Origin of the sequence: Nocardia sp. NPDC049149 (genome assembly GCF_043197455.1) — a bacterium.
GTDB lineage: Bacteria > Actinomycetota > Actinomycetes > Mycobacteriales > Mycobacteriaceae > Nocardia.
On the sequence record NZ_JBICTD010000008.1, the window covers coordinates 346030 to 441889 of the forward strand.

At 67.7% G+C, this 95860-nt stretch carries 87 protein-coding genes and 2 pseudogenes (1 of these 89 cut by a window edge); 41 read left to right on the forward strand and 48 right to left on the reverse strand.

All coding sequences use genetic code 11. From position 1 onward, the window contains the following. The 9 genes in view from ACGFNJ_RS31310 to ACGFNJ_RS31350 are tightly spaced (at most 2 nt apart) and all read left to right on the forward strand, a layout consistent with a single transcriptional unit that may run on beyond the window. Nucleotides 1–796, forward strand: the end of a protein-coding gene (locus ACGFNJ_RS31310) for a type I polyketide synthase (RefSeq protein ID WP_393456241.1). The gene continues 2189 nt to the left of window position 1, outside the view; only the last 796 of its 2985 coding nucleotides appear in the window; the start codon falls outside the window, past its left edge; its stop codon occupies nucleotides 794–796. Further along, the gene (locus ACGFNJ_RS31315) at nucleotides 789–6416 is read left to right on the forward strand and encodes an amino acid adenylation domain-containing protein (protein WP_393456244.1); all 5628 of its coding nucleotides are present in this window, start codon (nucleotides 789–791) and stop codon (nucleotides 6414–6416) included. The genes ACGFNJ_RS31310 and ACGFNJ_RS31315 overlap by 8 nt, the downstream gene beginning before the upstream one ends. Continuing rightward, nucleotides 6413–8173 carry a fatty acyl-AMP ligase gene (locus ACGFNJ_RS31320; protein ID WP_393456247.1) on the forward strand — a complete coding sequence of 587 codons (1761 nt, stop codon included), beginning with the start codon at nucleotides 6413–6415 and terminating at the stop codon, nucleotides 8171–8173. Before ACGFNJ_RS31315 ends, ACGFNJ_RS31320 begins: the two co-directional genes overlap by 4 nt. Beyond that, on the forward strand, nucleotides 8170–9126 hold the full coding sequence (locus ACGFNJ_RS31325) for a hypothetical protein (protein WP_393456250.1): 957 nt from the start codon (nucleotides 8170–8172) through the stop codon (nucleotides 9124–9126). The genes ACGFNJ_RS31320 and ACGFNJ_RS31325 overlap by 4 nt, the downstream gene beginning before the upstream one ends. Before the next feature lie 2 nt (nucleotides 9127–9128). Next, on the forward strand, nucleotides 9129–10871 hold the full coding sequence (locus ACGFNJ_RS31330; protein WP_393456253.1) for an HAD-IIIC family phosphatase: 1743 nt from the start codon (nucleotides 9129–9131) through the stop codon (nucleotides 10869–10871). Further along, nucleotides 10861–11109: an acyl carrier protein gene (locus tag ACGFNJ_RS31335; protein ID WP_167837807.1), complete on the forward strand. Its 249-nt coding sequence runs from the start codon at nucleotides 10861–10863 to the stop codon at nucleotides 11107–11109. The genes ACGFNJ_RS31330 and ACGFNJ_RS31335 overlap by 11 nt, the downstream gene beginning before the upstream one ends. Then, the gene (locus ACGFNJ_RS31340; protein ID WP_393456256.1) at nucleotides 11106–12803 is read left to right on the forward strand and encodes an SDR family NAD(P)-dependent oxidoreductase; all 1698 of its coding nucleotides are present in this window, start codon (nucleotides 11106–11108) and stop codon (nucleotides 12801–12803) included. Before ACGFNJ_RS31335 ends, ACGFNJ_RS31340 begins: the two co-directional genes overlap by 4 nt. Next, nucleotides 12766–13722 (forward strand): ABC transporter ATP-binding protein, encoded by a 957-nt coding sequence (locus ACGFNJ_RS31345; RefSeq protein ID WP_393456259.1) that lies wholly within the window; start codon nucleotides 12766–12768, stop codon nucleotides 13720–13722. The genes ACGFNJ_RS31340 and ACGFNJ_RS31345 overlap by 38 nt, the downstream gene beginning before the upstream one ends. Beyond that, nucleotides 13709–14500: an ABC transporter permease gene (locus tag ACGFNJ_RS31350; RefSeq protein WP_393456262.1), complete on the forward strand. Its 792-nt coding sequence runs from the start codon at nucleotides 13709–13711 to the stop codon at nucleotides 14498–14500. The genes ACGFNJ_RS31345 and ACGFNJ_RS31350 overlap by 14 nt, the downstream gene beginning before the upstream one ends. 2 nt (nucleotides 14501–14502) lie before the next feature. Here the strand turns inward: ACGFNJ_RS31350 and ACGFNJ_RS31355 are convergent, their stop codons facing one another. Further along, nucleotides 14503–15012 (reverse strand): hypothetical protein, encoded by a 510-nt coding sequence (locus ACGFNJ_RS31355; protein WP_393456265.1) that lies wholly within the window; start codon nucleotides 15010–15012, stop codon nucleotides 14503–14505. 232 nt (nucleotides 15013–15244) lie between these two features. Here ACGFNJ_RS31355 and ACGFNJ_RS31360 point away from each other — a divergent pair, with 232 nt between their 5' ends. After that, nucleotides 15245–15637, forward strand: coding sequence for a nuclear transport factor 2 family protein (locus ACGFNJ_RS31360; protein WP_393456268.1), 393 nt, complete (start codon nucleotides 15245–15247; stop codon nucleotides 15635–15637). A gap of 149 nt (nucleotides 15638–15786) precedes the next feature. On the opposite strand, the gene ACGFNJ_RS31365 is transcribed toward ACGFNJ_RS31360, so the two are convergent. Beyond that, a complete protein-coding gene (locus tag ACGFNJ_RS31365) occupies nucleotides 15787–15984 on the reverse strand; it encodes a hypothetical protein (RefSeq protein ID WP_393456271.1) in 198 nt (65 codons plus the stop codon). 204 nt (nucleotides 15985–16188) lie between these two features. On the opposite strand from ACGFNJ_RS31365, the gene ACGFNJ_RS31370 reads away from it, so the two are divergent. Beyond that, nucleotides 16189–17250 carry a pyridoxal-phosphate dependent enzyme gene (locus ACGFNJ_RS31370; protein ID WP_393456274.1) on the forward strand — a complete coding sequence of 354 codons (1062 nt, stop codon included), beginning with the start codon at nucleotides 16189–16191 and terminating at the stop codon, nucleotides 17248–17250. A 25-nt stretch (nucleotides 17251–17275) separates the two neighbouring features. Here the strand turns inward: ACGFNJ_RS31370 and ACGFNJ_RS31375 are convergent, their stop codons facing one another. Next, a complete protein-coding gene (locus ACGFNJ_RS31375; RefSeq protein WP_393456277.1) occupies nucleotides 17276–18115 on the reverse strand; it encodes a DUF1206 domain-containing protein in 840 nt (279 codons plus the stop codon). A 156-nt stretch (nucleotides 18116–18271) separates the two neighbouring features. Here ACGFNJ_RS31375 and ACGFNJ_RS31380 point away from each other — a divergent pair, with 156 nt between their 5' ends. The 3 genes from ACGFNJ_RS31380 to ACGFNJ_RS31390 all read left to right on the forward strand — a co-directional run bounded on the left by ACGFNJ_RS31380 (nucleotide 18272) and on the right by ACGFNJ_RS31390 (nucleotide 22053). Then, a complete protein-coding gene (locus tag ACGFNJ_RS31380; RefSeq protein WP_393456280.1) occupies nucleotides 18272–19570 on the forward strand; it encodes a glycosyltransferase 87 family protein in 1299 nt (432 codons plus the stop codon). 1025 nt (nucleotides 19571–20595) lie between these two features. Then, nucleotides 20596–21471, forward strand: a complete 876-nt coding sequence (locus ACGFNJ_RS31385; RefSeq protein WP_393456283.1) for an LLM class F420-dependent oxidoreductase — start codon at nucleotides 20596–20598, stop codon at nucleotides 21469–21471. A 147-nt stretch (nucleotides 21472–21618) separates the two neighbouring features. Next, nucleotides 21619–22053 (forward strand): pyridoxamine 5'-phosphate oxidase family protein, encoded by a 435-nt coding sequence (locus ACGFNJ_RS31390; RefSeq protein ID WP_393456286.1) that lies wholly within the window; start codon nucleotides 21619–21621, stop codon nucleotides 22051–22053. 27 nt (nucleotides 22054–22080) lie between these two features. Here ACGFNJ_RS31390 and ACGFNJ_RS31395 read toward each other — a convergent pair whose 3' ends face one another. Next, nucleotides 22081–22878: a DsbA family protein gene (locus ACGFNJ_RS31395; protein ID WP_393456289.1), complete on the reverse strand. Its 798-nt coding sequence runs from the start codon at nucleotides 22876–22878 to the stop codon at nucleotides 22081–22083. A 234-nt stretch (nucleotides 22879–23112) separates the two neighbouring features. On the opposite strand from ACGFNJ_RS31395, the gene ACGFNJ_RS31400 reads away from it, so the two are divergent. Beyond that, nucleotides 23113–23511, forward strand: coding sequence for an NUDIX domain-containing protein (locus ACGFNJ_RS31400; RefSeq protein ID WP_393456292.1), 399 nt, complete (start codon nucleotides 23113–23115; stop codon nucleotides 23509–23511). Between the two features lie 77 nt (nucleotides 23512–23588). Beyond that, nucleotides 23589–24314, forward strand: coding sequence for a haloacid dehalogenase type II (locus tag ACGFNJ_RS31405; protein ID WP_393456295.1), 726 nt, complete (start codon nucleotides 23589–23591; stop codon nucleotides 24312–24314). Between the two features lie 10 nt (nucleotides 24315–24324). Here the strand turns inward: ACGFNJ_RS31405 and ACGFNJ_RS31410 are convergent, their stop codons facing one another. Together ACGFNJ_RS31410 and ACGFNJ_RS31415 are read right to left on the reverse strand one after the other, a co-directional pair. Beyond that, on the reverse strand, nucleotides 24325–24891 hold the full coding sequence (locus tag ACGFNJ_RS31410; RefSeq protein WP_393456512.1) for an O-acetyl-ADP-ribose deacetylase: 567 nt from the start codon (nucleotides 24889–24891) through the stop codon (nucleotides 24325–24327). A 377-nt stretch (nucleotides 24892–25268) separates the two neighbouring features. Next, nucleotides 25269–26018 carry an LGFP repeat-containing protein gene (locus ACGFNJ_RS31415; RefSeq protein WP_393456298.1) on the reverse strand — a complete coding sequence of 250 codons (750 nt, stop codon included), beginning with the start codon at nucleotides 26016–26018 and terminating at the stop codon, nucleotides 25269–25271. Nucleotides 26019–26200: 182 nt separating this feature from the next. On the opposite strand from ACGFNJ_RS31415, the gene ACGFNJ_RS31420 reads away from it, so the two are divergent. Further along, nucleotides 26201–27220 (forward strand): NADP-dependent oxidoreductase, encoded by a 1020-nt coding sequence (locus ACGFNJ_RS31420; RefSeq protein WP_393456301.1) that lies wholly within the window; start codon nucleotides 26201–26203, stop codon nucleotides 27218–27220. A 20-nt stretch (nucleotides 27221–27240) separates the two neighbouring features. On the opposite strand, the gene ACGFNJ_RS31425 is transcribed toward ACGFNJ_RS31420, so the two are convergent. Next, entirely contained in the window at nucleotides 27241–28062 is an 822-nt protein-coding gene (locus ACGFNJ_RS31425) for an SAM-dependent methyltransferase (RefSeq protein WP_393456304.1), read from the reverse strand. 343 nt (nucleotides 28063–28405) lie between these two features. Between ACGFNJ_RS31425 and ACGFNJ_RS31430 the strand changes: the two genes are divergently transcribed. Beyond that, nucleotides 28406–28684 (forward strand): hypothetical protein, encoded by a 279-nt coding sequence (locus tag ACGFNJ_RS31430; protein ID WP_029892379.1) that lies wholly within the window; start codon nucleotides 28406–28408, stop codon nucleotides 28682–28684. Between the two features lie 318 nt (nucleotides 28685–29002). After that, complete coding sequence (locus ACGFNJ_RS31435) at nucleotides 29003–29392, forward strand: MarR family winged helix-turn-helix transcriptional regulator (RefSeq protein WP_393456515.1); 390 nt, start codon at nucleotides 29003–29005, stop codon at nucleotides 29390–29392. On the opposite strand, the gene ACGFNJ_RS31440 is transcribed toward ACGFNJ_RS31435, so the two are convergent. The 3 genes from ACGFNJ_RS31440 to ACGFNJ_RS31450 all read right to left on the reverse strand — a co-directional run bounded on the left by ACGFNJ_RS31440 (nucleotide 29389) and on the right by ACGFNJ_RS31450 (nucleotide 32475). Beyond that, on the reverse strand, nucleotides 29389–29883 hold the full coding sequence (locus ACGFNJ_RS31440) for a phosphoribosyltransferase (RefSeq protein WP_393456307.1): 495 nt from the start codon (nucleotides 29881–29883) through the stop codon (nucleotides 29389–29391). The genes ACGFNJ_RS31435 and ACGFNJ_RS31440 overlap by 4 nt on opposite strands. Before the next feature lie 133 nt (nucleotides 29884–30016). Then, nucleotides 30017–31792, reverse strand: coding sequence for an AMP-dependent synthetase/ligase (locus ACGFNJ_RS31445; RefSeq protein WP_393456310.1), 1776 nt, complete (start codon nucleotides 31790–31792; stop codon nucleotides 30017–30019). Nucleotides 31793–31845: 53 nt separating this feature from the next. After that, nucleotides 31846–32475 (reverse strand): TetR/AcrR family transcriptional regulator, encoded by a 630-nt coding sequence (locus ACGFNJ_RS31450; RefSeq protein ID WP_393456313.1) that lies wholly within the window; start codon nucleotides 32473–32475, stop codon nucleotides 31846–31848. A 121-nt stretch (nucleotides 32476–32596) separates the two neighbouring features. Between ACGFNJ_RS31450 and ACGFNJ_RS31455 the strand changes: the two genes are divergently transcribed. After that, complete coding sequence (locus ACGFNJ_RS31455) at nucleotides 32597–33415, forward strand: endo alpha-1,4 polygalactosaminidase (RefSeq protein WP_393456316.1); 819 nt, start codon at nucleotides 32597–32599, stop codon at nucleotides 33413–33415. A 204-nt stretch (nucleotides 33416–33619) separates the two neighbouring features. Continuing rightward, entirely contained in the window at nucleotides 33620–33970 is a 351-nt protein-coding gene (locus ACGFNJ_RS31460) for a hypothetical protein (RefSeq protein ID WP_393456319.1), read from the forward strand. Nucleotides 33971–33989: 19 nt separating this feature from the next. Here ACGFNJ_RS31460 and ACGFNJ_RS31465 read toward each other — a convergent pair whose 3' ends face one another. From ACGFNJ_RS31465 to ACGFNJ_RS31475, 3 genes are all read right to left on the reverse strand, one after another. Further along, a complete protein-coding gene (locus tag ACGFNJ_RS31465; protein ID WP_393456322.1) occupies nucleotides 33990–34319 on the reverse strand; it encodes a hypothetical protein in 330 nt (109 codons plus the stop codon). Nucleotides 34320–34439: 120 nt separating this feature from the next. Continuing rightward, on the reverse strand, nucleotides 34440–35726 hold the full coding sequence (gene aspS, locus ACGFNJ_RS31470) for an aspartate--tRNA(Asn) ligase (protein ID WP_393456325.1): 1287 nt from the start codon (nucleotides 35724–35726) through the stop codon (nucleotides 34440–34442). Nucleotides 35727–35926: 200 nt separating this feature from the next. Further along, nucleotides 35927–36676 carry a DUF6882 domain-containing protein gene (locus ACGFNJ_RS31475; protein WP_393456328.1) on the reverse strand — a complete coding sequence of 250 codons (750 nt, stop codon included), beginning with the start codon at nucleotides 36674–36676 and terminating at the stop codon, nucleotides 35927–35929. A gap of 135 nt (nucleotides 36677–36811) precedes the next feature. Here ACGFNJ_RS31475 and ACGFNJ_RS31480 point away from each other — a divergent pair, with 135 nt between their 5' ends. Beyond that, nucleotides 36812–37396: an NAD-dependent epimerase/dehydratase family protein gene (locus ACGFNJ_RS31480; protein ID WP_393456331.1), complete on the forward strand. Its 585-nt coding sequence runs from the start codon at nucleotides 36812–36814 to the stop codon at nucleotides 37394–37396. Nucleotides 37397–37398: 2 nt separating this feature from the next. Here the strand turns inward: ACGFNJ_RS31480 and ACGFNJ_RS31485 are convergent, their stop codons facing one another. The 9 genes from ACGFNJ_RS31485 to ACGFNJ_RS31525 all read right to left on the reverse strand — a co-directional run bounded on the left by ACGFNJ_RS31485 (nucleotide 37399) and on the right by ACGFNJ_RS31525 (nucleotide 46867). Beyond that, complete coding sequence (locus ACGFNJ_RS31485; RefSeq protein WP_393456334.1) at nucleotides 37399–38532, reverse strand: lipase family protein; 1134 nt, start codon at nucleotides 38530–38532, stop codon at nucleotides 37399–37401. 83 nt (nucleotides 38533–38615) lie between these two features. Further along, a complete protein-coding gene (locus ACGFNJ_RS31490; protein ID WP_393456337.1) occupies nucleotides 38616–38810 on the reverse strand; it encodes a hypothetical protein in 195 nt (64 codons plus the stop codon). A gap of 173 nt (nucleotides 38811–38983) precedes the next feature. Next, a complete protein-coding gene (locus ACGFNJ_RS31495) occupies nucleotides 38984–39607 on the reverse strand; it encodes a QsdR family transcriptional regulator (protein ID WP_393456340.1) in 624 nt (207 codons plus the stop codon). Nucleotides 39608–39661: 54 nt separating this feature from the next. Next, nucleotides 39662–41458 carry an acyl-CoA dehydrogenase gene (locus tag ACGFNJ_RS31500; RefSeq protein WP_393456343.1) on the reverse strand — a complete coding sequence of 599 codons (1797 nt, stop codon included), beginning with the start codon at nucleotides 41456–41458 and terminating at the stop codon, nucleotides 39662–39664. A 37-nt stretch (nucleotides 41459–41495) separates the two neighbouring features. Continuing rightward, nucleotides 41496–42524, reverse strand: coding sequence for a GAF domain-containing protein (locus ACGFNJ_RS31505; RefSeq protein ID WP_393456346.1), 1029 nt, complete (start codon nucleotides 42522–42524; stop codon nucleotides 41496–41498). 133 nt (nucleotides 42525–42657) lie between these two features. Beyond that, a complete protein-coding gene (locus tag ACGFNJ_RS31510) occupies nucleotides 42658–43782 on the reverse strand; it encodes a CaiB/BaiF CoA transferase family protein (protein ID WP_393456349.1) in 1125 nt (374 codons plus the stop codon). A 183-nt stretch (nucleotides 43783–43965) separates the two neighbouring features. Then, nucleotides 43966–44328 carry a hypothetical protein gene (locus ACGFNJ_RS31515; protein ID WP_393456352.1) on the reverse strand — a complete coding sequence of 121 codons (363 nt, stop codon included), beginning with the start codon at nucleotides 44326–44328 and terminating at the stop codon, nucleotides 43966–43968. Then, the gene (locus tag ACGFNJ_RS31520; protein ID WP_393456354.1) at nucleotides 44325–45239 is read right to left on the reverse strand and encodes a phosphopantetheine-binding protein; all 915 of its coding nucleotides are present in this window, start codon (nucleotides 45237–45239) and stop codon (nucleotides 44325–44327) included. Before ACGFNJ_RS31520 ends, ACGFNJ_RS31515 begins: the two co-directional genes overlap by 4 nt. Continuing rightward, on the reverse strand, nucleotides 45236–46867 hold the full coding sequence (locus ACGFNJ_RS31525; protein WP_393456357.1) for an AMP-binding protein: 1632 nt from the start codon (nucleotides 46865–46867) through the stop codon (nucleotides 45236–45238). Before ACGFNJ_RS31525 ends, ACGFNJ_RS31520 begins: the two co-directional genes overlap by 4 nt. A 120-nt stretch (nucleotides 46868–46987) precedes the next feature. Between ACGFNJ_RS31525 and ACGFNJ_RS31530 the strand changes: the two genes are divergently transcribed. Then, the gene (locus ACGFNJ_RS31530) at nucleotides 46988–48157 is read left to right on the forward strand and encodes a hypothetical protein (protein ID WP_393456360.1); all 1170 of its coding nucleotides are present in this window, start codon (nucleotides 46988–46990) and stop codon (nucleotides 48155–48157) included. 46 nt (nucleotides 48158–48203) lie between these two features. Here the strand turns inward: ACGFNJ_RS31530 and ACGFNJ_RS31535 are convergent, their stop codons facing one another. After that, nucleotides 48204–49235: a phosphotransferase family protein gene (locus tag ACGFNJ_RS31535; RefSeq protein WP_393456363.1), complete on the reverse strand. Its 1032-nt coding sequence runs from the start codon at nucleotides 49233–49235 to the stop codon at nucleotides 48204–48206. A gap of 108 nt (nucleotides 49236–49343) precedes the next feature. On the opposite strand from ACGFNJ_RS31535, the gene ACGFNJ_RS31540 reads away from it, so the two are divergent. Both ACGFNJ_RS31540 and ACGFNJ_RS31545 read left to right on the forward strand, forming a co-directional pair. Continuing rightward, on the forward strand, nucleotides 49344–49937 hold the full coding sequence (locus tag ACGFNJ_RS31540; RefSeq protein WP_393456518.1) for a TetR/AcrR family transcriptional regulator: 594 nt from the start codon (nucleotides 49344–49346) through the stop codon (nucleotides 49935–49937). 270 nt (nucleotides 49938–50207) lie between these two features. Further along, on the forward strand, nucleotides 50208–50582 hold the full coding sequence (locus ACGFNJ_RS31545) for a hypothetical protein (protein WP_393456366.1): 375 nt from the start codon (nucleotides 50208–50210) through the stop codon (nucleotides 50580–50582). Between the two features lie 19 nt (nucleotides 50583–50601). Here the strand turns inward: ACGFNJ_RS31545 and ACGFNJ_RS31550 are convergent, their stop codons facing one another. Continuing rightward, on the reverse strand, nucleotides 50602–53433 hold the full coding sequence (locus ACGFNJ_RS31550; RefSeq protein ID WP_393456369.1) for an ATP-binding protein: 2832 nt from the start codon (nucleotides 53431–53433) through the stop codon (nucleotides 50602–50604). Between the two features lie 140 nt (nucleotides 53434–53573). On the opposite strand from ACGFNJ_RS31550, the gene ACGFNJ_RS31555 reads away from it, so the two are divergent. Then, the gene (locus ACGFNJ_RS31555) at nucleotides 53574–54731 is read left to right on the forward strand and encodes an epoxide hydrolase family protein (protein WP_393456372.1); all 1158 of its coding nucleotides are present in this window, start codon (nucleotides 53574–53576) and stop codon (nucleotides 54729–54731) included. Between the two features lie 48 nt (nucleotides 54732–54779). Here the strand turns inward: ACGFNJ_RS31555 and ACGFNJ_RS31560 are convergent, their stop codons facing one another. The 5 genes from ACGFNJ_RS31560 to ACGFNJ_RS31580 all read right to left on the reverse strand — a co-directional run bounded on the left by ACGFNJ_RS31560 (nucleotide 54780) and on the right by ACGFNJ_RS31580 (nucleotide 60125). After that, complete coding sequence (locus ACGFNJ_RS31560; protein ID WP_393456375.1) at nucleotides 54780–54917, reverse strand: hypothetical protein; 138 nt, start codon at nucleotides 54915–54917, stop codon at nucleotides 54780–54782. Further along, entirely contained in the window at nucleotides 54914–56287 is a 1374-nt protein-coding gene (locus ACGFNJ_RS31565; RefSeq protein WP_393456378.1) for an OFA family MFS transporter, read from the reverse strand. Before ACGFNJ_RS31565 ends, ACGFNJ_RS31560 begins: the two co-directional genes overlap by 4 nt. Nucleotides 56288–56397: 110 nt before the next feature. Next, nucleotides 56398–58233 carry an adenylyl-sulfate kinase gene (gene cysC / locus ACGFNJ_RS31570; RefSeq protein WP_393456380.1) on the reverse strand — a complete coding sequence of 612 codons (1836 nt, stop codon included), beginning with the start codon at nucleotides 58231–58233 and terminating at the stop codon, nucleotides 56398–56400. Beyond that, entirely contained in the window at nucleotides 58233–59165 is a 933-nt protein-coding gene (gene cysD, locus ACGFNJ_RS31575) for a sulfate adenylyltransferase subunit CysD (RefSeq protein WP_393456383.1), read from the reverse strand. Before cysD ends, cysC begins: the two co-directional genes overlap by 1 nt. A 9-nt stretch (nucleotides 59166–59174) precedes the next feature. Next, nucleotides 59175–60125, reverse strand: coding sequence for a helix-turn-helix domain-containing protein (locus ACGFNJ_RS31580; RefSeq protein WP_393456386.1), 951 nt, complete (start codon nucleotides 60123–60125; stop codon nucleotides 59175–59177). Nucleotides 60126–60210: 85 nt separating this feature from the next. Here ACGFNJ_RS31580 and ACGFNJ_RS31585 point away from each other — a divergent pair, with 85 nt between their 5' ends. The 3 genes from ACGFNJ_RS31585 to ACGFNJ_RS31595 are packed head-to-tail and all read left to right on the forward strand — an operon-like array spanning nucleotide 60211 to nucleotide 63354. Continuing rightward, nucleotides 60211–61374, forward strand: coding sequence for a hypothetical protein (locus tag ACGFNJ_RS31585; protein WP_393456389.1), 1164 nt, complete (start codon nucleotides 60211–60213; stop codon nucleotides 61372–61374). Further along, nucleotides 61374–62150: an SDR family oxidoreductase gene (locus ACGFNJ_RS31590; RefSeq protein WP_393456392.1), complete on the forward strand. Its 777-nt coding sequence runs from the start codon at nucleotides 61374–61376 to the stop codon at nucleotides 62148–62150. Before ACGFNJ_RS31585 ends, ACGFNJ_RS31590 begins: the two co-directional genes overlap by 1 nt. 40 nt (nucleotides 62151–62190) lie before the next feature. Then, the gene (locus tag ACGFNJ_RS31595; protein WP_393456395.1) at nucleotides 62191–63354 is read left to right on the forward strand and encodes a sulfotransferase family protein; all 1164 of its coding nucleotides are present in this window, start codon (nucleotides 62191–62193) and stop codon (nucleotides 63352–63354) included. A 155-nt stretch (nucleotides 63355–63509) separates the two neighbouring features. Here the strand turns inward: ACGFNJ_RS31595 and ACGFNJ_RS31600 are convergent, their stop codons facing one another. Both ACGFNJ_RS31600 and ACGFNJ_RS31605 read right to left on the reverse strand, forming a co-directional pair. Further along, on the reverse strand, nucleotides 63510–63647 hold the full coding sequence (locus tag ACGFNJ_RS31600; protein WP_393456398.1) for a hypothetical protein: 138 nt from the start codon (nucleotides 63645–63647) through the stop codon (nucleotides 63510–63512). Between the two features lie 425 nt (nucleotides 63648–64072). Beyond that, on the reverse strand, nucleotides 64073–64747 hold the full coding sequence (locus tag ACGFNJ_RS31605; RefSeq protein ID WP_393456401.1) for a PaaI family thioesterase: 675 nt from the start codon (nucleotides 64745–64747) through the stop codon (nucleotides 64073–64075). 210 nt (nucleotides 64748–64957) lie between these two features. Between ACGFNJ_RS31605 and ACGFNJ_RS31610 the strand changes: the two genes are divergently transcribed. Continuing rightward, entirely contained in the window at nucleotides 64958–65608 is a 651-nt protein-coding gene (locus ACGFNJ_RS31610; RefSeq protein WP_393456404.1) for an HAD family hydrolase, read from the forward strand. A 4-nt stretch (nucleotides 65609–65612) separates the two neighbouring features. Here ACGFNJ_RS31610 and ACGFNJ_RS31615 read toward each other — a convergent pair whose 3' ends face one another. After that, nucleotides 65613–66206 carry a TetR/AcrR family transcriptional regulator gene (locus tag ACGFNJ_RS31615; protein ID WP_393456407.1) on the reverse strand — a complete coding sequence of 198 codons (594 nt, stop codon included), beginning with the start codon at nucleotides 66204–66206 and terminating at the stop codon, nucleotides 65613–65615. Nucleotides 66207–66227: 21 nt separating this feature from the next. Between ACGFNJ_RS31615 and ACGFNJ_RS31620 the strand changes: the two genes are divergently transcribed. The 3 genes from ACGFNJ_RS31620 (at nucleotide 66228) to ACGFNJ_RS31630 (ending at nucleotide 67790) form a co-directional block, all read left to right on the forward strand. Next, nucleotides 66228–66596, forward strand: coding sequence for a hypothetical protein (locus ACGFNJ_RS31620; protein WP_393456410.1), 369 nt, complete (start codon nucleotides 66228–66230; stop codon nucleotides 66594–66596). A 135-nt stretch (nucleotides 66597–66731) separates the two neighbouring features. Next, nucleotides 66732–67499: an alpha/beta fold hydrolase gene (locus ACGFNJ_RS31625; protein WP_393456413.1), complete on the forward strand. Its 768-nt coding sequence runs from the start codon at nucleotides 66732–66734 to the stop codon at nucleotides 67497–67499. A 129-nt stretch (nucleotides 67500–67628) separates the two neighbouring features. Further along, a complete protein-coding gene (locus tag ACGFNJ_RS31630; protein ID WP_393456416.1) occupies nucleotides 67629–67790 on the forward strand; it encodes a hypothetical protein in 162 nt (53 codons plus the stop codon). Between the two features lie 40 nt (nucleotides 67791–67830). Here the strand turns inward: ACGFNJ_RS31630 and ACGFNJ_RS31635 are convergent, their stop codons facing one another. Both ACGFNJ_RS31635 and ACGFNJ_RS31640 read right to left on the reverse strand, forming a co-directional pair. Continuing rightward, nucleotides 67831–68637, reverse strand: a complete 807-nt coding sequence (locus ACGFNJ_RS31635) for an ABC transporter ATP-binding protein (protein WP_393456419.1) — start codon at nucleotides 68635–68637, stop codon at nucleotides 67831–67833. Then, complete coding sequence (locus tag ACGFNJ_RS31640; protein ID WP_393456422.1) at nucleotides 68634–69305, reverse strand: FadR/GntR family transcriptional regulator; 672 nt, start codon at nucleotides 69303–69305, stop codon at nucleotides 68634–68636. Before ACGFNJ_RS31640 ends, ACGFNJ_RS31635 begins: the two co-directional genes overlap by 4 nt. A gap of 260 nt (nucleotides 69306–69565) precedes the next feature. Here ACGFNJ_RS31640 and ACGFNJ_RS31645 point away from each other — a divergent pair. Then, nucleotides 69566–70891, forward strand: a pseudogene (locus ACGFNJ_RS31645) (2-isopropylmalate synthase); the annotation flags it as partial. 138 nt (nucleotides 70892–71029) lie between these two features. Here the strand turns inward: ACGFNJ_RS31645 and ACGFNJ_RS31650 are convergent. Together ACGFNJ_RS31650 and ACGFNJ_RS31655 are read right to left on the reverse strand one after the other, a co-directional pair. Beyond that, nucleotides 71030–71884: a BTAD domain-containing putative transcriptional regulator gene (locus ACGFNJ_RS31650; protein ID WP_393456425.1), complete on the reverse strand. Its 855-nt coding sequence runs from the start codon at nucleotides 71882–71884 to the stop codon at nucleotides 71030–71032. Nucleotides 71885–71920: 36 nt separating this feature from the next. Continuing rightward, nucleotides 71921–72202 carry a hypothetical protein gene (locus ACGFNJ_RS31655; protein ID WP_393456428.1) on the reverse strand — a complete coding sequence of 94 codons (282 nt, stop codon included), beginning with the start codon at nucleotides 72200–72202 and terminating at the stop codon, nucleotides 71921–71923. 208 nt (nucleotides 72203–72410) lie between these two features. Here ACGFNJ_RS31655 and ACGFNJ_RS31660 point away from each other — a divergent pair, with 208 nt between their 5' ends. Together ACGFNJ_RS31660 and ACGFNJ_RS31665 are read left to right on the forward strand one after the other, a co-directional pair. After that, on the forward strand, nucleotides 72411–73034 hold the full coding sequence (locus ACGFNJ_RS31660) for a TetR/AcrR family transcriptional regulator (RefSeq protein ID WP_393456431.1): 624 nt from the start codon (nucleotides 72411–72413) through the stop codon (nucleotides 73032–73034). Nucleotides 73035–73075: 41 nt separating this feature from the next. Then, entirely contained in the window at nucleotides 73076–75376 is a 2301-nt protein-coding gene (locus ACGFNJ_RS31665; RefSeq protein WP_393456434.1) for an ATP-binding protein, read from the forward strand. A gap of 6 nt (nucleotides 75377–75382) precedes the next feature. Here ACGFNJ_RS31665 and ACGFNJ_RS31670 read toward each other — a convergent pair whose 3' ends face one another. From ACGFNJ_RS31670 to xylB, 4 genes are all read right to left on the reverse strand, one after another. Beyond that, the gene (locus tag ACGFNJ_RS31670) at nucleotides 75383–75907 is read right to left on the reverse strand and encodes a DinB family protein (protein ID WP_393456437.1); all 525 of its coding nucleotides are present in this window, start codon (nucleotides 75905–75907) and stop codon (nucleotides 75383–75385) included. Nucleotides 75908–75973: 66 nt separating this feature from the next. Beyond that, nucleotides 75974–76618, reverse strand: a complete 645-nt coding sequence (locus tag ACGFNJ_RS31675) for a maleylpyruvate isomerase family mycothiol-dependent enzyme (protein ID WP_393456440.1) — start codon at nucleotides 76616–76618, stop codon at nucleotides 75974–75976. A gap of 131 nt (nucleotides 76619–76749) precedes the next feature. After that, entirely contained in the window at nucleotides 76750–78474 is a 1725-nt protein-coding gene (locus tag ACGFNJ_RS31680; protein WP_393456443.1) for an amidohydrolase family protein, read from the reverse strand. Nucleotides 78475–78572: 98 nt separating this feature from the next. Further along, on the reverse strand, nucleotides 78573–79985 hold the full coding sequence (gene xylB / locus ACGFNJ_RS31685) for a xylulokinase (RefSeq protein WP_393456446.1): 1413 nt from the start codon (nucleotides 79983–79985) through the stop codon (nucleotides 78573–78575). Nucleotides 79986–80062: 77 nt separating this feature from the next. On the opposite strand from xylB, the gene ACGFNJ_RS31690 reads away from it, so the two are divergent. Then, the gene (locus tag ACGFNJ_RS31690) at nucleotides 80063–80581 is read left to right on the forward strand and encodes a hypothetical protein (RefSeq protein ID WP_393456449.1); all 519 of its coding nucleotides are present in this window, start codon (nucleotides 80063–80065) and stop codon (nucleotides 80579–80581) included. A 76-nt stretch (nucleotides 80582–80657) separates the two neighbouring features. Here ACGFNJ_RS31690 and ACGFNJ_RS31695 read toward each other — a convergent pair whose 3' ends face one another. The 7 genes and pseudogenes from ACGFNJ_RS31695 to ACGFNJ_RS31725 form a co-directional block, all read right to left on the reverse strand. After that, nucleotides 80658–81677 (reverse strand): glycoside hydrolase family 172 protein, encoded by a 1020-nt coding sequence (locus tag ACGFNJ_RS31695; RefSeq protein ID WP_393456452.1) that lies wholly within the window; start codon nucleotides 81675–81677, stop codon nucleotides 80658–80660. Nucleotides 81678–81775: 98 nt separating this feature from the next. Continuing rightward, a pseudogene (locus ACGFNJ_RS31700) lies at nucleotides 81776–82141 on the reverse strand (thioredoxin family protein); the annotation flags it as partial. A gap of 58 nt (nucleotides 82142–82199) precedes the next feature. Next, nucleotides 82200–83681, reverse strand: a complete 1482-nt coding sequence (locus tag ACGFNJ_RS31705) for an FGGY-family carbohydrate kinase (RefSeq protein WP_393456521.1) — start codon at nucleotides 83679–83681, stop codon at nucleotides 82200–82202. 2 nt (nucleotides 83682–83683) lie between these two features. Beyond that, nucleotides 83684–85096 carry an L-fucose/L-arabinose isomerase family protein gene (locus ACGFNJ_RS31710; RefSeq protein ID WP_393456455.1) on the reverse strand — a complete coding sequence of 471 codons (1413 nt, stop codon included), beginning with the start codon at nucleotides 85094–85096 and terminating at the stop codon, nucleotides 83684–83686. A 95-nt stretch (nucleotides 85097–85191) separates the two neighbouring features. Further along, nucleotides 85192–86082: a glycosyl hydrolase family 32 gene (locus tag ACGFNJ_RS31715; RefSeq protein WP_393456458.1), complete on the reverse strand. Its 891-nt coding sequence runs from the start codon at nucleotides 86080–86082 to the stop codon at nucleotides 85192–85194. A gap of 39 nt (nucleotides 86083–86121) precedes the next feature. Further along, nucleotides 86122–86598, reverse strand: coding sequence for a hypothetical protein (locus ACGFNJ_RS31720; RefSeq protein ID WP_393456461.1), 477 nt, complete (start codon nucleotides 86596–86598; stop codon nucleotides 86122–86124). A 56-nt stretch (nucleotides 86599–86654) separates the two neighbouring features. Continuing rightward, nucleotides 86655–88940 (reverse strand): ATP-binding cassette domain-containing protein, encoded by a 2286-nt coding sequence (locus tag ACGFNJ_RS31725; protein WP_393456464.1) that lies wholly within the window; start codon nucleotides 88938–88940, stop codon nucleotides 86655–86657. Nucleotides 88941–89002: 62 nt separating this feature from the next. Here ACGFNJ_RS31725 and ACGFNJ_RS31730 point away from each other — a divergent pair, with 62 nt between their 5' ends. The 3 genes from ACGFNJ_RS31730 (at nucleotide 89003) to ACGFNJ_RS31740 (ending at nucleotide 93089) form a co-directional block, all read left to right on the forward strand. Beyond that, nucleotides 89003–89971 carry a helix-turn-helix transcriptional regulator gene (locus tag ACGFNJ_RS31730; protein WP_393456467.1) on the forward strand — a complete coding sequence of 323 codons (969 nt, stop codon included), beginning with the start codon at nucleotides 89003–89005 and terminating at the stop codon, nucleotides 89969–89971. Between the two features lie 98 nt (nucleotides 89972–90069). After that, a complete protein-coding gene (locus ACGFNJ_RS31735; RefSeq protein WP_393456470.1) occupies nucleotides 90070–92097 on the forward strand; it encodes a TRAP transporter permease in 2028 nt (675 codons plus the stop codon). Beyond that, nucleotides 92094–93089, forward strand: coding sequence for a TAXI family TRAP transporter solute-binding subunit (locus ACGFNJ_RS31740; protein ID WP_393456473.1), 996 nt, complete (start codon nucleotides 92094–92096; stop codon nucleotides 93087–93089). Before ACGFNJ_RS31735 ends, ACGFNJ_RS31740 begins: the two co-directional genes overlap by 4 nt. Before the next feature lie 58 nt (nucleotides 93090–93147). Here ACGFNJ_RS31740 and ACGFNJ_RS31745 read toward each other — a convergent pair whose 3' ends face one another. After that, nucleotides 93148–94116, reverse strand: coding sequence for a C40 family peptidase (locus ACGFNJ_RS31745; protein WP_393456476.1), 969 nt, complete (start codon nucleotides 94114–94116; stop codon nucleotides 93148–93150). Between the two features lie 299 nt (nucleotides 94117–94415). Between ACGFNJ_RS31745 and ACGFNJ_RS31750 the strand changes: the two genes are divergently transcribed. Beyond that, on the forward strand, nucleotides 94416–95411 hold the full coding sequence (locus ACGFNJ_RS31750) for a TAXI family TRAP transporter solute-binding subunit (protein WP_393456479.1): 996 nt from the start codon (nucleotides 94416–94418) through the stop codon (nucleotides 95409–95411). Nucleotides 95412–95860 lie beyond the last annotated feature (449 nt).

Genomic DNA, 95860 nt, shown 5'->3' on the forward strand with positions numbered 1-95860 from the left:
GAACGTCACCGGGGCGCCGATCAGCGCCGAGCAGGCGGTGGATCCCGCGTACTGGGCCAGGCAGATGACCAGCACGGTGCGGTTCCGGGAGGCCACCGAAGGGTTGGTCGCGCGGAATCCGGGGATCGTCGCGCTGGAGGTGGGGCCGGGCAAGTCGCTGGTCTCGTTCCTGCGCACCGCCGATCGTGGCGCGGCGACGGTCGGCGCCCTCGGCGCGGGGCTCGGCGCGGGTTCGCCCGACACCGAGATCGTCACGGCGGCGGGCAAGCTCTGGTTGTCCGGTGTCCCTGTCGATTTCGACGCCATCTACGGCGGCGAGCAGCCAACGAAGGTCGGCTTGCCCACGTATCCCTTTGCGCTGAAGCGCTACTGGGTCGATCCGCCCGAGTACGTGCCCGCACCGGCGCGGGCGGTCGAGCCGGTCCCGCCGCGCGTGGCCGCCGCGGTGGTCGAGACCGCGGCGGCGGCCGAGGAGGACGATTTCGTCGCCTCGGTGCGGCGCAGGGTGGTCGCGGTGTGGAGCGCGGCGCTCGGCATCGAGGAGGTCGGCAACGACGCGAACTTCTTCGAACTCGGCGGCGATTCGCTGCTCGCGGTGCACGTGGCGACGCAGCTGCGCGCCATCTTCCCGTTGGAACTCGCACTCGGCGAGCTGTTCGTCAGCCCGACCGTCGCGGGGATGGCCGAGACCATCGCCGCGCATCTCATCCAGCGGTTGGACGAATTGTCCGACAGCGAGGTCGAACTCCTGCTCAACCAGCCGGGGGCGGCCGAAGAACGGAGCAACAATGCCTGAATCCGTCGACACGGGCGCATCGCGCCGCGCGTTGTTGCGGCGCTGGGCCGCCGGTAACACCCCGCAGGCGAAGATCCCGCGCCGTCCCGATCCGACCGCGGCCGCACCGCTTTCGGCGGCACAGCAGCGAATCTGGTTCCTGGAGCAGCTGTTCCCGGACCGGGCGACCTACACGATGCCGCTGGCGCTGCGGTTGCGCGGCCATCTCGACATCGCGGCACTGCAGGGCGCGCTGTCGCTGGTGGTGTCCAGGCACGAATCGCTGCGCACCAGTATCGAAGTGCGCGACGGCGTTCCGGTCCAGGTGGTCGGCCCGGTGGCGCCGCTGCCGATGACCATGATCGCCCCGGCGCAGCTCGATCCGCAGCGGCCGCTCGCCGACGCGCTGGCACAGGTCGACAAGTTCAGCAGGACCGTCTTCGATCTGTCCGGGCTGCTGGTCGAGGTGCTGCTGGTGCGGCTCGGCGACGACGACGCGATCTTCGCGGTCGCCATGCACCACATCATCTCCGACGGGTGGTCGCTCGGCGTGTTCGCCTCCGAGCTGATGTCGGCCTACGCCGACCTCACCGCGGGCAGGCACCAACCAGAACTGCCGGAGCTGCCGCTGCAGTACCCCGACTATGCGACCTGGTTGCAGGATCTCGCACAGCGCGACAAGTTCGACGGTGACCTCGACTACTGGCGCGGCGTGCTCGGCGACGAACCGCCGCTGGTGACCTTCCATCCGGACCGGCCGCGCGCGCTGGAGCCGGAAAACCGTGGCGCCAGAGTGCTGTTCACGATCCCGGGCGAGGTGCACGCCGGGCTGCGCAAACTGGCCGACGCGACCAGGGTGAACGACCGCCCCGCCACCCTGTTCATCGCGCTGATGGCGGGATTCAAAGCGCTGCTTCGCTATTACACCGGCGCCGAGGACATCACCGTCGGCACCCCGATCGCGGGCCGCAACCGCCCCGAGATCGAGCCGCTCATCGGGTTTTTCGTCAACGCGCTCGCACTGCGGACCGACCTGTCCGGCGCGCCGACCTTCCGCGAACTGCTCGCCAGGGAACAGCGAGTCGTCTTCGACGCGTTCGACCACCAGGAGGCGCCGTTCGACCTCGTCGTCGAACATGTGCGCCCGGATCGGGAACTGAGCCACTCGCCGCTGTTCCGCACCGCGGTGGTGCTGCAGAACACCACGCTGCCCGAGCTCGCGATTCCCGGTCTCAGCGCCGAATACGTCGAAGTGCATTCGGGCACCACGAAATTCGATGTGCTGGTGACCATGCGCCAGGTCGGCGTCGAGTTGGTCGGCGCCTTCGAATACGACGTCGACCTCTACGACGAGCCGACCGTCGCCGCCATCGCGCGGCACTTCGTCGCCCTGCTGACCGCGGTGGTCGCCGACCCCGACACCGCGCTGCCGGAACTCGACTTCCTGCAGGCGGACGAGCGGGAGCGCGCCATCGCCGCCGCACTGCCGAGCCAGCCCGCCACCGAGGTCGCGCAGACGCTGCCCGAACTGTTCGCCGCCCAGGTGGCGCGGACACCGGACGCGGCGGCGCTGAGCTTCGGCGACAGCACCATGACCTACGCCGAGTTGTCGGCCGCCGCAGAACGGTTGGCGCTACGCCTGCACGCGCGCGGCATCGGCCGCGGCTCGTTCGTCGGCATTCACCTGGAGCGGTCCGCCGATGTCGTCGTCGCCATCCTCGCGGTGCTGCGCACCGGCGCCGCCTACGTGCCGCTGGATCCGATGTACCCGGCCGACCGCATCGAGTTCATGATCGCGGATTCCGGTGCGCGGCTGGTGATCAGCCACAGTTCGCTGGTCTCGGCGGCCGCCGAGACCGGTCCCGAGCTGTTGCTCGTCGACGAGGCGGCCGAGCCGCTGCCCGGCGGCACCTTGGCGCAGGCAGGCCCGCACGATCCCTGCTACGTCATCTACACCTCCGGGTCCACCGGCGTGCCGAAGGGCGTTGTCATCGAGCACGCCAACGTCGTTCGCCTGTTCTCGGCCACCGCGCACTGGTACGACTTCGGCCCGCAGGACGTGTGGACGATGTTCCACTCGTACTCCTTCGACTTCGCGGTCTGGGAAATGTGGGGCGCGCTGCTCTTCGGCGGACGGCTCGTCGTGGTGCCCGGCTCGGTCAGCCGGTCCACCACGGAGTTCGCGGAACTGCTTGCCCGCGAACAGGTCACGGTGCTCAGCCAGACGCCGTCGGCGTTCACTCAGCTGCTGCGCGCGCTGGAGAACGCGCCGCAGACCGAACTCGCGGTGCGGTGGGTCGTCTTCGGCGGTGAGGCGCTCGACTTGTCCTCGCTCGCACCGTGGTTCGACCGCTTCGGCGACGCGGCGCGCCTGGTGAACATGTACGGCATCACCGAGACCACCGTGCACGTCACCTACCGCGAGCTGACCGCGGCCGACGTGGTGTCGGCGGCGGGCAGCCTGATCGGCGTCCCGCTGCCCGATCTCGGTGTGCTGATCGTCGACCCGGCCGGTCGCCCGGTGCCCGACGGCGTGGCAGGCGAGATGCTGGTGTCCGGGCCCGGTGTCGGGCGCGGCTACCTCAACCGCGACGAGTTGACGGCCGAGCGGTTCGCGGCGAGCCCGGTGCTCGGCGGGCGCCGCGTCTACCGGACCGGTGACCTCGCCCGCAGGCGCGCCGACGGCGATCTCGAATACCTCGGCCGGATCGACCAGCAGGTCAAGGTGCGTGGCTTCCGCATCGAACTCGGCGAGATCGAGGCCGCGATCACCGCGCACCCCGGCGTCGATCAGGCGGTGGTGCTCGCCCGTAAGGACTCCGGCGGCAGCGTGTCCCTGGTCGGGTACTTCACGCCGGGCGACGCGAGCGCGGATGCCGCAGGCGCGGAACAGGATCAGGTGGCGAACTGGCAGATCGTCTTCAACAGCACCTACCGGCAGGGCCGGGAGGGCGACGCCGACTTCGACATCTCCGGCTGGAACGACTCCTACACCAACGCCGCCATCCCCGAGGAGCACATGCGGGAGTGGGTCGAGGCGACCGTCGCCGCGGTGCGTTCGCTCGCACCCCAGCGTGTTCTCGAAATCGGTTGCGGCACCGGCCTGCTGCTGTCCCGGCTCGCCCCGCTGTGCACGGTCTACGACGCGACGGACGTCTCGGCGTCGGCGATCGAGAACGTGCGGACCAAGATCGTCGAAGGCAATGCCGAGCTCGCGCACGTCCGGCTGGACCAATGTGCCGCCGACGAACTGCCCGCCGATCTGGTCGGTTCCTACGATGTCGTCCTGATCAACTCGGTGGTGCAGTACTTCCCGAGCGCCGACTACCTGACCAGGGTCCTGGAGACCGCGTCGGGACTGCTCGCCCCCAACGGCGTGCTGTTCGTCGGCGACGTCCGCGATCTCACCCTCAGCGAGTCGTTCCACGCGACGGTCGAGGCGACCAACGCCCCGACCGCCGGTGCGGGTGAACTCGCGCCCGCCCTGCGGGCCGCCCTCGATCGGGACGCCGAATTGGTGCTCTCGCCCAAGTACTTCGAGGACTTCGTCGCCGCGAGCCCGGTGCTGACCGGGAGCCGAATCCGGCTCAAGCGCGGCGCGTACCTCAACGAGATGTCGCGTTTCCGGTACGACGCCGTGCTTTACGCGGGTCAGGCACTCCCGGTGCGGCCCAAGATGTTCGACGCGTCGATGACGCCGCAGCGGCTTGCCGACCTGCTGGCGCGGGACCGTCCGGCGGCCGTGGTGATCACCGATGTGCTGGACGCCAGGGTGGCCGGTCCGCTCGCGGTGGCCGCGGAAGTGCGGCGCGGCCGCGCGGGTGCGGCCCAGATCCGGGCCGCACTGGCCGGATCCGGCGGCATCAGCCCGGAAGACTATCTGGCCCTAGCCGAGCGGGTGCCCTATCGGATCGAGGCGCTGCGCCGCCCCGACGGCCGGTTCGATGTGGTGGCGACCGGTTGGGACATCGCGTTGCCCGGTGCCCCGGCCCGCGCGGTCGAATGGCCGGGCGATCTCGTCGTCTCGGATCCGTTGCGGGTCAAGGCCCGCGACGATCTGGTCGTCGACGTGCGCGCCCACCTGGCGCGGCGACTACCGCAGCACATGGTGCCCGCTGCCGTGCTCGTGCTCGACGAATTCCCGTTGACCACCAACGGAAAGCTGGACCGCCGCGCGCTGCCCGCACCGGTGCTGCGCCGCAACACGCTGGAGTACGAGCCGCCGCGCACCCCGCTCGAACAGCGGGTCGCCGGCGTCTTCGCGAACGTGCTCGGCATCCCGCGGGTCGGTCGCGAGGACAACTTCTTCGATCTCGGCGGCCACTCGCTGCTGGCCGCCCAGCTGATCCTGCGGCTGAAACAGACCTTCGGCGAGGACATTCCGCTCGGCTCCCTGTTCGCCAGGCCGACGGTGGCCGGCGTGGTCGGCCTGCTCGCGGGCGAGACCACCGAGGAGGAGACCATCGATCTCGAGGCCGAAGTGGCCGCCGCGATCGAATCCTGGCCTGCCGGACCGTGGAACGCCACCGCACCGACAACAGGTGACGTGCTGCTGACCGGTGCTACCGGCTTCGTCGGCGCGTTCTTACTGCACGAACTGTTGGCGCGCACCGACTTCCGCGTGCACTGCCTAGTCCGGGCGGACAGCCGCGAAGAGGGGCTGGCCCGGCTGGCCGCCACGTTCGACAGCTACGAGCTGCCGCGCGCGGCGTTCGATCGGGTGATCCCGGTCCTCGGTGATCTGGGTGCGCCGCGACTCGGGTTGTCCGAGAAGCAGTTCCTGCTGCTCGGCCGCACCATCGAAGCGATCTATCACAACGGCGCGCACGTGAACTTCGCGCTGCCGTACCGGGTGCTGGAGGCCGTCAATGTCGGCGGCACCCAGGAGCTCATCACGCTGGCCAGGACCAGCGGTGCGCCACTGCATTTCGTGTCCTCGCTGTATGTGCTCGGCCCCGGCGACGCGGTCGAGGGCCGGGTCGGCACGGCGGCGGTGGCGCGGGATCCCTCGCAGCTGTCGCTGGGGTACCTGCGCAGCAAGTGGGTCGCCGAGCGGCTGGTCACCGAGGCAGGCGAACGCGGCCTGCCGGTCAGCGTGTTCCGGCTCGGCCGGATCGGCGGCGACAGCCGCACCGGCGCCTGCCAGACCAGCGACTTCTTCTGGCTGCTCGTCAAGGCCAGCCAGGAGGTCGGGCTCGCGCCGGACGTCGACTTCGCGGTGGACCTGGCCCCGGCCGACTTCACCGGCGCGGCCATGGTCGAACTGGCCAGGAACCCGCAGCCCGGCACGCACATCTACCACCTGCGCAACCCGCAGCCGTGCTCCTTCACCGACGCCATCGGCTGGCTGCGCGAGAGCGGCTGGCCGGTCCGGCTGGTCGCCCTCGCCGAATGGCGCGACGCGATCGCCGCGCACGCCGCGACCGCGGGCGCTGGCTCGGCCTCGTTCAGCGTGCTGAGCCTGTTGAACGCGAACGACGGGCTCACCCCGTCGATCCAGTTCGACGTCGACAACGCCGTCACCGCGCTGGCCGGGGTGCCGTGCCCGCCGGTCTCGCGCGACCTGTTCGTCCGCTACCTGGACTACTTCCGCAAGGTCGGCTTCCTCGCCGCACCGTCACCACAGGAGGTCGGAGTATGACCACAACGCTGTTGACCGGGGGTGACCTCGAATACGACACCCTGGTGCGCGCGCTGACCACGCAGGCCACCCAGCGGCCGAACAAGGTCGCGTACAGCTTCCTCAGTTACCCGGACTCGACCTCGGTGCAGGCGACCGTGGAATCGCTGACCTACGCCGAGATCGACCGTGCGGCACGGGCATACGCGGCCACCCTGCTCCAAGTCGCGCACCCGGGCGACCGGGCGGTGCTGTTGCTGCCGCCCGGCCTCGAATACGTGAAGGCGTTCTTCGGCTGCCTCTACGCCGGGATCATCGCGGTGCCGTTGTACCCGCCGAGTGCGCACAACTCCAACGGCCGCATCGACGCGGTCTGCGTCGACGCCGACCCCGCATGCATCGTCACCACCGACGGCGCGCTCGCCAATGTGACTGCCTGGCTGGACAATTCGCCGACCGACACGACGCGGCTCATCGTGACCACCGGCGAGGTCGACGAGAAGCTCGCGATCGACTGGACCCCGGTGCTCGTCGACCGGGAACAGATCGCGTTGCTGCAGTACACCTCCGGGTCCACCCGCACCCCCGCCGGGGTGCTGGTGCCGCACCGCGGACTGCTGTCCAACGCCAGGCAGACCTACGACATGATGTATCACGTCGGGATCTCCCCCGAGGACGAGGTCGGCTTCGTCAGCTGGCTGCCGCTGTTCCACGACATGGGCCTGATGATCGGCGTCATCATGCCGATCATCAACGGGCACGGCGTGGTTCAGATGGCGCCCACCTCGTTCCTGCGTCGCCCCGAGCGCTGGTTGCGGGCGATCAGCGACACCCAGGCGCAGGTCTTCGCGGCCTCGCCCAACGTCGGCTACGAGCTGTGCGCCGAACGCGTCGGCCCGAAAGAGCTCGAAGGCATCGACCTGAGCAACTGGCGCTACGCCTTGTCCGGCGCCGAGCCGGTGCGGGTCAGCACCATCCGAAAGTTCCACGCCGCCTTCGCCGATCACGGACTGCGGGAGTCGACGCTGATCGCGGGGTACGGCCTCGCGGAGTCGACGCTGCTGGTGTCCGCGAACTGGCGCACGCTGTCCGGCGTGCAGACCGTCACGGTCGATCGCGAAGCGCTCGCGGCAGGCCAGATGGTCATCGCCGAGGACGGCGCCGACATCGTCAGCGGCGGCGCGGCGGCCCCAGGCACCACGATCGAGATCGTCGACCCGGAAACGCGGGTCGCGCTGCCCGAGGGACGGCTCGGCGAGATCTGGGTGTCCAGCCCTTCGGTCTGCACCGGGTACTTCAACCGGCCCGAAGAGACCGAACAGACCTTCCGCGGCGAACTTTCGCCGCGCGACGGCAAGTACTACCTGCGCACCGGCGACATCGGGTTCCTGTACCAGGGCGAGGTCTATCCGACCACCCGGCTCAAGGACCTGATCATCATCGACGGCCGCAACTACTATCCGCCGGATCTGGAGGATGCCGCCGAGAAGTCGCATCCGCTGGTGCTGCCCGGCCGCTGCTCGGCCTTCTCCATCGAGGTCGGCGTGCAGGAGAAGATCGTCGTGCTCATCGAGGCACGGGTCAAGGACGAGGCGACCGTGCAGGAGCTCCGGCAAGCGGTGCGCGAGGCCATCTTCACCGTGCACGACGTCGGCGTGCACGAGGTGGTGCTGCTCAATCCCGGCGCCATCCCACGTACTTCGAGTGGCAAGATCCAGCGTTCGGCCTCGCGTACCGCCTACCTCGACGGCACCCTCCGGGTCCAGGGGGCGAAATGACCACGGCGCTGTCCACCCACGGGGACAAGCTGACCTGCTTCACCGCGGCGTTGGCGAGCGCGCTGGTTGCCCGCGGCGAAACCCGCTGGTGGCGGCCGCTGCTCGCGGGCGGACCGCAGCTCGCGGTGACGCCCGCCGCAGACGACCTGCTGCTGTTCGAGCACGACGCGACGCCACGGCTGCCCGCGCTCGGCCTGCAGGTGCACGGCGACGACGACTGGGCAACGGCCTACAACGCGCTCGAAGAGCAAGTGGCCGCGCATGGTTCGGTCGTGGTGCTCGCCGACATCTTCCACCTGCCGTGGCAGCACGGCCACCAGAAATGGCATGCGCCGCATTGGTTGGCCATCGTCGAGACCATCGACGGCTGGCAGATCGAGGATCCGCTGACGATGACCACCGAGCTCGGTCTGCAAACCGGGCAACGGATTCCGGTGACCTCGGCGGCCGAGCTGCGTGAGTGGTCGACCAGCCTCGGCGCGGCGGACACAGTCGCGCTGCTGCGCGAGACCGCGCTGGCCGGTACCGACGACATCCACGTCGGGCGCACCTACCGGTGGCTCGAATCGCATGCGGTGCCGCCGCACCCGCCGCGCGCGGATCGGCTGGTCGGCGCCGACGCGCTCGTCGCACTCGCCAGCCGCTACCAATTCGCCTCGACGCCGGAGGATTTCACTCAGATCGACGATCTCTGGCAGGCGTTGCGGCAGCGCGAACTGCTGCTGTGGGCGGCCGAGCACGATGCCTCGGTGCTCGACGCCGACGGCCGCGCGCACTGGGAACATGCGGTGGCGCAGTGGCGCAAGCTGCCGCCGCTGCTGATGCACGCCAGTATGCGCGCCGCGGCGGGTGGCACCGTGCAGACCGCGCTCATCGCCGAAACACTGCTGACGCTCGCCGAATTCGAAGGCAAGCACCTGGCTTTCGCCCACGGCCGCCCGGAGGGAGAGTAGCCGTGACCATCGATGTGGCAGTAGAACTTTCCCCCGCGGACGGGTTCGTCGCGTGGACGCAGCGCGCGAAAGCGCTTGCCCGCGAACCCGGTGCGCCGGGGATCGAGGTGCGGCTTGCGCTGCTCGCCACCTACACCACCGACTTTCTCGCCGAACTACTGCCGCTGGCCGGTTCAAGGGCTGGCCTGACGCCGGAAATGCTGGTGTTCCCGTTCGGTCAGGTCGAGCAGGTGCTGCTCGCGCCGGAAAGTCCCTTCCGCGAAGGCGATTACGTGGTGTTGGCAGGCACCCACCACGACGTCACCGGCACCGTGGAGGAAACCGTCAAACGTTGGGTCGGACTCTGGGACGCGGCAGCGCGGTCCGGGGTGCGGGTGGTGCAGCTCGGGTTCGCGCCGCCCGCGGTGGACGCGTTCGGTGCGGCGGCGTGGCGTGCGCCGCAATCGCTCTCGTATCGCGTCAGGGAGGTCAACGCCAGGTTGGCTGAGCAGGCTGCTGGCCGGGTGCTGTTCATCGACGTCGAACAGCTTGCCGCGCAGATCGGTTTGGCGCACTGGGAGGACCCGCGCAGCTGGTATCGGGTGCGTCAGCCGTACGCGGCCGACAGCCTGCCGTGGCTGGCCGCGGCGATCGCCGACACGGTCGCGGCCGACCGGGGCCGCGCCGCCCGCTGCGTGGTCGTCGATCTCGACGGCACGCTGTGGGGCGGGATCCTCGGCGACGACGGCGTCGACGGCATTCGCGTCGGCACCGGCGCCGAGGGGGAGGCCTTCGCCGACTTCCAGCGTTACCTGCGTGCGCTGACCGAGCGAGGTGTGCTGCTCGCCGTCGCGAGCAAGAACGACCGCGATCTCGCGCTGCGCGCCATCGCCGAAGCGCCGGGCATGGTGCTCGGCGTCGACGACTTCACCCACATCGTCGCCGACTGGCGGCCGAAATCCGAACAGCTCCAAGAGATCTCGGAGAAGATTCGGTTGGGACTCGGCAGCATGGTCTTCGTCGACGACAACCCGGCCGAATGCGCCCAGGTGGTCGCCGTGCACCCGGAGGTGCGCGCGCTGTGCCTGCCCGCCTCGCCTGCGAAGTTCGCCGGCGAGCTGGCAGGCCTGCCCTGGTTGCATCCTGGCGCGCTGTCCAACGAGGACTTCACCAGGCAGGCCTCCTATCAGGCGCTGGCCGCCGCGGAACAGACCGCGTCGGACAACCTGGACGAATTCCTCGCCGGGCTGGAGATGGTGGCCGCCATCGAGCCGATCACCGGCACGTCGCTGGACCGGGCGGCGCAGCTGATCGCCAAGACCAACCAGTTCAACCTGACCACCCGCAGGCACACCCAAACGCAGGTCAAGCGGATGGCCGAGGATCCGCGGTGGTTCGCGGCAACCTTGCGCCTGCGCGATCGGTTCGCCGACCACGGCATCGTCGGTGTGCTCCTCGCCGAAGCTGTAGACGGCGCGGTCGAGATAGACACCCTGCTGCTCAGCTGCCGGGTCATCGGCAGGAACGCGGAAAACAATCTCCTGGCCGCCGCCGCGGAATGGGCGCTGGCACAGGGTAGTTCGCGACTGGTGGGCCGGTATCTCCCGACCGCCCGCAACGCGCTGGTGCGTGAGCTGTACCCCGAGCACGGCTTCAGTGTCGAAGCGGAGAACGACCAGGGGTCGGTATTCGGTTATGACCTTTCGGGTGGCGCGCTGGCGCGCAGCCCACATGTGCGAGAGGCACAGATGCAACATGGCTACTGATGTGATGGAGCAGCTGCTCGAGCTGTTCGCCGAGGTGGTCGGCGAGCCTGCCGCACACGGCCGCGACACCGTGCGCGGCGACATGGACACCTGGGATTCGCTGGCCCAGGTGCGGTTGGTCTACGCGGTGGAACGTGCCTTCGCAGTGGAACTTCCGGAGAGCACGCTCACGTCGGAACAGTCCCTTGCCGAGATCGCCGCCGCAGTGGTCGCCGCACGACAGGAGCGGGTCCAGTGAGTACCAGGGTGTTCCGGGTGACGGACACCGATGTGGCGACCTATGCCGCGGCGGTCGGCGATCGCAATCCGTTGCACGTGGACAACGACTTCGGTCATCGTTCGCCCTACGGCAGGCCGGTCGCGCACGGCGCGCTGGTGGTGACGCTCGCCTTGGCTGCGCTGGCCGAGACGACCGATCCGATGGCCGTGCGCGATATCCGGGCGACGTTCCGTCAGCCCACGATTCCGGGCCGCCGCTACGAGGTCGACTGGACGGTCACCGAGAGCGAGGCACGCGGCCGGGTGAGTTTCGGCGGCATCGAGGTGGTCGGCATCCGGTGTCGGCTCGGCTCGGTGCTGCCGTGGTGCGGTCCGGCCGCCGACGAGCAGCCGCGCAGGGAGGTCCCGCGCGTCCTCGAATTGGCCGATCTGGCAGGCGATTCCGAGAACACGGTCGGCAAGGAGCGCGGCACCTTCGCGGTGGACTATCCGCGCATCGCCGGGCTGGTCTCGCGGGTGATCGGCGGTCGCGTCCCCGAACATGTTGCCGCCGTGCTCGGTTGGGCGAGCTACTGGACCGGGATGTGTACCCCCGGCCGGGATGCGCTGCTGGTGGCGTGCAGCATCGTGCTGCACGGATCGGGTTCCGGCGCGGTCGAGTTCGCGACCGAGGAGCCCGAAGTGGATCGGCGATCCGGGCTGGTCACGTTGCATGCCGGCATGAGTTGCGGCGCCAGCGCCGATGTCACCATCCAAAGTTTGATCAGAGAATCGGTGCCCGGCCCCGACGCCGCCGAGCTGGCGAACGTCTTGCCGCCCTCGGAGAAGTTGGACGGGAAAACCATTCTGGTGGTCGGCGGCAGCCGCGGGCTCGGCGCAGCGGTGTCGCTCGGTCTGGCCAGCCAGGGCGCCCGCGTGCTGGTGAGCTGCACCAGGGCGCCGGAGGTCCTCGCCGCGGCGTCGCGCGCCTACGGGGACCGGCTGTGGCCGGTGCTCGCCGACGCCAGCGACGGATGGGCGCTGGCCGCGGCATTGCCGGAGGGGCCGCTCGACGGCGTGGTTCTGCTTGCCTCCCCGGCGATTCCGACGCTGCCACTGGCGCCGGACGCGGTGGAGACGGCCGCGCAGTTCATGGCGGCGAGTACGCGGTTGATGTTCGGCCCGCTGTCGGTCTGCGCGCCGCGGCTGCGCAAGGGCGCGACGGTGGTGATGATTTCCTCGGAAGCCGTCCTCGCACCGCCGCGTTGGTGGCCGCACTACGCGGCCGCGAAGGCCGCCGTCGAGGGGCTCGCGGAATATGTTGCGCGCCACCATCCGTGGAACGTCGTGGTGGTGCGGCCGCCGCGGCTGTGGACCGACCTGACGAACACGCCGGGCGGACGGGCTGTGAGCAATCCGATCGCGCCGGTCGCCGCCGACATCGTTTCCGCGTTCTCCGCGCAAGACGTTGTCGCAGGCGAGGTTTCGGTGCTCGGCGCCGCCGGATGGGGCGCGCCGTGGCCGATATCGAGCGAGCCGGTGCCGAGTCAATCGATGGCGAGCGAACCGATCGCCAGCGAGCCGGAGCCGAGTAAATCACTGCCGAGCGAGCCGATCGCGAGCCCGCCGGTGTCGAGTAAGCCAGTGGCGAGCGAGCCGATCGCGAGCACGCCGATGTCGAGTGAGGAGGTGCAGGATGCTGGAGATCGTCGATCTGAACAAGTGCTACGGTGAGAAACAGGTCCTCACCGGTATGGACCTGATCGTGCAGCCGGGCGAGATCGTCGGGCTGCTCGGTCCCAATGGCGCGGGCAAGACCACGACGGCATCGATCGTCGCAGGCCTGACCCCACCCGACTCGGGGACGGTCCGCGTCGACGGCATCGACCTCGCGAGCAACCCGCGCCAGGCGCGGCGCAAGCTCGGGTTCGCGCCACAGGAACTCGGCGTGTATCCCACGCTGACCGCGCAGGAGAACCTGATCTTCTTCGGGAGGCTGATGGGTGTCGGCCGCAAGGAGCTGGCGAGCCGGATCGACGAGGTCGCCGCGCGCCTCGGGATCACCCCGTTCCTGACCACCAGGGCCCATCAGCTGTCCGGCGGTCAGCAGCGCAGGCTGCACACCGCGATGGCGTTGCTGCACGAGCCGGATGTGCTGTGGCTCGACGAGCCGACCGTCGGCGCGGACGTCTCGGCCAGGCAGGATCTGCTGGATGAGGTCCGCAACCTCGCCGATCACGGCGCCGCCGTGGTCTACGCGACGCACTATCTGCCCGAACTCGAGGTGCTCAGTGCGCGGGTGGTCGTGCTGCATCAGGGCCGAATCCTGGCCCAGGGCAGCGCCACCGAACTGGTCGAGCGCTATGCGCAGGCGGCGGTGAGCCTCGAGTTCGCGTCGGGCATTCCGGCCAGCCTCAACGGGTTCCTCGCCGCACCCGGCGCCGCAGTGCTCGAATCGCGGCTGCTCAACATTCCGACCAACGCGCCCGGCCAGCTGCTCGCGCAGTTGTTCGCCACGTTGGACACCGATACCGAACATTTGTTGGCCGCGGAAATCCACCATCCCAACCTGGAGAACGCGTACCTGGCGATCATGCGTGCGGCCGACGCCGTCGATCAGCCCGTGGAAGGGATCCGAGATGCTGTTGCATGATTCAGCTGTCGATCGCGTACGCGCGCTGTCCTGGGCGGACCTGCGCCGGATCAAGTCCGATCCGGCTCAGCTCATCGTGCTGACGGTGCTGCCGATCGGCATGATGGCGTTCCTGACCCCTGCCAACAAGGCGCAGCTGCGCTTCTTCGGCGGGTTCCCCAACGCCAGCGGCATCGAACAGGCCGGTCCCGGCACCATCGTGATGTTCGCGTTCTTCATCACGACCTTGCTCGGCGCCTCGTTCTTCCGCGAACACGAGTGGGGGACCTGGGATCGGCTGCGCGCCGCGCCGGTGCGGGCCGGGGAGATCATCCTCGGCAAGTCGATGCCCTCGGTGCTGTTCTCGGCGGTGCATCTGGGGATTCTGTGGTTGGTCGCCTTCACGCTGTGGGATCTGCACAGCAAGGGGTCGACCTGGCTGCTGCTCCCGATCAGCGCCTCGCTGATGGTGGCGACCTGGGGATTCGGCATCGCCCTTGTGTCGTTGTGCCGCACCATCGATCAGCTCTCGATCATGGCGCAGGTGGGTTCGCTGGCCATCGGCGGTCTCGCGGGCACGATCACGCCGCGGAGCACGCTGCCCGGTTGGGCGCAGGCGCTGTCGCCGTTCACGCCGCAGTATTGGGCGTTGAAGGGCTACCAGGACGTGATTCTGCGCGGCGCCGGTTTCAGCGACATCATCACACCGTGCTTGATCCTGCTCGGCGTCGGCGTTGTCGGCGGGCTGATCGCGCTGTTCCGGTTCCGGCTCAGCCACAGCAAGGTCGGGCGTAGCTAGTTTCACTCGATGGGCTGGGTTATCGCGTTGTGCTCGTCGTTGATCAGGTGAAACGCGGACGCCAGATCGTCGAGCGCGGTCTGCCAGAGGGATTCGGTGCCGTCGCCGTGCGGGTTGCCGCTGAGGGAGAGCAGCACCTGCGCGGCCTCGGCAGCGCGTGCGGCGGCGTCGAGGAGCACCGGCGCCTGGTCCGAGGTGTGCCGCGGGGCGAGGGCGTCGATCCGGTTGTGCAGCCAGTGTGCGTCGAAATGGGCCTGTTCTGTGGCATTTTCGCCGTCCAGCGCACGTTGGGTGCTTGCCGCGGTCCAGCGGCGGGCCAGTTCGTGCTGGTCGGCGGTGTTGGTGACGGCGCTGCGTAGTTCGCTGCTGAAGACGCATTGCAGCAGGGCGGCCAGTTTGGCCCGTTCGACCGCAGGGTCGTTGTCGTGATCGGTGTGCGCGAGGGCATCGATATCGCCGGGGTCGATGTGCAGCACCGCGAGAATTGCCCTCAGTTGCGCGATCGTGGCCACTCAACCCCTGCCTTGTCTGCCTAGCCGAGCGCTCTCGGCTACCACCCGACCCCCCGTGCACGAACAATTAACTCAATGATAGCCGCACCGCGTCATCGCGACACCGCAAACGCCGCGCGAATCATGCGGTCATGAACTGCCCCGCAACCGATCTCGCTACCGGGCGATTTTCGGTCTGGCTGATGTAGAGCGATCCCTCTAATATCGAGGTATGAGCGAGCGACGTGCAGTCATGAGTAATCGAGAAGTGGTGGAGAAGTTCTATCGGGCAACCCAATCGGGGGACGGCGCCGCCATTGTCGACGCGCTGCACCCGGACTTCGAGGCGCGCGTCGCGCCGGGCATGCCCAGCGTGACCGACACCGCGCCACGCGGTCCCGTGGCCGCGCTGAACGGAGTCTGGGGGCCGGTGTCCCGTGACTTCGATATCGCGCCGTTCGCGGAGACCTGGATCGACGGCGACGACGGTGCCGTAGTCGTCACCGGGCACTACCTGGGCACCGCACGTGCGACAGGCAAGCGGGTGCAGGCCGAGTTCGCCCATATCTGGCGGGTTTCCGACGGCAAGCTCAAGGCGTTGCACCAGTACACCGATACGTGGTGCTGGCGCGACGCGCTGGGGTGAACGATGCGTGCCCGGCGGTGATCCGTCGCGCAGCTCATGGTGACCTCATTCCGAAACATGGATGCCTACACAACTGAGTTCGGCTCGGACACCACTCCGGATTGTCGCCACGCCCGGGCAATTTCGCCGCACCGGCGGGTCGCGGTCCGTCAGGCGGTCGTGTCGCCGGTGCGGACCATGTCGAGGACGAGATCCTGTAATAGTCGGCGGGTGCGGTGCGCCTGCGTGACTACCGGTTCCGACGAGCCCGCTTCCGCGAGATCGACGAGCTGATTCATGACTTGGCAAAGCGCGACCAGCCGCCGCACGGTCTGGCGTCGCTCTCCACAGGTGAGGTCGGTACGCATACTCACCCCATCGCAGCAAACGGCCCGCACGTTTCGTCCGTTCTGTCAGAGCTACGGTTCCAGTTCGAGTACTGCTGCTGCGTCGTTGGCGCCGGTGGGTGATCGTGCACGATCAACCATCAGGGAAACCCCGAACGGGCCCGCCGCCGGGCGTACTCGTTAGAATCGCTTATGCGCACTTCCATGAGTCCCAATCTGACTGGAATGCAATGTATTTCGTGTGGGACGGAGTACGGCGTCGAGCACTATCCGGTGGGCTGTCCGCGATGCTTCGACGCCGGTGACCCCGCCAACCTGCGCTGTACCTACCGGCGATCGACGAATGACGGCCGCCTGCTGCCGCTGGTCGATCCCCTCACCCTCGGCGCGGGCGAGACCCCTTACTTTCGCCTGGACGACCGGATCGGCCTCGGCTCCGACGTGTGGGTCAAGGACGAAAGCCGCAACCCGACCGGCTCGCACAAAGACAGATTCAGCCTCGGCGCGGTCGGCTGGGCCAGCGCGGCGGGCTTCGACACGGTCGTCGCCGCGTCATCGGGCAACGCGGCCCTGTCCATCAGCGCCTACTGCGCCGCGCACGAACTGCGGTGCGTCATGGCGATGTCGCATGCCGTACCCGGCCAAATCGTCGACCACGTCCGGGAACTCGGTGCCGAGGTCGTGCTCGTCGAGTCCGACGAGGACCGCTGGACCTACGTCGCGGACGAGTCCCGGAACCAGAAGTCGTTCAACGCGACCAATTTCGTGACCCCGGTGGTCGGCAGCTCGCCCTTCGGCATCGAGTATCTCAAAGGCATCGCGTACGAGATCGTCGCGGCACGCGGTACCGCGCCCGACGTGGTCGTCATTCCCAGCTCGCGCGGCGACCTGGCCTTCGGCGTCTACCAAGGCTTCGTGGACTTGGGTGTCGTCATGCCGCGGCTCTACCTCGTCGAGCCGTTCCCTCGGCTGCACGCTGTCCTGGAATCCAACGCGGACTGGCGAACTGCCTTCCCCGGGGACGACGGCAGACTCGTCTCCATCGGCGGTGGCACCACGACGCAGCAGTCCGTCAGGGCCGCCCGCGGATCGGGTGGTGGTGCGATAGTCGTCGACCCCGCGACGGCAAGCACCTGGCATCGCACCCTGTGGACGCACGGCCACTGCTGGGAGATCAGCTCCACCGCCGCGTTCGCCGCGCTTCATCTCCTGCAAGACCAAGGACGTGTGCACTCCTCGGAAACCGCGGCCGTGATCGCGACATCGCACGCCTTCAAAGGTTTGTAAACCGAGCCTGCCCGCAGCCGGAGAACTACATCTTCGCGTAGCGAGCCATCACGAATGCGTAGAGGCCGTAGACGATGATGCCCGCCGCGGCGACGATGAGCAGGATCACTCCGTAGGGCTGGGCGCCAAGGATTTTCAGGGCGCCGTCGAGGCCTGCGGCTTTGTCGGGTTCTGATCGGGTCGCGGCCAGGACGACCAGCACGCCGATGGCGGCGATGGCGAGTCCCTTTGCGAGATAGCCGATTGTGCCGAGTCGGCGGACGAAAGCACTCGGTGTGCCTTGGAGGTCGTCGAGGAACTTCTGGCCGCCACCCTTGTAGATGTGATACCCGCCGACCGCGACGATGATCAGGGCGGCGGCGATGAGCGCGATCGTGCCTGCGGTGTGCTGCATGAGACGTGCCGTGAGGCCGACGCTTTCGCTGCTGCTGGATTTGCCACTGCCGCGGGCGAATCCGTAGGCGGAGAACGCGAAACCACAGTAGATCACCCCTAGCGCAAAGGCTTTGACTCGATGGAAGGCTTCGGACTTCTTGCTGTCGGCGTCGGGTTTGGACGAGCTGCCGAGCGCCGCCTCGACGAGCCGCCAGAGTGCCATCAACGCAAACGCCGCGGCGCCGACCCACAGGGCAATGGTGCCGCCGGGTTTGGCGGCCAGCTCCGCCATCGCACCGGATTGATCAGCGGTGCCGCCGTCGCCGACAGCGATCCGGATGGCGAGATAGCCGACGATCAAGTGCACGATGCCGGTCATCACGAACCCGGCGCGCGCGAACCGTTCGAAGACGCTGTGCTGTGCGATCCGCTCCGCGGTCGAGGTGGCTCCGGCTTGTGGGCGCTGGGCTCCCGCGGACAACTTACTCATCGAGGTACCTCGTTCTTGATCGCAGTGAACGTCCGGCAGATACCCGGCGCCGAGGCGTCGAAACAATGCCCGCCTTGCCGGAGCCGCTGCGGCGATGTCGGACTGCTACTAGCGTGGGTTGGCGAACAGAGCGCGAAAGCTGGGAGTGAGCTGGGAGTGAGTGTGTCGGTAGCGACGATCGAGAAGTCCGAAGTGCCTGCAGGAGAGGAGGTGTCGGGGCGCAGGCCGATCTCGCCGCTCGCGTTCTGGACGATCTCCGTGCTAGGTGTGATAGCGGGTGGGTATTACCTGAAACAGGTAGTCGCTGCGCCGTGGCTGATGATGCATCTCAAGGATTTGAGCGTGTATCAGATCGCGGGTGACCGCGTGCACAACGGCACATCGGTCTATGACACGCCGCTGCTCGGCAACACTCGCGGGGTGTGGGAGTTCGTGTACACGCCGTTCGCCGCGCTGCTGTTCGTGCCGCTGATCGCGTTGCGCGGCGACCTGTTCACCTATGTCGGCGGGTTCGGCAATGTCGCGATGCTCGCCGCGTCCGCGTTCGCCGCGTTGTCGCTGCTCGGCTATCGACGAGATGTCCGTTTGCTGCTGGTCAGCGTGCCCATCGCCGGCCTGCTGCTGTGGTGCGAGCCGGTGCGGGGCACGATGGCGTTCGGCCAGATCAACATCTGTTTGCTGCTGCTGGTTCTCGCGGACATGGCGCTACCGGATTCGTCACGCTGGAAGGGCGTGCTGACCGGTATCGCGGCGGGCATCAAGCTGACACCCGCGTTCTTCGTGATCTACCTGCTGGTCACCGGCCGATACCGGGCGGCGGGGACGGCGATCGGCGCGTTCTTCGCGACCGTGGTGGTCGGACTTGCTGTGCTGCCGAAGGATTCGTGGACATTCTGGAGCGGTGCGTTCCTCGATCCGGCCCGGGTCGGTGTGCCGCAGAACCCGCAGAACGAAACGTTGCGCGGGGTGTTCGCCCGAGTGATCGGCGTCGAGGGTGTGCACCAATTGCTGTGGCTCGCAGCAGCAGTCGCGTTCGCGGCGATCTGCCTGACACTGGCGCGACGACTGTCTTTCACCGGCCATGAACTGCCCGCCGTGGTGCTGTGCGGACTGACCAGCACCGCGGTGTCACCCTTCAGCTGGATCCATCACTGGGTCTGGCTCGCCCCCTTGCTGCTCTACCTGACCCATATTGCGTTGCACCACAAGGACATTGCCACCATGACCGGCTGGCTGATTACCTTCGTAGTCGCCTCGGGCGGCGTACTGGCCTTCTACGACCCCACCCTGGTCAACATCCTCGACTACCCCCTCCACGGCTACCTCGGCGTAACCCTGCACTACGCCTACCTCTGGCTGACCCTAGCCCTCTTCGCCGCCGCCACCCTCTACCTCCGCCGCCCCGAGCCCCCACTCACTGCCCAACCGAAACCACTTGCGGCATCCCATAAATAGCCCACACCCTCCACCATGTCCCATCGACGGGAGTGAAATGGTTGTTGGCCCATCGACGGGAGTGCAATGGTTGATCAACTTCATCGACGGGAGTCATATGGTGGCAGTACGCACCGAGACGCCCACCATTTGACTCCCGCCAACCTCCCTCGAGATCACTTCCCCGAAAGGTCTTTGGACCGGACCACAGCCAAGCAACCCGGTCTGGAACGAGCGAACCCGTGACTGACTGCGGAGGTCAGCCGGGTACGGCACACGACGCCACCACGCTATCCAGTGCAAACCCCGAGACTGTCCCGCTCGCCAGGAAACCGTCAAACCCGCGGATAAACCACCACCCCAAACGCAACACGCCCCACGAAACAGTTCAACCTACGGATTAGACCACCACCCAAACGCAACACGCTCCACGAAACCCACACCAACCCCCAAAGCCGCGCCCCCCAAGCCGCGCCCGTCCGAGACCGCGCCCGTCCGAGACCGCGCGTCCGAGACCGCGCGTCCGAGACCGCGCCCCACGGGTCGGGTTGGTCTGCGCCCGTGCCGCTTTGGGCTCGGCGAAGGCAGAGCTCCTTCGGGTATACGGTCTCCTGTGAATTCGGCAGCCAAGGGTTTGCACCGGATAGCGTGGTGGCGTCGTCTGCCGTACCCGGCTGACCTCCGCAGTCGATCACGCGATGTCTTGTCCCAGCCGGGTTACTTGGCTGTGGTCCCGTTTCGAGAGCATTCAAGATCAAAGACAGAGATTCAAGATCAAAGACTCTCAGCCGCACACTTTCTGTCTTCCCGCACACGATTTCGCATGCCAGATCGTGTGCGGGAAGACAGAAAGTGTGCGGCTGCGGGGGTTTCAAGATCGGAGGCTTCGGATTCGCACTCGTTCTGTGGATTCGCACTCGTTCTGGGCTGCTAGAAGGGGTGCGGATCCACAGAAGGGGTGCGGAGGTGCGTCGGTGCTTGACCTGGAGTGCACTCCAGGGCTTAGCGTGCTTACGAGAGGTTGTCGACGCGTTAGGAGATCGCTCATGGAACTCGGTTTCCACCTTCCGATTTTCACCATCGACGGTGGCACCACCGCCATCGCGGGCGAGTTGGCCAGGGTGGGGGTTGCGGCGGAGGCGGCCGGTGCGACCTGGTTGTCGTTCATGGACCACTACTTTCAGATCGCGCCGACCGGACTGCCTGCGGAGGCGAACATGCTCGAGGGGTACACCACCCTCGGCTACCTGGCCGCGCACACGTCGACCATCGAGCTCGGCCTGCTCGTCACCGGCGTGACCTACCGGCATCCCGGCCTGCTCGCGAAGATCGTCACCACCCTCGACGTGCTGTCCGGCGGCCGCGCCGCCCTCGGCCTCGGCGCCGCCTGGTTCGAGCGGGAACATCTCGGGCTCGGCGTGCCCTATCCGCCGATCGCCGAGCGGTTCGAGCGACTGGAGGAAGCGCTGCAGATCTGCGGCCAGATGTGGGACCCGGACAACAACGGCCCGTTCGACGGTCGGCACTACCAGCTCGCCGAAACCCTCTGTTCGCCGCAGCCGATCCACCGTCCGAAGATCCTGATCGGCGGTGGGGGAGAACGCAAAACGTTGCGCCTGGTCGCCCAATACGGCGACGCCTGCAACCTGTTCGCCTCCGCACCGGCCGATGTCGAACACAAACTCGACGTCCTGCGCAAGCACTGCGACACCGTCGGCCGCGACTACCGCGACATCCGCATCACCATCATGGCCAACAATCCACGCCCGACCCCGGCCACCCGCGACGAATTCGTCAGGGCGATGGCCGATTACGCCAAACTCGGCGTGCACGCCGTCATCATCGCCCCCACCACCGGCGCCCCCGCCGCCTGGATCGACGCGATGGCCCCGGCGGTCCCGCAACTCGCCGAACTGGGCTGACCGCACCGACCTGTCTCGGTGTCTTGGCCCGGCAGTGAGGCCACGAGACGAGCTTGGGTACGGAGAGCGTAGATTGGCGTACGCAAGCACAGCTATTCTCCGGCAATCCGCGAGCGGCAACCGTTCCTGCTACGTGAGGAGTCAGCGATGGCGTTTACCTTGACCGCCGAGGAGCGAGAGCAATTCCTGGCAGGCGTTCACATCGGCATAGTGGCGGTGGAGCGCAAGGAGCGCGCCCCACTGGCGGTCCCGGTCTGGTACGACTACACGCCGCACGGCGAGGTCTTGATCTGGACGACCCGTGACACCGTGAAGGACAAGGCAATCCGCAAGGCCGGTCGATTCAGCCTGGCAGTGCAATCGGAGGGCCATCCACCGAAATACGTTACCGCGGAAGGCCCCGTGACGGGCGTGGACGAATCGCCCACCCGCGCGCAGGTGTTGAGCATTACGCGCCGGTACCTGTCCTCAGCGGAGGCCGAAGCGTTCGTCGAGCAGGAACACGGCAGTCACTCGGTGCTGATCAGGATGCGTCCGTCCAAATGGCTCGGCGCAGACCAGGGCGAGCGAAACCCTGGCTGAGCCCGAATGTGATGCGGGACAGCAGTATCAGCGGGCAGCAGCAGCGATGGGGCCGGCCAGCCCGTCAGGGGTGAACAGCTGTGTGCCCTGCTCGACCTGCTTGCCGTTGATGAACACCGAGGGCGTCGAGTTGATGCCGGTCGCGAGGATGTCCTTGGTGTTGCTGCGGACGTAGGCGTCGTACTTGCGCCCGGTGATGCATTGGGCGACAGCGGGATCGGTGTAACCCGCGGCTTCGGCGATCTCGATGAGCTTGCGATCGGTGAGGCCGTCGCCGCCCTCGGCGGGCTGCTGTTCGAACATGCTGGCCAGCCACGACTGATATTTCGACGAGTCGGATTCGGCGACACAGTACGACGCATTGTTTGCGCGCGAAGAGTATTGGGTGGTCGACGCGCGGTCGAGGAACGAGATGATGTTGTATTCGACGACGGCCGTGCCGTTCTTGGTCGCTTCTTCGAGCGCCTTGGCGTTGGCCTTCTCGAAGGCCTGGCAGGCGGGGCACTGCAGGTCGGCGACGACGCGGACGACCGCGCGGGCACTCGGTTCGCCGACCCGGACCGCGCCGTTGTCGGTGACACCGGCGGGCACGGTCAGCGAGATCTGGCCGACGGGCGGCGCGGTCTTGGCAGGCAGCGTCCGCGAGTCCTGTCCGGGCGGGCCTGCGGCGACCGCGGTGCCGATGAAATCCTTGCTGAGGTCGTTCGCCACGATCCCGACGCAGGTCACCGCGACGACAACGAACAGGAGGGCGCCCGCGACCATCGCGTAGAGGACCTTGCGGTTGTGGCTGTCGCGGTCGTCGTGCTGGGGCTCCGGCGACATGCCCGGCCATGCACCTTGACTGGTGTTCACAGAGTGTTCCCCCAGCTTCTTCGCCAATCCAACAGTTTCGCTTCGACACGATAACGGTTGCCGACCGTATTTCGCGCCTCCCAGCGCTGAATCTTTGCTCAGGCACCCATATTTGCGCCCGTGCGCGCACGGAAGTTCCGGATCCGACTCGGCGTGGCGGTATTCGGTTGACCCACGCCCGCACGGGAAAAGTAGGGTGGTCCGGTGATTCGCACAGCCGCGTTGGCCCACATCAGGGATCGTCGTCTGCTGCAGGCGCGGTCGATCGGCAAGGACGTCTTCTACATGGCGGGCGGGAAAATCGACCCGGGGGAGACGCCCGAGGTGGCGTTGCGCCGCGAGGTGCGTGAGGAACTCGGCGTCGGCGTCGTGTCCTACGACGAGCTCGGCGTGTTCCTGGCCGAGGCGTACGGTCATGCCGCGGGCACTCGGCTGCACATGACCTGCTTCACCGCGGAATTGGACGGCGACCCGGAGCCGACCAGCGAGATCGCCGAGATCCGCTACTTCACCGTCGGTGAGTACGCCGCGATGGACCACGTGGCCCCTGGTTCGATGCTGGTCTTCCGCCGGCTGCACGAGCTCGGTGTAGTCGACTGGTAGGTCATTGCCATCGTCCTGTGGTCGGCGGGTATGGGATGTTGGTGCTAGTGCGACGCGCATAGACGAAGGGAGACAACATGTCCGAGTTCGATCGGGACGCGATCCAGGTGATCACCTGCGATATCTTCGGCACCACCGTCGACTGGTTCACCGGCGTCGCCGAGCAGGCCGCCGAGATCTTCCGCGCGGCAGGCGTCGAGCTCGATCCGCTGGTCTTCGCCACCGAGTGGCGCGAGCTGTATCTGCCCTCCATGCAACGCGTCCGAACCGGTGAGCGGCCGTGGGCCTATCTCGACACGCTGCATCGCGAGTCCCTCGACCGCCTGCTCGAGCAGCACGGCATCGGCGGCCACGTCGACGACGCGGCGCGCGCGAAGCTGGTTCGCACCTGGCATGTGCTGCCCGCCTGGCCGGATGCCGCCGCAGGCCTCGCCAGGCTGCGCGAGCGCTACACCGTCGCCGCACTGTCCAACGGCGGTTTCGCCCTGCTCACCCGTTTGGTCAAGGCCGCTGGTCTGCCCTTCGACTGCATCCTGTCCGCCGAACTGGCACGATCGTACAAGCCTGCGCCCGAGGTCTATCGCACCGCCGCAAGCCTGCTCGACGTCGCCCCGCACCAGGTACTCATGGTCGCTACCCACAACTGGGACATCGACGGCGCGCGCGAGGCAGGCCTGCGCACCGCCTTCATCGAGCGCCCCGGCGAGAAGGGCCCGCACATCAAGGCCGATCGCCCCGGCGACACGATCAGCGACCTGACCGTGACCGACTTCGCCGAGCTCGCCGAAAAACTCGGCTGCTGACCAACTTCCGCTATTCGGCGGCCACCGCCGCGGCGAATGCGGCGTAGGCGCGATCGTCGAAGAGCACGAAGCGTACTTCTCGCACTGAGGTTTTCGTCGTCCGCACCGTCTCGATCGCGATGCGGGCGCCGTCGTCGATCGGCCACCGGTAGATGCCGGTGGAGATGGCGGGAAACGCCACCGTTCGGGCATCCAAAGTGTCTGCGACCCGCAGTGATTCGCGATAACACGACGCGAGCAGTGCGGAACGGTCCTCGCTGTCGGACCAGACCGGCCCCACAGTATGGATGACCGACCGCGCATAGAGCTTGCCGCCGGTGGTGGCCACCGCCTGGCCGACAGCCAGCCCCTTGCCGTACTGCGACGCGCGCAGATCCCGGCAGGCGGCAAGGATCTCGGGCCCACCCGCCCGATGGATAGCACCGTCGACACCACCACCGCCGAGCAACGACGAGTTGGCCGCGTTGACGATCGCATCCACCCACTGCTCGGTGATATCGCCGCGGAGCAGGACGATCGCGGCGGTGTTGGGCCGCCCGGCGAGCAGGTGCCTGGCCCGCCCTTCGAGCACCGGCATCAACGCCTTCCGCCACGCGTCCAGCGACACCACCCCGCCGGACATTCCGCCGTGATCGAGTTCGGGCCGATGCACATTGTCCGGCGCGTCCGCGGCCGTCAAGCTCACTCCGACGACATCCTCGAAGGTGTTGTGCAGCAAGCTGATCAGTGCATCGATGGTCGCAGGCGCCGGGACGCGCTCCAGCCGATCTCGAAGCGCCCGCCACGCATGCGGATCGCCACGCAATCCCCATCGCTCCGGCTCGGGAAGGAAGAGCTCACCCAGACTCGATACACCGGTCACGACTCGCGACCATAGCGCGCCGACCCGCCGTGGCCGTAGTAATTTCGACGCATCAGGTACCGGCTGGTCCGTTTTGCGTGGTCAGCGCGAGATCAGGGCTTCCAGGTGATCCGGCCACCCTGGAATTCCTGCGCCTTGCCGCCTTCGTAGTCGTATTCGTCGCCGGTCGGATAGCCGTAGGCGCCGTTCGCGCCCGCCCGCGCCTCCCACGTGGTGCGGATGGCGCCCCAGACCACGTGCGCGCCGTAACGGGGCGACCAGTAGATCGCGCCGTCGTTGAACAGGTTGTAGCGGCCGTTGTCCTTGGCCGCGGCTTCGTCGGTGATCGGGAAGCCGAGCGGGCTGCTTTCCCAGCCGTAGGACGCCCACTTGTCCCGGATCGCGCCGCCGATCTGATGCGCCGCGGTGCCCACTGACCAGTAGATCGAGCCGCCCTGGAAGTGGTTGAAGCGACCCGGCTTCGACGGAGTCGACTGCTCGTCGGTCACCGGGTAGCGCAGCACGCCGTTCTCCAGGCCCAGGTTGCGCCATTTGTCCAGGATCGGACCGCCGACCTGATGTGCCCCGGTGACCGGATGCCAGTAGATCACCGCGTTGCGGTCGAAGGACTGCCACTTGCCGCCGTTCGCGGCGTCCGATTCGGGCGAGGTCGGGTCGCCGAAGACGTCGGGCCCACCCGCCTGGTCGTATTCGACCTCGATCGCGCCGCCGACGTCGAAGTTGCCGATCGGCCGTGCGGCCGCGAGGTCGGTGCTCACGCTGGTGGCCAGGACCGCGGCCATGGCGGCGGTGGTCGTGACGAGCGCGGTGCGCCTGCGACGGCGCTGGGTCGGGCGTGCCAAGAGAACTCCTCAGTCGGGCGATACTCGGTGTGCGAGACGGGGCTGAGCGCGTTGGTGAGCCATGATGGCACGGCGGCGGCGGTCTCGCCTTACCGAGGCTGACCTGCGTGGCCTCCGCCACATCCGCGAAGGGGCTGGTCGAGGACCGTGGCCGCGTCCGCGCGGGCGCTAGGCTCGAGTTCATGGCCAAGTCGACACGTATCGTGCTTGCTTCCCGGCCGGAGGGTGCACCCACCCCGGCGAACTTCCGCACCGAAACGGCGGAGCTGCCGCCGCTCGAGGAGGGCCAGGTGCTGTTGCGCACGCTGTACCTGTCCCTCGATCCGTATATGCGCGGCCGCATGAGCGATGCGAAGTCGTATGCGGAGCCGGTCGGTATCGGCGAGGTGATGGTCGGCGGCACGGTGTCCGAGGTCGTCGATGCCCGTGCCGCATCGTTGACGAAAGGCGATGTGGTTGTTGGCTATTCGGGCTGGCAGACGTACGCCGTCGCGGCGGCGTCGGGTCTGCGCAAGCTCGATGCGGACCAGGCGCCGGTCTCTACCGCCCTCGGCGTCCTCGGCATGCCAGGCTTCACCGCGTACTCCGGACTGCTGAAGATCGGTCAGCCGCGTGCGGGGGAGACCCTCGTGGTGGCCGCGGCCACCGGCCCGGTCGGTTCGGCGGTCGGGCAGATCGCCAAGATCAAGGGCGTTCGCGCGGTCGGCATCGCGGGCGGCCCTGCGAAGCGCGCGGCCCTGCTCGACGACTTCGGCTTCGATGTCGCGCTCGACCACCGCGCGCCCGATTTCGCCGACCAGCTGAAGGCTGCGGTTCCGGACGGCATCGACATCTACTTCGAAAATGTCGCGGGCCCGGTGGCGGACGCGGTGTACCCGTTGCTGAATACCTTTGCGCGCGTTCCGGTGTGCGGCCAGATCGCCCTCTACAACAGCTCGGGTGCGACCGAAGGCCCTGACCGCCTCCCTGATTTCTATCGCCGAATTCTGACCAAGAGCCTCACGGTCCGCGGTTTCATCCAGACCGAGTTCGTCCGTGAGCTCTACCCGGACTTCCTGCGCGAGATGGCCGGATGGATCGCCGAGGGGCGGGTCAACTACCTCGAGGACGTCACCGAGGGGCTCGAGCACGCTCCCGAAGCGTTCATCGGCATGCTGGAAGGGCGCAACTTCGGCAAGGTCGTTGTCAAAGTCGCTGACTAGCAGCGATATTCAGTAGTCGCTCACAACTTGCGGCCGATACCGGCCCAGTACCATGCGGATTCGGGGTTGGTGTTGTCGCCGGGATTCGGATGCCAGCTGACGACGGGAACGACGCCGGGCTCGATGAGCTCGGTGCCCGCGAAGAGCTTCTCGGTGTCGGCGCGGCTGCGCGGGTAGAAGGTGATGCCCGCCTGCTCGGCCGAGGCCACCACCCGGGCCATCGCGCGCTCGTCGAAATCGGCGGTGGGATGGGTGATCACGAGGTAGCTGCCTGCGGGCACCACGTCGAGCAGGTTGCGGACGATGCCGTGCGGGTCGTCCTCGTCGCGGAAGTACATCATGATCGCCACCAGCATGATCGCCACCGGCTGATCCAGGTCGAGGGTGTCGGCGATGGCGTTGTCGCCGAGGATGCTGCCGGGGTCGTGCAGGTCGGCGTGGATGAACGCGGTCTTGCCCTGCGGCTTGCTCGCCATGAGCGCGCGGGCATGCGCGAGCACGATCGGATCGTTGTCGACGTAGACCACCCGCGCGGCCGGGTCCAGCTTTTGGGCCACTTCGTGCGTGTTGCCCGCGGTGGGGATGCCGGTGCCGATATCGAGGAACTGGCTGATGCCGACCTCGCTGACCAGGTAGCGGACCGCACGGCCGAGGAAGGCGCGGTTGGCCCTTGCCATGGTTTGGATCGCGGGGATGTGGGTGGCGATGGCGTCGCCGAGGGCACGGTCGGCCGGATAGTTGTCCTTCCCGCCCAGCCAGTAGTCGTAGACGCGTGCCTCGTGCGCGACTTTGGTGTCGATGATGGTCGATAGTTCGGTGGCGTGTGAACGACTGTCCGGCATGGTGATTCCCTCCTGTGGCGGTCGCGGGGGAAGTCGGGCCCCCTGACGCCGCCGAGTCGCCGATGGACGGCGACTTCTGCTGCAAATTGTGCCCACTCAGGATATTCCAGCGAACGCCTGGCACGCGGCGATTCCCGCGGACGGCGTTGGTTTTTCAGCCATCCACCGGTATTTGACCGACTTTTCCGTACTTGCCTGACCGGCCGCCCCGAGGTCGGCGTGGCGCGCTTCGGTGTGTCGCGGGACACACCTGATCTTGATGAGGTTCAATTGCGCAGGTCACGAGATTTTCCGGCGACGAGTAAACCCACCTCACCCTGCGAAAAGGAGCACGAACGTGAGCATGATTCTCGCCGCGCTGCACGACACCGTTCTTGCGGAGGTCAGTAATCCGACGCCGGAGGCGCCGCCGTTGGCGGACAAACTGATGCAAATGGGCCGTTACTTCACCTGGCTCGTGCAACTGTCTGGCATCACGGCCATCACGTACGGCGGCGGCCGGTTTGCCTGGGAGAAGTGGAGCGGCGGCGGTTTGCAGTCGCCGAAGATGATCGCCAGTGCAATGGCGGGCGGTGCCGTGGCGACCAGCGCGGGCACCATCATGAATTCCGTCATCGGCTGATCGAGCACTCCAGCGTTGGCACCGGCTCGACGAGATAGCTCTCGTTGAGCCGGGTTCGATTGCGACACCACCGATTCGCGGTGGGTGCGGCACCGTCGCCGACCCGGAGCCGTGCGGCGGCCCCCGCCGCACGGTGAGAAATTCCGTGGCAGCTATGCGTACAGTGCAGGTATGCCCGATGTAGCGCATCCCACGGCAGCGGTGCGTGTCGATCCGGCGGTAGACCCGAACAGTGCGGTAACCGCCGGCGACTCCGACCGCGACCTGCTCGTGCTGGCGAACCAGCTGTGCTTCGCCCTCTATTCCACCTCGCGCGCGATGACCGCTGCCTATCGGCCGTTCCTCGACGCGATGCAGATCACCTATCCGCAGTACCTGGCGCTGCTCGCGCTGTGGGAACGGCCGGGGATGACGATGAAGGAGCTGGGCGAACAGCTACGCCTGGACTACGGCACCATCTCGCCGTTGATCCAGCGCCTCCAATCGCACGGTTTCGTGGAAAGCGTGCGCAGCGCCCACGACCGGCGCTCGGTGGAGCTGCGCGCGACCGAGGCGAGCGTGGCGCTGCAGCGCCAGGCCAGGGAGATGATCGAGTCGGTGATTGCCGGAGTCGGCTATTCGCTGGACACCATCATCGCCCTGCGCGACCAGGTGAACGCCCTCGGCGCGCGCCTGGACGCCATTGCCGACGCGCGCCAGGAGCCCTAGGCGTCGAGCACCTGCATTTGCCGCTGCACCACCGGCGGCTCGGTCGACCACGGGAAGTTGATCCAGCGGTCGGTGCGCTTCCAGACGTATTCGCAGTCGACCTCCGAGCGCGGCTTCTGGTAGATCACCGCGCAGCGCACCTCGGCGACATGGTGTTCGCAGAAGTCGCGGACCAGCTTGAGGGTGGCGCCGGTGTCGGCGACGTCGTCGGCGACCAGCACGGTGGCGCCTGCCAGGTCGACCGCCTGCGGCACCGGCGGCAGCATCACGGGCATGTCCAGGCGCTGGTCGATGCCCGTGTAGAACTCGACGTTCATCACGTGCAGGTTCTTCACGTCCAGCGCGTAACCGAGTGCGCCTGCGACGAACAATCCGCCGCGTGCGATCGAGAGGATCAGATCGGGCTCGAACCCGTCGTCCGCGATCGTGGTCGCCAACTCTCGACTCGCCGAACCGAACAACTCCCAGGTCAGCACTTCCCGATCCGCCATGGATCCGCCCTCTCCCTCGTCGCTACTGCGCACAGAGCATACGAGGCGCACCATTGTGCGGATCGCCACGCACCCTGGAACAGGTCAGCAGTCGGGCAAGGCCGCGTCTGGCGAGGCGGCCTTGCCCGCCGTCTCAGGAGTACAGCTCCTCGATGGCGGCGGCGTAGCGCTCGTTGATCGGCTTGCGGCGCAGCTTCATCGTCGGCGTCAGCACCTCGCTGCCCGGCTGCCAGAAGTCGGGCACGATGGTGAACTTCTTGATCTGCTCGACCCGGGAGAGCTTCGCGTTCGCCTTGTCGACGGCGTCGGCCACGATCTGGTGTACGCCAGGATCTTTGGCGAGCACCGCGGGGTCGAGCGCGACGCCTGCCTTGTCCGCGTAGGCCGCGGCCGCGTCGGGATCGAGCGAGATGAGTGCGACGTTGTATTTGCGGTTGTCGCCGATCGCCACGGCCTGGCCGATCAGCGGGGCGAACGCCTTGATCCAGTTCTCGATGTTGCTGGGCGACATGTTCTTTCCGCCCGCGTTGATGATGAGTTCCTTCTTGCGGTCGACGATCCGCAGAAAGCCGTTCTCGTCGAGGGTGCCGATATCGCCGGTGTGCACCCAGCCGTCGGCGTCGATGGTCTCGGCGGTCTGGTCGGGCTTGTTCAAGTAGCCGAGCATCACGATCGGGCCGCGGATCAGCACCTCGCCGTCGTCATCGGCGATCCGGATCTCGTTGCCGGGCACGATCTTTCCGACGGTGCCGAGGCGCACCTGGCCGGGCGGGCTGATGGTGGCCATGCCGGACAGCTCCGACATGCCCCACGCGTCGGAGGCCGCGATGCCGACGCCGTTGAAGAAGCGCAGCGTCTCCGAGGAGATCGGGGCGGCGCCGGAGAGCGCGATCCGGACGGCATCGAGGCCGATCGCCGCGCGCAGCTTCGACAACACCAGCGCGTCGGCGATGCGCTCCTGGACGGCGAGCACCGCGGAAACGGGCTTGCCGTCGAGCCGGGCGTCGGAGGCGGCGCGGCCCACCCGCAGCGCCCAGTTCGCCAGTGCCGCTTTGACTCCGGTCGCGTCGGCTACCTTGGCCTCGATGCCTGCCTTCAGCTTCTGCCACACCTGCGGTACCGCGCCGAAGATGGTCGGCCGCGTGTCAGCGAGCGCCGCGGCGAACTCGGCGCGGTCGGCGGTGGTGGTGAGCTGGTTGCCGAGTACTTCCAGGAGATAGAGCGACGACCAGCGGTCCGCGATGTGTGCGGAGGGCAGGAACGAGAGAATTCGGTCGTCGGCGTCGGCGTCCGCCAGCTGCTCGGTGGCGTCGACCATGGCGAGGATATTGGCGTGGGTGAGCTGGACGCCCTTGGGGCTGCCGGTGGTGCCGGAGGTGTAGATCAGGGTCAGCACGTCGTCGGGTTGTACTGCGCGCCAGGCCGAGTCGAAATCGAAGTCCTGCTGGCCGCGCGCGGCGACCTCGTCGAGGGTGATGGTGCCCTCGGGTGCGCCGTCGATGCACACCACATGCTCGACCCCGGTGCCGTTCTTGCCCGCGAATAGGGCGGCGGCGTACTGGGTTTCGCACACGACGACGGTGGCCGCCGAGTCGGTGAACAGGTAGTTCAACTGCTCGGGGGACGAGGTGTTGTAGACCGAGAACACGGTGACGCCGAGATGCTGCAATGCGACGTCGATCGGATAGAACTCGGGCCGGTTGGTCATCATCAGGGCCACCCGATCGCCGCGCCGCACGCCGAGTGCCGCGAATCCCGCTGCGAGCGACCGCACTTGCTCGCCCCAAGCGCGAAACGTGAGGGTGCTCCTGTCGCCGATCGTGCGCACGGCGACCTTGTCGGGGTTGCGGGCTACGGTGGCTTGGAACGCCTCGCACAGAGTGGACGCGGCGGAAGCGAACGTGGGCATACGATCTCCTGGCTCGATGGTCGCCGGCGGTGCCGGCCTGCTGGGTACGACGGTCAGTGCGGGTGGACGCCGACGAGGGCGTCGACGAAGATCTGCGCGAGCAGCTCGATGTATTCGGTACGGGCCATGGCGATTTCGCCGTTGTGCCAGGCGAGGGTGACCGCGGAGTTGCCGTGCACCACCACCAGGGCGGCCAAGGCGATCCGAGCGTGCGTGTCGGGATCGGTTTCGCCGTAGACCGCGCAGACCTGCCTGGCGGCCTGCTCGGCGTAGCGCTGGATGCCGTCGGCCTTGCGCGCCGCGAGCGACGGCAGGGTCGCCGCCTCGGTGTAGAGCCGCGCGCGGCGCGGTTCCTCGGCGAAGAAGTCGAGGAAGGTCGCCACCGCCACCCGTGCGCGGACGAGCATGTCGAGCGGCTCTGCCTCGACGGCGGCGACGGTGCGGGCGATCAGGTCGTTGATCATCGCCTCGTGCAGCGCGTCGATCAGGTGGTCGCGGTTGCGGAAGTGCTCGTAGAAATACCGCTGGGTGAGCCCGGCGCGCTCGCACACCGAGCTCATCCGCACTTTCGCGACGCCAACCGCGGCGATCTCGTCGAGACCGGCCTCGAGCAGGTCGGCGCGACGTTGGGCGAGCCGAGCTTCGGCGCTCACCCCGCGAAACGGGCGCACAACTGTGGACACGAAGGGAATCCTGACACAGAGCTGTGTCAAGTTCTACCGCCTGGCCGGATTTCTCGCCTGTCCCGACCGCGGATCTCGATCGCACGAGACGCGGCGCGGTCGCGAGGCCTACTGTGCCCCTATGGCTTTCGCACGTTCCGCGCGTCGATGGGTACGCGTGCTGATCCTGACCGTCGTCCTGGCCTTCGCGTGGTCCTTCGCACCGGCCGCCGCCGATCCTGGGCCGTGGTGGCATCCGGAGAAGGGGCTCACCTGGCAGTGGCAGCTGCACGAGGAGCCGGTGGACACCTCGATCAACGCCCAGGTGTACGACATCGACCTGTTCGAGAATCCCGCGTCGACCGTGCGGACGTTGCACGAGCAGGGCCGCAAGGTGATCTGCTACATGTCCGGTGGTTCGTGGGAGCCGTATCGGCCGGATGCGGGCGACTTCCCGGACAGCGTGAAGAGCGGTCCGGTGCCGGAATGGGAGGACGAGCGCTGGCTCGACATCAAGCAGATCGCTGTGCTGAAACCGTTGATGGCCAAGCGGATGGATCTGTGCAAGGAGAAGGGTTTCGATGGCGTTGAACCGGATTGGGCCGATCTGCACCGGCAGAAGACGGGCGATCTGGTGATCACGGCCGACGATCAGCTTGCCTACAACCGGATGCTGGCGGGGCTGGCGCACGACCGCGGCTTGGCGATCGGCTTGAAGAACGATCTCGATCAGGTCGCCGTCTTGGCCGGCTTGTTCGACTTCGCGGTCAACGAACAGTGCTTCGAAGATCGCGCGAATCACGCCTGCGAGAAGCTGAAGCCGTTCCTCGACAAGGGCAAGCCGGTGTTTCACGCCGAATACAATCTGAACACCGCCGACTTTTGTGGCGATGCCACCCGTCTCGGGCTGTCCTCGATCCGCAAAAAGATTACCCTCGGCGCGTGGCGGGAAACCTGCTGATTTATTTGTGGGAATTCCGGTCCGGCTTTTCTTGCTGCCCGCGACACTCTGCGTCAAATAGGACGAGCGGTCCCATTCTTCCGCTACGGTTCGCGCTATCGCGTGTTACCTCGCACCGATTCGCACCGCCCGGCGCCACACTGGCACGTGCCCGCGCAGCGGGCGGTCGAATCGACCGAAATCATCGATAGGATGGGGATTTTCATGCGCATGAGTCCAGTCCGGATCGCGCTCCTAGCGGGTGTTTTCCTGGCGGCCGCCACCGGATCGATCGGATTCGCCGGTGCCGCGCGCGCCGAGGAACAATGGTCCTACATCTGCGACGACATCGAAGAGCCGGAGCAGGTCGGCGCAATAGGTTCCGGGCACTGCGAGGCGAGCAACGGCGCGCCATCGGCCGGGCCGATCAAGCAGAAGTTCCGGCTGCATAAACGAGGCGTTGCCCCGAAGCCCGGCATGACGGCCGTCTGTGAAGGCGCAACCAAGGACGCCTATGGCGAAGCGTCACTTCCGGCGAAGGTCGACGGATTCGGTTGCTACGTCTACGAGAATTGAGTTACCCGCACCATCGGGACTAGCCGGGTTTGTGCATCGCTCTGAACCCCGCGGGGGACAGGTCGGGCCACGGCGGTCGGCGCAATACCGCGAGCAGCGAGATGACCGTCGCCGCCATCCCGATGGCGAGGCCGAACAGCTCCAGCCGCGTGGCGTCGCGCGTCGGAACCCACTTCGCCTCGCCGTTGTGCACCACGAAGATGCCCAGCGGCGTCGGCGCGAACGGTCCACCGGCCACCCTGGTGACCGTGATAACGGTGGATCCGTCACCGGTTTCGAAAGGCTCGCCGTAAACGCGCGTGCTGCCCATGTCCGCCCTGAGTTGCCGTACTGAGCCACCGATCGTCATCGCCCCACCTTCCGTCGCGGTCGCGTCACAGCGGTCCCCACGCTACCGCCGACGGCGGCCGGGTGGATCGGGAACGGGACAAGACCGTGGCGATACCGGAGTATCGCCGCGGTCAGTCCGTCACGGGCGCAGGCGATGCAGGTCGCGGGGGAACAAGGTGGCGCGCCTGATGTTGTCGGCTTCGATCAGGCGGGAGACCCACCGCTGCAAGCCGATCGCGAACCCGCCGTGCGGTGGCATGCCGTGGCGCATGGCCGCCAGGTACGGCGCATACTCCGCCGGATCCTCGCCGCGCGCCGCCAGCGCCGCGAGGTAGTCGGCGTGGTTGTGCAGGCGTTGGCCGCCGGTGACGAGTTCGAGCCCGCGGAACAGCAGGTCGAACGAGTTCGTCCAGCGCTGGTCAGCTGGCTCCGGGTGCGTGTAGAAGGGCCGTTTGACGGCCGGATATCCCTCCACCGCAAGGAAATCCGAGTCGAACTGCGCCTTCGCCCACTTGCCGAGGAAGCGCTCGTGCTCCGGGGCGAGGTCCGGTTCGGTCGACGGCGCCCCGACGAGCTCGAGTGCTTCCCGGAAGTGAATCACCGGGATCTGCTCGGGCACCACCGGGAGCTCGGCGTCGAGGACTTCGACTGCGGCGCCTGCCCTTTCGCGGATGGCGTCGATCATCGCGGCGAGTGTGGTCCTGAGCCGGGCGAGTACGTCGCGATGGTCGTCGATGAACCCGAATTCGACGTCGAGCGAGACATATTCGGCGAGGTGGCGCGCGGTGTCGTGCGGTTCGGCGCGAAAGACCGGGCCCACCTCGTAGACCCGCTCGAAGACACCGGTCAGGATCTGCTTGTAGAGCTGCGGGGACTGGGCCAGGTATGCGGTCGCGCCGAAGTAGTCCAGCGGGAACACGTTTGCCCCCGACTCGGTGGATTGGCCGACGATCTTCGGGGTCGCGACCTCGGTGAACCCCGCGCCGTCGAGATGGCGCCGGAACCCGGCCAGCGAGGCCGCGGCGAGCTGCCAGACCGCCTGGCGGGTGGGATGACGCCAGCTGAGCGCGGCATGGTCGAGCACGGTCGGCAGCGTGCCGCCGAGCTCGGGTCGCCACAGTTCGAGCGGCGGCGGCTCGGCGGGCGCGCCGAGCGGGCGGATCGTCGGGTCGACGATCTCGACCCCGCCCGGCGCCTTCGGGTTTGTGCTCGCGGTGCCGGTCACCCGGACCACCGTTTCCTCCGGCAGGCCCGAAACCTGTTCCCGGACAAGGGGATCCGTCGCCACCACCTGGGCGAGTCCGGAGCGGTCGCGCAGCACGACGAACGTCACGGTCGCGAGTTGTCTGCGTCGGTGTATCCATCCCTCGACGGTCACCGGGTCGGCCGGTGTCGCGGCGAGGGCCGAACAGAGTGTGCGTGGCATCAGTGTCACCTCCTGGTTGCTGTCCCCGGGAGGTGTGGGCGATCGGGTCCGTCGCGGTGCCACCACACCTTCGCAGCGCATGCACTGGCTGCCTCTACTGGTCGATTGTCGAGTCGGTGACCGGCCGACGCGGCTCGGAGTTCGTCACGCTCGTCGGCGCCGCGTCCGGAGTCTAACCGGGCGCGGCGCGCGAGCCGAAACTATTTCTGCTCGGGCGGCCGTCGGACCGCCTTGTTCGACATGGACATCCCGGTGGCCATGTTGTCGTCGTTGAACGCGACGACAACATCGAACGTCGGTCCTGCGACCCGAATCTTGGCTTCCTCCGTGCTGAATTGGGTCGTCAGGCCGCGTTGGATGGCGTAGCTCTCGATGGCGCGCCGGTGGTTGGGCAGGCCGAGGGCGAAGACGCCGTTGAGGGTGTGCATGACGCCGAGCGGTTCGGGGGCAGGCACGCTCAGGTCGGGGTGTTCGATCAGGACCGCAAGCCGGGTGCCGCGGCCGACCTCGCAGCTGTACCAGGTCCAGCAGCCGGAGACCGCCTTGGCCAGTTCGCCGATCAGCCAGGTGACCCGGCTCGGTTCGGTCGGTGCGTCCGGCAGGTCCGCGAACGGGACCTCGGGCGTGCACAGTTCCGGAATGCCGTGGCGCAGACCGTAGTCGCGCACCGATCGGGCCAGCTCGGTGACCTCGGGCGGATACCAGTCGTCGTTGGCCCAACTCCACAGCCAACTCTGCGGGCCGGGCGCCGCGGTGCCGAGCACGTGAAAACGCGTGCACGACAAGGAATGGTCGCCGACGAACTCGAATCGTGGTGGTTCATAACTGACCTGCCAGCTGTGTTCACCGAGCACTTCGACGCAGTGTTCCTGATGTTCGTAGGACATCAGTGCGGCATCGATGCGCAATTGTTCGAGGGTCGGTGATTCAGGGTCGAGATAAGCGGTCACGGAAGCTCATACTGTCCAAAATGCCGAGGTGCCGCACCCCCATAGAATTGATGTCCGTCGGGGTCTCGTAATACTGTCGCCCCAGTAAGTCGACCAGATCGTGGCGTGTGCGGCGCATATCATTACGATCTAATTGTGCGTATTTTTCTCGCGGGCGCGACAGGCGTCATCGGAACACGGTTGGTGCCGCTGCTGGTGGCGGCGGGGCACGAGATCGCGGGGATGACCCGGTCGGCGGCGAAAACGGAGCAGGTGCGTGCGGCCGGGGCGGAGCCGGTGATCTGCGATGTGTACGACCTGGACGCGCTGACCGCCGCCGTCGTCGGCTACGGCCCCGACCTGGTCATGCACCAGCTGACCGACCTCCCCGACGACGCCGCGCTGATTCCCGAGCTCGCCGAGGCGAATTCGCGCATCCGCAGCGAGGGCACCCACAACCTGATCGCCGCGGCCCGCGCCGCGGGCGCGAAACGTTTTCTCGCGCAGAGCATTGCGTGGGAACCGGCGGGTGGGCGGAGCCGGGTGATCACCGAGCACGAGGCCGCCGTGCTCGATATCGACGGCGTCGTGGTGAAGTACGGCCAGTTCTATGGCCCGGGAACCTATTACGAGACCGAACTGCCGAGCCACCCGCGCGTGCACGTGGACAGCGCTGCGGCGCAGACGGTCCCGTTGCTCGATGCGCCGAGCGGCGTCGTGATCGTCGCCGACAACCCGTGACCTCAGCCGAAGGTCTGGCGTAGGAAGTCGAGCGCGTCCGGTCCGGCGACCGAGACGATGCTGTTGTGCGTCGCGGTGGGGTAGACCCGCAGATCCGCCGGTGTGCCGCCTTGCGCGAGTTGCTGCTGGAGGATCAACGCCGCGGGTAGCGGCATGATGTCGTCGAGGACGCCTTGGGCGATGCGGATCGGCACGCGGTATCCAGTCTCCGGAATGACGATGTAGTCCCGGAACGCTGCCTCGAAAACGGGGTCCGCCAAGGGCTTCGCCAGCAACTCGCCCGGCGGGCGGCCGCGGACCATGCGCTGCACGGAATCCCAGCAATCGGTGCTCGTCTCGGCAACCCGGACGGCTTCGCGGCCTCGCGCGGTGAGGAAGTCGGCGATCGGCACGTCTGGGCGCGCGTGCGCCAGACCGGCGATCGCCAGTACGCCGTTGGTCATGATCCCGTTGACCAACGGGATCACCGGTGTGGTCGGGCCCATCAGCCCGATCAATCGCTCGACGTTCGACGCGGGCGCAAAGGCGAGCACGCCGCGCAGGTTCAGTTCCGGCGCATACTCGGTGGCCATCGAGCCGGCGAACAGTGCCGCGTGCCCACCTTGGGAAAGGCCGGAGGCGACATACGCGGCGGACACCTCGGGTACGAGGGTGCGAGCGGCCCGGACGACATCGATCACCGCATGCCCCGCGGCGCGGCCGCCGAGGTAGTCGTGGTAGCCGGGCGCGCCGAGCCCGATGTAATCGGTTGCGGCGACGGCATATCCGGCGCCGAGGAAGCGGGACAGGTCGGGCGCCTGATCCACCGTCCCGCCGATAATGTTGTCGGTCCGGCTCGGCGCACAACCCTGGACCATCCCGGAGGTGCCGTGACCCCACGACACCACCGGCCAACCACCCGCAGGCGGTGCACCCGCGGGCACATAGACCATGCCCCCGCTGACTTCCGGCTGCCCGCTCTGCCCGGTCGTTCGATAGACGACCCGGAAACCACTGCCCGCGTTGGGGATCAGCTCCGTACCCGACAGCGGTGTCGACTCGACCACGGTTCCCGGCGCCGGAGGCTGCGCGTGGGCGGACGTCGCGCCGGTCAGCGACAGCACGACCGCGGCGACGACGGTAAGGGCAAAACGCATGCCGCGACCCTAGACGGACCAGCGCACCTGATGATCATGGTGTCGGATATCCGCCAGTGCGAGTGCGGGTTTCGTCGACAGGGTCAGGAGACGCACGGCCCGGTGCCGACGGCGGCCGCCGCGTGCTCCTGTCCGAGTCGGCCGAGCTGGAAGCGCAGGTCAACCGCGAATCCTGTGCCGTTGTCGCCCCGATCGACCCTGAAGACGAGGCCGAGCACACGGCCACGGGTGTCCACCAGTGCGCCTCCCGAATCACCCTCTTGTATCGACGATTTCACTGTGTAGACCGTACGTTCGCTAGTTTCGCGGTGATAGATATCGGCGACCTGCGCGGTGCCGTGACCCGCGCTGCGGCAGCCGGGTACGCGCCGCCCTCGGGAGAGCCGAGGATTATGGCATCGGTGTGTCACGAGGGTGGGAAAGCGCTGGTGCAGTAGTGGTTTCGCCATGCTCAGCGGTCCGGGTCGCGGACAACGGTTTCGGGGATGCCGAGCAGCGCGGCCTGCACCTCATGCAGCCGGTCGACGTCGCCGCGAATGCCTGCCACGTTGTCGTTGTAGAGGAAGGCCTCGCCGAGCCGGACCAGGGTGTAGGCGAGCAGGCCCGCCTCGACCGGTGGGATGTAGGCGTCTTCGCGTTCGGCACGGGCGATGAGCTCACGCACCGCCGTGACCACCAGCGGCTGCACCGGCCCGTCGCTCGCGGTGAGGATGCGCAGCCCGGCCAGCGGCTCGTTCTCGAAGTAGCGGCGGAACGGCTCGTTGTCGACCATCCAGCGATTCACCCGGTACAGCACGTCGAGGATGCGCCGGGCGCCGATGGAGCGGCGTCTGGCGTCGGCCCTGCTGAGCAGCGCGGCGAATTCGCCGGCGAGCACGGCACCGAGCACGCCCTCGCGGGAGCCGAACCAGCGGTAGACCGACGCGCGACTCAGCCCGAGCTCTGCGGCGATCGCCTGAATATCCACGCGCTCACCGGCCAGGAATGCCCGGCGCGCGAGTTCGATGACCTGTTCCCTGGTCGCCGACGCCGGTCGTCCTGGTGGGCGCGTGGTGCGTTGGCTCGGGGTGGTCATCGCAAAATGATACATCGTTTGGCTCATGTACCGAACCGAACCAGGTTTGCGCGGTCAGAACCAGGCGTCGCGCATCTCCAGCGTAGTGGTGTCGAGCCGGGCGAGCAGGTCCAATCCCGGTGCCGTCTTGGGCAACTCGAACCGGAAGAAATAACGCGCCGCGTGCCGCTTGCCGTTGTAGAAGTCGCCGGACTGTCCCTCGGCGGCCAGCAGCTGCTCGAGCCAGATCCAGGCGAGCACGGTATGGCCGAACACCTCCAGATAGACCGAGCTGTTCGCCAGCGCCGCAGCGACATCGCCGGACGCGAACAGTCCTGCGGTCACCTGCACCAGCCGCTGCCACGCCGAATCCAGCTGTGCGGCAAGCTCGCCCGCCTCGCCGCCGACGGCGCGCGCCGCGTCCACCGTTGCCTGCACCCTGGCGCCGAGCGCGATCAGGCTGGCGCCGCCCTGCTGGGTTACCTTGCGGCCGAGCAGATCAAGGCCCTGGATGCCGTGGGTGCCCTCGTGGATCGGGTTGAGACGGTTGTCCCGGTAGTGCTGTTCGACGTTGTACTCGCGGGTGTAGCCGTAGCCACCGAGCACCTGGATGGCGAGACTGTTCGCCTCCAGACACCATTGCGACGGCCAGCTTTTGGCGATCGGGGTGAGGATGTCGAGCAACAGCGTCAGCGACTTCGTGTCGTCCGCGTTGTCGGCGGTCCGCTGTTCGTCGACCAGCTTGGCGCAGTAGAGCACCAGCGCCAGTGCGCCCTCCGCGTACGACTTCTGGGCCAGCAGCATGCGCTTGACGTCGGCGTGCTCGATGATCGGGCGCTGCGGCGCGGTCGGATCGGCGGGCAGCTTCGCACGACCCTGGGCGCGGGTGCGCGCGTAGTCGAGGGATTCGAGGTAGCCGGTGTAGCCGAGCGCCGTCGCGACCAGGCCGACGCCGATGCGCGCCTCGTTCATCATGTGGAACATGTAGCTGAGCCCGCGATGCGGTTCGCCGACCAGATAGCCGACGGCGCCCGCCGCGCCGTTCGGCGTCCAGCGGCCCTCGCCGAAGTTGAGCACCGTGTTCACGGTGCCGCGGAAGCCCATCTTGTGGTTGAGCCCGGCGAGCGCGACGTCATTGCGTTCGCCGAGCGCGCCGTCCTCGCCGACCAGGAACCGCGGCACCACGAACAGCGAGATGCCCTTCGTGCCCGCCGGACCGCCGGGGATCTTCGCCAGCACCAGGTGCACGATGTTCTCGCCGAGCTCGTGGTCGCCGCCGGAGATCCACATCTTGGTGCCGAAGAGCCGGTAGGTGCCGTCGTCCTGCGGTTCGGCCTTGGTGACGATGTCGGCGAGCGAGGAACCCGCCTGCGGCTCGGACAGGCACATGGTGCCGAAGAACCGCCCGTCGAGCATCGGCCGCACGAACCGCTCGGTGAGCTCGGGGCCGGTATGGGAGAGCAGGAGATTCGCGTTGGCGACGGTGAGGAACGAGTAGCCGGCGGTGCCGGGGTTGGCGGCCTGGAACCAGGCGTAGGCGGCCTGCGCGACGGTCACCGGCAGCTGTGCGCCGCCGAGCTCGTAATCCATTGCCGCGGCGGGCAATCCGGCCTTGGCGAAGGCGTCGAGCGCGACGCCGACCTCCGGAATGATGGTGACGCGCTCGCCGTCGAACGTCGGCTCGTTCGCGTCGTTCAGCTTGTTGTGCGGCGCAAAGTATTTGGTCGCCAGGTCCGCGCTGAGCTCGAGGATGGCGTCGAACGTCTCGCGCGAATGATCCGCGTACCGATCGCGTTTGGTGAGTCCCTCGACGTCCAGCCATTCGTACAGCAGGAATTCGAGATCGCGCCGAGAAAGTAGCGTAGACCGCATCGCCCGTCCTTTCGAGACATTCACCGACTAGCGTATCTTACGGTCGTTCGCCTGCGGTGAGTCCGGGGCTACCCGACCCGGGCCTGGTGATCTCGACCAGGGCGGTGGCGACTTCCGGGGTATGGGTGAGCACGAGCCGTTTGGCCTCCACGTCGACCTCTAGCCACCCGCCGCTGGTGTCGCGCAGCCGCACCGTCCCGGTCGCGGGGCCGTACTGCACGGCGCGGGCGATCTGCCTGGCGATCGAGAGGTCGTCGGGATGCAGCGCCGGATCGAGCTCCGGGTCACCGGTGAGTTCCCAAGCCACGCCGGGCATTTCAGCGCCGAGCCAGCGATAGGCGGTCAGCGTCTTCAAGTCGACGAGCGCGTAGTAGACGTCGGGGCCGCCGTCGAGGTCGGCATCGACGAGCGCCTCGGCGAAGGTGCGCGGCGGCAGCGGCGCGTCCTCGTCGTAGCCCTCGGTGATGTCGTGCGTGAGGCCGTGCAGGAACCGCTGGTTGCCGACCATGCCACCGCGCGCGGCCCAGTTGATGTCCCTGCGCACCTGATCGTCGCGGGTGATCTGCCAGGTGCTCTGATACACCAGGCTCTGGTCCGCCGACAGCGCAGCGGCCAGCGCCTCGGCCGGATCCTCCGCCGCGGTCACATGCCGCAGCGACGACACCCGCGAGATCTCGGTCCTGCGCCGCTCCGGCGGGACCGCGTAGAGCGCGTGCAATTCGTCGGTGGCCAGCGCGGTCATCTTGTCGAGATTCCAGTCCCATGCGCCCGAGCGCGTGCGCGGCGGCACCTGGTCGTCCAGTTTCCCGATCCACAAACGGACCCCGTGCACCATGCCGAGCACATTGGCGATGGGCTCGGCGATGACGTGCTCGTCGCGGGTGCGGGAGAACTCCTCCCAGCGCTGCCCGGTCGCCCGCACCTGGCTGATCGCCAGCCGCGCGGTATGCAGCTGCTGCGCACCGAGCGCCGTGTCGAGCGGCTCCAGCCCGATCGGCGTTCGCCCCACCGCCATCACGGTTGCTTCGTGACGGATGCATTCGATCAACAGCCACTCCCCGCGCATGACTATCAACGGTACTGCACGCGTTCGGGTTTCGAGCGGAAGCCGGGCACTGCTCAGCTGCTGGTTCACCGAGGTCGTCCTCCTGAACAGCGGGCTGGTGTGCCGGACCGAATCACCGCGAAATGCGGGTGGTTCAGGGGGTGGTGACGTGATCGATCCTGGCGGCGTCGACGCCCCATCCGGCCAGCAGCTTGCGGACCTGATCCGGCTCGGCCGCCAGCGGAGCAGGCGTTGCGGCGGGGGTGCGGCCGAAGCGCGGCGCAGGGGCGGGCTGGCGGACACCGTTGATCTCGATGAACGCGTCGCGGGCCTGGTTGTGTGGGTGGTCGGGGGCTTCCCACGGCGAAAGCACCGGGGCGACACAGGCGTCGGAGCCCGCGAAGACCTCGGCCCATTCGTCGCGGGTGCGTTCCTTGAACTTGGCGCCGAGCACCTCTTTGAGCTGCGGCCAGCCGTTCTTGTCCAGTTGGAAGGGCAGGTCGGGGTCGTCGATGCCGAGGATGGCGAGCATCTGGTTGTAGAACGGGATCTCGACGCAGCCGACCGCGAGATACTGGCCGTCGGCGCATGCGTAGGTGTCGTAGAACGGTGCGCCGCCGTCGAGCATGTTCTCCCCGCGCGGGAAGTTCCACAGGCCGAGGTGGTGCAGTCCGTGCATCGAGGCCGTGAACAGGGCGGAGCCGTCCACCATGGCCGCGTCGATCACCTGGCCCTTGCCGGAACGCTCGCGTTCGAAGAGCGCGCCGAGAACACCGAGCGCGAGCAGCATGCCGCCGCCCGCGTAGTCGGCGAGCATGTTCGCGGGCGGCACCGGCGGCTCGCCCGCGCGCCCTGCGAGCCCGAGCGCGCCGGAGATCGCGATGTAGTCGATGTCGTGGCCGGCGGTGTGCGCCAGCGGACCCTCCTGGCCCCAGCCGGTCATCCGGCCGTAGATCAGGCGCGGGTTGCGCGCGGCCAGGTCCGCGGGGCCGATGCCGAGCCGTTCGGCGACGCCGGGCCGGAATCCTTCGATGAACACGTCGACGTGCTCCGCGAGCGCGAGCAAGGTGTCCCGGTCCGCGGGGACCTTCAGATCCAGTGTGATGCAGTGCTTTCCGCGATCGAGCGGGCCTTCGGGCGACACGATGCCCTCGCCGGGTTTGCCGCCGCGGTCGACCCGAAGCACCTCGGCACCGAGATCGGCCAGGATCATCGCGCCGAACGGACCCGGTGCGAGGCTGGCGACCTCGATGACTTTCACGCCGTGCAGTGGTCCCATGTCTCCGCTCTCTGTCGCAGTCGACGGTGGCATGCGGCCATGGCCGAACCCCGGCCGTCGGATCGGTCACCCCGAGGCTAGGTCCGCGCGCGGCCTGCGCCAATGACCGGCGCGCTCGAAACACCATGACCGAAGCGCTCATGACGAATCCCGGGGCTGCCCCGGGATTCGCCCGCATACTCACTAGCACTTGTAGGTGCCGTGATAGGCGTCTTGAATGCCCCAGGTGACGCGGTCGTGGCCGCCCGCGGGCGTGTGCCGACAATCCATGTTGGGTCCTTCCTTGTCGACGAACCAATTGACCCCGTAGCCACAGTGATTCGTGACATCGAGCTTGTTCTGGCGCCAATCGGTCGAGTGATGTACATCGACACATGGTGGCAGCGGAGTCCGGTCCTTCGCGGCCTCGAACGTCAACGCGGAGAACGGATCCGGTGCCGGTGCTGGGGCATCCTGGGCAGCCGCGCCGACCGGCGCGAGCGTCGCGGCGGCGATGCCGAGACTCGATGCGCCGACCAGCATTCCGCGGCGAACAGGTGATCTCATGACGGTTTCCTCTCATTGCACTCCGAGGTCGGTTCCTCGGACGCCTGGTCTGCGTAGATCGCGCAGACGTACTGGTCCCAGTAACGCCCGGCGTAATAGACGTGGTCACGCAGTCGACCCTCGACCTGGAAGTACCGGCCCTCGCCACTGCTCAGCTGTGGCCAGTTGAATCCTGGGACCTCCAGATAAAGTTTGCGAAAGGGGAAGGTACGGAACAGATATCGGACGAACAGGCTGATCACCTCGGCGGCCAGCCCGGTTCCGGCGTACTTCGGCTCGAAGACGGCGCCGACGTAGGCGTGGCTGATGGTGCGATCGGCGCTGTAGGCGACGACATGCCCGGCGGGTTCGTTGTCCTCGACGCGACGCACGAGATACTGCGCGACCACTTGTGTCCACAGCTCTTCGACGAAGCGATCTGGCGCAGGCGGCACCCCGCGGTATCGCCAGCGGAAGCAGTTCTCCGGACGAACCGCGAGCGCGTAGAGGTACTCGGTGTCGACGGGTTGGAGGGCGTCGAGTCGAAACACCGCGGTCGCCAGGACAGGAGCGAGCGGATCTGGCGGCGACGGCGCCGGTTCGGGGACCTGGTGCGGGCCTGACGATGCCGTGCCCGCGGTGCGGATCGTCAGTTGAACAGGCTTGTCCGCAACGGCTTGCGCGAGCGAAAGCACCTCGCCGACGGTGCCGCGACGTCCTTGCTCGGTCTGCATGCGCACGCCGTGCGTGCCGAGCCACACCGACACGGTCATCATGGCGAGGCTGTCCACACCGAGGTCCGCAACCAGCTGAGCGGTGTCCGGCAGGGCAGCGGGATCGCGGTGCAACAAGTCCGCGAGCTCGGCGCGCAGTCTTTCCCGCGGTGCCGCAGGTGCGGCCGTGCCGACGCTGACGTGGTCGATCGTGGTCACTGGAACGTCCTTTCCTGGGAGCTGTTCAGTGCTTGCGCCGTATAGCGGCGGCGCGCTTCGGCGCGTCGCAACTTCCCCGACGAGGTTCTCGGCAGGTCGCCGATCGGCACGACAACGACGGCATGCGGACGCAGTCCAACGCCGTCGAGAACGGCCGCGACGAGGCTGCGGCGCAGCTCGTCCGTGTCGTCGTCCGCCTCGGTGGCGATCACGAGGTGGTCGCCGAGGTCGCCGGGTATTCCGAAGGCGGCGACCCGACCGGGACGAACTCCGGAAGTCCGTGCCGCCGCCTCCACGTCTTGGGGAAAGATGTTGCGGCCGCAGACGATCAGCATGTCCTTCGCCCGCCCGCACACGACCAGCTGTCGATCGTCGGTCAGATAGCCGAGATCGCCGGTGCGCAGCCAGCCTTGGCTGACAACGGAGGGACCGCGCACCTCGATGTGGCCTACGGTGCGTGCGGCGAGCGGCTCGTTCGTTCGCTGGTCGACGATTCGTATCGAGGTGCCGCGCACCACAGGACCCAGCTTCACCAGTTGCCGAATACGCGCGCCCGGTGCTGCGGGTATTGCCCGCCCGGCCGATTCCAAGACGAGCGAATCGACCTCGTCCACGCCGACACCGGCACCGAGGGGTGAGATGGTCACCGCGACAGTGGCTTCGGCGAGTCCGTACGCCGGCGTGACCACCGCAGGGTCGACACCGCATCGTCGCGCCGCGGTGGTGAAGCGCGCCATCGTGTCGGCATGCACCGGTTCGCCGCCGCTGACGAGCAGCCGAAGCGAGCTCAGATCGAGCGGCACTCCGCGGGCAAGGACGCGAGTCATCAACTCGTACGCGAAGTTCGGCGCGCCCGACACCGTGATCCGGTGCTTCGCGATCGCCTCCAGCCAGGTCGCAGGCCGTCGAGCGAAGGCCATCGGTGATTGCAGCACGAGCTCGCCGCCCGCCGACATCGGCAGCACCAGGAAGCAGATCAGGCCAAGGTCGTGATAGAGCGGCAGCCAGCTCAGCACGCGGTCGGCGCCGCTGCCGTACTCGACGGCAACGCTGATCGCCGCGATGTTGGCGGCCAGGTGCGCGTGCGATACCGCGATGCCGCGGGGCGCTCGCGTGGAGCCACTGGTGTATTGCAACACCGCCAGGCTGTCGGGGGCGATCCGACGCGGTGTGGTCGGATCGACGGTCTCGGCGGCGGTGACGAGAGCGTCGAGCGTCACTGCCCGTGCATGCACGCATTGCGCGGCGGGCGCGGTCCGGACGTCCGTGACGACGAGATCGAGCCGAGCGTCGCCAACGATCGCGGCGATGTTTCGGCTGTGCTCGTCGGGTGCGCCGGGCGCGAAGGCGGGCAGTAGCGTTACCGCCGCTCCGACCAGCCACACCGCCTGGATGGCCGCGATGAGATCGATGCTCGTGTCACCAAGCAACCCCACCCGCCGATTCGGGCCGATTCCTTTCGCGCCCAATACGGTTGCCAGTCGGCGAGCCTGCTGGTGCACCGCAGACCAGGAGACCGCGGTTCCCACGTTGTCCTCGTCGAGCACGGTGACGGTGGCGTCGCAGGCGTTCCTGGCGATCGTGTCGACCACGGTCGGTGCGTCGAACGCGTTGGCGCCCCTGGTCATTGTCGGACTCCGTCCTCTGGGCGGGTGGTACCGATCCAGCATCGGGCAGTCGGCGGTGGCGACCGGATATTCTGGACAACGTTGGACGGAGCTGGTCACAATACGACCAGGGAGGTCCGCATGGCCGATCCGCTGCACGAATTGCGTGTTCTCAAAACCCAATTGCGCGAACTGCGTTGGACGACACAGGCCGATTCCCTCAAAACCCTCGCGCGCGCATCCGGCCGCGGACCCGGCAGCAGGGGTGGTATCAGCAAGGCCACCATCGGCAACATCATCAATCCGGACAACCCGACCATGCCACGGTGGGAGACCTACGAGATCTTCATCGACACCTGCCTACGTCTCATCGATCAGGCCGGGGTCGAACCACCCGACGGCGGCGGAGATCGCCGGATCTGGCGGCTGCGCTATATCCGGACAAGAGACGCCCTCGGCGAGCACGGCGGACCGAACGATATCGTCGACGACGCGACGGCCGAAGGCTCGACAACTGCGGGTGCGTCCGATGTCGCCGACCATGATTCGATCCGTGTGGAAGCCGGCGCTGCGGTGCGGCGGCGTCGCAGGAGCCGCCGACCGATATGGCTCACGGCCGCCACCGTGCTGGTAGTCGTGGTTATCGTCATCGGATGGCAGGTCATGGACGACGCGAAGCCCGAATCCCACAGCGCCCGAACGGAACCTCGATCGTCGTTCTGCACGGAACTGGGTGGGCGGCTGGTCTTGGAGGACAGCTTCGACAAGACCGACACGGGCTGGCCGCAAGATGCCGGTCACACCGAGTATGCCTCCGGCGCATACCGTTTGACGGCCGTAGCCGGTACCCAGATCGTCCACGCCATCGCACCGGTTCCGGCGTCGACGAATACGTGCATGGAAGCCGTGGTGCGTATCGAATCAGGATTGGGCGGAGTCGGTCTGACGTGCCGGGGTGAACCGGGACTCTTCACTCGTCGCTACCTGTTCACCGTGAGCAGTACCGGGCACTGGGGTATCTCGATGGGGCAGCCCGCCGAGTCCAGGGTTTCCGTGCTTGCCTCGCAGGACAGGTTGCCAGGACTGCGCGTGGATGAGGCGACCAGGATCGGTGCCTCGTGCCGTACCACGATCGACGGTGCCGATTTGGTGATCAGCGTGAACGGCCATCGAATGCGCTACCTCGACACGCAATCGCCGCTGCCCAGCGGGACTTTGGGGGTGGTGGCATGGACGTGGCTGATGGATCCGGGAGCCAGCTCCAGTTCGCTGATCGAAGAAATCCGGATCTGGGAGCTGCCTTCCAGCTAGTCACACCGCTGACCGGCCTGGTGACACCGGCTCTGCCGTCGCAGTGTCACGGCCCTTCGCTGAGCAGCGGATCCAGCCGCGCCACGGCCACCGCGGACAGGTCGCCGATACCGAGGACGACTTGGATCCGCAACAGCGCCAGCGCCATCAGGACCGCGCCGAGGATCTCGTTGAAGCGCAGCTGCCGCACCGGCCAGCCGGTCGCCGCCTTGTACCGCGCGATGGTCTCCTCGCGACTCGGGGTGCCTGGCAGGCGCGGAATGCTCAGGTACTCGCTGGATACCCAATCGGTGAGCAGCAGCCAGGCCAGGTCGGCTTCGTGGTCGCCGAGGTAACCGATCTCCCAGTCGAGCGCGCCGAGCACCGAATAGTCCGCGCCGTACAGCACATTCGACAACCGGGAGTCGCCCCAGCAGAGCGTCACATGGTCGGGGTCGTAGCAGTGGTCGCGCAGCCAGGTGAGCGCCCGCTCGATGGTCGGCGGTACCTGCGGCGCCGCCCAATGCACCGCGAAATCGAGATAGTTCACCGCCTGCTCGACCGGGCCGGTGCCGAATCGGTGCAGCCGCAAGGCATCCAGACGCAGCGCGGCCGGGTCGAGCCGGTGCAGCCGCGCCATGGTGTCGATGCAGCCCCACCACATCCTGGTCCGATCTGCGGGCGCGGCATCGACGTACATGCCCTCCAGGTGGTACGGCGGCGAGTCGCTCGGCGTCCTACCGCCGGGGATGAGATCCATCAGCAGATAAGCGCTGCCCACATCGGTCGGATCAGTGTCCATCCAGCGCACGGTCGGCGCCGGAATGTCCGTCGCGGCAAGCCGTTTCATCACCAGGAATTGGCGGCGCAGGTCGTAGTCGGGGAACATCGGCGCCGTAGGCGGTCTGCGGAACACCAGGCCGAGCGGATCGTCGGTGCCCTCGACGCCGTCGAGCGCCAAAAGATAAGTCTCCGCGCCGAATCCGTGCTCGGCACGGTGCCATTCGACGATCGTGGCCCGCTCGGCGTTCGGCATGCGTCGCCGAATCACCTGCTCCACCAGCGGCGGGAGTTGTTCCGGTGTGGGCAGTTCGGTCATCGTGTCTGTCACCCTGGGTAGCCGTAGCATGGTCCCGACAATGTATTACGTTGCACACCACAACGTAATTGTTTTCGTCGATTCGCGACCGGTACGCTGCCCGATGTGATGTCAACCGATCCGGCGAACCCCAGGTCGGGCCGTCCGCGCGACCTGCAGATCGATCACGCGGTGCTGGCGGCCACCCGTGCGATGCTCGCCGAGGTGGGCTACCAGGACGTCACCATCGCCGCCGTCGCCCGCAGAGCCGGCGTCGGAACCGCACCCATCTACCGCCGCTGGCCTGGCAAGGAGGCGCTGATCGAGGACGCGGTCTTCGGCGCCGAAAGCATCTGGCTCCCAGCCGAAACCGACGACCTGCACGCTGACCTGGTCGCCTGGGCGCGAGTCTTCCTTCAGCGCACCGCCGAGCCTGCCACCCGGGCCGCGCTCCCCGGACTCATGTCCGCCTATCACCGGTCCCCGGACCGCTATCGCGCGCTCCAGGACCGCGCGGACCTCCCCGCCCGCAAAGCGCTAGCCGAACGCCTCGCCTCGGCCCTGCCCGCCGGCGCCGACGAATCCGACACCGCCGACCTGGTTTTCGACATCCTGGTGGCTCGTTCCCTGGTGCGCGGTTTGATTCATGGCCTCGACGACGCCGAAACCTTCTGCACACGAACGGCTGACGCGCTACTGGCAATAATCTGTGCGGCAGGTTGATAGAGACCGGTCACGCGTAAATGCGTACCGTGACATCATTTTTCGGCAGACCCCGCACGATAGCCGCTGCCGGGCGTCCGGCGGCCGGTGCATGCACCGAGGCGAGCGGCGGAACTGTCCGGACCGTTGGTAGTGGCCCGAGTTTCGGGGGCTGGTATAGCTAAAAGTCGTGTAGCACAGTGGATTTCATACGGGCGACAAGGTTGCTTGTTGGCCCGTGGATCGTGAATCAGGGTCAGCTCTAGAGTCGGAAATCTGAAGGAGATTCGGATGTCGATACTTCGACGTGCCCTCATTGGCGCGACAGCGATCATCATCGCCGCGGGTGGCCTCGCCGGTGTGGCACAGGCCGACGATGACGACGCGGCGCAGAACTGGCAGGTGCAAGTGTGTTCCGGCGGGCAGTCGCCCTACGCTTACATTTACGGCAAGAACCAGAAGAATAAGTGGGTGACCAGCCCGAGATTCAACCTGACCGGTTCCCGCACAAAGTGCGGCACGTTGTCCAACTGGTGGTGGCACGGCAAGATCGCGGTCTTCACCATGCCGGTCGATAGCCACCCGAGGCAGGTCGAGACGGATTTCGGTCTGCCCCAGGATTGTGACCGCGTCTCCGGCACCCTCCTCAAATGCGTCGCTCTGTGACCGGAGGACGATATAGCCGCTACTGATCGCCGGTATCCAGCAGGTGGTGGGTGTGGGCCGCGGCGGCCGCTTCGGTTCGGGTGGCGACGCTGAGCTTGGTGAGGATGCGGGAGACGTGCACGCCGGCGGTGTTACCGCTGATGAAGAGCTCTGCGGCGATCTGCCGGTTGCTCAATCCCTGTGCGACGAGGCGTAACACGTCGAGTTCCCGTGGTGTGAGGCCGAAGGTGCTCTGCTGTTTGGCGGCGGGTTGCGGGGCGCGGTCGGCGAGGGTGAGCCCGGCTCGGTCGGCGATCCGGCGGACGGTCGCGGCCAGGGGAGTGGCGCCGAGATCGGCGGCGATGTCGGCCACTTCGCGCAGCAGCGGCTGTGCGGCGGTCCTGTTGCTCGCGGCCAGTTCGGCTTCGGCCGCGCCGAGCAGGCTGCGGGCCAATTCGTAGGGTTGACGCAGGTCGCGCCACGCGGCGACGGCCTCGTGCCACGCACCGGGTCCGCCGTGGCGAGTCGCACGGAAGACCGCGCGATGGGCGGTGTCGCCCGCGGTGGTGACCAGCAGCGACTCGGCGACGAGGTCGAGATCTGTTGGCGGGTAGTCGATCCTGGCCACGATGGTGAGCAGCGGCCACACCTCGTGGTGGTGGGCGGGCAGGTCGTCGATCGACAGCGCCTCGGCGGCGAGCTCGGCCGCGCGGTGCGGCCGGTCGAGGTCGAGCGCGATCGCGCACTGCACGGTTCGCAGCAGGATCTGGTACTGCCGAGCCCATGGTCCGTCGCTCAACAGGCCGGCGGCACGGTCGGCGCTGGTGCCCGCGGCGGCCGAATCACCTTGCGCCAGTACAATTCGGGCATGGGAAAGCAGCAGTGCGGCCTCACTCAGTGGCGGCAGCTGCTCGGTCAGCGATTCATCGATGAGTTCGAGCGCCTCGTTCCACCTGCCGAGCGCGGTGAGCGCCTGGGCCCATTTGACCAGCAGGATCGGCGCCGCCTCGACGAACCGGAACGTCTCGTGCGCGGCACGCAGGCCCTGCTGGATCGCCGCGATCGCCGCCGTGTGATCACCGGCCGCGACGAGGACCGCCGACTCCCACAGCACCACGGTGACCAGGGTCTGTGGGTCCGCGGCCGCGGCGGCCGCGGCATGCGCCTTCGCGAAGTAAGCGACGGCGGTCTCGGACCGCTCGGCGGTGGCCAGGCCGAGATACGCGTAGGCGCGGGCAGCCAAAGCCACGGCGCCGAGCTCTTCGGCCACTTCGACGGCGGCCAGCGCATCGCGTTCAGCGCGCGCGACCTCGCCACCGAAGACATGCACCGCGGCGAGCTCGGCGAGCACCTCGCCACGCAGGACGGTCGGCGGCCGATCCGGCAGTAAGGCCAAGGCGCTCAACAGATCACGATCGGACCCACCGCTGCTCTGGTTGTTCAGACCGGCCCGCCGGTGCAGCAGCCCGGCCGCGCGCTGTGGCATGTCGTCGGTGTCGATCAGCCGCAACGCCTCGTCGGCGGCCGCGATACCTCGATCGACGAAGCCGGCCTGATAGCAGGTTTCGGCGATCTGCTCGAGCACCGCGAGCCGTTCGTGGCCGATCCGCGTCTGCGCGTCCGGCACCGCATCCCAGAGTTCGAGTACCCGATCGAGGTGGCGCAGCTGCTCGCCGTACCCGCCGGTCGCGGCCGCGGCCGCCTGCCATGCGGCGCTCAGCGCGAGCGGCGAATCACCCGCGGCATAGGCGTGATACGCCAGCTCGCCCGCCCGGTTGTCGGTGGCCGACGGCTCGCCGTCCTCGGTCAGCGCATGGGCGAGGGTGGCGTGCAACAGTTTTCGCTGCACCGGCAACATGTGGTCGTAGACGGCGTCGCGAATCAAGATGTGCCGGAATTCGTATCCGGCGTCCTGTGCGGTGAGCACCTGCTGATCGATCAACTCACGCAGCGCGCCGTGCAGCGTGGTCTCGTCGAGTTCGGTGGCGGCGGCGAGCAGCGCATGCCGCACCGTTGATCCCGCCACGGACGCAAGCTGGAGTAGCGCACGGGTTTCCGGAGGCAGAGCGGCTTGGAAGCCGAGCAGCAGCTCGGACAGATCGGCGGGCGTGTCCTCGGTAGAGCCGCTGAGCGCCTCGACGAACAGCGGAATTCCCTTGCTGCGCGCGAAGATGCGCGACACTGTCCCTGGTTCGGGCTCCCGGCCGAACAGCGCGGCGAGCTGCCTGCCCACCTCGTGCCGGGTCAACGGTTGCGGAACGACGAGGCGCACACCGGGATCGCGGCGCATCGCGGCGACGGTCCGGCGCAGGGCCGGGGATTCGGCGGGGCGATAGGTGCCGATCAGCAGCAGATCGCGCGCTGCCGCGTTGGCGACCAGGAACGCGAGCAGCTCCCGGCTCGAATGATCGGCCCAGTGCAGATCTTCGAGCACGACCACCACCGGGTGCCGGGCCGCGAGTTGTTCGAGGACGGTCAGGATTTCGCCGAACAACCGGATCCGATCGGTCTCCGGCTCGGCCGAGCCCGCCTGCGCCGCCAGCTCGGGCAGCCAGCGCGACAGTGCGGGCCGGGTCACCGGCAGCACCGTCGTCAGCCGTTCCACTCCGAGTCGGCGCACCAGCGCGCGCATCACCGAAACGAACGGCGCGAACGCCATCCCGTCGTTGCCGAATTCCGGACACCGGCCGGTGACCACCACCGCGTCCGCGTCGAGCCTGGTCGTGAACTCGGCGATCAGGCGTGACTTGCCGAGACCGGCTTCACCGGCCACGAGCACCGTGTGCACCGCCGGATCTCGACAGGCGTCCTGCAACGCCGACATTTCGGCGGCCCGTCCGACAAAGGCACCGCAGACGGGAAAGCTCACCACTCCGCGATCATGCACGTACCGCGCGGTCGGTGCCAAGTCGGCCGGCCTGGCCCGCGCATCACCGGTAAAGAGGTAAAGCCGTCGAAGATAACGAATTCTTGTGATTCACCGGCCCCCTCGTTACCCGAAGTATTACTGGCATGACGAACAACGACATCCGCCCCTTTCACATCGAGATCCCGCAGGCCGACCTCGACGACCTGCACGACCGGCTGGCCCGCACCCGCTGGATCGACGACCTGCCCGGCACGGGCTGGGAGCGCGGCGTGCCCACCGCGTACCTGAAGGAGCTCGCGGGGTACTGGGCGGAGAAGTTCGACTGGCGCGCGGTCGAAGCGGAACTCAATGCCTACCCGCAGTTCCTGACCACCATTGACGGCCAGCAGGTGCACTTCCTGCACATCCGGTCTGCTGAAACCGACGCGACCCCGCTGCTCCTGCTGCACGGCTGGCCGAGTTCGGTGGTCGACTTCCTCGACGTCATCGGCCCGCTCACCGACCCGAAGGCGCACGGCGCACCGGATGCGCCCGCCTTCCACCTGGTCATTCCTTCGTTGCCCGGACATGGATTCTCCGGCCCGCTCACCGAGACGGGCTGGCACGACGGTCGCGTCGCCGCCGCGCTGGCCGAGCTGATGGCACGGCTCGGCTACGACCGCTACGGCGTGCAGGGCGGCGACCACGGCGCGTTCCTCGCACCGGTGCTCGGGCAGCTGGATCCGGATCATGTGCTCGGCGTGCACGTCAACGCGCTGGTCACCTTCCCGACCGGCGACCCGGCGGATATGGCTGCGCTGACCGATGCCGAGCGGGAGCGGCTCGGCCGGATGAAGAGCTTCCAGGACGACGGCTCGGCATACATGAAACTGAAGGGCTCGCGGCCGAACACCTTGGCGCAGTTGGTGGCCGACTCGCCGACCGGTCAGCTCGGTTGGATCGTGGAGAAGTACAAGGAGTGGGTCGATCAGGCGCACGAACTGCCCGAGCAGGCCGTCGCGAAGGACCGGATCTTGGCGAACGTCAGCATCTACTGGCTCACCGACACCGCGCGCAGCGTGGCGAACTTCTACTACGAGCGGTTCCACGACGCGAGCATGTTCGCACCCAAGCCGAAGGGCACGGTGCCGACCGGTGTCGCGGTGTTCAAGGACGGCGACTATGCGATTCGCCGGTTCGCCGAGCGAGCCCACCACATCACGCACTGGGCGGAGTTCTATGCTGGCGGGCACTTTCCGGCGCTCGAGGTGCCCGAGTTGCTCGTCGGTGACGTCCGAGCGTTCTTCGGCACGCTGAGCTGAACCGATAACCGAAGGGGCAGGCAGTGATTCACTGCCTGCCCACTGGCGTTACTGGAACAGCTTGAGCAGGTTGACGATCAGACGATCGACGCCGTAGAGGAACGGTGCGGTGACCCACAGCCAGGCGAAGATCAACAGCGGGAGCCGCCGTGGCGTATCGGCGTCGGTCGGGTCCGGTGTGCTCATGCCGGTTCGCCTTTCACGAGGACGGCGGGCTCCTCGGCCTGCCGGTGGTACTTCGCCGCGACCGGGCGAATGAGTTCGTTGGCGAGGAAGCCGACGCACAGCAGGGTGATCATGATGGCGAACGAGGTGTCGTAGAGCTCGGGCCCGGTTTCCCCGCGCCGCTTGCCCGCGTCCGCGATGGCGTTGACGATCAACGGCCCGGCAACGCCTGCCACCGACCACGCGGTGAGCAGCCTGCCGTGGATCGCGCCGACCTGGAAGGTGCCGAACAGATCCTTGAGATAGGCGGGGACCGTGGCGAATCCGCCGCCGTAGAAGGACAGGATCACCATCGCACCGAGGATGAACAGCGGCTTGCTCGTCTGGCCGACGGACCAGACGAGCACGTACGCGAGCGCACCCACGCCGAGGTAGATCCGGTACATGTTCTTACGGCCGATGACATCGGACAGTGAGGACCACGCGATCCGCCCCGCCATGTTCGCCGCGGACAGCACCGCGACGAAACCCGCTGCGGCCGAGGCGGTCACGGGGGTCGCGGTGTTCTTGAAGAAGTCCGTCACCATCGGCGCCGCCTTCTCCAGGATGCCGATGCCCGCAGTCACGTTGAAGCACAACACGATCCAGAGCAACCAGAACTGCGGCGTGCGGATCGCGTCGCGCGCGCTGACATCGTTGGTGCTGATCAGCTTGGTGACCTTCGTCGACGGCTCCCACCCGGCCGGACGCCAGCCGGGCGGTGGCACCCGCACCAGCAGCACGCCGACCGTCATGAAGACCGCGTAGACGACGCCCATGACGAGGAATGTCTCGGCGACGCCGGACTGATCGCGGCCGAACCAGGTCAGCAGCTGCGTCGTCCACGGCGAGGCGATGAGCGCACCGCCGCCGAAGCCCATGATCGCGAAGCCGGTTGCCATGCCTGGCCGGTCGGGGAACCAGCGGATCAGGGTGGACACCGGCGAGATGTAGCCGATGCCGAGCCCGATGCCGCCGACGAAGCCGTACCCGAACACGATGAGCCAGTACGCGCCGAGCGCCGCGCCCAGCGCGGAGATCAGCAGGCCGGACGAGAAGCACACCAGCGACACCGTCATCGCCCAGCGCGGGCCGCGGCGTTCGACGAGGGTGCCGCCGAACGCCGCGGAGAGGCCGAGCATCACGATGGCCAACTGGAACGGCAACGCGCTTCCGGTGCCGGAGATGTCCATCGCCTTCTCCAGCGGCGGCTTGAACACGCTCCACGCGTAGGCCTGGCCGATGGCGAGATGGATGGACAGCGCCGCGGGCGGAACGAGCCAGCGGCTCCAACCCGGTGGGGCGATGACGCGGGTGTACCCCGGTGACCGGATGTCGGTTGCTGTGGTCATGCTTTGGATCTCCACGTGTCGATGTGGGGGATCATATGACCGGATCGTGGTGTTCCGACCGCACAATGCGGTGAACTAAATTGCAGTGGTTCGCTCAGCGGACCAGCCGCTCAGTCGAGCCCCGCGAGCCGCGTCAAGATCTCCGCGGCCATCGCCGCCGGATCGCCGCTGTCGGGCCGCAACACCAGGTCAGGTGCCTCCGGTGTCTCGTACGGATCGTCGATGCCGGTGAAGCCGCGGATCTCGCCCGCTCTGGCCTTGGCGTACATGCCTTTCGGGTCGCGGGCTTCGCAGATCTCCAGCGGCGTGTCGACGAACACCTCCACGAACGCGATGCCCGCCTCCTGGTGTTTGGCCCGAACCAGGTCGCGGTCGGCGCGATACGGGCTGATCAACGAAACCACCGCCACCACACCGGCTTCGGCGAACAGGCGGGCGACTTCGCCGACCCTGCGCACGTTCTCGACCCGGTCGGCGGCGCTGAAGCCGAGATCGGCGTTGAGGCCGTGGCGCAGGTTGTCGCCGTCGAGTAGGAAGGCGGGACGGCCCGCGGCGACCAGCCGGCGTTCGAGTTCCACTGCGACGGTAGACTTTCCGGAACCGGACAGCCCGGTCAACCACACCGTGAGACCGCGGGTGGCCCGCTCGTCCCTGCCGACCGCGGTGGAGTGCCAGACCACCCGCGAGGACGGCAGGCTCGGACCGGTGATCATGCCTGCGCCGACGGTGTTGTTGGTGGTGTCGTCGACCAGGATGAAGCTGCCGGTGAACCGGTTGCGGCGATACGGGTCGAAAAGCAGCGGCTGCCTGGTGCGTAACTGGACCCGGCCGATTTCGTTGAGCGACAACGCGTCCGCGTGCTCGTCGCGGTGCAGGGTGTTGACGTCGAGCCGGTAGTCGAGGCTGCGCACCTCGACGGTGGCGGTGCGGGTGGTGTGCCGGATGGTGTAGGTGGCGCCGGGGGTGAGCTGGGCTTCGTCGGCGAACCAGCAGACCATCGCGTCGAGATCGCGGCCTGCGCTCGGGCGGTTGTTCGGCCGGCAGATCATATCGCCGCGCGACACGTCGAGATCGTCGGCGAGCTGGATGGTCACCGCCTGCGGCGGAAAGGCTTCCGCGACCACGGTGCCGCCGGGGCCCCAGATGGCCTCGATGGTGGTGGTGAATCCGGAAGGCAGCACGGCGACTTCGTCACCCGGCTTGAACACGCCGCCCGCGACGGTGCCCGCGTAGCCGCGGAAATCCTGTGCGTGCCTGCGGGTTACGTATTGGACCGGGAAGCGCGCGTCGATCAGGTTGCGGTCCGAGGCGATGTGCACCTCTTCGAGGTGGTGCAGCAGGGGCGTGCCCTCGTACCACGGCATGCTCGCGCCGCGATGCACGATGTTCTCGCCGTGCAGCGCCGACATCGGCACGAAGGTCAGGTCGAAGACGTCGAGTTTCGAGGCGAACTGCGCGAATTCGGTGCGGATCTCCTCGAATCGCGCCTGCGACCAGTCGACCAGGTCCATCTTGTTGACGCACAGCACCAGGTGCGGAATGCCGAGCAGGCTGGCGAGAAACGCGTGCCGCCTGGTCTGCTCCACCACGCCCTTGCGTGCGTCGACCAGGATCAGCGCGAGATCGGCGGTGGACGCGCCGGTCACCATGTTGCGGGTGTACTGGATGTGGCCCGGCGTGTCCGCGATGATGAATTTGCGTCTCGGCGTGGCGAAATAGCGGTGCGCGACATCGATGGTGATGCCCTGTTCGCGTTCGGCGCGCAGGCCGTCGGTGAGCAGGGCCAGGTTCGGATAGTCGTCGCCGCGCTCGCGGCTGGACCGCTCGACCGCGGCGAGCTGGTCGGTGAAGATCGTCTTGGAGTCGAAGAGCAGCCTGCCGATGAGGGTGGATTTCCCGTCGTCGACGCTGCCCGCGGTCGCGAGCCGCAGCAGGGTGGTCGTCATCAGAAGTAGCCCTCTCGTTTGCGATCTTCCATCCCCGCCTCGGAGATTCGGTCGTCGGCGCGGGTGGCGCCGCGCTCGGTGACCCGGGCCGCGGCCACCTCGGTGACTACCTCGGCGGGGGTGGCGGCGTCGGATTGCACGCAGCCGGTGCAGGTGGCGTCGCCGACGGTGCGGAACCGCACCGTCGCCTCGTAGGGTTGCTCGCCGTCGATGAGCTCGAGAAAACGGGTGTGCGCCAACAGCATTCCGTCGCGTTGCACGACGGGGCGGCGGTGCGCGTAGTAGAGCGGCGGCAGGTCGATGCCTTCGGCGGCGATGTAGGTCCAGATATCGAGCTCGGTCCAGTTCGACAGCGGGAACACTCGAATGTGTTCGCCCGCACGGTGTCTGCCGTTGTAGAGGTTCCACAGCTCGGGTCGCTGGCTGCGCGGATCCCACTGGCCGTACTCGTCGCGGAAGCTGAAGACGCGTTCCTTGGCCCGCGCCTTCTCCTCGTCGCGGCGGGCGCCGCCGAAGACCGCGTCGAAGGCGCCCTCCTGGATCGACCGCAGCAGCGTGGTGGTCTGTAGCCGGTTGCGCGACGAGCGCGGCCCGATCTCCTCGACCACCCGGCCCGCGTCGATATCGTCCTGGACCCGCCCGACCACCAGGCGCAGGCCGAGGCGCGCGACGGTCGCGTCGCGGTAGGTGATCACCTCGTCGAAGTTGTGCCCGGTGTCGATGTGCAGCACCGGGAACGGCAGCGGCGCAGGCCAGAAGGCCTTGGCCGCCAGGTGCAGCATCACCACCGAGTCCTTGCCGCCGGAGAACAGCAACACCGGGCGTTCGAATGTCGCCGCTACTTCACGGAAAATATGTGCCGACTCGGCCTCGAGCGCGTCAAGATGGGGCAGCTCGTAGGTGCTCGCCGTCGACTTCGCGTACTGGCTCACACCGCAAAACTAGAACACGTTTCGATTGTTGGCAACGGGTGCACTCCCAGACGCGTGTTCCAGAGTAGGGGCCGGCGTCGATTCCGGCGGCCGTTTGCCGCCCGACGCCGCAGTGACCGCGTCCGCTGCTGCCACGAGAGCTGTTCCACGCCTGTCGATTTCGGCGCCGGTGATGGACGCGCCGACATACATGGTCAGCACCATGTTCTGCCGTCCGTCACCCCCGTAGGTCGGCGCGGCCAGCAGGCTCACCGGATGCTCCTTGCGCGGTCGCAGCTCGGTGCCGAGGTAGACCCGCTCGCCGAGGCTCGTCACCAACTCGCCGACCAATTCGCGCAGGTCATCGGGAAGATCGCGGGCCGCGAACCCGGCGAGCAGCGAGTAGAGCCTGCGGCCTGCGGCGGTGAGACTCTCCACCAGATATCCGCGCGCACGGCATTCGGCGACCACCTGCCGCAGCCGCGCCTCGTCCTGCTGCAACGGGACGGTGGCTGGCCTGCTCAGCCAGGAGTCGAACGCCACGTCGGTATCCCAGAGCACGTACATCAGGCCGACCGGCGGCGCGAAGTGGTACGCCGCGCCGACCTTCACCATGCCGGGCCCGGTGCTCTCCAACACCATGATCTGGTCGCCGACCACGGCCGACGCGGTGCAGGTCGTGCGGTATCGCGCGGTGAGTTTCTCCAGTTCGACGCGGGCGAGCGCGGAAATCGCGAAGCTGTCCTGCGCGACCCGGCCCGCCGCGATGAGCGCTGGGCCGAGGCCGTAGGTCCTGGCGTCGGCGTCGCGCACCAGGTAGCCGCCTGCGGTGAGCTCGGTGAGGATGCCGAGGCAGGTGGGTTTGGCCAGGTCGAGGGCGCGGGCGAGCTCGGAGAGGCCGAAGCACTTGCCGCGCTGCTCGACGAAGAAATCCAGTACCTGCACCACCCGCACGGTGGGTGCGGATCGACGGCTGACCATTGACCACTCCTAGAACACGTTCTAATCTTTCCTCAGATGAAATGTACCAGAGTGGTACATATTTGGAACGCCGACGGAGAACCCTTTGCTGACACAGCCGTTCGCGGACGCCATCGCCGCCGCCGAGCAGATCATCACCGGAGCCGCGCACGTCCGAACCGAGCAGGACCTCGTCGAGGGCTACGACTACCTGGCGGGCAGCATTCGCGCCGCCTTGCAGATGGCGTGGGCCTATGAGCGCGACTTTCCGTTCTTCGTCCAGTCCACCGGGCCGTACACGAAGATGGGACTGGACAACCCGGACACGCTCTACTTCCACTCGTACCTACGGCCGGACGCCGAGTATCTGGTGACCGGGAAGCGCGGCACCACACGGGATCTGAGCTTCCAGGTGCTGAACGGGAACTATTCGCCGGTGGATGTGCCGGACAGCCTCACCGCGTTCGACGACCGGTCACTCGAGGTCGGGCCGGACGGATCCTACGAACTGCGTCTCGGTCCCGGCCCGGCGCGACCCGGCTATGTGCACCTCGCCGCCGATTCCGCCATGCTGGTGATCCGCGAGGTCTACAGCGATTGGGCCACCGAAAAGCCTGGCACCGTGCGGATCTCGCGGATCGACAAGGTCGGCGCCGCGCCGCCACCGCTGACCAAGGATCTGCTGACCAAGCGCTACGGCGTCGCGGGCAAGATGCTGATCTCGCGGTTGCAGACGTTTCTGGCGTTCCCGGAGTGGTTCTACCTGAACCTGCCGGTGAATACGATGACCGAACCGCGGTCGACGCCAGGCGGTCTCACCACCCAGTTCTCCTCGGCGGGCCACTACGAGCTCGACGACGACCAGGCGATGATCATCACGGTGCCGAAATCCGATGCGCCGTATCAGGGTTTCCAGCTCGGCAGCATGTGGTACCTGTCGCTGGACTACATCAACCACCAGACCAGCCTCACCGCCGACCAGGCGCACGTCGACCCCGACGGAATGATCCGGCTGGTGGTCAGCGAGCGCGATCCCGGCCTGGCCAACTGGATCGAACGCACCGGGCACGACCGCGGGTACCTGCAGTTCCGCTGGCAGCGGCTCGCCCGCGACATGAAGCCCGAGGACGGGCCGACGGTGGAGGTGGTGCCGGTTACCGAACTCGCACAGCGGCTGCCGTGCTACGACCAGGCGCGCGTCACACCGGAACAATGGCGCGCACGCATCGCGACACGGCAGGCTGCCGTCGCGGAAAGGATGCTCGGCTGATGTTGTTGCAGGACAAGGTAGTTGTGGTCTCCGGGGTCGGCCCCGGACTCGGCAGGGCCATCGCGGTGCAGAGCGCGAAAGCGGGCGCCGACGTGGTGCTCGCGTCCCGGACCGAATCTCGGCTCACCGAGGTGGCCAAGGAGATCACCGAGCTCGGGCGGCGCGCGGTGGTGGTGCCGACCGATATCAACGACGAGGCGGCGGCCGTCAACCTGGTCGAAGCCGCACAGAGCGCCTTCGGCCGAGTGGACACGCTGGTGAACAACGCGTTCGCGATCCCGCCGATCAGCGACCTCGCCGACGTCGACCTGGATCAGGTGCGGGCCGGCTTCGAGACCAATGTGCTTGCGGCGCTGCGGCTGACCCGGCTGTTCGTGCCTGCGCTTGTTGAAACCAAGGGCTCGGTCGTGATGATCAACTCGGCGGTGCTCCGGCATTCGCGGCGCACTTTTGGGCCGTACAAGATGGCCAAGGCCAGCTTGCTCGCGCTGGCGCAGAGCCTGGCCACCGAGCTCGGTCCGCGCGGCGTCCGGGTGAATTCCATTGCCCCCGGCTATATCTGGGCCGACAACCTGAAGTGGTATTTCAACTACCTCGCCAAAGAACGTGGCATCACCGCCGAAGAGGTCTACGCGGAGACCGCGAAGACCATCGATCTGCGCAAGCTGCCCGAACCCGACGAGATCGCCGACGCCGTCGTGTTCTTCGCCTCGCCGATGGCGCGGGCGATCACCGGGGCGTGCCTGGACGTCAACGGCGGCGAATACCACCACTGACCGGATTCCGGCGGTGCATCTGAACATTCGAGGAGATGAAGTGATCGGTAGGGACGACGTCGGAACCATCGACGATCTGCACGCCTCGGCGACCAAGGTCGTCGGGCTCGACGATTTCGGCGCCGACGACTACCGCGCCGGGCTCGAGGTGCTGCTCGAGTCGTTGGCCAAGGACGCCGAGCTGACCCCGTTCGGCAACAAGGTGCACCGCGCGTTCCTGCGCGGCGCACTCATCGCGCGGCTGCTCAGCGAGGCGGCGTGGCAACGCTTTCCCGAGCATGCCGAGGTGGCGATCGAACGCCCGATCTTCGTGACTGGCCTGCCGCGCTCGGGAACCACCGCGGTGCATCGGCTGCTCAACGCCGATCCCGCGCATCAAGGCCTCGAGATGTGGTTGACCGAGATGCCGCAGCCGCGACCGCCGCGCGACACGTGGGCGAGCAACCCGGTTTATCAGCGGATCGAGGCCGCGTTCGCGAAGCACCACGTGGAGCATCCCGAATTCATGGGCGTGCACCACATCTCGGCCGACCAGGTGGAGGAGTGCTGGCAGTTGCTTCGCCAATCGGCCATGTCGGTGTCGTACGAGTGCCTGGCGTATCTACCCGGCTATTCGACGTGGCTGCGCGATCAGGACTGGACGCCCGCGTACCGCAGGCACCGGCGCAACCTCCAGCTGATCGGCATGCCCGACGCGAATCGCCGCTGGGTGCTGAAGAATCCGAGCCATCTTTTCGCACTCGATGCCATTTTCGAGGTCTATCCCGATGCACTGATCATCCAAATGCACCGCGATCCGCGCACGATCATCGCCTCGGTCTGCAGCCTCAACGAACAGGCCTCGGTCGGATGGTCGGACAAGTTCCGTGGTTCGGTGGTCGGCACCGCCCAGCTCGACCTCTGGGCCCGCGGCGCCGAACGCTTCCTCGTAGACCGCAAGCGCCACAACCCCGCTCAGTTCTACGACATCGATTACGACACCTTCGTCGCCGACCCCATCGCCACCGTCGGCTCCATCTACCGACACTTCGACCTCCCGCTGACAGACGACGCCACCACGGCAATGCACACCATGCACTCCGAAACCACTTCCGGCGCAGCCCGTCCCGCCCACCGCTACACCCTCGCCGACTTCGGCCTCACCGCCGACCAGGTCGACGCCCGCTTCGGCGCATATCGAGAGGCGCACTTCCCTGGTCGCTGACGAAGTAAGGTTTCACCGTGCCGCCACTCTCTCGAACGGCGCGAGATGCATTGCGGCAGTGCATGAATGAATGCACAGTGCGCAATTATGGCGATCGGTCGACGCGGTCGACTCCTGACTCGCGTCCGACCGGTGTCAGCGCCACAGCAGGGAACCTACTGCGGGACCCCGGTGGTGAGCGACAGGATGAGCCCGATCGCGCCGATCACCGTCACCATCAGTATTGCCAGCAAGGCTCCGTGCAGATCATCGATCAGCGCGCGTTCGGTGCGACGACTCGGCGCGACAGGCATGTCCGGTACCTCCGATAGTCCGACAGTTTGTCGCTTCGCGATTCCCCGTTCCGCGGAGCCCAAACGGCGGCGCCACAAGATCACTTCTGAAGGGACCCACAGGGGCGTCAGCGCTCCAAAATGTGGGATCCGGGAGGTTGTTTGTGCCGAGGGGGTAATGGTGCAGGTGGCTTCTCGGGCGATGCCTACACCAGTTCCCCATGATCAGTCGACCAACTCGAGGGTGGCGGATTCACGGTAGCCGGTGGATTTCGGTATGCCACAGCGCCCTCGAGCGGCATGGGATGCACTGCGGCAGTGCGTGAATGAATGCACAGCGCGCAATTACGATGGCCGTTTTCGGGTTTCGGGTCGGAGTCGGCCGCTCATAGATCGGCGCGTCGCGGCCTGGACCTATGGTGCGGCGACGTCGGGGCGTTGCGAACTTACGGCTGGCCGGGTTTGAGGACGATGAACAAGCCGTTGGCTTCGGCGCAGAGGCGGTCACCGTCTTTGAGGGTGGCGCGGACGTAGACCTTGCGGCCCTCTTGGCGTTCGGCCCAGGCGTGTACCTGAAGTTCGGTGCGCAGCGGGGTGATCGAGCGGTAGTCGACGGTGAGCGACGCGGTGCGGGTGACCGCGCCCGCGTAGACGGCCGCGGCCATGCCGAGTAGGTCGTCGAAGGCGATGGCAACCTGGCCGCCGTGTGCGGCGTTGTTGCCGCCGAGGTGGTAGGTGCGGAAGGTGATGCGGGCGTCGACGCCGTCGCGGCCCGCGTGATCGATGATGAACGGCGGCAGCGTGATGTTGCCGCGCGCGGGCAGGTCGTGCCTGGTCCAGTTCGGCGTCGACCATTCGGTGACGAGCGCGGCGTCGAGCTTGTCGTTGAGCTGCTTCAACAGCCCGATCGCCTCGACCGCGAGCTCGTCCGAGGGTGCGGACAGCCGGACGCGGTCCATCAGCCCGCGCACCTGTTCGATGTACTCGCCGTAGTGCGGCCCACCGCGGGTGATGTCGATGCCTTGCTCGTCGCGGGCTCGGATCAGCTCGCTCATCGGCCGGAAAGCGCCCTCGTGGTGCTCCGCGCTGGGCAGTGCGTCACCGGCCTGCTGTTCGTTCATAAGAGAACACGTTATAGGTTGCCCGCCGAATGCTCGGGCGCGGTATGCCGCGACGGCACCGTGTCGGCGGGTCGGACTCGAATCGGCCTGCTTGGCCTACGCTTGGTCGCGACCGGCGATCGGGTACCCCGTTGAGGCGGGCGCGGCGCCGGATCCGACGTCCACGCTGACGGCACTGACAGGTCTGGCTGGCGAAAGGCTAATGGGTACATGGATATTGCGGCGGTTGTCTTCGACATGGACGGCGTGCTGATCGACTCCGAGCCGGTGTGGGAGCGGGTGCGGCGCGACTATGTCGCCGAACGCGGCGGGACGTGGTTGCCCGATACGCAGCAGCGGTTGATGGGCATGAGCACCAGGGAGTGGTCGGAATACTTGAGCACCGATGTCGGCGTCGAGGAGGCGCCGGAGACGGTGGCGCGCGAGGTGATCGAGCGGATGGCCGCGCACTACGACCGCGCGGTGCCGCTGCTGCCCGGCGCGATCGATGCCGTGCAGCGGATGAGCGAGCAGTGGCCGCTCGGCGTGGCCAGTTCGTCGCCGCGGGCGCTGATCGATGTGGTGCTCGGCCGCACCGGCCTCATCGAGTTCTTCAACGTCACTTTCTCCACCGAGGAGGTGGATCGCGGCAAGCCTGCCCCCGATGTGTACGTCGCGGTCGCGGCTTTCCTGCGGCAGCGGCCCAGTGACTGTGCGGCGGTGGAGGATTCGAGCAACGGCATCCGCTCCGCGCACGCCGCGGGGATGCGGGTGATCGCCGCACCGCGCCCCGAATACCCGCCTGCCCCGGACGCGCTGAGCCTGGCCACCCATGTGATCGGCGATCTCCGCGAGCTGACCCCCACCCTCGTGACCGCCTGAGCGTTCAGGACAGATACGAGGTCAGCAGCTGCCTGGCCGCCGCCGGGAGGTCGTCGTCGAGCCAGGCGGGGAGGGTCGGCGCGTGCGCATGCCTGCGCAGGGCGGCATAGGGGAGATCGACGACGGCCCGGCTGACGGCATCGATTTCGCGATCGCCCGCATGGCCGAACACGCCGGCGGCGATGCGGCGCAGGTGCTCGAAGAGCGGCGCGTTCATCCCGGCGAGGCGCGCGCGGAAGGCGTCGTCGGGTCCGCCGTCGAGTAGGTCGCGCGGCCGCAGATTCAGCAGCAGTCGTGCGTCTTCGGGCAATTCGCGCCCGAACACGAGGGCCGCGCGCACCATCGCCACGCCCGCCTCGACCGCGTCGGGGTGCTCGGCGGCGGTGATCACGCCGTCCTGGAACCGCTGCAACGCACGCAACCACGCCTCGGTGAGCACGCCGTTGCGGTTGCCGAAGCGGTGATACAGCGTGCCGACCGGGGCGCCACTGGCGTCGGCGATCGCCGCGACGCTCGCGGCACGCGGGCCGTCGGCGAGGACGAGGGCGCGTGCTGCGTCGAGGATCACGTCGGTGTCGTGCTTGCGAGGAGGAGCCATAAACTAGTACGTTCCTTCTATATGGAGCGTTTACCCTATATCGACGAGCATGCCAGATCAATCGACGCGAATCGCGAACGGGTCTGGAAGGCGTTGCTGAAGGTCATGTGCAAGGACTCCGCCGACCCGTCGACCGTGCCCGGCGGATTCGTCCTCGAATCCGCCGAAGAACCCGCACGTTTGGCAATGCGGGGGCAGCACTGGTTCTCGCGATACGCCCTGGTCTTCGAGCTCGACGACGAGGGAGCGGGCGGGACCCGCCTCCGAGCCAAGTCCTGGGGCGAGTTCCCCGGCCTGCGCGGAAAGATCTACCGCGCGTTGGTGATCGGCTCGGGCGGACACCGGATCGTGGTGCGGCGGCTGCTCCGCAAGATCGAGGCCGCGGCCTGACACCTGCGGCCGTCAGGCTCGGGCGCCGCCGAAGTCGGGGCGTGGGACATGCCGGAAGTCGAGCCGTCGTGACGCGCCGCACAGCGCGGCGGGTCTGCGGGCGCCGTGGTCCGATCGTCGCGCATGATCGGTCGCATGGCGAAAGATGTTCAGCTCGGCGAAGTCCGGGCGTGGTATGACGAAACCGGCGACGGCGAGCCGGTGCTGCTGCTGCACGGCGGCTTCGTCGACTCGCGGTCGTTCGAGCCCGCTGTTGCCGGGTTGGCCGAGCATTTCCGGGTGTACCGGATGGATCGCCGCGGCCACGGCCGCACGCCCGATGTCGCAGGCCCGATGTCCTACGACTTGATGGCGCAGGACACCATCGCCTTCCTCGACACCGTGGTCGGCGGCGCCGCGCATCTGGTCGGCTACAGCGACGGCGCGATCGTCGCCATGCTCGTCGCGCTGCGCAGGCCGGATCTGGTCCGCAAGCTCGTCTCGATCAGCGGCAACTTCCACCGCGACGGCCTGCTGCCCGGTGTCCTCGACGGCTTCGCGCACGAGGAGCCGATGCAGCGGCTCGCCGCGCGCTATGGCGAGGTGTCGCCGGACGGCGAGGCGCACTTCCGGGTGGTGGCCGACAAGCTGATTCGGATGGCGCAGGCCGAGCCGACCTTGACCGAGGCCGAGCTGGCCACGATCGCGAGCCGGACCTTGGTGCTCGCCGCCGACGACGACGCGATGAGCCTCGAGCACACCATCGCCCTCTACCGGGCGATCCCTGACTCCGAGCTCGCGATCATTCCAGGTGCTTCGCATCTGCTCGTGGTCGAAAAGCCTACCGAGGTCTACCGTCTCGTCACGATCTTCCTCACCACCGACGCGACGCAGACGTTTCAGCCCATCCGCCGCGCGGGGTAGGTAGCTGGGTGTCGCGGAAGCATCGCGGCGGTGGCGGAAATCCTCTGACGCTTGCGCGGGCACGACAATTCGGCAAACGTCACGCTAACGCCCATTGAGTTGGACGCATGACCGGTCATGCTGAATCGTATGGATTTCATGAAGCCCGCCGAAGAGCTGCTGGCGCAGGTCGCCGCCCGGTTCGGCTCCGCGGAAGCGTTCCTGGAGAAGCTGGCCGAAGTGCGTTCCACCCGCGACGACGACACCATCGTGCTACCGCGCATCGGCGGTCGGCTACCGAGGATCTACTGACAGTTCCGCTCCGCCGAATCCCGGTAGCTCGCGACGGGATTCAGCTCGGCCAGGCCGGTGTCGTGTGCGCGGCACGCGCGGTCCAGCGGCCGTCGTAGCGGACCTCGACGGGGTGCGCGAAGGCGGCGGTGACGTTGTCGGTGGTGAGCGTCTCGCGGGCCGGGCCTGCGGCGACCGTGTGGCCGTCGGCGATGAGCAGCGCGTGGGTGGTGGTGCTCGGCAGTTCCTCCAGGTGATGGGTGACCAGGACGGACGCGACCTCGGGATGGGTGTCGCCGAGCGTGTCGATGGTTTCCAGGAGTTGTTCGCGGGCAGCGAGGTCCAGGCCGGTGGAGGGTTCGTCGAACAGCAGCAGCCTCGGCTCGGCGATCAGGGCGCGGGCGATGAGGGTGCGGCCGCGCTCGCCCTGGGACAGCGTCGGCCAGGTGTTGTCGGCCTTGCCGTCCAGGCCGACTGTGCTGATCATCGCGTCGGCACGGGCCAGCTGATCCGCGGTCGGCGTCCAGCGCATCGGGGTGTCGATGGTCGCGGTGAGGCCGGTGAGCACGACCTCGCGGATCGTCAGCGGATAGCGCAGCGGGTGGCGCGGGTTCACGTGTCCGATCGAACGGCGCAGGCGTTGCAGTTCGACTCGGCCGAGCTGTTCGCCGAGCACGCGGACCGTGCCCGAGGTCGGAAAGGTGACGGCCCCGCAGAAGCCGAGCAGCGTGCTCTTGCCCGCCCCGTTCGGCCCGAGTAGCGCCCAGTGCTCGCCTGCCTGCACGGTGAGCGAAATGCCGTTGATGATCTTCTTGCCCTCGCGGCGGAACGTCACGTCCGTCAACTCGAGCACCGGAGCACCGGTCACCGGAAGGCCTCCTGCAATGCGGTGAGGTGATTGCGGCTGAATTCCGCTGCGGCCGTGCCGTCGCGGGCCGCGATCGCCTCGACGAGGTGGGCATGCGCGGCATGGTCGGCGGACTCCGACGGCACGGGGCGCAGCTGCAACATGTCGATCATCGCCAGGCGCAGCCGCGGCAGGAAGCTGTCGAAGAGCTGCGTGAGCACGTCGTTGTGCGCGGCGAGTAGGACCGCGCGATGAAAGGCCATGTCCGCGTCCACATGTTCGGCCACCGGTTCGCCGTGTGCCTCGCGCGCGACCAGTGCGCGGCGCAGGGCCCGCAGGTCGGCCGGGGTGCGGCGCTGCGCGGCCAGTGCGGCCGCCTCGGCTTCGATGGCGATGCGTGCCTCGATCACCGAGGCGATGGTGGCGCGGCGCAGCACCACATTCCAGTCGTCCTTCGGGTCGAGCGCGGTGACGAACACGCCTGCCCCCTGACGGCTGTCGAGCACGCCCTTGCCCGCCAGCTCGCGGATCGCCTCGCGCAGCGTCGAGCGGCCGACTCCGAGCTGGGCCGCCAACGTTGTTTCCCCCGGAAGCCGATGTCCCAGTGGCCATTCGCCGTCCTTGATCCGCGCCAGCAGCAGCTCGGCCGCTTGCGCGGCAAGCGGGTGGCGTCGTACCTGCGAGACCATCGCAACCTCTCTACTTGTCTGAGGAGTTGTGTATAGTCTAACCATCATGCGCACCATGCCGCTGCACTCCCTTCTGCTTAGCCGCCACGGCGGGGCCTGAACGACCGGCTCCCCGCCGTGGGGCTCTGTCGTGGCCGGTCACTTCTCTTCGTGACGGCTGAAGGCCAGAAAGCAGACCCATGTCTTTCCCGACCATCGATACCCCCGCAGGCGCAATCCCCGACGACGCACCCAACTGGAATCGACAGCGGCACTCGCAGATGCCGTCGCATCGCTACCGCGCCGTCTACGACCGCGTGGATGTGCCACTGACGCAGCGTGTTTGGCCCGACGCACGCCTCACCGCGGCCCCGCTGTGGGTTCCTGTCGATCTGCGCGACGGCAACCAGGCGCTCGCCGAACCGATGGACCCCGAACGCAAGCGGCGCTTCTTCGCACTGCTTGTCGCGATGGGCTACAAGGAGATCGAGGTCGGCTACCCGTCCGCCTCGCGCGCCGACTTCGACTTCGTCCGCATGATCGTGGCGACCGACCTCGCGCCCGACGATGTCACCATCGTCGTATTCACCCCTGCCAGAAGGGATCTCATCGAGCGCACGGTCGAATCGGTGCGCGGCCTGCGCAATGTGGTCGTCCACATGTACGCCGCGACCGCACCCACCTGGCGAAACACGGTGCTGGGCAAAGACAGAGCGGCTTTGCGCACGCTGATCCTCGACGGCGGCCGCGCGGTGCTCGAGTTCGCTGCCGACCTGCCGAACGTGCGGTTCGAGTTCTCGCCCGAGGTGTTCAACCTGACCGAACCGGACTACGTGCTCGACCTCTGCGACCGGATGACCGCCCTGTGGGACGCCTGCCCGGACCGGCCGGTGATCCTGAATCTGCCTGCGACAGTGGAGGTCGCGACGCCGAACGTCTATGCGGACCAGATCGAATACATGCACCGCAACCTGGCCCGCCGGGACAGCGTCATCCTGTCCGTGCACCCGCACAACGACCGTGGCACCGGCATCGCCTGCGCCGAACTCGCCGTGCTGGCGGGTGCGCAACGCGTCGAGGGCTGTGTGTTCGGCAACGGCGAACGCACCGGCAACGTCGATATCGCCACCTTGGCGTTGAATCTGCATGCGCAGGGCGTGGATCCGATGATCGACTTCTCCGACATCGACGAGATCCGCCGCACCGTCGAGTACTGCACCCGCCTGCCGGTGCCGGGAAGGCATCCGTATGTGGGCGATCTCGTGCACACCGCGTTCTCCGGCACCCACCAGGACGCCATCAACAAGGGGATGGCCGCACATCGCGCGCGGGCCGCGCAGGCCGGAATCCCGGAGCGCGAGCTGGATTGGCAGGTGCCTTACCTGCCCATCGATCCGGCGGACCTCGGCCGCACCTACGACGCGGTCATTCGCGTCAACTCCCAATCCGGCAAGGGCGGCATCGCCTATCTGCTGAAGACGGAGTTCGGCATCGACCTGCCGAGGCACCTCCAGGTCGACTTCGCCAAGCACGTGCAGGCGCACACCGACGCCACCGGCCGCGAGATCACCCCGGCGGAACTGCGCGAACTCTTCGATTCCGTGTACCAGGCCGGTCCAGCATCCGATTGCTGACGTCGACCGGGCCGGGCGGTGTCGGCACGACCCGCTCGGCCCGCGGGGTGGTGCCGCGCTCTGCCTTCTGCTGAACGGCATTTCCGCTCGCGCTGGATTCGCCGCGCGCCTTCACCCTGCGACCTCGATGACGTACCGCGCCCGCAACGGCTGTAGCGAGGGATCGTGGCGAAGCATGCGCAGTTCCAGCTCTGTCGTTTCCGGAGTGGGATCGACGCCGAGTTCGTCGGACAACGCCCGGCGCAATCGGTGCAACCGGTCGAGGGCGTCGGCTTGGCTTGCGGTGCGATACAGGGTGAGTGCGTACAGCCGTGCGAGCTGTTCGTGCTGCGGGTGCTCGCGCACCAATGCCGCCAACTCCGCGACGATTTCGGCGCCCGAGTCGAGCCGCAGCGTCGCGTCCAGCCTGGCCACCGTCAACGCCAACCGCCATTGCTCGAGCCTGGTCGATTCCGCACGGGCGAACGGCGCGGAGGTCACGCCGGCCAAGGTCGGACCGCGCCACCACCGCAACGCATCCTCGGCAGCCGAACGCACCGCGGCATGGTGTCCGGCACGCTGTGCCGCATACACCGGTGCGGCGGCGGCTTCGACGGCGATGACATCGGCGACCGGCACGGTTGTCCGGTACCCGGAGCGCGACCGGGTCACGGCGCCGCCGTGTTCGCCCAATGTCGTCCGCAGCCGCGAAATCAGCACGCGCAGACGCTGAATGGGACGAGTCAGCACCTCGTCACCCCAGAGGTCCGCGACCAGTCGTACGTCCGGGACCGGCACGCCGCCGGCCAGTGCGAGCCGCACCAGCGCCGCCTGTTCCAGCGGTCGACGGACACCGAGGTCACGGCCGCGATCGTCCACCACCCGCAGCGGACCGAGAATGTGAACTTCGATGCGTGCGTCGGCGAATCCGAGTCGGGATGGCCGAACCAATTCCGGTGTCGGCCGGTCGATCAGCTCTCGCGCCACTCGACACCGCCCTGTCGCCGGTGCTGCGTACCCATCTCACGCCACCGGTAGCGCGTCGAGCACGCGGACGGTCACCGAATCGGCGATGACGCCGCCACGTTCGATTTCCTGCGCGACGCCAGGCCTGTTCCGCCACGCCAGTGCCTGTGCTGCCGAGTCGAATCGCACGAGCACCAGCACCCGGTCGCCCTCGGCCGGATCGGCGAGCACCAGGACGACCTCGCCGCCTGCCGCGCGGCGGCGCTCGGTGCCTGCGCCGAACGCCTGCGCCCATTGCTGCACGTCCCGAACCCGTTGATCCACCATCAGATACGTCATTGTCGACTGCCTTTCGTCCCCGGCCCGAGACGTGCAACGCCGGCCCGACCGCGCGAACCATGGTCCGCTGAGTCATCCGGGCGTACGACCCCGCCGATGGTTGATTTCCTCCCAGTGCACTAAATACACTGCTGTGCACTTAATGCAGATGAGTATATTGACTACACAGCACCCGCTGTCAAGACAGGGAACCGAGGAACCGGAACCGATGATCCGAGCGACTTCCGCGGCCGAAGGGCCGGGCCGCGCCGCCCAACGACGCCGTACCCGCAATGCCATCGTCGAGGCGACCATGGCACTGATCGGGCGCGGCGCCGAACCGTCCGTCAACGACATCGCGGTCGCCGCCGAGGTCTCACGGCGCACCGTCTACCTACATTTCCCGAGCCTCGATCAGCTCATGCTCGACGCGACCCTCGGCCTGCTCAGCAACGAAACCGACGCTGCCCTCGAACACGTCACCTCCACCGACCCGCGGGTCCGGGTCGCCGCACTGACGCGCGCCATGGGTGTCAACATCGTCGAAACACTGCCGTTGGGACGACGATTGGTGAAACTCACCATCGACGCGGCACCGCCGACGCCGAACACGCCGCGCCGCGGCTACCGTCGGGTCCGCTGGATCGAATGGGCGCTGGCGCCGATGCGCGATCGCATGCTGGAACCGGATTTCGAGGAACTGGTGTCGGCAGTGGCCACGGTCGTCGGCTGGGAGGCCTTCATGGTCCTCATCGACATCCGTGCGCTCACCCCGGAGCAGGCCGTCGACCTGTGCGCCCGCACTGCCACCACGCTGGTCGACACCGCCCTGCGTGCCCTCGAGAATCACTGAAGGGTGTACCAACTGAGGGCGGCCCAATTAAGTTGGGCCTCGTGGCGAGGTATGTGACAGGTAATCTGCCCGCCGAAGTGACCAGCTTCGTCGGACGGGCCGGTGAAGTCGCCGCCGCACGGAAGATGCTGTCCAACACCCGATTGCTCACCATGACCGGGCCCGGTGGTGTCGGCAAGACCCGGTTGGCCCGGCGGGTCGGGGATGCAGTCCGCCGCGCTTTTCCGGATGGTGTGTGGCTGGTCGAGATCGCGCACGTCAACGACGGGGAGCTGGTGGCGGCCAGCGTCGCGCAGGCGCTCGGCCTGCCCGACGACACCCAGGCGCCGCTGGTCGGGCTCACCGACTATCTCGGCGGTAAGCACCTGCTGCTCGTCATCGACAACTGCGAGCACCTCGTGGACGCCTGCGCCGTCCTCGTCGACCGGCTGATCGCCAGCACTCCGGATGTCCGGGTGCTGGCCACCAGCCGGGAACCGCTCGGTGTGGTGGGGGAGCAGGTGCTGCCGGTCGCGCCGCTGCCGGTACCCGACCCCGAGGAGCAAGCCGCCGTGGACAATCCGGCCTTGCGGCTGCTCATCGATCGCGCGACCGCGGCGAACCCCGAATTCCGGGTCACCGAAGCCACTCTCGGCACCTTGGCCGCGATTTGCCTTCGGCTGGACGGTATTCCGCTCGCTCTGGAACTCGCCGCGCTCCGGCTGCGCGCCTTCACCCCGCAGCAGGTACTCGAGCGCCTCGACGACACCATGCGCCTGCTCACCACCGGCCTGCGCACCGCGCCGGAGCGGCAGCAGACCCTGGAGGCCGCCATCGGCTGGAGCTACGACCTGTGCACCCCGGACGAACAGCGCCTGTGGGAACAGCTCGCCGTCTTCGCAGGCGGCTGCGACTTGGCCGCGGCCGAGGCGGTCTGTGTCCTCGATCCGCCCGGTGCGTTGATCGACACGCTCACCGGCTTGGTGGACAAGTCGGTGCTGAATTTCTCTGCGGCAGCGGACTTCTCGTCCGATGGCCCCGGCCGCTACACGATGTTGGAGCCGCTGCGGCAATTCGCGCTGGCCAGACTTGCCGCACACGGTGACGAGTACGCGGTGCGGCTCCGGCACCGCGACCACTACTATCGGGTCGCCCAGCGCGGCCGCACCGAGTACTGGGGCGACGCCGACGTCACCTGGTTTCGCGACGTCACCCGCGAGCACGCGAATATGCGTGCGGCACTGCAGTTCGCGCTGGCGGAGCCGGCCGGCGCGCACCGGGGTCTGCAGATCGCCAGCGAGCTGCGTCCGTTCTGGGAGCACTACCGGTTCCTGCTGGAGGGCTACCGCTGGCTGACCGACGCGCTGAGCAAGGATCTCGCGTACTCCACCGACCGGGCGCGGGCGCTTGCCGCCATGTCGGTCATCGCAGCCATGCTCTCCGACACCGCGTCCGCACACCGTTACCTGAGCGAATCGGTCACGATAGCAACGGTATTGGCCGCCGAGGAGGCGCTGGTCGAGGCGGCGCTGCTGGCGGCCGTCCTCGCCTTCGCCGAGTCCGACCCGGTGCGCGCGCTCGATCTCGCCGAGGCTGCCGCCGCCAGGGCCGAGGCGTGCGGACATCACGGCACGGAGATGGAGAGCCTCGCGTTCGCCTACGTCTGCGCGATGGTGCTGGCCGACGACCGCGCGGGCACGCTGGCTGAGCGGTTCCTGACCAAGACCGCTGAGCATGGTTCCCATCTCCTCGGCGGGCTCGCCTCCTGGGCGGTCGGCACCAACCATTGGCGAAACGGCCAGGAGGACAAGGCGATCGAGGAACTGCGCCGCTCGGTGGAGCAGTTGCGGCTGTTCGATCGGTGCGTGTGGACGGCATCGGCCTTCGACGGTCTCGCCTGGGCCGCAGCGGCGGGCGGCGATCGCAAGCGGGCGGCGCGGCTGATGGGCGCCGCGACGACGGTGCGCCGTGGCAGCACGCAGCGGCTGGCGCACGCCATGACCGACGCGGTCGGCGAGAAGGTCCGCCTGGAGGTGCGCGATGCGCTGGGGGACAAGGAGTTCCGCGCCGACTTCGACGGCGGCGCCGCGCTCACCCTGGACGAAGCGGTGCGGTACGCGCTCGGTGCGGAGCCCGCCCCGCAACGGCCGATGGCGTCGAAAAACGCGGCGAGCGACGTACTCACCCGACGCGAGAAGGACGTCGCCCGGTTGGTCGCTGCGGGCTACAGCAACAAGCGGATCGCCGCGGAGCTGGTCATCTCGATTCGCACCGCGGAGAGCCACGTCGACCACATTCTCACCAAGCTGGGCTTCACCGCGCGCTCCCAGGTCGCGGCCTGGGTCAGCGGCAACGCGCTGTGAGCGGCGTCAGTCGCCGGTGGCGCCGTCGATGCGTTCGCGCAGCAGGTCGGCGTGACCGTTGTGCCTGGCGTACTCCTCGATCAGGTGGGTGTAGACCCACCGCAGGTTGTATTCGAGCTCGGGCCTGCGTGGATGTTTGAAGGTGTGTTCGAGGGACATGTCGATCACCGCGGCGTCGGCCAGTTCGATCTCGAGCCGGTACGTCGCGAAATCGGTTGCGGCGTCGGCCTCGTCGATATCGTCGAAGTCGCCGTCGATGTTGTCCACGCTGCAATACAGGTAATCGATGTCTTCGGCCGCCGCGGCGAAGCGGAACCAGCCGCGCTCCACCTCGCTCAGGTGCCGGACCAGGCCGAGCAGCGACAGCGTCGACGGTTCGAGCGGGCGCTGTTTGAGCTGCGTGGCGTCCAGGCCCGCGCATTTGAGCAGCAACGTGTTGCGGTGAAAGTCGAGCCAGCCCTGCAGCATCCGTCGCTCGTCGGCGATCAAGGGCGCCTTGGTTCTGGTCACGTCCGGTGCAGTCCACGTCACGCCCAGACTGTAGCGCGGCGACGTCGTCGAGGACTCGCGATTATTTTCGTGACCCAGGCTTGCGGGTTAGAGCACGCGAATGAACCGGGTGGCCTTGCTGCCGTGCAGTTCTCCGACGGGCAGTTTGCGCCCGCACAGCACCAGCAGCAGGTCCTGGGCCGGTCCGGTGACCAGCGCGCCGCTGCCGTAGCTCCAGTCCAGATCGTCGGCGCGCAACTCGATGCCCCTGAGCTTGGCGTGGAAGGACTTGATGCTGTTGGCGTCAACGGCATCCAGCACGATGCGTAGCCGGTCCTCCGGCACCTTCCGACCGAGCCCGAGGGCCACTGAGATGTCCAGACCGTGGATCACATCGTGGCTCAGCGCGCCCGCGTAGCCGCCGCCCGGCGGCTTCCACGGATGGTCGATGTTGTCCCACAGCGATTTCAGCAGATCCTCGGCCGAGTACATGGCCGCGTCCTGCCGCGCGGTGTGATTGGCCATCCGATTGAAATTGCCCGCCGCCCGCAGCATTTCGACCAGGAATCGGCCGCCCGACATGCGGTACGGCAGCGTGAGGTGCGCGACCACCTCGCGCACCCGCCAGCCGCGGCACAGCGAGGGCGCGTCCCAGCTCGCGGCGTCGAGTCCGGCGAGCAGCTCGGCGAGGTCGGCCCGCTCCGCCATGATCGCCTGGCGTACCGGGTCTGCCATTGTTTGGATGTCCGTCATCGAAACCTCTCGTCGGCCGGGCAATTCTCCTTTTCAGACGACACGACGAATGTAATAGGTCAAACGAGACATCGCGGACAACACACACGAGTTTTGCCAGGCAATGTTTAGTCGCCCATTTACTCGGCTAATTAAGCGGGCGCGAGAAAGCTTCCCGCGTGCAGCGTCGTGCCGAAGCCGGGGGCGAACTCGCCGTATTCGTAGACGGGTTTCCCGCCCACGATCGTGGCGGCCACCGCCCGATCATTGCGGTTGACCATCCGGTCCATGCCGGGAATGCCAGGCACCGGCGCCTCGGCGTAGGCGGCGCTCGACCCATCGAAACCCGCCGGGTCGATGACGGCGATATCGGCACGCGCGCCTTCGTGCAGGCGCCCGGTGTCGAGGCCGTACCACTCGGCGAGCTCGCCGGTCAGCCGGTGCACCGCTGCCTCGATCGGCATGAAGCGGCGCTGATGCGCTCGCTCCAGCATCCGCAGCCCGAAGTTGTAGAAGGCCATATTCCGCAGGTGCGCACCAGAATCGGCGAAGCCGACCTGCACCGACGGCGAGCGCTGCAGCCGGTCGAGCACGTCGTCGCGGTCGTTGGCGATCACCGTGCGCCAGCGCAGCTCGGACCCGTGCGCGACGGCCAGGTCGAGCAGCGCGTCGGCCGGATGGATGCCGCGTTCGTCGGCGACCTCGCCGAACGACTTGCCGACCACCTCGGCCTCCGGGCACGAGACGATCTGCGCGTCGTGCAAATCCCGGTGCCAGACCCGAGGGCCGTATTTCTTGGCGAGATCCTTACGGAATTGCCTGCGGTAGGACTCGTCGGCCAGCAGCTCGCCGCGTTTCATCACATCGCGAATGTTGAGCGCCGCGACACCGGAGCCGAATTCCTCGAACACCACCAGGTCGACGCCGTCGGCGTAGACCTCGAACGGGACAGGAAGGTGCTGCCATCGGAATGCGGCGCCGCCCACCTTGTTGGCGATCCAGGCCGCCGCGGTCGCCGCGCCTGCCGTGCCGCGACTGGCCTTCACGTCCATGCCTGCGATGAGCGTGGTCTTGAGCGGCTTGCGGAACCGGCCCGCGCTCTGCGCGAGGTAGCGGCGGATCTCCAGCGGCGCAGTGAGATTCGGGGTGCTCTGATGGATCCGATTGCGTTGTCGCAGAATCGTGTTCAGCGCTCCGTACTCGCGCCAGCTCGCGTAGGTCGACGGCAGCTGCCTGGTCGGGAAGCGCACACCCTCCAGCTTCGAGAACGAGCTGCGGATGGTGGACAGCCCGAGGAAACCGGCATCGAGGGCGTCGGTGAGCATCTGCCGCATGCGATTCAGCTCGTCGGTGGTCGGCTTCGCCTGCGGATCCACCGCGCGACCCAGTCCCATGACGGCCACCCTGATATCCGAATGCCCCAGGAGCGCAGCCACATTCGCGCCGAGCGGGCGCGCGGCGAGCGCGTCGACGTAGCTGCGCGGGCTGTCCCAGTCCTTGTGCTCCTTGACCGCGGCGTGCACCGCGTCCCACGGCAGCGCCTCCACCCGGGAGAACATGTCCGCACAGTCATCGGCCTCGGAGTACACCGTGGACAGCGAGCAGTTGCCGATCACCACCGTGGTCACGCCGTGCCGCACCGACTCGCCGAGCCCCGGACTGCCGAGCACCTCGGCGTCGTAGTGGGTGTGCACATCGAGCATGCCCGGTATGACCCATTTGCCGGTCGCATCGATGGTTCGCGTGCCCTCGGGCAGCGGCTCGGTGCTGATCGCGACGACCTTGCCGTCGCGGACGCCGACATCCGCCGTGCGCGGTGCGGAGCCCGCGCCGTCGAACACTGATCCGCCCCGAATCACCACGTCAAACGGTTGCATCACAGCCCCTTCGATAACCGGCGGTATCCGGTACTCCCGGTAGTCAGTACATCGTCGCACGATAGGCACCGGTCGGCCGAGCCCGTTTCGGAACAGGATCAGTGATACAGGCTTTCCCTGGCTTTCCGGTACTGTGCGCGGATCCGTCGGCCGCTCGCCGGGTCTGCCGGTGCGGGGATCGACGCCACCGTGCGGGCGGGCCAGGCCGGTGGTCGCGGACTGCCGCTCAGAGCCCACGCCGCCTGCCTGGCGGCACCGAGCGCGACGTACTCGGTTGGCTCAGGAACAGTGACCGGAAGGCCGAAAAGCTGCGCGGCGATCTCGGCAACGAGCGTGGACCGAGCGGCGCCGCCGATCAGCAGCACGCGGCGGGCGTCGACGCCGGTGGCGCGCAGCTGATCGCTGGCCTCGGCCAAGTTGGCGAGCATGCCCTCGTAGGCGGCGCGGGCAAGATGGCTGGGGCGCATGGTTTCCAGCCGCAGCCCGTGCAGGCTGCCCGCGGCGTGCGGCAGGTTCGGCGTGCGTTCGCCGGACAAGTAGGGGAGCAGGACGAGTCCGTCGGCGCCCGGCGGTGCCTGTGCGGCAAGCGATTCGAGCGCGGCAAGGTCGATGCCGAGCAGCTCGGCGGTGGCGTCGAGCACGCGCGCCGCATTGAGGGTGCACACCAGCGGCAGGAAAGCCCCTGTCGCATCGGCGAATCCGGCGACCGCGCCGGTGGCGTCGGCGCTCGGCGCGCCCGCGTGCGCGAACACGGTGCCGCTGGTGCCGAGCGAGACCACCACGTCCCCGTCGCCGAGGCCGAGACCCAGTGCGGCACCGGCATTGTCGCCGGTGCCGGCCGCGACGAGCGCGCCAGCTGGTGTGCGCCCCGCGGCTTCGGACGGCGCGAGGACCCTGGGCAGCTCGGGTGCGCGGCCCCGGAAGCCAAGGGCGAGCAGGTCTTTGCGATAGTCGCCGGTGGCAGGCGACCAGTAGCCGGTGCCGGAGGCGTCGCCGCGATCGGTGGTCGGTTCGGGCGCCGACCCGGCGGCGCCGCCACGGAGGCGCCAGGTCAGATAGTCGTGCGGGAGCATGATTGTCGCGGTGCGGTCGGCCGCGTCGGGCTCGTGATCGGCCAGCCAGCGCAGCTTGGCCACCGTGAACGCGGCGAGCGGAACGCTGCCGACGGCGTCCGCCCATGCCTGCGGGCCACCGAGTTCGGCGACCAGTTCCTCGGCCGCCGCCGCGGAGCGAACGTCGTTCCACAGCAACGCATCGCGCACCGGCTGCCCGTCGGCGTCGAGGGCGACCAGGCCGTGTTGCTGGCCGGCTACCGCGACCGCGTCGACCCGGTCGAGCAAGCCCGCGCCCGCCGTCTCCAACGCATCCCACCAGGCCTGCGGCGGCGCCTCGGTGCCGTCGGGGTGCGGCGCATGCGCCTGGTGCACGATCTCGCCGGTCTCCGCGTCGCAGACCACCACTTTGCAGGATTGGGTGGAACTGTCCACGCCGGCCACGGTTGCCCTACTCATCCCTTCACCTTGCACCTGCGGCCGCGACACCCGGCGCATTTCGGGTATTCCACGGCCGGATCGGGCACACTGGCCCGGTGACTGACGACCCGGACCGTGCCGACGTGCACGTCCGGACCGGTGACGGGACACCGGTGCCGGACCTGACCGACGACCTGCTGAGCGAGATGCTCGACGAGCCACCGGATCCGGAATGTCCGTTCATCGTGATCAATCGCGGCGACCACGAGTACATCCAGACCCGGTTGTTGCCGGACGGTGTCTACGAGCTGGAACATCGGGCGGCGGACGCGGACGGGCTGTTTCAGATGTACACCCCCGATGCCAGGCACGTGCGCGACGTGATGTGGGCGTGGGTGGATCAGAACCCGTGGTGGCGAGACGCGGTCGCCTGGTACCCGGTGGATCCGGCGGTCGCGGAGGTGCAGTCCATGCTGCACGAGTTCGACGATCTGCTCGGCGGCATCTCGGTGCTCGACGGCATCGAGGCGACCATGGACGACGCGCTGGCCCGCGCCGATGAACTGCTCGCGGATCTGTCGTCGGAGACCGACGACGCCGAGGCCGGCGGCGCATCGTCCCGCGAAGCGCCGTGAATCCGCGCGCCGTGAATCCGCGCGCCGTGAATCCGCGCGCCGTGAATCCGCGCGGCGTGCATTGCCGCGCCGTGCGTTACCGCGCGGCCTGATACCACCACGCAGTGCTCGCGATGTCCGCGTCCACCAGCGGCAGATAGGCGTCGCCCTGCCAGCCGAGCGCCTGCACGGTGACGCGCACGTCGCGGTCGAAACAGATGGGGTCGCGCACATGCCAGCGGTACATGCCGAATCGCTGGTCCGGCTGATAGATCTGGTCCGCGGGAATCACCTGGGGCAGGCCGAGATACGCCGTGGAGTACCTGCGATACACGCCGCCGCCGAGGTCGAAATTCCATGCGCCGCCGAAGTAGTCCTCGGTCCCGGTGCCGCAGATGGTGGGGAAGTCGGTGTCGCCGTCGAGATAGAACTTGAACTCGCCCTCACCCCACCAGCCCGGTGCGCCCGGCCGAATCGTCAAGTAGGTGCCGACATAACGGCCCGGTCCCGGCGTGGTGTCCATGAGCGTGTGGATGGCAGGGCTGCCCAACGGCGCGCTGCGCGCCCACGTGGCGTGCAGGTAGCCCGCGTTCGCAGGCACCTCCTGCTCGTCGTAGGTGATCTGGTAGTACACCGGAACATTACGGCCACTGGAGTTTTCCAGCGTGATCCTGGCGTGCGTCCGAAATGGCATGGGCCAGTAGCTGTTCAGGCCGCCTGCCGGATTGACGACGATCATCTCCGAATCGACCAGTGTCAGCTCGCCCAAGCCATTGCAGAACAAATCGCCCAGCGGGACCTCGATCGCGGGCTCCGGCCGGCCGTCCCAATACACGCGTACCGTCATCGCCCCCAGCACGGCACGGTCGGTGGTGAGCCACCAGTGCCGGACCACGCCGGGGCCGGAAACATCTGCCAGCGTTGCGGTTTCACCGTCGGGCAGAATGATCGACGGGGAAACCTTCCAGCCCTGACCGAGGAATCGTGCGGCGTGCGCGCCCGTCCCCTCGGTCGCGCGGCCGCCTGCCCCTGGAGCGCCTGTCGGATTCTCGGCGCTGATCGAGCGCGTGCGCGCGCCGTCCAACCGCCACAGCTGCGCCGAACGCTCCGTGCTCATAACCCGGGCCAGCCGTACTGGATCGTGCCTGCCGGCGCATGGCCTGCCTGTCGCGACGGACCGGGCGTCGGTGCGCTCTGGCTATATGCCTGCACCTGTTCCTGGTCGGCCTGCCTGTTCATTTCCCTGCGGAGTTCGTCCATATCAAGCCATTTCACTTGTTGGATGAGATCTTCGAGTTTTTCCGGCGCGGGCACGCCTGCTTCCGAATACACCATCAGGCCTTCGCGAAAGGCCATCAGGGTGGGCAGCGCGGAGATGTTCGCCGCGGCACTGAGTTCGGTCTCGGCTTCGGTGTCGACCTTCGCGTGCACGATATCGGGGTGTCGGTCCGACGACGATTCGAAGATCGGCGCGAAATGTCGACACGGACCACACCAGCTTGCCCACCAGTCGACCAGGACAATGTTATTCCCGGTGATCACGGTGTTGAAGTTCCGCTGGGTAAGGGTCAGGGTGGGCATGAGGTCCTCACATGATGATCGACAGAGCAACCCTGCATCCTCGCATGGCTGCCGAGGATCAGGTAAGCGCCCCCTTGCGGTGTTGTTCGCGCGCCAGGAAATGCGTGATAGCGGTGCTGCATTCGTACAGCTCCCGGTAGTGCCGGTAGTACGAATCGTATTCTGCGGTGTGTTCAGAATAGGGCTCGATGGTGCCGATGACCGGATTCCAGCCCGATGTGTCGGCACCGGCCGCCTCGGCCGCCAGCAGCGCGTCGCCGAGGCAGGCGCCGACCGTATCGGCGGGAAGTTGCTGGGGTAGTCCGGTGACGTCGGAGACGATCTGCGTCCACAAGCCGCCCTTGGTGCCGCCGCCGACCGCGACCAGCCGGGCGGCGCGGCCGCCTGCCTCCGTCATTGCCGCGAGGTTGTGCCGCACGCCGTAGGCGATGCCCTCCAGCACCGAGCGGTATATCTCGGCCTGCCCGTGCCCGAGCGTCAGCCCCGCGATGATCCCCCTGGCATCCGGATCGAACAGGGGAGTGCGCTCACCGGCGAAGTAGGGCAGGGTCAGCAGCCCTCGACTGCCGACCGGCACCTGCGCGGCCGCGGCGACGAGATCGGTGAACTCGCCGCCGACCAGGTGGCGCAGCCAGTCGGTGACCGCGCCCGAGGTGGCCATGCCCGCGGCGAGAGTGTATGTGCCAGGCCAGGTTCCGCAGGTGCCCCACAGGCCGGGGTGCGGGCGCGGATCGGTGAGCACCTGCACCAGGAACATGGTGGTGCCGTACATGATCATGGCGTCGCCCGGCGCCCTGACCCCGACGCTGGCGGCCTCGGCCCAGGCATCGATGGTTCCGGTGGTGACCGGAAGGCCAACGGGCAGACCGGTGCTCGCCGCCGCCGCGGCGGAGACCTGGCCGATCACCTCGGTCGGCCAGGCCAGTTCGGGCAGCCGCAGGCCGGGTGCCACCTGCTCGGCCCAGTCCACGGCCCACTCGCGGCGTAGCAGGTCGTACATCGGGACGCACTGGCTGGCGGACTGGTGGTCGAGCACGTAGCGGCCGGTGAGCCGGTGCACGAGAAAAGAACTCGCCATCAACAGCATGCGGGTCTCGGCGGCGACCTGTGGTTCGTGCCTGGCCAGCCAGCGCAGTTTCGGGCCGACGGCCTGACTGGTGAGCGGGGATCCGGCCCGCGCCAGCACCGCCGCCGTGCCGAATTCGGCGTCGAGCTCCGCGATTTCGGTGGTCGCCCTGGTGTCGACGCCGTAGAGGATGGCCGGGCGCAGCGGGCGGCCGTTCGCGTCGGCGGGCAGCAGGCACGGGCCGATGCCGGAGACTGCGAGCCCGTCGAGTGTCGCGCCGTCCGCCGCGGCGAGCAGGTCGCGGGTGATGGCGACGAAGTCGGCCCACCAGACGGTTTCCGCGTCGTGCTCCACCCAGCCCGGCCGCGGCGTGGAAACACCGTGCGCGCGTTCCGATCTCGCGACGACGGCGCCCTCGGCCGTGACCAGCACGCCCTTCGAGCTCGAGGTGCCGATGTCGACGCCGAGGAACATCGTCACCGGGTGAACTCGTCGAGGCGGACCCCGAGCAGGTCACACGCCGCCCGCACGGTGGCCCGATGATCGCCGGGCACCGCGTGAATGTGGTTCGCGCCGAAGCGGGACAGGAAATCCTCGGCGCGCGCGTCGAGCCTGGCGAACGCGTGCGGCCATTCCCAAGTGGACTGCTTCATCAACGCCTCGTTGGTCGGCGCGTCGTAGGTCTCGAAATCGCCGAGCATCAACTGCATTCGATAGTCGCCGTCCTGGCGGGTGAGGCGGGCCAGCGTCATGCGGCCCGGCGCGGCCAGGTGATGCACCGAGGCGCCGCCTGCCGGGAAGAAGAACACCTCCGGGTACAGGTGCACGTTGGCGAGGTTCTCCGCGGGGTCCGCGCTGCGGGCGGCGAACCAGGTCGCGTGCTGGCCCGAATTGCAGAGATCCCAGATGTCGCGGTCGGCGTGGTAATGCCGCACATCCGCGAAAAGCACCGGGGTGTCGGCGATCTGCTTGAGCAGCTGCATGGTGAGCGCGCCGTCCATGTCCGCTTCGGTCGCGCAGACGTGCGTCTCCTTGGGCCCGTTCCAGTCGTACGGGTCGTTGAGGAACGCCTCGGTGATATCCATGGTGGCGAAGTACTGGGTGAGCTCCGGCTGTCCCTTGATGCCGGAGAAATCGAGTCGCCATTCCGCGATGAGCTCGCGCACCGCCAGGTACGAACGGATCTGGCGCTCCAGCAGTTCCGGTGTCAGCTTCGCGCCGTCGTAGTGCACGCCTGCGGCATGCTGTTCCAGCCATTCGCGCGCGGCCTTCGCCTCACCCGCGTCGGCGAGCTCGGCCCGCCGCACGATCTCCCACTGGTCGATCTCCTCGACGTCGATGCCGAAGATCCGTTGCCACTGATCGGTATTGGCGACCGCGGTGTTCATCCCCATCGGCCGCCCACCGAAGCGCCCGAAGGTGCTGCCGCGCAGGCTCGCCACGGCCGCGGCCGCGCGGGCACGCACGCCGATCGCCTCGATGAGCGCGGGATCTGCTGGGTCGCCCCACAATCGGGCGTGCGTGCGCCCGATCTGGTCCAGCGCGCCGCCCGCGGCGAGCATGCCGACCATGCCCGGCTGCACCGGGTCGATATTGGATAGCAGCAACAACGGGCCGGGGGTCGCGCCCGCCGCCAGCATGGTGAAATGCGGGAAAGCCCAGACGGCATAGTGCAATACGGTCAGATCGACGTCGGCCGCCGCGACCGCGCGCGCCACGCTCGTCGCCAGCGCGTTGTCGCTGATCGGCGCTTCGCCACGGACCACTTCGTGACCTGCCTCGGTCAGCGCCGCGACCAGCCGGTCCTCGGTGGTTCCGATGAATTCCGCGATGCCGGCGTGCACATAGTCACGACCGTCGGAAATGCTGATAACACCGATACGGGCCATGCCGTTCCCTCCCCGCGCGTGGGTGGTCGGATAGACGACTCGATCAACACATACCAGCCGTGCCGCATCCCTTGGTGAGTTTCACCGAAATCGCCTCACCGCGGTACGGCTTTCGCGGATTGGAGATCGCGCGGCGGCGGGAAGGTCAGCGGCGCCAGATACACACCACCCTGCCCCCACCCGGCGTGCGTGATCCACCATTGACTGTCGTCGCGCACCAATTCGGCGGCGTGCGAATCGATATGGCCCGCCTTGTCGCCGATGCGGAACCGGAACGGGCTGTCGCTGCGGAACACGTCGGTGCCGACATAGCCCGGACGCGGTCCGATGAACAGGTACCAGCAGCCGTCCTGCTGGACGACGAAGGGCGACTCCGTGTTTCCCGCCTCGGTGCCGACGGTCGGGTCCGTGTAGGCGATGTGTCGGTCGCCCCAGTGCACGAGATCGGTGCTGGTGCGGTAGGCGACCACATGGTGGCCGCCGAGGGGTGTGCTGTTCGCGCAGTAGTACATCACCCACTGATCGCCGACCCTGGTAACCATCGGGTCCCGCGCGTCGTACCCGTCCCGGAACAGCGGGCCGGAACGTCTACGCTCCCAATGGAACAGATCGGTCGAGGTGGCCAAGTTGATGGCCGCTGCGGTGCGGTCCGGTCCGCCGCCCGCGTAGAACATGTAGTACCGATCGTGCGCCTCGACGATGTACGGGGCCCACAGATGCGTCTCGTCGTAGTAGTCGGGGTCGACCGTCAGCGCGGGCGGGTGCTTGGTCCACGGCCCGGCCAGCGTCGGCGCGGTCGCGTGCGCGAAGTCGACCTCGTTGAACGGATCGGCGGGCTCCGGATGCGTGATGCCGAAGAGATGCCACAGCCCGTCGTGGTCGCGGATCAGGGTGTGATCGTTGATGTACCAGGGTTCCGACTCGCCGTCGCCTGGATCGTAGATCCGGTTGAAGGCGCCCGCCGACACCACTTCGCGTATCGCCATGACACCATCATCCCGCCGCGGCCGCCGCCGCGGCGTGGATCACGGGGTTGCGGTGCCGCCGGTTTCCGTGCTGGCGGTCCGCTGCCTGCGCCGCAGCACGGTTCGGTTGAAGGCGGCGGCGTTGAAATGCGCCCCGTACACGCCGAGGCCGGCGGCACCCGCGAGCAACACCACCACGCCCGCGAGCCAGTCGATATGCCAGAACGCCGCGACGACACCGGTCATCGAGGCGAGCAGGGCAACGCCCTTGGCGACCTCATCGGTGAGACTGGGCCCTGGATCGCTGTCCGCCTTGTGCAGTTCTCCCAGCATGATCAGCACTGCGAGCAGGGGCAATGCGATGGCGAACGCCACCACCGAGATCATGCCCGACACATCGAGCGGCGCCGCCGTGAGGAAACCTTGCAAGATCACCACGCCGACGGCGATCAGTCCGCCGTACATCAGGTTGTTCTGTTTCGCCCAGGTCTGCTTTTCCGCAGGTGTGGCCAGCTTCTCGTAGTCGTCCGCGTCCATGCCCGAAGACCATACTCCGACATTTCGGGCCGATCCCGCCGTCGCGACCTGCGCCGTCATGCCGCGGCGGACAGGCTCCTGCGCAGGTAGTCCGCCGTGATCGAGCGCCGATCCGCGAGCAGCGCCGAAGGTGTTCCGGCGAATACGATTTCGCCGCCGTGCAGGCCGGCGTCCGGGCCGAGGTCGATCACCCAGTCCGCCCGCTTGACCACATCCAGGTCGTGTTCGATCACGAGCACCGTGTTACCCGCGTCGACCAGGCGGTCGAGCAGGGCGACGAGCGTGTCGACATCGGCCATGTGCAGTCCGGTGGTCGGCTCGTCGAGCACGTAGACGCTGCCGCTGCGGTGCAGGTGGTCGGCCAGTTTGATGCGCTGGCGTTCGCCGCCCGAGAGCGAACTGAGCGAGCGGCCGAGGGTGAGGTAGCCGAGGCCGACGTCGGTCAGCGAGCGGAGCGGCGTGCGAATCTTGCTGGTGGTCTGGTCGTTCCAGAAGTCGAGGGCTTGTTCGGCGGTCATCTCCAGCACGTCGGCGATCGAGGCGCCCCGCACCGTGTAGGCGAGCACCTCGGCGCGATACCGGCGGCCGTGGCAGGTCTGGCACACGGTGGTGATCGGATCCAGGTAGGCCAGGTCGGTGAAAATGATCCCCGCGCCGCCACATTCGCGGCACGCGCCCGCCGAGTTGAAGCTGAACAGGCCGGGCTTCACGTTGTGCGCCTTGGCGAACAGGTGCCGCAGCGGGTCCATGATGCCGAGGAAGGTCGCGGGGCTGGACCGGCGGGAGGCGTGAATCGCCGACTGGTTCACCACGATCGCGTCCGGGTGGGCGGCCACGAACGCGCCGGAGACCAGCGTGCTCTTGCCCGAGCCCGCGACACCGGTGATCGCGGTGAGCACCCCGGTCGGGAACTGCGCGGTCACGTTCTTCAGGTTGTACCGGTCGACGTCGGCGACGGTCAGCCAGCCGGTCGGCGTCCGCGTCCGCTGCTTGACCGGTTGCACCCGCCGCAGCCGCTCGCCGGTGGAAGTCCCTGAGGCGCGCAGCTTCTCGACCGTGCCCTGGAACATCACCTGGCCGCCGTGTCCGCCCGCGCCCGGCCCCATGTCGACCACGTGGTCGGCGACCGCGATGACATCGGGGGAATGCTCGACCACCAACACGGTGTTTCCCTTGTCCCGCAACTGGATCAGCAGGTTGTTCAACCGGCCGACGTCGCGGGGATGCATGCCGACGCTCGGCTCGTCGAAGATGTAGGTCATGCCGGTCAGGCTCGATCCGAGGTGCCGAACGACCTTGAGCCGCTGCGCTTCACCGCCGGACAGCGTCGAGGTCTCCCGGTCGAGCGAGAGGTAGCCGAGGCCGACCTCCTCGATCCGCCGCAACCGGGTGACCGCGGCCGTTGCGATCGGGGTGGCCACCGGGCCGTCGAGGGCGGCAAGCACCTCGATCAACTCCGACACCTCGAGCCGTCCGTAGTCGGCGATGCCCAATCCGTTGATCCGCGTTGCCAATGCGGCCGCGTTGAGCCGCGCACCCCCGCATTCCGGGCATACCTCCTCGGTGACGACCGACAGCGCTTCGGCGCGATTCTTGTCCGACAGCCCGCTGAGGTCGCGCTTGATGTAGAGCCGGTCCATCCGCTCGAGCAGTCCCTCGTACGCGTTGTGCCCCATCGAGCCGGTCTTGTTCAACCGCGGCACTCGGAACCCGTTGCCGCGCAGGAACAGCTGCCATTCCTCCGGCGTGAAGTCACGTAATGGCTTGTCGGGGTCGAAGAGTCCCGATTCGGCGTAGATCTGCCATTGAAAGGTGCCGATCGCGAACGGCGCGAAGGTGATTGCCCCGTCGTTGAGCGACTTGTCGGTGTCCAACAGCTTGTTCAGATCCGGGCGGACCACCCGGCCGAGCCCGCCGCACTCGGGGCACATGCCGAGCGGGTCGTTGAACGAGTAGCGGGTGGCCTCGCCCGCGCTCGGCTCGCCGTGCCGGGAGAACAGCACCCGGATGACGGAGTGGATATCGGTCATGGTGCCGACGGTCGAACGGGAGTTGCCGCCGATCGGCCGCTGGTCGACGACCACCGCAGGCGCCAGATTGTCGATCGAGTCGGCCTCCGGCCGCTCGTACTTCGGCAGCCGATTGCGGAGGAACCAGGTGAAGGTCTCGTTCAGCTGGCGCTGCGACTCGACCGCGATGGTGCCGAAGACGACCGACGACTTGCCCGACCCGGACACCCCGGTGAAGACCACGATCTTGCCCTTGGGGATCTCCAACGAGATGTTGCGCAGGTTGTTCTCGCGGGCGCCGACGAGCTGGATGGTGTCTCGCTGTGCATTCACCCTGCCCACGGTAGGCAGCAATGAGGTCAGGTTTGGTCCTCATTGCCCGTCATACTGGAACGGTGACCGAAACCGCCGCGCGCCTGCTGCAACTACTCGCGCTGCTGCAGACCCGCCGCGAATGGACCGGGCCCGAGCTGGCCGCGCGGCTCGGGGTCACGGTGCGGACCGTGCGTCGCGATATCGAGCGGCTGCGTGAACTGGAGTACCCCGTGCACGCGAGCCTCGGCTCGGTCGGCGGCTACCGGCTCGAAGCGGGCACCGCGCTGCCGCCGCTGTTGCTCGACGACGAGGAGGCGGTGGCGATCACCCTCGGCTTACGCAGCGCGGCCCAGGGTGCGGTGGCGGGCATCGAGGAGTCCGCTGCCCGGGCGCTGGTCAAACTCCAGCAGGTGTTGCCGTCCCGCCTGCGCGGCCGGGTGGACGCGGTCGACGCGGCGACCGTCTCGCTCGGCGGCCCGGCCGCGGGCCCGCGGGTCGATCCCGAAACGCTGGTCGTGCTGGCCGCCGCGGCGCGCGACGGCGAGCGAATCCGGTTCCGCTACCGCGACAAAGGGGATGCGGAGACCAAGCGGCTCGCCGAGCCGCACCGGCTCGTTTCGGCGGGGCGGCGGTGGTACCTGGTGGCCTGGGATGTCGACCGCGCGGACTGGCGGACGTTCCGGGTCGACCGGCTGGTTGCCCCATTCCCGACCGGAGTGCGCTGTGCGCCAAGGGAATTGCCTACCGAGGATGCCGCGGCGTTCGTCGCCGAACAGCTGGCTCGTTCGCGTCCCGCGCGCAGTGTGGTCTTCCTCGTGCATGCCTCGGCGGCGGAGCTGATCGAGGCGTTCCCCGTCCGCGCCGACGAGGTCGAGCCGATCGACGAACACAGCTGCCTGATCCGCACCGGCGCCGACTCGCTGGAATGGACGGCCGTCCGCATCGCCCACCTCGGCCTCGACTTCGAGGTGCGCGAGCCGCCGGAGATGCGACGCATGTTGCGCGACGTCGGCGCCAAACTCCTTCGCGCGGCAGGCGATCCGTCGTAGCCTGGTTGTCGCGGGGGGAAGGTAGGAACTGAAAAGCGACTGGTACCCATGTTTTCAATCCGCTCGTGCGTTCGGTCGCGCGTTGCTATCGTTCCGCCATGTCGAAACCGGGGGGCGATCGGGTGGATTCCGAGGCGCCCGAGGCGGACCGGCCCCTCCTGGTAGAGGTCGATGACGAGGAGCGGCCTGCCCGGGTGCTCACCGGTCCGGCCGAGTGGGTGGTCGCGACGGTCGCGTTCGCGGTCGCGATCCTGGTGGTGTGGCAGGTGTTTCGGCCGCTGCCCCAAGGGAGCCAGTACTACCTGGTGATCTTCCTGGCCGCGACATTGCCGCTGATCTTCCTCGCGTATCGCTCCGGCGTGAAGTTCCTCGACCGGGCCGAGGGGCCGGGAGTAGTCGACTGGTTGTTGGCCGCGCTCACCGCAGTGGTGTGTCTCTATCCCGTGCTGCCGTGGACGATCGGAGACGGCGGCGGCGGATACAACGCCTTCCTGGATCGGCAGGGCCTGCTCGGCACCGTCGATGTCACCATGGGCGCACTGCTGCTCGTTCTTGTGCTCGAGGCGTGCCGACGGACCACCGGTTGGGTACTCATCGCGGTCTGCCTGCTCTTCGCGGCCTACGGGTATTACGGCGGATTCCTTCCGCAAGGCTGGAGCATCGCGCACGCGGGCCTCGACTTCGGACAGATCATCGACGCGCTGTACAACTCCGGCAGCGGCTTCTACGGCACGCCGCTCGATGTCGCGGCCACCTACATCGTGCTGTTCACGCTCTACGGCGCCGTGCTCGAATTCTCCGGCGCGGCACAGTTCTTCGTCGATCTGTCGGTGGCCCTGTTCCGGCGCTCACGCAGCGCGCCGGGCCGCACGGCCGTCGCCTCCGGATTCCTGCTCGGCACGGTGTCGGGCTCGGGCACCGCGACAACGGTGACCATCGGCGCCGTCACCTGGCCGATCCTGCGGCGGGCCGGTTATCCGCCCGAGCAGGCGGGCGGCATGCTCGCTGCGGCAGGCGTCGGCGCGATCCTGTCACCGCCCACCCTCGGCGTCGCGGCGTTCATCGTCGCCGAATACCTCGACGTGTCGTATGTGACGGTGCTCGGCTGGGCGCTGATTCCGACGCTGCTGTACTACCTCGGCATTCTGCTTGCCGTGGAGATCGATGCCCGCCGCCTCGGCACCAAGCCGGTGGAGATCGGCGGCGCTTCCGCTTGGCGACTGCTGCTCCGGTTCGGGTATCACTTCCTGTCGCTGATCGTGATCGTCGCTCTGCTGCTGATCGGCGTCAGCGCCACCAAAGCCGTGGTGTACGCGACGTTGCTCGCGTTCGTCCTCGCCTTCCTCGACCCGCGCACCAGGGCGGGCGCCCTCTCGCCGCGCCGGGTGTTCCACGCGATCGGTGGCGGAGTGCGGGCAGCGCTGCCGGTGGTCGCGGTGTGCGCGTCAGCAGGCGTGATCACCGCGATGACGACCAAGACCGGCCTCGGGTCGCAGGTGGCCAGTCTGCTGGTGCGGCTGGCGAAATCGTTGTCGGACAACCACACCGTGGTGCTGGCCTGCACCGTCGTGCTCGCGGCGATCGCGCTGTCCTTGCTCGGCCTCGCCGTGCCGGTGACGGCCTCGTTCATCATCGGCTGGGTCATCATCGGTCCCGCGCTGCTCGCACTGGACGTATCCCCGCCTGCCGCCGCCATGTTCGTCTTCTACTACTCGGTGCTGTCCGAGGTGACACCGCCGACGGCGCTTGCCGCGGTAGGCGCGGCGGCGGTGACCGGCGCCCGCACGGTGCCGACCATGTGGCAGGCCTTGAAATACGCACTGCCCGCGTTCCTGGTTCCGGTCGTATTCGTGCTCACCGAGCCCGGCGAGTACCTGCTCGGACGCGGGCCGGTGCTCGGCATTCTGTGGACCACCGCCGTGGCCTGCCTCGGCGTCGCCGCGCTCGCGGTGGCGACCGGCGGCTGGATCCTCGGGATCGGTCCCGTCCGGCCGCCCGCCCGTGTGCTGGCCGCCGTCGGCGGTTTGCTGCTGCTGTACCTGGAGTCCGGCGCGCTCATCGCCGGTCTGGTCGCGCTGACCGCGGCCATCGGGGTCACTCTGCTCTCTCGAAGGAGAACGACATGAGAAGAGTCGCAATAGTTTTCGCGATCGCCACGGTGACGACCGGGCTGCTCACCGGATGTGGGGGCCGTCGCGACGCACCCCACCACGACTCCGGCGCCCCGATCAGCTGCGAGGTGAAGCAGGAGACCAGGGTCGGCATCGCCACCGGCAACGCGACCGGCGTGTACTTCGCGCTCGGCAACGCCTACGCCGATCAGATTTCGCAGGCTACCGGCGGCAAGGTGAAGGCAACCGCCGCGGAAACCGGTGCGTCCGTACAGAACATCCAGCAGTTGGTCGCGGGCACCTACCAGGTGGCGTTCTCGCTCGCCGACACCGCCGCCGACGCCGTCACCGGTGCGGCGAGCTTCGACGGCAAAAAGCAACCGGTGCAGGCACTTGCCCGGCTCTATTCGAACTACACCCAGGTGGTCGTTCGCGCCGACGCAGGCATCAACTCCGTCGCCGACCTGCGCGGCAAGCGCGTGTCCACCGGCTCGCCCAAGTCCGGCACCGAGGTGATCGCCCAGCGCGTGCTGCAGGCGGCAGGACTGAACCCGGACAGCGACATCTCCGCCCAGCGCCTGGACCTCACCAAAACCGTCGACGGTATGAAGGACGGCTCCATCGACGCCATGTTCTTCTCCGGCGGCCTGCCGACGCCGGGCATCACCGACCTGTTCACCTCGGCGCGCGACAAGGTCCGCTTCCTCGATATCTCCCCGCAGCTGGCCGGGATGCGGTCCGTGAGCCCGGTATACGAGGCGGGCACCATCCCCGCGGCCACCTACGGGCTGCCCGCCGACGCGAAGACGATCGTCGTCCCGAACGTGCTGCTGGTCCGCGACGACCTGGACGCCGACCTGGCGTGTGTGCTGGCGAAGACCCTCTTCGATCGCAAAACCCAATTGGAGCAGGCGAATTCCGCGGCCAAAGGCATATCGAGGGACAACGCCCGCAATACCGATCCGGTCACACTGCATCGCGGCGCCGACCATGCGCTGATGAACTAGCGTCCCGCCCAGGAGAGTTCGGCACGGTGTTCGCCGACCCTCCTGGACGAGCCACCAGCTACTTGCGTGGTCGGCTGACCGCGACGACCTGCGTTGCCGACCACGGCTTCGGGCTGCTGGTGGGCGGCGGCGCCGGCTCGAGCCCGTCGGCGTGGAACCGGCGTGCTTCGGCGAACGGCATCGAGGAGATCGGCGAGATCGTGACGCCCGTGCTGTAGGTGCCTGCGTGAATCACCGTGCCGTCGCCGAGGTACAGCGCCGAATGGCTACCGCGGTAGAAGGTCACCAGGTCGCCCACTTGGAGCTCGTGGACGGATATCGGTGTGCCTGCGGCGAGTTGCTGGTAGCTGGTACGTGGTAGGTCCACGCCTGCCTGCTTATAGGCCCACTGCACGAGGCCCGAGCAGTCGAAGGAGTCCGGGCCCGCGGCGGCGTAAGAGTAGGCGGCGCCGAGTTTGGATCGAGCGGCGTCGACGGCCAGCTCACCGACAGTCTTTATCGGCGCAAGGGTGTCGGGGGCAGGTAGCGGCGGGAGAGGAGGCGGAAGTAGGGGCGCCGATGGCACATCGAACAGAGGTGGTGGCGGTGTGGGTGGCGCGGGTGGCGGCGAAAGTGTGTCGGGCGGAGACGCATCCGGTGCCTCGGGTGGTGGCGCAGCTGCCTCGGGTGGCGGCAGCGTGGCTGGGGGCGGCGCGATCCCGGGTATGTCGAGCTTCGGTAGCTCGATTTTCGGAAGGTCGATCCCCGGGATGGTCGGGAACTGCAACCCCGGGAACGGGGACCACATGGGCGGCGGCGCGTTATCGGGTGGCCTGTCGAGGTTCTCGGGCGCGCCTGCGGGATCTGGTTCCGCACCCGACGCTTCGGACACTCCGGTTGTCAGGCCGACTGGTGGGTCGTCGGGTGCCTGTGCGCTGGGAAGTACCGCAGCGGCAATGGCGCTGGCGCACACGGCTCCCGCTACCGCGGGTAGGACATAGCCGTGTCGCAGGTACTGACAATATCGGCCGACGGTGGTCGACATCATTCTTCGGTCCTCCTGCTGAGAGAAGATCAGGGGTGGTGATCTGTCATATGCAGCGGATCCGAGTAGTCATGATGTGGACAAGCGGCGTCGTCGGCGGGGGTGACACGCCTGAATCCAGATTGCGAAACGGAAACTACCGACACGCCAACGTTTCTCACACGTGATCGTTTCTCACACGTGGTCGTTTTATATCCGGCGGCGGGTGCGCGTTGGTATCGTCGCGGTTTGCCGAACTTCGCGGGCGCTGAGCCGAATTGGGCCGCGCAGGATCGGCGGCGTCGGTGGTCGTGGAGGATGAGATGAGCAGAGTGGCGGTAGTCGTCGCAGTGGTGTCGGTGACCGCGGGCTTGCTCGCAGGATGCGGGAAAGACAAGGATGCGGCGCTCATCGACGCAGGTGGTCCGATCACCTGCGAGGTGAAACAGGGGACCAAGCTCGGCATCGCCACCGGCAACGCGACCGGCGTGTTCTCCGTGCTCGGCAATGCCTACGCCGACCAGATCGCGCTGGCCACCGACGGCAAGGTGCTGGCCAAGGCCGCGGAGACGCTGGCCTCGGTGCAGAACATTCAGCAGTTGGCCGCAGGGAAGTACCAGGTGGCCTTCGCGCAGGCCGACACCGCCGCCGACGCCGTGCTCGGCACCGGCACCTTCGACGGCAACAAGCAGCCGGTGCAGGCGTTGTCGCGGCTGTACCCGAGCTACACCGAGGTGATCGTGCGGGCGGATTCCGGCATCACATCCGTCGCTGACCTGCGCGGGAAGCGAGTGTCCACGGGTACGCCGAAGTCGGGAACCGAGGTAATGGCCCGCCGTGTCCTACGGGCCGGTGGGCTCAACCCCGACAGTGATATCGCGGTGCACCGCCTGGAACTCAGCAAGGCAGTGGCTGGAATGAAGGACGGCTCATTGGACGCGCTGTTCTTCACCGGTGGCCTGCCTACTCCCGGTCTCACCGAGCTGTTCAGCACTGCCAAGGGACGGTTCCGGTTCCTCGACACCTCGGCCGAGCTGGTGGGGATGCGCATTCAGAGCCCCGCCTACGAGTTGGGCGTCATCCCCGCCGCCACCTATGGGCTTGCTGAAGACGTGCCGTCGATCGTCGTGCCCAACGTGCTGCTGGTCCGCGACAACCTCGACGCCGATGTCGCCTGCGTGCTGACCAAGGCGCTCTTCGACCGCAAGGCGCAACTCGAACAAGCGAACTCGGCTGCCAAGGGGATCGTCCGTGACCACGCACGGGACACCGGGCCGGTGCCGCTGCACCGCGGTGCGGAGCACGCGCTGGCCAACTGAGGGCCGTGACAGCGGGTTTCGGGGCAGTCGCGGTGGCGTGGGTCACATTCGTGGCATTCGGGCCGGATGGTCGCCGATGTCAGGGGTCTTGACCTGCGAATTCTCTGGCTGTGCAGGCGATTTGACGTTGCGTTCGCCGCCGCGTAACTTTATCCAAGTCAGAGCGACACGGACACCGACCCGGAGCCGAGAAGCCAGCGGAAACGCTGAGTGGAGGGCCTGGGAAACGAGGTAGGACGAGGAGCGCCTGGCCATCACACTGGCTCGACGGGACCCCGATTTGGAATCGGGAGATCGGCTGAGCTAAGCTTGAAAAGTTGCCTCACGAACGATCCGGTTTGCGCCGGGGGTGTTGTGTGTGCGTGTGTTCTTTGAGAACTCAATAGTGTGTCGATGAATGTCAGTGCCAATATTTTATTGGTTCCGGCCTTTCATACCCCCCGGTTGGA

Coding starts and splice junctions, on each gene's coding strand:
- ACGFNJ_RS31315 (WP_393456244.1), top strand. CDS start 789: ATGCCTGAATCCGTCGACACGGGCGCATCGCGCCGCGCGTTGTTGCGG.
- ACGFNJ_RS31320 (WP_393456247.1), top strand. CDS start 6,413: ATGACCACAACGCTGTTGACCGGGGGTGACCTCGAATACGACACCCTG.
- ACGFNJ_RS31325 (WP_393456250.1), top strand. CDS start 8,170: ATGACCACGGCGCTGTCCACCCACGGGGACAAGCTGACCTGCTTCACC.
- ACGFNJ_RS31335 (WP_167837807.1), top strand. CDS start 10,861: ATGGCTACTGATGTGATGGAGCAGCTGCTCGAGCTGTTCGCCGAGGTG.
- ACGFNJ_RS31345 (WP_393456259.1), top strand. CDS start 12,766: ATGCTGGAGATCGTCGATCTGAACAAGTGCTACGGTGAGAAACAGGTC.
- ACGFNJ_RS31350 (WP_393456262.1), top strand. CDS start 13,709: ATGCTGTTGCATGATTCAGCTGTCGATCGCGTACGCGCGCTGTCCTGG.
- ACGFNJ_RS31360 (WP_393456268.1), top strand. CDS start 15,245: ATGAGTAATCGAGAAGTGGTGGAGAAGTTCTATCGGGCAACCCAATCG.
- ACGFNJ_RS31365 (WP_393456271.1), bottom strand. CDS start 15,984: ATGCGTACCGACCTCACCTGTGGAGAGCGACGCCAGACCGTGCGGCGG.
- ACGFNJ_RS31370 (WP_393456274.1), top strand. CDS start 16,189: ATGCAATGTATTTCGTGTGGGACGGAGTACGGCGTCGAGCACTATCCG.
- ACGFNJ_RS31375 (WP_393456277.1), bottom strand. CDS start 18,115: ATGAGTAAGTTGTCCGCGGGAGCCCAGCGCCCACAAGCCGGAGCCACC.
- ACGFNJ_RS31385 (WP_393456283.1), top strand. CDS start 20,596: ATGGAACTCGGTTTCCACCTTCCGATTTTCACCATCGACGGTGGCACC.
- ACGFNJ_RS31390 (WP_393456286.1), top strand. CDS start 21,619: ATGGCGTTTACCTTGACCGCCGAGGAGCGAGAGCAATTCCTGGCAGGC.
- ACGFNJ_RS31395 (WP_393456289.1), bottom strand. CDS start 22,878: ATGTCGCCGGAGCCCCAGCACGACGACCGCGACAGCCACAACCGCAAG.
- ACGFNJ_RS31405 (WP_393456295.1), top strand. CDS start 23,589: ATGTCCGAGTTCGATCGGGACGCGATCCAGGTGATCACCTGCGATATC.
- ACGFNJ_RS31410 (WP_393456512.1), bottom strand. CDS start 24,891: ATGCCGGTGCTCGAAGGGCGGGCCAGGCACCTGCTCGCCGGGCGGCCC.
- ACGFNJ_RS31420 (WP_393456301.1), top strand. CDS start 26,201: ATGGCCAAGTCGACACGTATCGTGCTTGCTTCCCGGCCGGAGGGTGCA.
- ACGFNJ_RS31425 (WP_393456304.1), bottom strand. CDS start 28,062: ATGCCGGACAGTCGTTCACACGCCACCGAACTATCGACCATCATCGAC.
- ACGFNJ_RS31430 (WP_029892379.1), top strand. CDS start 28,406: ATGATTCTCGCCGCGCTGCACGACACCGTTCTTGCGGAGGTCAGTAAT.
- ACGFNJ_RS31435 (WP_393456515.1), top strand. CDS start 29,003: ATGACCGCTGCCTATCGGCCGTTCCTCGACGCGATGCAGATCACCTAT.
- ACGFNJ_RS31440 (WP_393456307.1), bottom strand. CDS start 29,883: ATGGCGGATCGGGAAGTGCTGACCTGGGAGTTGTTCGGTTCGGCGAGT.
- ACGFNJ_RS31445 (WP_393456310.1), bottom strand. CDS start 31,792: ATGCCCACGTTCGCTTCCGCCGCGTCCACTCTGTGCGAGGCGTTCCAA.
- ACGFNJ_RS31455 (WP_393456316.1), top strand. CDS start 32,597: ATGGCTTTCGCACGTTCCGCGCGTCGATGGGTACGCGTGCTGATCCTG.
- ACGFNJ_RS31460 (WP_393456319.1), top strand. CDS start 33,620: ATGCGCATGAGTCCAGTCCGGATCGCGCTCCTAGCGGGTGTTTTCCTG.
- ACGFNJ_RS31465 (WP_393456322.1), bottom strand. CDS start 34,319: ATGACGATCGGTGGCTCAGTACGGCAACTCAGGGCGGACATGGGCAGC.
- aspS (WP_393456325.1), bottom strand. CDS start 35,726: ATGCCACGCACACTCTGTTCGGCCCTCGCCGCGACACCGGCCGACCCG.
- ACGFNJ_RS31485 (WP_393456334.1), bottom strand. CDS start 38,532: ATGCGTTTTGCCCTTACCGTCGTCGCCGCGGTCGTGCTGTCGCTGACC.
- ACGFNJ_RS31495 (WP_393456340.1), bottom strand. CDS start 39,607: ATGACCACCCCGAGCCAACGCACCACGCGCCCACCAGGACGACCGGCG.
- ACGFNJ_RS31500 (WP_393456343.1), bottom strand. CDS start 41,458: ATGCGGTCTACGCTACTTTCTCGGCGCGATCTCGAATTCCTGCTGTAC.
- ACGFNJ_RS31505 (WP_393456346.1), bottom strand. CDS start 42,524: ATGCGCGGGGAGTGGCTGTTGATCGAATGCATCCGTCACGAAGCAACC.
- ACGFNJ_RS31510 (WP_393456349.1), bottom strand. CDS start 43,782: ATGGGACCACTGCACGGCGTGAAAGTCATCGAGGTCGCCAGCCTCGCA.
- ACGFNJ_RS31515 (WP_393456352.1), bottom strand. CDS start 44,328: ATGAGATCACCTGTTCGCCGCGGAATGCTGGTCGGCGCATCGAGTCTC.
- ACGFNJ_RS31525 (WP_393456357.1), bottom strand. CDS start 46,867: ATGACCAGGGGCGCCAACGCGTTCGACGCACCGACCGTGGTCGACACG.
- ACGFNJ_RS31530 (WP_393456360.1), top strand. CDS start 46,988: ATGGCCGATCCGCTGCACGAATTGCGTGTTCTCAAAACCCAATTGCGC.
- ACGFNJ_RS31535 (WP_393456363.1), bottom strand. CDS start 49,235: ATGACCGAACTGCCCACACCGGAACAACTCCCGCCGCTGGTGGAGCAG.
- ACGFNJ_RS31540 (WP_393456518.1), top strand. CDS start 49,344: ATGTCAACCGATCCGGCGAACCCCAGGTCGGGCCGTCCGCGCGACCTG.
- ACGFNJ_RS31545 (WP_393456366.1), top strand. CDS start 50,208: ATGTCGATACTTCGACGTGCCCTCATTGGCGCGACAGCGATCATCATC.
- ACGFNJ_RS31555 (WP_393456372.1), top strand. CDS start 53,574: ATGACGAACAACGACATCCGCCCCTTTCACATCGAGATCCCGCAGGCC.
- ACGFNJ_RS31560 (WP_393456375.1), bottom strand. CDS start 54,917: ATGAGCACACCGGACCCGACCGACGCCGATACGCCACGGCGGCTCCCG.
- ACGFNJ_RS31565 (WP_393456378.1), bottom strand. CDS start 56,287: ATGACCACAGCAACCGACATCCGGTCACCGGGGTACACCCGCGTCATC.
- cysC (WP_393456380.1), bottom strand. CDS start 58,233: ATGACGACCACCCTGCTGCGGCTCGCGACCGCGGGCAGCGTCGACGAC.
- ACGFNJ_RS31580 (WP_393456386.1), bottom strand. CDS start 60,125: ATGGTCAGCCGTCGATCCGCACCCACCGTGCGGGTGGTGCAGGTACTG.
- ACGFNJ_RS31590 (WP_393456392.1), top strand. CDS start 61,374: ATGTTGTTGCAGGACAAGGTAGTTGTGGTCTCCGGGGTCGGCCCCGGA.
- ACGFNJ_RS31600 (WP_393456398.1), bottom strand. CDS start 63,647: ATGCCTGTCGCGCCGAGTCGTCGCACCGAACGCGCGCTGATCGATGAT.
- ACGFNJ_RS31605 (WP_393456401.1), bottom strand. CDS start 64,747: ATGAACGAACAGCAGGCCGGTGACGCACTGCCCAGCGCGGAGCACCAC.
- ACGFNJ_RS31610 (WP_393456404.1), top strand. CDS start 64,958: ATGGATATTGCGGCGGTTGTCTTCGACATGGACGGCGTGCTGATCGAC.
- ACGFNJ_RS31615 (WP_393456407.1), bottom strand. CDS start 66,206: ATGGCTCCTCCTCGCAAGCACGACACCGACGTGATCCTCGACGCAGCA.
- ACGFNJ_RS31620 (WP_393456410.1), top strand. CDS start 66,228: ATGGAGCGTTTACCCTATATCGACGAGCATGCCAGATCAATCGACGCG.
- ACGFNJ_RS31625 (WP_393456413.1), top strand. CDS start 66,732: ATGGCGAAAGATGTTCAGCTCGGCGAAGTCCGGGCGTGGTATGACGAA.
- ACGFNJ_RS31630 (WP_393456416.1), top strand. CDS start 67,629: ATGGATTTCATGAAGCCCGCCGAAGAGCTGCTGGCGCAGGTCGCCGCC.
- ACGFNJ_RS31640 (WP_393456422.1), bottom strand. CDS start 69,305: ATGGTCTCGCAGGTACGACGCCACCCGCTTGCCGCGCAAGCGGCCGAG.
- ACGFNJ_RS31655 (WP_393456428.1), bottom strand. CDS start 72,202: ATGACGTATCTGATGGTGGATCAACGGGTTCGGGACGTGCAGCAATGG.
- ACGFNJ_RS31660 (WP_393456431.1), top strand. CDS start 72,411: ATGATCCGAGCGACTTCCGCGGCCGAAGGGCCGGGCCGCGCCGCCCAA.
- ACGFNJ_RS31675 (WP_393456440.1), bottom strand. CDS start 76,618: ATGACGGACATCCAAACAATGGCAGACCCGGTACGCCAGGCGATCATG.
- ACGFNJ_RS31680 (WP_393456443.1), bottom strand. CDS start 78,474: ATGCAACCGTTTGACGTGGTGATTCGGGGCGGATCAGTGTTCGACGGC.
- xylB (WP_393456446.1), bottom strand. CDS start 79,985: ATGAGTAGGGCAACCGTGGCCGGCGTGGACAGTTCCACCCAATCCTGC.
- ACGFNJ_RS31695 (WP_393456452.1), bottom strand. CDS start 81,677: ATGAGCACGGAGCGTTCGGCGCAGCTGTGGCGGTTGGACGGCGCGCGC.
- ACGFNJ_RS31705 (WP_393456521.1), bottom strand. CDS start 83,681: ATGTTCCTCGGCGTCGACATCGGCACCTCGAGCTCGAAGGGCGTGCTG.
- ACGFNJ_RS31710 (WP_393456455.1), bottom strand. CDS start 85,096: ATGGCCCGTATCGGTGTTATCAGCATTTCCGACGGTCGTGACTATGTG.
- ACGFNJ_RS31715 (WP_393456458.1), bottom strand. CDS start 86,082: ATGGCGATACGCGAAGTGGTGTCGGCGGGCGCCTTCAACCGGATCTAC.
- ACGFNJ_RS31720 (WP_393456461.1), bottom strand. CDS start 86,598: ATGGACGCGGACGACTACGAGAAGCTGGCCACACCTGCGGAAAAGCAG.
- ACGFNJ_RS31735 (WP_393456470.1), top strand. CDS start 90,070: ATGTCGAAACCGGGGGGCGATCGGGTGGATTCCGAGGCGCCCGAGGCG.
- ACGFNJ_RS31740 (WP_393456473.1), top strand. CDS start 92,094: ATGAGAAGAGTCGCAATAGTTTTCGCGATCGCCACGGTGACGACCGGG.
- ACGFNJ_RS31745 (WP_393456476.1), bottom strand. CDS start 94,116: ATGATGTCGACCACCGTCGGCCGATATTGTCAGTACCTGCGACACGGC.
- ACGFNJ_RS31750 (WP_393456479.1), top strand. CDS start 94,416: ATGAGCAGAGTGGCGGTAGTCGTCGCAGTGGTGTCGGTGACCGCGGGC.